Origin of the sequence: Rhizobium sp. BK491, assembly GCF_014194925.1 — a bacterium.
In the GTDB taxonomy this organism is placed as follows: Bacteria; Pseudomonadota; Alphaproteobacteria; order Rhizobiales; family Rhizobiaceae; genus Rhizobium.
Genome location: NZ_JACIAR010000004.1, coordinates 288,358 through 402,476, shown reverse-complemented (window position 1 = coordinate 402,476; position 114,119 = coordinate 288,358). Strand labels below are relative to the sequence as shown.

Annotated in this window: 108 protein-coding genes (2 of these 108 only partly in view); 53 read left to right on the top strand and 55 right to left on the bottom strand. The window is 59.8% G+C overall.

The features are described 5' to 3' along the window. The 4 genes from FHX05_RS20210 to FHX05_RS20195 all read left to right on the top strand — a co-directional run. Positions 1–186: the final stretch of a DnaJ domain-containing protein gene (locus tag FHX05_RS20210; protein WP_183711642.1), read on the top strand. The gene continues 444 nt to the left of window position 1, outside the view; the window shows 186 of its 630 coding nt (coding positions 445–630); its start codon lies off the left edge, out of view; the stop codon is at positions 184–186. 227 nt (positions 187–413) lie between these two features. Then, on the top strand, positions 414–1,910 hold the full coding sequence (locus FHX05_RS20205; protein ID WP_183874071.1) for a lipopolysaccharide biosynthesis protein: 1,497 nt from the start codon (positions 414–416) through the stop codon (positions 1,908–1,910). A gap of 72 nt (positions 1,911–1,982) precedes the next feature. Further along, entirely contained in the window at positions 1,983–2,798 is an 816-nt protein-coding gene (locus FHX05_RS20200; protein ID WP_112335750.1) for a galactosyl transferase, read from the top strand. A gap of 36 nt (positions 2,799–2,834) precedes the next feature. Beyond that, a complete protein-coding gene (locus FHX05_RS20195; protein ID WP_183874069.1) occupies positions 2,835–3,905 on the top strand; it encodes an acyltransferase in 1,071 nt (356 codons plus the stop codon). A 13-nt stretch (positions 3,906–3,918) separates the two neighbouring features. On the opposite strand, the gene FHX05_RS20190 is transcribed toward FHX05_RS20195, so the two are convergent. Next, positions 3,919–5,247 carry a PLP-dependent aminotransferase family protein gene (locus FHX05_RS20190; protein WP_112410456.1) on the bottom strand — a complete coding sequence of 443 codons (1,329 nt, stop codon included), beginning with the start codon at positions 5,245–5,247 and terminating at the stop codon, positions 3,919–3,921. 100 nt (positions 5,248–5,347) lie between these two features. Here FHX05_RS20190 and FHX05_RS20185 point away from each other — a divergent pair, with 100 nt between their 5' ends. The 5 genes from FHX05_RS20185 to FHX05_RS20165 all read left to right on the top strand — a co-directional run bounded on the left by FHX05_RS20185 (position 5,348) and on the right by FHX05_RS20165 (position 10,247). Continuing rightward, on the top strand, positions 5,348–6,325 hold the full coding sequence (locus FHX05_RS20185) for an ABC transporter substrate-binding protein (protein WP_112336106.1): 978 nt from the start codon (positions 5,348–5,350) through the stop codon (positions 6,323–6,325). A gap of 44 nt (positions 6,326–6,369) precedes the next feature. Continuing rightward, a complete protein-coding gene (locus FHX05_RS20180) occupies positions 6,370–7,260 on the top strand; it encodes an ABC transporter substrate-binding protein (protein ID WP_112336107.1) in 891 nt (296 codons plus the stop codon). Then, positions 7,257–8,201 (top strand): amino acid ABC transporter permease, encoded by a 945-nt coding sequence (locus tag FHX05_RS20175; RefSeq protein WP_183874067.1) that lies wholly within the window; start codon positions 7,257–7,259, stop codon positions 8,199–8,201. The genes FHX05_RS20180 and FHX05_RS20175 overlap by 4 nt, the downstream gene beginning before the upstream one ends. Beyond that, a complete protein-coding gene (locus FHX05_RS20170; protein ID WP_246699011.1) occupies positions 8,198–8,989 on the top strand; it encodes an amino acid ABC transporter ATP-binding protein in 792 nt (263 codons plus the stop codon). The genes FHX05_RS20175 and FHX05_RS20170 overlap by 4 nt, the downstream gene beginning before the upstream one ends. A 76-nt stretch (positions 8,990–9,065) precedes the next feature. Further along, on the top strand, positions 9,066–10,247 hold the full coding sequence (locus FHX05_RS20165) for a M20 aminoacylase family protein (RefSeq protein ID WP_183874065.1): 1,182 nt from the start codon (positions 9,066–9,068) through the stop codon (positions 10,245–10,247). A gap of 173 nt (positions 10,248–10,420) precedes the next feature. Here the strand turns inward: FHX05_RS20165 and FHX05_RS20160 are convergent, their stop codons facing one another. After that, the gene (locus FHX05_RS20160) at positions 10,421–10,597 is read right to left on the bottom strand and encodes a hypothetical protein (RefSeq protein ID WP_015343350.1); all 177 of its coding nucleotides are present in this window, start codon (positions 10,595–10,597) and stop codon (positions 10,421–10,423) included. 153 nt (positions 10,598–10,750) lie between these two features. Beyond that, entirely contained in the window at positions 10,751–11,761 is a 1,011-nt protein-coding gene (locus tag FHX05_RS20155; protein WP_183874064.1) for a LysR substrate-binding domain-containing protein, read from the bottom strand. A gap of 341 nt (positions 11,762–12,102) precedes the next feature. On the opposite strand from FHX05_RS20155, the gene katG reads away from it, so the two are divergent. Next, positions 12,103–14,301 carry a catalase/peroxidase HPI gene (gene katG / locus FHX05_RS20150; protein WP_183874062.1) on the top strand — a complete coding sequence of 733 codons (2,199 nt, stop codon included), beginning with the start codon at positions 12,103–12,105 and terminating at the stop codon, positions 14,299–14,301. 43 nt (positions 14,302–14,344) lie between these two features. On the opposite strand, the gene FHX05_RS20145 is transcribed toward katG, so the two are convergent. The 4 genes from FHX05_RS20145 to FHX05_RS20130 all read right to left on the bottom strand — a co-directional run bounded on the left by FHX05_RS20145 (position 14,345) and on the right by FHX05_RS20130 (position 18,242). Then, on the bottom strand, positions 14,345–15,184 hold the full coding sequence (locus FHX05_RS20145) for an acyltransferase (RefSeq protein WP_348648331.1): 840 nt from the start codon (positions 15,182–15,184) through the stop codon (positions 14,345–14,347). 481 nt (positions 15,185–15,665) lie between these two features. Next, positions 15,666–16,673 carry an aldo/keto reductase gene (locus tag FHX05_RS20140; RefSeq protein ID WP_183711617.1) on the bottom strand — a complete coding sequence of 336 codons (1,008 nt, stop codon included), beginning with the start codon at positions 16,671–16,673 and terminating at the stop codon, positions 15,666–15,668. Between the two features lie 181 nt (positions 16,674–16,854). Continuing rightward, on the bottom strand, positions 16,855–17,160 hold the full coding sequence (locus FHX05_RS20135) for a zinc ribbon domain-containing protein YjdM (RefSeq protein WP_183711615.1): 306 nt from the start codon (positions 17,158–17,160) through the stop codon (positions 16,855–16,857). A 164-nt stretch (positions 17,161–17,324) separates the two neighbouring features. Then, positions 17,325–18,242 (bottom strand): alpha/beta fold hydrolase, encoded by a 918-nt coding sequence (locus FHX05_RS20130; protein ID WP_183874060.1) that lies wholly within the window; start codon positions 18,240–18,242, stop codon positions 17,325–17,327. Between the two features lie 61 nt (positions 18,243–18,303). On the opposite strand from FHX05_RS20130, the gene FHX05_RS20125 reads away from it, so the two are divergent. Then, the gene (locus tag FHX05_RS20125; RefSeq protein WP_183874058.1) at positions 18,304–18,942 is read left to right on the top strand and encodes a TetR/AcrR family transcriptional regulator; all 639 of its coding nucleotides are present in this window, start codon (positions 18,304–18,306) and stop codon (positions 18,940–18,942) included. Here the strand turns inward: FHX05_RS20125 and FHX05_RS20120 are convergent. The 6 genes from FHX05_RS20120 to FHX05_RS20095 form a co-directional block, all read right to left on the bottom strand. Continuing rightward, on the bottom strand, positions 18,918–19,496 hold the full coding sequence (locus FHX05_RS20120) for a hypothetical protein (protein WP_183874056.1): 579 nt from the start codon (positions 19,494–19,496) through the stop codon (positions 18,918–18,920). The genes FHX05_RS20125 and FHX05_RS20120 overlap by 25 nt on opposite strands. 247 nt (positions 19,497–19,743) lie before the next feature. Further along, positions 19,744–20,094 carry a ribbon-helix-helix domain-containing protein gene (locus FHX05_RS20115; RefSeq protein WP_183711603.1) on the bottom strand — a complete coding sequence of 117 codons (351 nt, stop codon included), beginning with the start codon at positions 20,092–20,094 and terminating at the stop codon, positions 19,744–19,746. A gap of 20 nt (positions 20,095–20,114) precedes the next feature. Beyond that, a complete protein-coding gene (locus FHX05_RS20110; protein ID WP_183711601.1) occupies positions 20,115–20,711 on the bottom strand; it encodes a DJ-1/PfpI family protein in 597 nt (198 codons plus the stop codon). Between the two features lie 95 nt (positions 20,712–20,806). Continuing rightward, a complete protein-coding gene (locus FHX05_RS20105; protein ID WP_112399541.1) occupies positions 20,807–21,199 on the bottom strand; it encodes a DUF779 domain-containing protein in 393 nt (130 codons plus the stop codon). A gap of 80 nt (positions 21,200–21,279) precedes the next feature. After that, positions 21,280–22,788 (bottom strand): aldehyde dehydrogenase, encoded by a 1,509-nt coding sequence (gene adh, locus FHX05_RS20100; RefSeq protein ID WP_183874054.1) that lies wholly within the window; start codon positions 22,786–22,788, stop codon positions 21,280–21,282. Positions 22,789–22,942: 154 nt separating this feature from the next. Next, positions 22,943–23,896, bottom strand: a complete 954-nt coding sequence (locus FHX05_RS20095; RefSeq protein WP_183711597.1) for a GAF domain-containing protein — start codon at positions 23,894–23,896, stop codon at positions 22,943–22,945. A 398-nt stretch (positions 23,897–24,294) separates the two neighbouring features. On the opposite strand from FHX05_RS20095, the gene FHX05_RS20090 reads away from it, so the two are divergent. The 4 genes from FHX05_RS20090 to FHX05_RS20075 all read left to right on the top strand — a co-directional run bounded on the left by FHX05_RS20090 (position 24,295) and on the right by FHX05_RS20075 (position 27,901). Then, positions 24,295–25,197, top strand: a complete 903-nt coding sequence (locus FHX05_RS20090) for a phosphatase PAP2 family protein (protein WP_246699009.1) — start codon at positions 24,295–24,297, stop codon at positions 25,195–25,197. A 177-nt stretch (positions 25,198–25,374) separates the two neighbouring features. Next, a complete protein-coding gene (locus FHX05_RS20085) occupies positions 25,375–25,629 on the top strand; it encodes a hypothetical protein (RefSeq protein ID WP_112335769.1) in 255 nt (84 codons plus the stop codon). Between the two features lie 230 nt (positions 25,630–25,859). Continuing rightward, a complete protein-coding gene (locus FHX05_RS20080; RefSeq protein ID WP_183874050.1) occupies positions 25,860–26,279 on the top strand; it encodes a thiol-disulfide oxidoreductase DCC family protein in 420 nt (139 codons plus the stop codon). Continuing rightward, complete coding sequence (locus tag FHX05_RS20075) at positions 26,237–27,901, top strand: SDR family oxidoreductase (RefSeq protein ID WP_183874048.1); 1,665 nt, start codon at positions 26,237–26,239, stop codon at positions 27,899–27,901. Before FHX05_RS20080 ends, FHX05_RS20075 begins: the two co-directional genes overlap by 43 nt. Positions 27,902–27,951: 50 nt before the next feature. On the opposite strand, the gene FHX05_RS20070 is transcribed toward FHX05_RS20075, so the two are convergent. From FHX05_RS20070 to FHX05_RS30230, 3 genes are read right to left on the bottom strand one after another with little or no spacing between them, the layout of a single operon-like run. Beyond that, positions 27,952–28,503 (bottom strand): GNAT family protein, encoded by a 552-nt coding sequence (locus FHX05_RS20070; protein ID WP_183874046.1) that lies wholly within the window; start codon positions 28,501–28,503, stop codon positions 27,952–27,954. Positions 28,504–28,505: 2 nt separating this feature from the next. Next, positions 28,506–29,168, bottom strand: a complete 663-nt coding sequence (locus FHX05_RS30235) for a serine hydrolase (RefSeq protein ID WP_210294951.1) — start codon at positions 29,166–29,168, stop codon at positions 28,506–28,508. 2 nt (positions 29,169–29,170) lie between these two features. Further along, a complete protein-coding gene (locus FHX05_RS30230; RefSeq protein ID WP_210294941.1) occupies positions 29,171–29,578 on the bottom strand; it encodes a hypothetical protein in 408 nt (135 codons plus the stop codon). 686 nt (positions 29,579–30,264) lie between these two features. Between FHX05_RS30230 and FHX05_RS20060 the strand changes: the two genes are divergently transcribed. The 3 genes from FHX05_RS20060 to FHX05_RS20050 are packed head-to-tail and all read left to right on the top strand — an operon-like array spanning position 30,265 to position 33,509. Then, positions 30,265–31,746, top strand: a complete 1,482-nt coding sequence (locus FHX05_RS20060; RefSeq protein ID WP_183874044.1) for a DUF4173 domain-containing protein — start codon at positions 30,265–30,267, stop codon at positions 31,744–31,746. Positions 31,747–31,791: 45 nt separating this feature from the next. Further along, on the top strand, positions 31,792–32,496 hold the full coding sequence (locus tag FHX05_RS20055) for a response regulator (protein WP_183874042.1): 705 nt from the start codon (positions 31,792–31,794) through the stop codon (positions 32,494–32,496). Further along, entirely contained in the window at positions 32,496–33,509 is a 1,014-nt protein-coding gene (locus FHX05_RS20050) for a HAMP domain-containing sensor histidine kinase (protein ID WP_183874040.1), read from the top strand. Before FHX05_RS20055 ends, FHX05_RS20050 begins: the two co-directional genes overlap by 1 nt. Positions 33,510–33,599: 90 nt before the next feature. On the opposite strand, the gene FHX05_RS20045 is transcribed toward FHX05_RS20050, so the two are convergent. The 3 genes from FHX05_RS20045 to FHX05_RS20035 all read right to left on the bottom strand — a co-directional run bounded on the left by FHX05_RS20045 (position 33,600) and on the right by FHX05_RS20035 (position 38,099). Continuing rightward, positions 33,600–36,995: an acyl-[ACP]--phospholipid O-acyltransferase gene (locus tag FHX05_RS20045; protein WP_183874038.1), complete on the bottom strand. Its 3,396-nt coding sequence runs from the start codon at positions 36,993–36,995 to the stop codon at positions 33,600–33,602. 90 nt (positions 36,996–37,085) lie between these two features. Then, positions 37,086–37,367: a YiaA/YiaB family inner membrane protein gene (locus FHX05_RS20040; protein ID WP_112335778.1), complete on the bottom strand. Its 282-nt coding sequence runs from the start codon at positions 37,365–37,367 to the stop codon at positions 37,086–37,088. 42 nt (positions 37,368–37,409) lie between these two features. Next, entirely contained in the window at positions 37,410–38,099 is a 690-nt protein-coding gene (locus FHX05_RS20035; protein ID WP_183874036.1) for a PspA/IM30 family protein, read from the bottom strand. Positions 38,100–38,210: 111 nt separating this feature from the next. Here FHX05_RS20035 and FHX05_RS20030 point away from each other — a divergent pair, with 111 nt between their 5' ends. After that, on the top strand, positions 38,211–38,819 hold the full coding sequence (locus FHX05_RS20030; protein WP_112608826.1) for a TetR-like C-terminal domain-containing protein: 609 nt from the start codon (positions 38,211–38,213) through the stop codon (positions 38,817–38,819). 15 nt (positions 38,820–38,834) lie between these two features. On the opposite strand, the gene FHX05_RS20025 is transcribed toward FHX05_RS20030, so the two are convergent. The 8 genes from FHX05_RS20025 to FHX05_RS19985 all read right to left on the bottom strand — a co-directional run bounded on the left by FHX05_RS20025 (position 38,835) and on the right by FHX05_RS19985 (position 45,898). Next, the gene (locus FHX05_RS20025) at positions 38,835–39,581 is read right to left on the bottom strand and encodes a polysaccharide deacetylase family protein (protein WP_246699008.1); all 747 of its coding nucleotides are present in this window, start codon (positions 39,579–39,581) and stop codon (positions 38,835–38,837) included. Positions 39,582–39,922: 341 nt separating this feature from the next. Then, complete coding sequence (gene minE / locus FHX05_RS20015; RefSeq protein WP_015343376.1) at positions 39,923–40,183, bottom strand: cell division topological specificity factor MinE; 261 nt, start codon at positions 40,181–40,183, stop codon at positions 39,923–39,925. Next, positions 40,180–40,995 (bottom strand): septum site-determining protein MinD, encoded by an 816-nt coding sequence (gene minD, locus FHX05_RS20010; RefSeq protein ID WP_095437032.1) that lies wholly within the window; start codon positions 40,993–40,995, stop codon positions 40,180–40,182. The genes minE and minD overlap by 4 nt, the downstream gene beginning before the upstream one ends. Before the next feature lie 29 nt (positions 40,996–41,024). Then, the gene (gene minC, locus FHX05_RS20005; RefSeq protein ID WP_183874033.1) at positions 41,025–41,756 is read right to left on the bottom strand and encodes a septum site-determining protein MinC; all 732 of its coding nucleotides are present in this window, start codon (positions 41,754–41,756) and stop codon (positions 41,025–41,027) included. Positions 41,757–42,069: 313 nt separating this feature from the next. Beyond that, positions 42,070–42,486, bottom strand: coding sequence for an organic hydroperoxide resistance protein (locus tag FHX05_RS20000; protein WP_183874031.1), 417 nt, complete (start codon positions 42,484–42,486; stop codon positions 42,070–42,072). A gap of 186 nt (positions 42,487–42,672) precedes the next feature. Then, on the bottom strand, positions 42,673–43,995 hold the full coding sequence (locus FHX05_RS19995) for a HAMP domain-containing sensor histidine kinase (RefSeq protein ID WP_183874029.1): 1,323 nt from the start codon (positions 43,993–43,995) through the stop codon (positions 42,673–42,675). Beyond that, entirely contained in the window at positions 43,992–44,732 is a 741-nt protein-coding gene (locus FHX05_RS19990; protein WP_112608818.1) for a response regulator, read from the bottom strand. The genes FHX05_RS19995 and FHX05_RS19990 overlap by 4 nt, the downstream gene beginning before the upstream one ends. A gap of 113 nt (positions 44,733–44,845) precedes the next feature. Then, positions 44,846–45,898 carry an alpha/beta hydrolase gene (locus tag FHX05_RS19985; protein ID WP_183874027.1) on the bottom strand — a complete coding sequence of 351 codons (1,053 nt, stop codon included), beginning with the start codon at positions 45,896–45,898 and terminating at the stop codon, positions 44,846–44,848. 359 nt (positions 45,899–46,257) lie between these two features. Here FHX05_RS19985 and FHX05_RS19980 point away from each other — a divergent pair, with 359 nt between their 5' ends. From FHX05_RS19980 to FHX05_RS19970, 3 genes are all read left to right on the top strand, one after another. Continuing rightward, positions 46,258–48,030, top strand: coding sequence for a cytochrome c biogenesis protein DipZ (locus FHX05_RS19980; RefSeq protein ID WP_183874025.1), 1,773 nt, complete (start codon positions 46,258–46,260; stop codon positions 48,028–48,030). Between the two features lie 49 nt (positions 48,031–48,079). Next, complete coding sequence (locus FHX05_RS19975; protein ID WP_183874023.1) at positions 48,080–48,838, top strand: alpha/beta hydrolase; 759 nt, start codon at positions 48,080–48,082, stop codon at positions 48,836–48,838. A 213-nt stretch (positions 48,839–49,051) separates the two neighbouring features. Next, entirely contained in the window at positions 49,052–49,546 is a 495-nt protein-coding gene (locus tag FHX05_RS19970) for a cytochrome b/b6 domain-containing protein (protein ID WP_183874021.1), read from the top strand. 20 nt (positions 49,547–49,566) lie between these two features. On the opposite strand, the gene solA is transcribed toward FHX05_RS19970, so the two are convergent. The 6 genes from solA to FHX05_RS19940 form a co-directional block, all read right to left on the bottom strand. After that, positions 49,567–50,715: an N-methyl-L-tryptophan oxidase gene (gene solA / locus FHX05_RS19965; protein WP_183874019.1), complete on the bottom strand. Its 1,149-nt coding sequence runs from the start codon at positions 50,713–50,715 to the stop codon at positions 49,567–49,569. Position 50,716: 1 nt separating this feature from the next. Then, a complete protein-coding gene (gene hutH, locus FHX05_RS19960) occupies positions 50,717–52,222 on the bottom strand; it encodes a histidine ammonia-lyase (RefSeq protein ID WP_183874017.1) in 1,506 nt (501 codons plus the stop codon). Continuing rightward, complete coding sequence (locus tag FHX05_RS19955; RefSeq protein ID WP_183874015.1) at positions 52,219–52,995, bottom strand: ATP-binding cassette domain-containing protein; 777 nt, start codon at positions 52,993–52,995, stop codon at positions 52,219–52,221. Before FHX05_RS19955 ends, hutH begins: the two co-directional genes overlap by 4 nt. Positions 52,996–53,017: 22 nt before the next feature. Then, the gene (locus tag FHX05_RS19950; RefSeq protein WP_183874013.1) at positions 53,018–53,722 is read right to left on the bottom strand and encodes an ABC transporter permease subunit; all 705 of its coding nucleotides are present in this window, start codon (positions 53,720–53,722) and stop codon (positions 53,018–53,020) included. Between the two features lie 10 nt (positions 53,723–53,732). Beyond that, a complete protein-coding gene (locus FHX05_RS19945; protein WP_183874011.1) occupies positions 53,733–54,458 on the bottom strand; it encodes an ABC transporter permease subunit in 726 nt (241 codons plus the stop codon). Between the two features lie 100 nt (positions 54,459–54,558). Continuing rightward, positions 54,559–55,398, bottom strand: coding sequence for a transporter substrate-binding domain-containing protein (locus FHX05_RS19940; RefSeq protein WP_112399562.1), 840 nt, complete (start codon positions 55,396–55,398; stop codon positions 54,559–54,561). Positions 55,399–55,591: 193 nt separating this feature from the next. Between FHX05_RS19940 and hutC the strand changes: the two genes are divergently transcribed. Then, complete coding sequence (hutC, locus tag FHX05_RS19935; protein ID WP_183874009.1) at positions 55,592–56,347, top strand: histidine utilization repressor; 756 nt, start codon at positions 55,592–55,594, stop codon at positions 56,345–56,347. 167 nt (positions 56,348–56,514) lie between these two features. On the opposite strand, the gene FHX05_RS19930 is transcribed toward hutC, so the two are convergent. Then, positions 56,515–56,952, bottom strand: coding sequence for an Lrp/AsnC family transcriptional regulator (locus FHX05_RS19930; protein ID WP_015343394.1), 438 nt, complete (start codon positions 56,950–56,952; stop codon positions 56,515–56,517). A 141-nt stretch (positions 56,953–57,093) separates the two neighbouring features. Between FHX05_RS19930 and FHX05_RS19925 the strand changes: the two genes are divergently transcribed. Further along, on the top strand, positions 57,094–58,143 hold the full coding sequence (locus tag FHX05_RS19925; RefSeq protein ID WP_015343395.1) for an ornithine cyclodeaminase: 1,050 nt from the start codon (positions 57,094–57,096) through the stop codon (positions 58,141–58,143). Positions 58,144–58,212: 69 nt separating this feature from the next. Here the strand turns inward: FHX05_RS19925 and FHX05_RS19920 are convergent, their stop codons facing one another. After that, positions 58,213–58,521: a hypothetical protein gene (locus tag FHX05_RS19920; protein ID WP_183874007.1), complete on the bottom strand. Its 309-nt coding sequence runs from the start codon at positions 58,519–58,521 to the stop codon at positions 58,213–58,215. A 178-nt stretch (positions 58,522–58,699) separates the two neighbouring features. Between FHX05_RS19920 and FHX05_RS19915 the strand changes: the two genes are divergently transcribed. Next, complete coding sequence (locus FHX05_RS19915) at positions 58,700–60,496, top strand: PAS domain S-box protein (RefSeq protein ID WP_183874005.1); 1,797 nt, start codon at positions 58,700–58,702, stop codon at positions 60,494–60,496. 29 nt (positions 60,497–60,525) lie between these two features. On the opposite strand, the gene FHX05_RS19910 is transcribed toward FHX05_RS19915, so the two are convergent. Then, positions 60,526–60,990, bottom strand: a complete 465-nt coding sequence (locus FHX05_RS19910) for an Lrp/AsnC family transcriptional regulator (protein ID WP_015343397.1) — start codon at positions 60,988–60,990, stop codon at positions 60,526–60,528. Positions 60,991–61,116: 126 nt separating this feature from the next. On the opposite strand from FHX05_RS19910, the gene alr reads away from it, so the two are divergent. Together alr and FHX05_RS19900 are read left to right on the top strand one after the other, a co-directional pair. Beyond that, positions 61,117–62,250 carry an alanine racemase gene (gene alr, locus FHX05_RS19905; protein WP_183874003.1) on the top strand — a complete coding sequence of 378 codons (1,134 nt, stop codon included), beginning with the start codon at positions 61,117–61,119 and terminating at the stop codon, positions 62,248–62,250. A gap of 31 nt (positions 62,251–62,281) precedes the next feature. Then, positions 62,282–63,532 carry a D-amino acid dehydrogenase gene (locus FHX05_RS19900; protein ID WP_183874001.1) on the top strand — a complete coding sequence of 417 codons (1,251 nt, stop codon included), beginning with the start codon at positions 62,282–62,284 and terminating at the stop codon, positions 63,530–63,532. 60 nt (positions 63,533–63,592) lie between these two features. Here the strand turns inward: FHX05_RS19900 and FHX05_RS19895 are convergent, their stop codons facing one another. After that, on the bottom strand, positions 63,593–64,789 hold the full coding sequence (locus FHX05_RS19895) for an MFS transporter (protein WP_112608796.1): 1,197 nt from the start codon (positions 64,787–64,789) through the stop codon (positions 63,593–63,595). A gap of 119 nt (positions 64,790–64,908) precedes the next feature. Between FHX05_RS19895 and FHX05_RS19890 the strand changes: the two genes are divergently transcribed. The 6 genes from FHX05_RS19890 (at position 64,909) to FHX05_RS19865 (ending at position 70,299) form a co-directional block, all read left to right on the top strand. Beyond that, on the top strand, positions 64,909–65,745 hold the full coding sequence (locus FHX05_RS19890; RefSeq protein WP_112608794.1) for a helix-turn-helix transcriptional regulator: 837 nt from the start codon (positions 64,909–64,911) through the stop codon (positions 65,743–65,745). Between the two features lie 162 nt (positions 65,746–65,907). Further along, positions 65,908–66,684 (top strand): precorrin-6A synthase (deacetylating), encoded by a 777-nt coding sequence (cobF, locus tag FHX05_RS19885; RefSeq protein WP_183873999.1) that lies wholly within the window; start codon positions 65,908–65,910, stop codon positions 66,682–66,684. Positions 66,685–66,741: 57 nt separating this feature from the next. Continuing rightward, positions 66,742–68,169, top strand: coding sequence for a precorrin-3B synthase (cobG, locus tag FHX05_RS19880; RefSeq protein WP_183873997.1), 1,428 nt, complete (start codon positions 66,742–66,744; stop codon positions 68,167–68,169). A 2-nt stretch (positions 68,170–68,171) separates the two neighbouring features. Further along, complete coding sequence (locus FHX05_RS19875; protein WP_183873995.1) at positions 68,172–68,804, top strand: precorrin-8X methylmutase; 633 nt, start codon at positions 68,172–68,174, stop codon at positions 68,802–68,804. Next, positions 68,801–69,538: a precorrin-2 C(20)-methyltransferase gene (locus FHX05_RS19870; protein WP_112608786.1), complete on the top strand. Its 738-nt coding sequence runs from the start codon at positions 68,801–68,803 to the stop codon at positions 69,536–69,538. The genes FHX05_RS19875 and FHX05_RS19870 overlap by 4 nt, the downstream gene beginning before the upstream one ends. After that, a complete protein-coding gene (locus tag FHX05_RS19865; RefSeq protein ID WP_183873993.1) occupies positions 69,535–70,299 on the top strand; it encodes a precorrin-3B C(17)-methyltransferase in 765 nt (254 codons plus the stop codon). Before FHX05_RS19870 ends, FHX05_RS19865 begins: the two co-directional genes overlap by 4 nt. Here FHX05_RS19865 and FHX05_RS19860 read toward each other — a convergent pair. Then, positions 70,263–71,033 (bottom strand): cobalt-precorrin-6A reductase, encoded by a 771-nt coding sequence (locus tag FHX05_RS19860; protein ID WP_183873991.1) that lies wholly within the window; start codon positions 71,031–71,033, stop codon positions 70,263–70,265. The genes FHX05_RS19865 and FHX05_RS19860 overlap by 37 nt on opposite strands. Here FHX05_RS19860 and cbiE point away from each other — a divergent pair. The 3 genes from cbiE to nikR all read left to right on the top strand — a co-directional run bounded on the left by cbiE (position 71,017) and on the right by nikR (position 73,553). Continuing rightward, complete coding sequence (gene cbiE / locus FHX05_RS19855) at positions 71,017–72,258, top strand: precorrin-6y C5,15-methyltransferase (decarboxylating) subunit CbiE (protein ID WP_183874466.1); 1,242 nt, start codon at positions 71,017–71,019, stop codon at positions 72,256–72,258. The genes FHX05_RS19860 and cbiE overlap by 17 nt on opposite strands. Positions 72,259–72,277: 19 nt before the next feature. Next, positions 72,278–73,036 (top strand): precorrin-4 C(11)-methyltransferase, encoded by a 759-nt coding sequence (cobM, locus tag FHX05_RS19850; protein ID WP_183873989.1) that lies wholly within the window; start codon positions 72,278–72,280, stop codon positions 73,034–73,036. Positions 73,037–73,115: 79 nt separating this feature from the next. Continuing rightward, positions 73,116–73,553: a nickel-responsive transcriptional regulator NikR gene (gene nikR, locus FHX05_RS19845; RefSeq protein ID WP_112335808.1), complete on the top strand. Its 438-nt coding sequence runs from the start codon at positions 73,116–73,118 to the stop codon at positions 73,551–73,553. Positions 73,554–73,586: 33 nt separating this feature from the next. Here the strand turns inward: nikR and FHX05_RS19840 are convergent, their stop codons facing one another. Together FHX05_RS19840 and FHX05_RS19835 are read right to left on the bottom strand one after the other, a co-directional pair. Next, complete coding sequence (locus tag FHX05_RS19840) at positions 73,587–74,399, bottom strand: TIM barrel protein (protein WP_183711530.1); 813 nt, start codon at positions 74,397–74,399, stop codon at positions 73,587–73,589. Between the two features lie 160 nt (positions 74,400–74,559). Then, on the bottom strand, positions 74,560–75,588 hold the full coding sequence (locus FHX05_RS19835) for a LacI family DNA-binding transcriptional regulator (protein WP_183873987.1): 1,029 nt from the start codon (positions 75,586–75,588) through the stop codon (positions 74,560–74,562). Between the two features lie 150 nt (positions 75,589–75,738). On the opposite strand from FHX05_RS19835, the gene FHX05_RS19830 reads away from it, so the two are divergent. The 5 genes from FHX05_RS19830 (at position 75,739) to FHX05_RS19810 (ending at position 80,059) form a co-directional block, all read left to right on the top strand. Further along, entirely contained in the window at positions 75,739–76,827 is a 1,089-nt protein-coding gene (locus tag FHX05_RS19830) for a fatty acid desaturase family protein (RefSeq protein ID WP_112608770.1), read from the top strand. Between the two features lie 25 nt (positions 76,828–76,852). After that, entirely contained in the window at positions 76,853–77,164 is a 312-nt protein-coding gene (locus FHX05_RS19825; protein WP_183873985.1) for a MocE family 2Fe-2S type ferredoxin, read from the top strand. Positions 77,165–77,174: 10 nt separating this feature from the next. Continuing rightward, positions 77,175–78,401, top strand: coding sequence for an FAD-dependent oxidoreductase (locus FHX05_RS19820; RefSeq protein ID WP_183873983.1), 1,227 nt, complete (start codon positions 77,175–77,177; stop codon positions 78,399–78,401). A gap of 71 nt (positions 78,402–78,472) precedes the next feature. Further along, positions 78,473–79,033: an NADPH-dependent FMN reductase gene (locus FHX05_RS19815; RefSeq protein WP_183873981.1), complete on the top strand. Its 561-nt coding sequence runs from the start codon at positions 78,473–78,475 to the stop codon at positions 79,031–79,033. A gap of 129 nt (positions 79,034–79,162) precedes the next feature. Further along, the gene (locus FHX05_RS19810) at positions 79,163–80,059 is read left to right on the top strand and encodes a DMT family transporter (RefSeq protein WP_112608762.1); all 897 of its coding nucleotides are present in this window, start codon (positions 79,163–79,165) and stop codon (positions 80,057–80,059) included. 98 nt (positions 80,060–80,157) lie between these two features. Here the strand turns inward: FHX05_RS19810 and FHX05_RS19805 are convergent, their stop codons facing one another. From FHX05_RS19805 to FHX05_RS19775, 7 genes are all read right to left on the bottom strand, one after another. Further along, positions 80,158–82,500, bottom strand: coding sequence for a polysaccharide biosynthesis tyrosine autokinase (locus FHX05_RS19805; RefSeq protein WP_183874464.1), 2,343 nt, complete (start codon positions 82,498–82,500; stop codon positions 80,158–80,160). Positions 82,501–82,583: 83 nt separating this feature from the next. Next, positions 82,584–83,489, bottom strand: a complete 906-nt coding sequence (gene galU, locus FHX05_RS19800) for a UTP--glucose-1-phosphate uridylyltransferase GalU (RefSeq protein WP_015343418.1) — start codon at positions 83,487–83,489, stop codon at positions 82,584–82,586. A 4-nt stretch (positions 83,490–83,493) separates the two neighbouring features. Continuing rightward, positions 83,494–84,516, bottom strand: coding sequence for a glycosyltransferase family 2 protein (locus tag FHX05_RS19795; RefSeq protein ID WP_183873979.1), 1,023 nt, complete (start codon positions 84,514–84,516; stop codon positions 83,494–83,496). Next, positions 84,513–85,451, bottom strand: a complete 939-nt coding sequence (locus FHX05_RS19790; RefSeq protein WP_183873977.1) for a glycosyltransferase family 2 protein — start codon at positions 85,449–85,451, stop codon at positions 84,513–84,515. Before FHX05_RS19790 ends, FHX05_RS19795 begins: the two co-directional genes overlap by 4 nt. Continuing rightward, positions 85,448–86,422 (bottom strand): glycosyltransferase family 2 protein, encoded by a 975-nt coding sequence (locus FHX05_RS19785; protein ID WP_281409864.1) that lies wholly within the window; start codon positions 86,420–86,422, stop codon positions 85,448–85,450. The genes FHX05_RS19790 and FHX05_RS19785 overlap by 4 nt, the downstream gene beginning before the upstream one ends. 20 nt (positions 86,423–86,442) lie before the next feature. Further along, positions 86,443–87,651 (bottom strand): glycosyl transferase family 1, encoded by a 1,209-nt coding sequence (locus FHX05_RS19780; RefSeq protein ID WP_183873975.1) that lies wholly within the window; start codon positions 87,649–87,651, stop codon positions 86,443–86,445. Positions 87,652–87,755: 104 nt separating this feature from the next. Next, positions 87,756–88,505: a glycoside hydrolase family 16 protein gene (locus tag FHX05_RS19775; protein ID WP_246699041.1), complete on the bottom strand. Its 750-nt coding sequence runs from the start codon at positions 88,503–88,505 to the stop codon at positions 87,756–87,758. 928 nt (positions 88,506–89,433) lie between these two features. Between FHX05_RS19775 and FHX05_RS19770 the strand changes: the two genes are divergently transcribed. Both FHX05_RS19770 and FHX05_RS19765 read left to right on the top strand, forming a co-directional pair. Beyond that, positions 89,434–90,393: a glycosyltransferase family 2 protein gene (locus tag FHX05_RS19770; protein ID WP_112399590.1), complete on the top strand. Its 960-nt coding sequence runs from the start codon at positions 89,434–89,436 to the stop codon at positions 90,391–90,393. An 86-nt stretch (positions 90,394–90,479) separates the two neighbouring features. Continuing rightward, positions 90,480–91,424 carry a polysaccharide pyruvyl transferase family protein gene (locus FHX05_RS19765; protein WP_183873971.1) on the top strand — a complete coding sequence of 315 codons (945 nt, stop codon included), beginning with the start codon at positions 90,480–90,482 and terminating at the stop codon, positions 91,422–91,424. Positions 91,425–91,435: 11 nt separating this feature from the next. On the opposite strand, the gene FHX05_RS19760 is transcribed toward FHX05_RS19765, so the two are convergent. Together FHX05_RS19760 and FHX05_RS19755 are read right to left on the bottom strand one after the other, a co-directional pair. Continuing rightward, complete coding sequence (locus FHX05_RS19760; protein WP_112609143.1) at positions 91,436–92,446, bottom strand: glycosyltransferase family 2 protein; 1,011 nt, start codon at positions 92,444–92,446, stop codon at positions 91,436–91,438. Between the two features lie 91 nt (positions 92,447–92,537). Continuing rightward, positions 92,538–92,828 (bottom strand): exopolysaccharide production repressor protein, encoded by a 291-nt coding sequence (locus FHX05_RS19755; protein WP_112608746.1) that lies wholly within the window; start codon positions 92,826–92,828, stop codon positions 92,538–92,540. Between the two features lie 730 nt (positions 92,829–93,558). Here FHX05_RS19755 and FHX05_RS19750 point away from each other — a divergent pair. The 4 genes from FHX05_RS19750 (at position 93,559) to FHX05_RS19735 (ending at position 97,898) form a co-directional block, all read left to right on the top strand. Further along, on the top strand, positions 93,559–94,239 hold the full coding sequence (locus tag FHX05_RS19750) for a sugar transferase (protein WP_112608744.1): 681 nt from the start codon (positions 93,559–93,561) through the stop codon (positions 94,237–94,239). An 85-nt stretch (positions 94,240–94,324) separates the two neighbouring features. Beyond that, complete coding sequence (locus FHX05_RS19745) at positions 94,325–95,599, top strand: polysaccharide biosynthesis/export family protein (protein ID WP_112608742.1); 1,275 nt, start codon at positions 94,325–94,327, stop codon at positions 95,597–95,599. 8 nt (positions 95,600–95,607) lie between these two features. After that, positions 95,608–96,900 carry an O-antigen ligase gene (locus FHX05_RS19740; protein ID WP_183873969.1) on the top strand — a complete coding sequence of 431 codons (1,293 nt, stop codon included), beginning with the start codon at positions 95,608–95,610 and terminating at the stop codon, positions 96,898–96,900. Further along, positions 96,897–97,898 carry an acyltransferase gene (locus FHX05_RS19735; RefSeq protein ID WP_183873967.1) on the top strand — a complete coding sequence of 334 codons (1,002 nt, stop codon included), beginning with the start codon at positions 96,897–96,899 and terminating at the stop codon, positions 97,896–97,898. The genes FHX05_RS19740 and FHX05_RS19735 overlap by 4 nt, the downstream gene beginning before the upstream one ends. 208 nt (positions 97,899–98,106) lie before the next feature. Here FHX05_RS19735 and FHX05_RS19730 read toward each other — a convergent pair whose 3' ends face one another. From FHX05_RS19730 to FHX05_RS19715, 4 genes are all read right to left on the bottom strand, one after another. Continuing rightward, positions 98,107–99,078 (bottom strand): ABC transporter permease, encoded by a 972-nt coding sequence (locus FHX05_RS19730; RefSeq protein WP_112335828.1) that lies wholly within the window; start codon positions 99,076–99,078, stop codon positions 98,107–98,109. A gap of 31 nt (positions 99,079–99,109) precedes the next feature. Then, complete coding sequence (locus FHX05_RS19725) at positions 99,110–100,660, bottom strand: sugar ABC transporter ATP-binding protein (RefSeq protein WP_112608736.1); 1,551 nt, start codon at positions 100,658–100,660, stop codon at positions 99,110–99,112. A 94-nt stretch (positions 100,661–100,754) separates the two neighbouring features. Further along, positions 100,755–101,744, bottom strand: coding sequence for an ABC transporter substrate-binding protein (locus FHX05_RS19720; protein WP_112335830.1), 990 nt, complete (start codon positions 101,742–101,744; stop codon positions 100,755–100,757). Between the two features lie 178 nt (positions 101,745–101,922). Continuing rightward, positions 101,923–102,942 (bottom strand): aldo/keto reductase, encoded by a 1,020-nt coding sequence (locus FHX05_RS19715; RefSeq protein WP_112608732.1) that lies wholly within the window; start codon positions 102,940–102,942, stop codon positions 101,923–101,925. Positions 102,943–103,188: 246 nt separating this feature from the next. Between FHX05_RS19715 and FHX05_RS19710 the strand changes: the two genes are divergently transcribed. Next, positions 103,189–104,100: a GntR family transcriptional regulator gene (locus tag FHX05_RS19710; protein WP_112399597.1), complete on the top strand. Its 912-nt coding sequence runs from the start codon at positions 103,189–103,191 to the stop codon at positions 104,098–104,100. Positions 104,101–104,118: 18 nt separating this feature from the next. On the opposite strand, the gene FHX05_RS19705 is transcribed toward FHX05_RS19710, so the two are convergent. Together FHX05_RS19705 and FHX05_RS19700 are read right to left on the bottom strand one after the other, a co-directional pair. After that, the gene (locus tag FHX05_RS19705) at positions 104,119–106,362 is read right to left on the bottom strand and encodes a glycoside hydrolase family 2 protein (protein ID WP_183873965.1); all 2,244 of its coding nucleotides are present in this window, start codon (positions 106,360–106,362) and stop codon (positions 104,119–104,121) included. A gap of 197 nt (positions 106,363–106,559) precedes the next feature. Next, a complete protein-coding gene (locus FHX05_RS19700) occupies positions 106,560–107,429 on the bottom strand; it encodes an AraC family transcriptional regulator (RefSeq protein WP_210290314.1) in 870 nt (289 codons plus the stop codon). 243 nt (positions 107,430–107,672) lie between these two features. On the opposite strand from FHX05_RS19700, the gene FHX05_RS19695 reads away from it, so the two are divergent. The 5 genes from FHX05_RS19695 to FHX05_RS19675 all read left to right on the top strand — a co-directional run. Continuing rightward, positions 107,673–109,139, top strand: a complete 1,467-nt coding sequence (locus tag FHX05_RS19695) for an alpha-glucosidase/alpha-galactosidase (protein WP_183873963.1) — start codon at positions 107,673–107,675, stop codon at positions 109,137–109,139. Between the two features lie 133 nt (positions 109,140–109,272). Beyond that, positions 109,273–111,360, top strand: a complete 2,088-nt coding sequence (locus FHX05_RS19690; protein ID WP_183873961.1) for an ABC transporter substrate-binding protein — start codon at positions 109,273–109,275, stop codon at positions 111,358–111,360. Positions 111,361–111,518: 158 nt separating this feature from the next. Continuing rightward, the gene (locus FHX05_RS19685; protein WP_112410360.1) at positions 111,519–112,529 is read left to right on the top strand and encodes an ABC transporter permease; all 1,011 of its coding nucleotides are present in this window, start codon (positions 111,519–111,521) and stop codon (positions 112,527–112,529) included. Next, on the top strand, positions 112,529–113,656 hold the full coding sequence (locus FHX05_RS19680; RefSeq protein ID WP_183873958.1) for an ABC transporter permease: 1,128 nt from the start codon (positions 112,529–112,531) through the stop codon (positions 113,654–113,656). Before FHX05_RS19685 ends, FHX05_RS19680 begins: the two co-directional genes overlap by 1 nt. A gap of 11 nt (positions 113,657–113,667) precedes the next feature. Beyond that, positions 113,668–114,119, top strand: partial view of an ABC transporter ATP-binding protein gene (locus FHX05_RS19675; protein WP_183873956.1) — the beginning only. 1,219 nt of this gene lie beyond the right edge of the window; only the first 452 of its 1,671 coding nucleotides appear in the window; it begins with the start codon at positions 113,668–113,670; the stop codon falls past the right edge of the window.

Here is a 114,119-nt window from a genome sequence, read left to right as displayed (position 1 = left end):
CTGCGCGCCCGCATCAAAGCGATCGCCACCGCCATCAGCGAAACGGAAGCAAAGATCGGCGCCACCGAACGCGCCTGCGACATGCTCGAAGGCTATCTTTACGAGATGAACGAGCCTCAGGAAGAAGCGGAAACGGCTGCCGAGATCGAATGGGACGAGCCAAGGGTCCGCTCGGCCGCGCAGTAGAAGCTCACTTTTTCACTGCTCGGAAGAGGCAAATTTCGCGTTTGCCTTGATCGCCACATCACTTTCAGCAACGCAATGTTGCAATGCAACAATTTTCCCTGGACAAATCGAGGGGCTGGCCTAGATCATGCATCCAGCACGCCGTCCTGCTTCATCGGGCGACGGCGAAGCGGCAATGGCGGGCGCCGTGTTTCCGGCATTCGCCGAAGGTCTAAAAACGGCGAGGTATGCGTTTGCTGGCTTCCGAAGCGGATGAAGTCGTCTTTGAACATCTGAGCGAGAATCGATCGCGGGCCGCATTGAGAGGCGCCTTCTGGTCGGCGTTGGACACGTTGATCCCAACGGCGCTCAACAGCCTGGTCTTCGTCGTCACCTCGCGTTTTCTTCTGCCCCAGGATTTCGGCCTGGTCGCGCTCGCCTTCGCCATCGTCAGTTTCGCTTCCGGTTTCGGCCCGACGGCCTTCGGCGAGGCGTTGATCCAGCAGAAATCCATTCGGCGCAGCCACCTCGATACTGTCTTCTGGCTATCCTTCGCCTCCGCGGCGATCCTCTATGCCGCGCTGTTTCTGCTTTCCCCGTTTCTCGCCCATTGGGTCGGACATGACAACATCGTCAAGCTGCTGCTGATCATCGGCCTGAAAATCTTCTTCGACATGATGATCATCGTGCCAAACGCCCTGATCGGCCGCACGATGTCCTTCCATCTCGCAGCTGCCCGCACGGCGATCGCCACCACCGTTTCGGCGACGATCTGTCTTGCGCTGATCTTCGCCGGTTTCGGGCTATGGGCGCTTGCAATTGCCCAGATCGCAGCTCCCGCTGCTGCCTGTATTGCCGCATTCTGGGGCGCAAGATGGCTGCCGGGTTTCCGTATCAAGCTCTCGAGCCTGCGCGAATTGCTGCATTACGGCATCTTCGCCTCGGGCAACCGATTCCTCCAGACCATGAATCTCGACCAGCTGATCATCGGCACGCTGGTAAGCCCGGCCGCTCTCGGTATCTATAATTTCGCTCGGCGGCTCTACGAGATGCTCAACAATGTCGTTGCGGGCGGGCTGAATTCGGTCAGCCACGTGCTGCTCTCCTCGCTGCAGCATGATAAGGACAAGGTGCGCGAAGCCTTCCTCATGGCGACCTTCGGCTGCTCGCTGGTGTCTTTCCCGGCCTTCATGGGGCTTGCGGCGGTCGCCGACGATGCCATTCCGCTGATCTTCGGACCGCACTGGGCCGCCGCCATCTGGCCGGTTCGTTTCTTCTGCGTCATTGGCCTGATGGCCGGTATCGGCATCATCCAAGCCTCCCTTATCACCAGCCAGGGCAGATCCGACTGGTGGTTCTACTATCAGCTGGTGCGCAACGTCGTCTCGATCCTCACCGTGCTCATTCTTCACCAATACGGGGTGACAGCCGTCGTCTTCGGTCTCATGCTCGGAGTGGTGATGCTCTGGCCGGTGACGCTATGGATGGTGTCGCGATTGATCGGTCTCAGCATCGCGGAATATTTCGGTCAGTTCCTGAGGCCCATCGCCGCCTATCTCGGCATGCTTGTCGCCGTGCTGGCAATCTCGTCGGCCCTGATCAACCAGCCCCTGGCAGAACGCCTTATCTGCGAAGTCCTGGTCGGTGGCCTCGCCTATTCGGCCCTCATCCTTCTCCTATGCAGGGAAAGGGTCCTCTTCCTCGTGCGAACGACGCTGCAAGGCCGTCGCGCGAAGGCACAGTAGCAGTCGTCGCGAACAAGGACGGAAAAGGCTCATTCCATCTCGCGATAGAATACCAAGTCGGAAAGGCGCCTCATGACACTGGTTACGTTCATCATTCCCGTTCGCCATCAGGCCAATTCCAATGATTGGCCGGCGCTGAAACGGCGGCTGTCGCAAACGATTGCATCGATCGCCGGGCAGTCCAACAAAAACTGGCGCGGCGTTGTCGTCGCCAATGAAGGCGCCGATCTGCCGGATCTGCCGCCGAATTTTACGGCAGAACGCGTGACCTTCCCGCCGAACCAGCTCCACGATATCAACGGCGCCGATCGCGAGAAGGTCTATGATGCATTCCGGCTGGACAAGGGCCGCCGCGTCCTGAGCGGCATGCTATCCGCGCGGGATACCCGTTTCTTCATGATCGTCGACGACGATGATTTCGTCAGCGCCAACATCGTGGATTTCGCGGCTGGAAATAGCGATGCCAACGGCTGGAAAATCAACCGAGGCTATCTTTGGAACGAAGGCGGCAGACTGCTTATGCATCACAACGACTTCGCCAATTATTGCGGCACGTCGCTGATCATTCGCTCCGATCTCTATCGCTTGCCGGCGACCTTCGAGGATGCGGAGATCGATTATATCAAATCCATGCTCGGCAGCCACGTGCGCATCGGCAAGCTGCTGGCCGACGCCGGCTCTCCGCTCGGCTCGCTGCCCTTCCGCGGCGCGATCTATCGGGTCGGCCATGCCGGCGCCCACAGCAAATCCTCCAATCTCATCAGAACCCATTTCCTCAACCGATCGGTGCTGACAAGTCCCCGCCAGTTCCTGGGCAACCTTTCGCGGGTACGCCCGCTCGATCGCAACCTTAGAAACGAGTTCTTCGGCGCGCGGGCCGCCGGATAGCTTAGGCGTAACCTTTCCCCCCATGAGGTTCGATCAATGCCGGCTGATACAACGAGACATAGATATGCCGCCCTGGATGCGATGCGCGGGTTGGCGGCATTCGCCGTCGTCGTCTATCACCTCGACAGGCCCTATGCGCCTTCGGCCTATATCGCGGTCGATTTTTTCTTCGTGCTCAGCGGCTTCGTGATTGCCAGGGCCTATGGTGAAAAACTCGCGAGCGGCATGACCGTGCTGGCCTTCATGAAGGCTCGCTACGCGCGTCTCTATCCGCTCTTCCTGATCGGCAGCGTCTACGGCCTTGTGCAATTGCTGCTGCGCTGGCAGGCATCCGGTGTCGGACGGGCCGATCTTGCCGCGAGCATCCTTACGACCATATTCATGCTGCCTTCGCCAAGTTTTCTGACGCGGTCGGCGGGCGACATCTTGGCGCTTTATCCGCTGAATGGCCCCGCCTGGTCGCTGTTTTGGGAGCTGCTGGCCAATCTCATATTCGCGCTCGTGCTGTTCAGATTGAAAACGCGGAGCCTGATCCTCCTAGCCGCCGCATCTCTGGCGCTGCTGATCGGCTCCGTCTTCCTGCACAAATCGCTCGATCTGGGCTGGGAATGGCACTCGGTGGACGGCGGCTTTGCCCGCGTCTTCTTTTCCTTCACGCTCGGAATGATCATCTACCGGCTTCGAAACAGCACCGCGATTGGCTGGACCATGAACAGCTATGCCGCCCTGCTGCCCATTGCGGTGATCTTAATCTTGCTGTTTCTCCCCACATATTCGCTGAAATATGCGCTTGTTTTCTGCATCCTGATCTCGCCGCTCATCGTCCTTGCCGGCACGATGCTGGAACTGCCAGAGAGGCTGCAACGGCTCGGTATCTTTCTCGGCTATCTCTCCTATCCCATCTATATGTGCCATCGCGGCTTCACTGAGATTTACGGGCATCTGATGCGCGATACCCACTTGCCGCAGCCCGTCTACGTCGCGATCTATCTCGTCGCGATTTCCATCATCGCCCTCATCTCGGCCAAGCTGGCGGAAATCCTGGTTCGCTATATCGGCGCCTCGAAAGGCGCTCACAAAGGCATTGAAGCCAGCCAACGCGGCTGACTGTCTCCAGAAATCATGTGTGGACGGCGGCAAGTGCGATGGCATCGGCAACCTCGTCGCACCGCTCCGAAAGATTGGCCGTCGCGACGCGCAAATTGCTGCTGGGCAGGATCGAGAACTTGGCACCGGGATGCACCGCGATGCCTCGGGCAGCAAGCGTCACCATGGCGAAAGGCTCCGACGAGACCGGCACCCAGGCACATAATCCCTCTCCGTGCCACGCATCGACGCCGCGCTCGCGAAGCGCATCGATGAGCCCTGCGCGGCGTTCCCGATAGGTCCTGCGGGCATGATCCAGGCACGATGCCGTCGCCGGATCGCGCAGCAGCCAGGCAGCCGCCGCCTGCAGGATACGGCTGGTCCAGCCGGAACTAAAGCTGCGATAGGACTGGATCTGGTCGATGATCGCCCGTGAGCTCGACAATACGGCGAGGCGCAGGTCCGGCCCGTGCGTCTTCGAGTAAGACAGAATATGGATGACCCGATCCGGAAAGAGATGTCCCATCGAATGACGTGGTGCCGTCGAGATATCGGCAATGCCATCGTCCTCGACGATCAGCGTATCCTTATCGCGAAGGATCTCCGTGAGGCTTGCCATGCGTGCCGGGCTCACGCTCTGGCCGGTGACGGAATGGATGCGCGGCTGGAAGATGAAAGCGACCGGGCGATATTTTAGCGCTTCCTCCAGCGAGGCCGGCAGCGGCCCCTCCTCGTCGCATTTCACCGGAATGATGCGGGCGCCCCGATCCTCGAGAATATCGAGAAGCCGCATGCCCGTCGGATCTTCGATCGCAACGGCAGCACCCGGCATGACGAGGGCGTTGATCAGGGTGTAGACGGCATTATAGCCGCCATTGGTCGCCAGGAACGCCTCCGGCTCATAGGGCCATGTCTTCCTGACCTCGCGCTCAAGCTCCGGCAGGATGCGGCTGCGCTCGTAGCTGTTGAGATTTTCGGCCGAGGCGCCATAGGCCATCGCCGCCTCCAGCTTTGGCAGCAGGCGAACATCGGGAACGGCTGCTGTCAGATTGAGGGCGTCGGAACCGTAATCGCCGACACTTGCTAACCGCGCCGGCTTCGCGACGAAGCGGTCGCCGCTGACCCATGTGCCATTCCTGCCGCGTCCGCTGATGATCTTCTGACGTCTGAGTTCGCTCCAGGCTTCCGACAGGGTCGCCGGGCTCACGCCAAGGACAAAGGCGAGGTCGCGGATCGGCGGCAGCTTGGTGCCAACAGGCAGGGCGCCAGCGCGAATGAGCGCGCTCGTTTCAAGCGCGATGCCACGGATGGTCCGATCGCTCAATTGTGAGGCAAACCATTTCGCATCCCGCTCTTCGCTCATTTTGACACCATTTTTAATGTTCAATAACATAATAACATTTGATCGACTTATATTGAACATTTACTCGTTGAGAAAACAAGTTTTCCCGCGAGTGAATTTCATGCCCCTTACTCTCCGCCTTGCCCTCCGCGACTGGGACTATATGACGCCTTTAGTCCTGGGCGATGTCTCCTCCCCGAAACTCGACATCAAGGTGGATCGGGTCGGCACGCTGGTCTCGCATGTTGGGAAGAGCGACGCCTATGACGCGGCGGAAACATCCTTCAGCCGCTACACGCAGATGCGCATCGACGGCGACGAGAGCGTGGTCGGCATACCGAACTTCATCATGCGCGGCTTCCGCCATCGCTGCGTCATCACGACCAAGGAAAGCCCGATCACGAGCTTCGCCCAATTAGCCGGCAAGCGTATCGGCGTCACCGGCTGGCGCGACTCCGGCAATACCTGGACGCGGGCAGCGCTACGCCGCGAAGGCGTCGGCGTCGAAGATGCCATATGGTATGCCGGCCGCCTCACTGAAGCCCATCCGATCACCGACCGCCTTGATGGCTTTGGCCGTCCCGGCCGCATAGAGGCGGCACCCGGCGAAAGGCCGATGGTGGACCTGCTGAAGGAAGGGCTGCTTGACGCGATCTTCACGCCCTTCATGCCGGACGGCTATTTCGCCGGCAACTCCGGCTTCCGCCAGCTCCTGCCCGATTTCCGCGCGGCCGAGCATCGCTATTTTGCCGATGTGGGCTATGTACCGGGGATGCACCTGATCGGCCTGAAGGCTGAGATCGTCGCCGAGCATCCCTGGGTCATTGCCGAATTGAGCAGGTTGATCGACGAATCGCAGCGCATGTGGCTCAGCAAGCGGCGCAAATATGCCGAAACCACGCCCTTCATGCTCGACGAACTGTTGAAATCGGCAACCGAGCTGCCCGAAGGGTGGGATGCGAGCGGCTTTGCCGCCAACCGCAAGATGATCGCCGATTTCGCCGAGGAGCTGCATGTGCAGGGCATCCTGCCGCGGCTGATGACGCCGGAGGAACTCTTCCCGTTCGACGTCGACGGCAGCCGGACAAGCGCTGCCTGACGACCACATCATATCAGAGACACAAAGCAAAAAGGGGAATGAACATGTCGCTGAAGAAAATGACCTACCTCGCCCTGGCAAGCCTGATGATGTCGGGCGCCGCCTTCGCCGAGGATGCGAGCCTGCCGAAACTTTCGGTCAACAAGGACCTGCAAGCCAAGCTGCCGGAAGCGATCCGCACATCGGGCAAAATGATCTCCGTCAACAACGGCTCTTTCCCTCCCTATGAAATCGTCACCGGCACCAAGCTGACCGGCGCCAGCGCCGATCTGACCGACGCGATCGGCGAGGTGCTTGGCGTGAAGATCGAGCATGAAAGCGTCAGCGGTCTGCCCGCCATCCTCGCCGGCATCAATTCCGGCCGCTATCAATTTGCCTTCGGCCCGATCGGCGATTTCAAGAGCCGCGAGGAAGCCAATGATTTCGTCGACTGGGTGCAGGAATTCGTCGTCTTCGCCGTCCAGAAGGGCAATCCGAAGGGCATTACCTCGCTCGATAGCGCCTGCGGCCAGCGCATCGCCGTCATGGCCGGCGGATCGGCCGAAAAGGTGATCCAGGTGCAGGCCGAGAAGTGCAAGACTGATGGCAAGGGTGCAATCGAGGTCCAGTCCTTCACCGACCAGCCGAGCTCGATCCTCGCCGTCCGCTCCAAGCGCTCCGATGCCTTCTTCTCTTCGCAGGCGCCGCTCACCTATTTCGTCTCGCAGGCGAACGGCCAGCTCGAATTAACGGGCGTCGGCCAGAAAAACGGTTTCGAGGATCTCTATCAAGGTGCCGTCGTGCCGAAAGGCTCGCCGCTCGGTCCGATCCTCAAGGAGGCCGTCAAGGTTCTTATGGACAACGGCACCTATGCCGCCATTATGAAAAAATGGGGCCTTGAGAACAACATGATCAAGGAACCCGGTATCAATCTTGGCGGGACGTTGCCGAAATGAGCTCGAACTCCAGAAACAACGCATCGCCTTCCGGCGATGCGGGGGAGCGGGATGTGGCGAATGCCCACACACCGTTCCCGAAGGGTCGTGTGGCAGCCTGGATCGTTACCCTTGCGATCGCGGCCTATTGGGCCTGGTCGGTCGCGCGCAATGAAAACTTCGGCTGGCATGTCGTCGCCCAGTACTTCTTCGACCCCGTCGTCATCAGCGGCCTCTATGTCTCGCTCGGGCTGACCGTCGTCGCCATGGTGCTCGGCATCGTCTTCGGCCTGTTGCTGGCGATTGCCCGCATGTCGAAAGACACCCTGGCAAGCACGCTCGCCTCGCTGTTCATCTGGTTCTTCCGCGGCACGCCGCTGCTGGTGCAGCTGATCTTCTGGTACAATCTTTCTACACTCTTCCCAACGCTATCGATCGGCATCCCCTTCGGCCCGACCTTCGTCAGCTGGGATACCAATTCCGTCATCAGCCCGATGACGGCGGCGATCGCCGGCCTTGCTCTGAACGAAGCCGCCTACATGGCCGAAATCATCCGTGGCGGCCTGCTTTCGGTCGATAGAGGCCAGTTCGAGACCGCCGAAGCCTTCGGCATGACGAGAAGCCGGGCTCTGCGCCGCATCATCATCCCGCAGGCCATGCGCTCCATCGTGCCGCCAACGGGTAATCAGTTGATCAGCATGATCAAGGCGACCTCGCTCGTCAGCGTCATCGCTATGGCCGATCTGCTTTATTCCGTGCAGTCGATTTATAACCGCACCTTTGAGGTCGTCCCGATGCTGCTCGTCGCCGTCATCTGGTATCTGCTGATTACGTCGGTGCTGAATATCGGCCAGAGCTATATCGAGCGCTACTATAGCCGCGCCGACCGCCGCACCAGCGGGACGAAGGTGGCAGCAGACGGCACGCCCGCGCTTGTGCCGGCACAGGAGGCAGGCCAATGAACGCTTCCGTGAACTCAATCGTCAACGCCAGCCCCCTGGTACAGGCGCGAAACGTCCACAAGTCCTTCGAACATCTTGAAGTCCTGAAAGGCATCGACCTCGATGTGACGCCCGGTGAAGTCGTCGTCATTCTCGGGCCGTCCGGTTCCGGCAAATCCACTTTCCTGCGCTGCATCAACCATCTGGAATCGATCAATCGCGGCTCGATCGAAGTCGATGGCGAGCAGATCGGTTATCGGCTGAACAAGGGCCGGCTGGTCAAGCTCTCCAGCCATGCGATCGCGCTGCAGCGGCGCAAGATCGGCATGGTGTTCCAGCAGTTCAATCTCTATCCGCATATGACAGCGCTGCAGAATGTCATTGAGGCGCCGATCGGCATTCATGGCGAAAGCCGCAAGCAGGCAACCGAGAATGCGCTGGCATTGCTCGACCGCGTTGGCTTGTCGGCCAAGGCTCACAACTACCCCCGGCAACTCTCCGGCGGCCAGCAGCAGCGCGTCGCGATTGCAAGAGCGCTGGCGATCAAGCCGAAGCTGATGCTCTTCGACGAACCGACCTCGGCGCTCGATCCGGAACTCGTCGGCGAAGTGCTCGCCACCATGCGTGACCTTGCCAGCCAAGGCCTGACGATGATCATCGTCACCCACGAGATCGGCTTCGCCCGCGAAGCGGCCGACCGAGTCGTCTTCATGGATGGCGGCAAGATCGTTGAGCAGGGCAAGCCGGAGGATGTGATCGGCAATCCGCAGCATCCGCGCACCAGAAGCTTCCTGTCGCGCTTCATCTAGCGCGATATACATATCATCCGTGATGCCCGCACGCTCTATGGCGAAAGGCGACTCAAAGCGAACCATTGGAATAGCCATGACCCTCGACAACGATTTCGCCCGCCTCTCGGATTTCGAGCCGATGAAGGCCGAACTGACCGGCATCCGCAGGCACCTGCATGCCAATCCCGAACTCTCCTTCGAAGAGGCGGAAACGGCGCGTTTCGTCGCCGAGAAGCTGGAAGCTTGGGGCTATGAGGTGACGCGCAATGTCGGCGGTCATGGCGTCGTCGCGCGCATGACGGTTGGAGCCGGCAAGAAGAGCATTGCGATCCGCGCCGACATGGACGCCCTGCCGATCACCGAGCAGACCGGCGCCGCCTATGCCAGCAAGACGCCGGGCAAGATGCATGCCTGCGGCCACGACGGCCACACCACCATATTGCTCGGAGCGGCCGAATATCTCGCCCGCACCCGCCGCTTCAACGGCACCGTGAACCTGATCTTCCAACCGGCTGAGGAGGCGGGCGCTGTCAGCGGCGCTCCCGCGATGATCAAGGATGGCCTGTTCGAACGCTTTCCCTTCGACGTCATTTACGGGCTGCACAATCATCCGGGTGCTGCGGAGGGCACCTGGCTGCTGCGCTCCGGCCCGCTGATGGCGGCCGCCGACACAGTTGAGATTACCATCATAGGCAAAGGCGGCCATGCCTCGCGCCCGCATCTGACTATCGACCCGGTGGTTGTCGCCTGCAACCTCGTCGTCAGTCTGCAGACAATTGTCGCCCGCAGCGTCGACCCGACCCAGACAGCGGTTGTCACCGTCGGCGCCATCCATGCCGGCGAAGTATCGAACGTCATTCCCGAAAGTGCGAAGATGCTGCTCACGGTTCGCTCCTTCGATCCGAAGGTGCGCGAGCTGCTTGAGGCGCGCATCCGCAAGCTGACAGCGTCCATTGCAGAGGGTTATGGCGCAAGTGTCGAGATCGACTACGTCTATGGCCATCCGGTCGTCGTCAACTCGGAGAAGGAAACGGAATTCGCGCGGATGGTCGCCGAGGAACTTGTCGGCGCTGAGAAGGTCGCCACCTGCGGCCTTATCCCCGGCAGCGAGGATTTCTCGCATTACCTGGAGCACAAGCCCGGCAGCTTCCTGCGCCTCGGCAACGGCGTGAACTCGGCCATCCTCCACAGCGCCAAGTATGATTTCGCCGATGAAAGCCTCACCGTCGGTGCCGCTATGTGGGCACGTCTGACCGAGCGTTATCTCGACGCCTGAACCCGTTCCTATCTGGATCGCAAGGCGGAGCCGGCGACGCCACGATAAACAGCAGCCCTGGCAACAAGCCGGGGCTGATCCGTTTTCTGGATGTCATGGAAAAAAGCGGAATGCGATGCTTTCAATAGCGCCGCTAGACCCGCGGCGCAGTGCGATTCCTGCCTTTATAAATACTACTTATCGAAGGATCCAAGACTATCGCCCGTTGCAGGCGCTGTATTTGCAGGCGTTTCAGTTCCCAGCCCGGCTTCCAGCTGCCCATTCTGAGTCTGCATTACCCGCCATTCATTTTCGAGGCGATCAATCACATACGTAGGAATTTCATTTCTTACGTTTTCAAACTCTTGCATCACGACCTCCATTGCCATGCGACTGGCATGACATGGAGGAGTTTCTTTGTAAATCAAGGCATTAAATTATTTAAACGATTAAAATATTTTCAATCGTTTGAAATATCGCCTTCTGTGGAAAAGATTCCAACAGCGTTAATGCGCGATGGGAGCCTACCGCGGCGAAGCGGGGTCATTGACGGCAGCAAAGCCGGGGTGGCGAGCAGCCGACGGTTGCAATCGCCCATCAAACTCCAGATCCTGCGCGCGTCCGATCGAATCATGTTGTTCGCGCATGGCGTCAGCCGCCTCGCGCACCACTTCGGAAATCTGCAGGAGCTGTTTGGCGAGAGGGCTCGTCCTGCGCCAGATCATGCCGATGGTGCGCGAGGGCTGCGGGCTTTGGAAGCGCACGGTCGACACCGAGGCCGAGCGGGTTTCCACCGCCACGGCCATCTCCGGTATCAAAGTGACGCCGATGCCGGCGCTGACCATCTGCACCAGCGTCGACAGCGAGCTGCCGTCCATCAGTTCCCGCGGCAAAGCTGAATGGATGTTACAGAAGGAAAGAGCTTGATCGCGAAAGCAGTGCCCCTCTTCCAACAGCAGCAGCCGCATTTCGCGAAGCGCCTCGCGGTTGGGAACCGGCTTGCCTTCGTCCTCGCTCGGTCGCACCAACACGAAGTTTTCCGCAAACAGCGGCACTTCCGTCAGAGATGTCTCAGAGACGGGCAGAGCGACGATCGCCGTATCCAGCCTCCCCTCCTCCAGCTCTTCGACCAGCTTCGACGTCAAAGTCTCGCGCACATGGATATCCAACCCGTCATAGATGCGGGAGAGATTGCCGATGATGCTCGGCAGCAGATAGGGCGCGACCGTGGGGATGATGCCGATGCGCAACCGGCCCACCGGCTGATCGCGCGACGCACGGGCAAGATCTCCCAGCTCGTCGACGGAGCGCAGGATGTCGCGGACACGGATCGCGAAGGCCTCCCCGAAATTGGTCAACCGGACCTGTCTCGCGCCTCTTTCGAAGAGGTTCGTGCCGAGCTGCTCCTCCAGCTCCTTGATCTGCATCGACAAGGCGGGCTGAGAGATCGAGCATAGATCGGCGGCACGTCCGAAGTGGCCGAGCCGAGCCAGCGCTTCGAAATAGCGAAGCTGTTTGAGCGTGAAGTTTGCCATAAGTCTATCTTATCGCGCCAATCAGGAAATCCAACTTAAATTAATGGAAAGCCTTGGCTATAGTGCCGCAGCAAAGATGAGATGCGGCCGCCTGTCATACGAAGCTCATAATGAGAGCATTGACTGCGTTCAGTTCATCGATGCACGGACCGGTCGGAAGGCAGGGGATCCAAGCTTTGCCTGCTTCCACGTCTCCGTTTCACGCGAGGCCAGAATGACGAGAGATTCATGCGTCTGACATGTCGCTGCCATACCAGTTTTGGAACCGGGCCATTTCCCGGCGGGCTGGCAAAGCTCCTTCTCCGGTCGTCACAAATCAAATCATCGTAAGGGAGAGTATCATGGATACAAAAGTCGAGACTGCCGGCAAATGTCCGTTTCCGCATGGGAACACGAGCGTTTCCGCACGTTCGAACCGGGACTGGTGGCCGAATCAGCTGAACCTCAAGATCCTTCATCAGAACTCCGCGCTGTCCAGCCCGATGGGCAAGGCATTCAACTATGCCGAAGAGTTCAAGAAGCTCGATCTGGAGGCCCTGAAGAAGGACCTCACCGCCCTGATGACGGATTCGCAGGAGTGGTGGCCGGCCGACTTCGGTCACTACGGTCCGCTCTTCATCCGCATGGCCTGGCATAGCGCCGGCACCTACCGCACGGGCGACGGCCGCGGCGGCGCCTCCTCCGGCACGCAGCGTTTCGCACCGCTCAACAGCTGGCCGGACAACGTCAACCTCGACAAGGCTCGCCGTCTCCTTTGGCCGATCAAGCAGAAATACGGCAACAGCATCTCCTGGGCCGACCTGCTGGTACTGACCGGTAACGTCGCGCTGGAATCCATGGGCTTCAAGACCTTCGGCTTCGGCGGTGGTCGCGAAGATGTCTGGGAGCCGGAAGAGGACATTTACTGGGGCGCGGAAGATACCTGGCTCGGCGACAAGCGCTACAGCGGCGATCGCGATCTGGAAAACCCGCTCGCAGCCGTGCAGATGGGTCTCATCTACGTCAATCCTGAGGGACCGAACGGCAATCCGGACCCGCTTGCAGCCGCTCGCGACATCCGCGAAACCTTCGCCCGCATGGCAATGAACGACGAAGAAACTGTCGCCCTCATTGCCGGCGGTCACACCTTCGGCAAGACCCATGGTGCCGGTGACGCAGCCCATGTCGGCCCCGAGCCGGAAGCAGCCGGCATCGAAGAACAGGGCCTCGGCTGGAAGAGCAGCTTCGGCACTGGCAAGGGCGGCGACACGATCGGTAGCGGTCTCGAAGTCACCTGGACCTCGACGCCGACCAAGTGGAGCAACAACTTCTTCTGGAACCTGTTCGGCTATGAATGGGAACTGACGAAGAGCCCGGCGGGCGCGCATCAGTGGGTGCCGAAGCATGGCGCCGGCGCCGGCTCGATCCCGGACGCGCATGACAAGTCCAAGCGTCACGCTCCTGCCATGCTGACCACCGACCTCGCCCTGCGCTTCGACCCGGCTTATGAGAAGATTTCCCGCCGCTTTTTCGAAAATCCGGATGAGTTCGCCGATGCCTTTGCTCGCGCATGGTTCAAGCTGACCCATCGCGATATGGGCCCGCGCGTGCGCTATCTCGGCCCGGAAGTGCCGAGCGAAGAGCTCATCTGGCAGGATCCGATCCCGGCGGCCGGTCCCGTATCGATCGAGCCCAGCGATGTCGCCGCCCTCAAGGCGGAGATTGCTGCATCGGGTCTCACCATCCCGCAGCTGGTTTCGACCGCCTGGGCTTCGGCTTCGACCTTCCGCGGCTCAGACAAGCGCGGCGGTGCAAACGGCGCTCGCATCCGTCTTGCTCCACAGAAGGACTGGGAGGCTAACCAGCCGGCACAGCTCGCTTCCGTGCTGGCAACGCTCGAAGGCATCCAGAAGAAGTTCAACGATGCCCAGACCGGCGGCAAGACTGTATCGATTGCCGATCTGATCGTTCTCGGCGGCTCGGTCGCTATCGAACAGGCTGCAAAGAAGGCCGGCCATGACGTGGTCGTACCCTTCGCTCCGGGCCGCACCGATGCGACGCAGGAACAAACCGATGTCGAGGCCTTCGCCGTTCTCGAGCCGATCGTCGACGGCTTCCGCAACTATCAGCGGCAGGCCTACACCGTCTCTTCCGAAGAGCTGCTGATCGACAAGGCACAGCTTCTGACGCTGACGGCGCCGGAAATGACCGCCCTCATCGGCGGCCTGCGTGTGCTGAATGCCAATGTCGGCCAGAGCCAGCACGGCGTCTTCACCAAGCGTCCGGAAACCCTGACCAACGACTTCTTCGTGAATCTGCTCGACATGGGCACGGAGTGGAAGGCCGTTTCGGATGCCAAGGACGTCTTCGAAGGCCGCGACCGCGCAACCGGCGACGTGAAGTGGACCGCGACACGCGCCGATCTCGTTTTCGGCTCCAACTCGCAACTGCGCGCGATCGCCGAAGTCTACGGCCAGTCCGATGCCGAGAAGAAGTTCGTCCAGGACTTCGTTGCGGCATGGACCAAGGTCATGAACGCCGACCGCTTCGACATCGCTTGATGCTGAAAATATCGGGCGCGATCAAAGGTGATCGCGCCCTTTTTCAACCGCCTTCAGAAACGGCATTTGGCCGTTTGCTTCTTTCGAACCACGCATTCAATCCCGTGCGTGCGGGCTGCTCGATCAGATAGTAGCTAAGCAACCCAAGGCATATGGCTATGACCAGCGCAGGCAGTTCGGCTAAGAGACCTTGCCGAGCCAGCACGTAAAACGGCTGCTGCCATAGATATATTGAGAACGACATCCGCCCAAGTCGCCGAATAATGGAGCCTTCAAATAAAATCCTGGAAAAGCGAGTGGCGCTCTCGATCGAACACACGCTGATCGCCAGCAACAGGGTTTTAACGCCGAAAAATAGCCAGGCGACATCGGCGAACAAGCGCGCAGCCAAGCCGCAGAAAAATATCAAAGGTACCAACCATTCCAGGGGTAATCCGCGGCTTCGCTGCCCGATCAGCAGGAACAACCCAGCTGAAATCAAAATTGGCGCTGCCGCCACCTGGCTCGACCAAAAAACGATAAATGGATTTTGCCCGTAAACGTCATATTGCAAAATGCCGGTGGCAAGTGCGGTAAGACCAAGCAACAAGAGGGAAAACCCCACGAACCTGTTACCGGCACCACGCAATGAAAAGGCTAGCAGCCCAAGCAGGAGGTAGCTGTGCTCTTCGACGCATAATGACCAAATGTGATCGAATATCGAGACGAAGGTGTGACTGGTAATTATGAAGTAGTTTAACGTGAAAGAAAGGGCGGCGAGGACAGCCGCAAGGTCGGGCGCAAGCGACGTTGACGAGAAGATCGCCGTATTCACCAAAACAAATATAAACAAAGTTGGATAGACGCGGCTGAAACGCCGAAGGAAGAAAGTGCCCAAAGGCATCTCCCTGACGAAAAGGATCTCGGCCATAAGGCGTCAGGAGAGCACGAAAAATAGATCCACACCGGCGGATCCAAGACCGGGCATGTACTTGTCGCCGCCGAAATGGCCCATCAATACCAGCAAGACGGCGAGTCCACGCCATCCATCAAGGGCCGGAATATAGGTCGGTCTTCCTGCTTCTGACATCGGTAACCATCGGCTGCGCTATCGAACCGCTACCGTAAGGCGTCAATATTAATGAAATTACTTTAAGTACTATCGAAAGTAAGCACAGCGCCAACATTTGAAGTAATGCGATTTCACTACGAATACGTCTCAAACATGCACTCGTGAGATTGAATAATGATCGTGTGACAATCGGCAACGCTTCTAGCGGCCATTCCTCCGCACATCGAATCGTCCTCTTGCTCCGGCGCCATGCTTCCGGACACAATTGGAAGCATCGAACACCGGCTGCAATGCATCGCTTGCAGGCTGCAGCTCAATCGACGCAGCACAGGGGCGCGGCGTTGTGCAACGGTAGCGGCAGGGTCATGACGGGATTGGGAATCGTAAGCGCATCCAGTGTCGCCGTCTGCTCGGGCGAGAGCTGGACATCGAGTGCGCCGATATCCTCATTGAGTTGTTCCAGCGTATGAACGCCGATAATCGTCGAAGATACGCCAAGGCGTCCCATTGCCCAGGCAAGAGCGACGCGTGCGGTCGTCGTACCGAGCTCGTCGGCGACGCGGAATAAGGCGTCCACGATTTCAAGATCCTGCTCATCGGGCCTTTGCGCCAATTGCGCCGCATGCCCCCGTCTCATGCCCGCATTATTGGCAGGCTTATATTTGCCGCTGATGAGACCGCCACTCAAGGGCGAATGCGAGACGACGCCAAGCCCCAATCCTGTTGCCAGCGGAATGAGCTCGTTTTCAAACAGCCTTGCTGCAAGCGAATATTCGATCTGCAGACCGATGAACCGAGCCCAGCCGTTGGATTGCGCCAGGAGGTGCGCATGCGCCACCTTCCAGGCAGGGGCATCGGAAATGCCGAAGTAACGCAATTTTCCGGACTGAACGAGATCGTGGAGCGCTGCCAGTATGTCTTCCAGGGGCGCCTGGATATCCCAATTATCAAGCCAATAAAGGTCGAGATAATCGGTGCGCAGCCGTCGAAGGGCCTGCTCGAAACCGGCTATCACGGCCTTGCGGCCAGGTGTTTCACCATCCCATTCGACATTGAATTTGCCAGCAATGACAAGATCGCCACGTCTGATCGAATTCTGGGCGATATAGGTGCCGACAACCGTCTGGCCGCCCGCTTTGACCGCTCCATTGCCAGTATCGAGGTAGTTGCCACCGAGTTCGAGATAGCGCGCCAGAACTGCAGCAGGCTGGTTTTCACGGGATGGCCAGGCGCCCCCCGTATCAAAAGTCATGGTTCCGAGCGCAAGCGGACTGACGCGCAACTCCGAGCGGCCGAGTGCGGCATAGTCTTCGAGATGCATGCATAATCCCCCAGCCGGTCTGCAGCCGCTACATAACTTTCCACATCATGTAAGTGCATCAAGCAAGGGAGATAAGCACCAATTTACAATTTTACAATTCGGAAATCCGGATAATCGGCGCGACACCGTTCAATTTTGCAACCGCATATCACGAAAGGAACAATTCCTCCGCCGCCACGCTCTAGCGCTTGCGTATGAACTCGGTGCGGAGAACCAAACCCTTGATCCCGTCGTAACGGCAATCGACCTCTTCAGGATTGTCGGTCAGTCGAATGGACTTGATAACCGTGCCTTGCTTCAAGGTCTGGTTGGCGCCTTTCACTTTCAGATCCTTGATGAGGGTAACCGAGTCGCCATCGGCAAGCACGTTACCGCTTGCATCAAGTACGATGAGGCCTGTTGCGGCAGTTGCGGCAGCCATCTCTGCGGCGGGCCGCCACTCGCCGGTCACTTCGTCATAGACATATTCGTCATTTTGGCCGGTCATTCCAAACTCCACTTCACGTTTTTTTCAAATATTCCGGAGCCAACAAATGCCTGGCTTCCATCTCAATCATGATCCGAAAATGGCGTCTATCCGAGACCATCAGCCCATGCAATACAGGCAGCCGCGCAAAGCGACAGCCCTGAGGCGGGCCTAACCTTCCGGTTTCACGCCGAGACCGACCAGGGATTGCGGCCCTCGCGAAGCCACGACAGCGTGTCGACCCAGAAACTCTCCTTGTAGCTATCGTGAAACAGGCCGAAATGACCGGTCCTGTCGCGGCCAAGGTCAATAGGATGCACATGCACCAGGATGGATTGCGCACCCGTATAATAGTTCAGCGCGCGGCGAACCGCCGGCACCGTGCCGAGTTCATCGTCCGAAACCGCAATCGCGAGGATCGGCGCCCGGACCGCGGCCATTCGCCGAAGAGCATCCTGCCTCTCTGCCGCTGGATGGCTGCGCTCGAACCGAGGACCACGAAAGCTCCACTCATTTGCTACCCCCTTCGGCAGATCCTCCAGCCAGCCAAGCCGGCGACCGGGAAAATAGCCGCAGAGCGCAGTGATTGCGGGCATGGCGACATGCCATTTGAAAAAGAGGGCAGCGCGGCGGTGCGGCAGGTAATCGCCCCACCAGGCATATTGGGCGCCGACTGTCAGCATCCTGTCCATCATAGGAGCATGTTCGGCCAGTCCCGGCAGGAAACCGCCGACGCTATGGCCGACCACCATCAATGGGCCGCTGCGACGATAGCCAGCCAGCCATTGAAGTGCGGCATCGAAATCCCGCTCACCCCAATCCCGCCAGCGATAGCGGGATCCACGCAGCCGTTGCGGCCGCGATAGCCCGATACCGCGATAATCATAGGTCAGGACATCGAACCCATGCCGAGCCAGAAATTGCGCGTAGCGGTGATAGTAGCGCGCAAGCACGCCCGTGGCCGGGTTGATGATAACGCTGCCTTCCGGCTTGGCCGTCTCCGCCAGCCAGAGATGACCGCCGAGAACGACGCTGTCGGCACATGAAATGGAAATCGGCGTGCTACGCGGCCCCGAGGATGATGGAATGTGTTGCTCGTTCATGGGACGGAGGATGATGCCACCGCCGCATTGTGTATATTCACTACCCGGTATACATTGAGTCATGAAAAACAGCTCGCAGCCGACACGCGAACGCATACTTGAGGCGGCCGGAAAACTCTTCCATCGCGATGGCATCCGCGCGATCAGTGTCGATGCCATCGCCGAAAAGGCAGGCATCACCAAGCGTACCCTCTACTATCATTTCCGCAGCAAGGACGACCTGATCGCCGCCCATCTGCAGGTGCGGGACGAGCCGAACCTCGTCCTCTTCAAACGCTGGTTCGAGGAAACGAAAGGCGATACAGCCGAGAAGGTTGCCGGCATTTTTCGCCATCTGGCACAATCGGCGCGTAGCGCTAAATGGAAGGGCTGCGGGTTCCTGCGCACCTCGGTCGAGCTCATCAACCTTCCCGGCCATCCGGCTCTGGTGGCTGCTCGCGCCCATAAGAAGCGCGTCGAGGATTGGCTTGCTTCAACCTTTATGGAAGCCGGAGCCGGCAATGATGCCCTGCCGCTCGCGCGCCAGATCATGCTGCTCCTCGACGGTTCATTTGCCGTGGTCCTGCTCCATCGCGATCCGAGCTATATGGAAACTGCGGCGGATGCGGCAGCCGAGCTCGTCAAAAGTCGTCTGACGGCACCGCCAGAACTCGATTCCGCGACTGACAAACCATGTCAGTTGAACGAAAGCAGGCCGTAGAGATTGGCAGCAGCCGCATCGATCTGGATAGCCTGATCCGATCCGGTTCCACTCGCCTCGTCCTTTTCTTTCTTCGCCCGCCTTTCGAGGGCTTTCGTGACCTTGTCGTTGCTGTCGCCATCTTGAGCGCTCTCGATAACGTCTTCAATCGACAGGCCAAGCTTATCGAGGCCGAGCTGCCTTTCAAGCGCATGAAACACCGCCATGCCCCCAGCCTGCACCTTTATCTCGCCATAGACCTTTTTCATCGCTGCAACAAACTCGTCCATGGAGGAATAGTCGCTTCGTTCGACCCCCAGAGCCCTGCCTGTCCGCTCGATAAGATCAAGCTTCTGCTTCGCGATGCTGTCCTTGCTCATGCTGAACATGGCTTCCGAAACTTTCGATTGAGCTTGAGTGGGCTGCTTGGAAACGGCCACCTTATTCGTCAGGCCGGTCGCCACCGCGATGAGGCCATCGGCGGCGGATGGAGGCTGCTCCGATATTGTCGAGCCCTTATTCAATTGCCGGAGAATGGCCAAAGCCGCCGAAGGCACATTTGAAATCGATGTCATCGCTTATCCTCAAGCGCCACAGCCTCTCCCTCATGGAAGCCTGACGCAAAGCTCTATGCCTCATGCGATAGTCGATGATTCAATTACTACCGGAAGTTAGTTAAGGTTTGAATAACCCAGGATACGCCTCGCCACGAAATATTCCCTATAAGTTGTATTCCGCCATAAGAGTTATTGTCGACGCGACGGCCACCACGAAACCGGCCGTGCGACGATTTCCGGATGCCGCGCTGCCGCATCGATAGGATCAATGATACTTCAGACGCTCGCGGCCAAGAATGGCGGGCGCGTCGACGCTAGCGATCGGCTGGGAGAGATCGCTCGAAATGTCGCCGGCCAATTGCAAGTCGAGATAGCGTGCGCAGCAGACCCGCAGGAACGAGGTGAAATTGCCGAGATCATGGCCGGCATCGATCGATTCATGGTGCAGCTTGGTAATCAGCTGCACCACGTTCATGCCGTCACGCCGGGCGATTTCCTCCAGCTTCGACCAGAAGAAGTTTTCCAGTCTGACGCTGGTCACCATACCGTCGATGCGTAGGGAGCGCGTGGTGCTTTCCCATAGCCTGGCATCGGCCTTGATGAACAATTCGCACATGCACGCCTCCCCTTTCAGCTTCAAGCAGCATTGGCTTCCGACAATGCGCTTGCATCGAGCATAGCCATGAATTGCCGCAACCATGCCGGATGCGCCGGCCAGGCCGGTGCGGTGACGAGATTACCGTCGGCAACCGCGTCATTGATGGCAATATCGGCATAGGTCCCGCCGGCAAGCTCCACGTCGGGACGGCAGGCGGGATAGGCCGAGCAGGTGCGTCCCTTGAGGACACCGGCCGCTGCCAACAGTTGCGCACCGTGGCAGATGGCGGCAACCGGCTTGTCTGCCCCGAAGAAATGCTGAACGGCCTTAATGACCTCTGGATTCAGGCGCAGATATTCCGGCGCGCGACCGCCCGGAATGACAAGTGCGTCGTAATCCTCAGCCCGGATACTGGCGAAGGTCGCGTTCAATGCGAAATTGTGGCCGCGCTTCTCGGAATAGGTCTGATCACCTTCGAAATCATGAATGGCCGTTGCCACGGTCTCGCCGGCATTCTTGCCGGGGCAGACGGCATGAACCGTATAGCCGCAGACAAGCAGCGTCTGGAACGGCACCATGGTCTCGTAGTCCTCGGTGAAATCACCGGTGATCATCAAAATCTTTGCTGCTGGCATCGTCGTCCTCCCTCAAAAACCAACGGACGGCAGTCTAGCAAAGCGCCTGCGGTTGTGGGTATTAGGCCAATACTACACACCGTTTATGACCCTGCCTATTGCGCCGGCGCACGGCTGATGTCCGGGACTGAGCAGGCTTCGCTACCGCCGAACAGGCGCGAGCGGGTCAGAAATCGCTTCTCCCGCCCATTGTCGAGCGAGAACATGCCGCCGCGCCCCGGCACGACGTCGATGATGAGCTGCGTATGCTTCCACGCCTCGAACTGGCTGCCGCTGATGTAGACCGGCACGCCGCCGATCTCGCCGAGTTTGACATCGTTGTCGCCGATCATGAATTCGCCTGCCGGATAGCACATCGGCGAAGAGCCGTCGCAGCAGCCACCCGACTGATGGAACAGGATATCGGGATGGTCCTGCTGTATCTCGCGGATAAGCTCGAGCGCCTTATCGGTCGCCAGCACCCGCGGCTCCGATCCACTGTCGTCCATTATGATCCTCCATCACCCCCTGAAAATGCCGGAAGGCTCCGGGCCGCAGCCGGGAGCCTTGCTCGCTTGGTTGGGAGAACTCAGAAGAAGCCGAGTGCCTTCGGGCTGTAGCTCACCAGCATGTTCTTGGTCTGCTGGTAGTGATCGAGCATCATCTTGTGCGTCTCGCGCCCGATGCCCGATTGTTTATAGCCGCCGAAGGCAGCGTGCGCCGGATAGGCATGGTAGCAATTCGTCCAGACGCGGCCAGCCTGGATCTCCCGGCCGAAGCGATAAGCGCGATTGCCGTCGCGGGTCCATACGCCGGCGCCGAGGCCGTAGAGCGTGTCGTTGGCGATTTCGAGCGATTCTTTCTCATCCTTGAAGGTCGTGACCGATACGACCGGGCCGAAGATCTCCTCCTGGAAGACCCGCATCTTGTTATGCCCCTTGAAGATGGTCGGCTTGACGTAATAGCCGCTCGACAGCTCGCCGCCGAGATCGGCGCGACCGCCGCCCGTCAGCACTTCGGCGCCTTCCTGTTTGCCGATATCGAGATAGGAGAGGATCTTCTCCATCTGCTCGCTCGATGCCTGGGCGCCGATCATGGTTGCGGCATCAAGCGGATTGCCCTGCTTGATGGCTTCCACGCGCTTGACAGCACGCTCCATGAAGCGGTCGTAGACCGATTCCTGGATCAGCGCTCGGCTCGGGCATGTGCAGACCTCGCCTTGGTTAAGCGCGAACATCGCAAAGCCTTCGAGCGCCTTGTCGAAGAAATCGTCGTCCTCGGCGGCGACATCGGCAAAGAAGATGTTCGGCGACTTGCCGCCGAGTTCGAGCGTGACGGGGATCAGGTTCTGGCTGGCATATTGCATGATGAGCCGGCCTGTCGTCGTCTCGCCGGTAAAGGCGATCTTGGCGATGCGCGGGCTCGTTGCAAGCGGTTTACCGGCCTCCAGGCCGAAGCCATTGACGATGTTGAGCACGCCCGGCGGCAGGAGATCGCCAACCAGCTCAGCCCAGACCAGAAGTGAGGCCGGTGTCTGCTCGGCAGGCTTGATGACGACGCAATTGCCGGCGGCAAGCGCCGGCGCAAGCTTCCAGGCGGCCATCAGGATCGGGAAGTTCCAGGGAATGATCTGGCCGACGACGCCGAGCGGCTCATGGAAATGATAGGCGACGGTATCGTGGTCGATCTCGCCGATCGAGCCTTCCTGGGCGCGAATGCAGGAAGCGAAGTAGCGGAAGTGATCGATGGCGAGCGGAATGTCGGCCGCCATAGTCTCGCGGATCGGCTTGCCATTGTCCCAGCTTTCCGCCTGCGCCAGCACTTCCAGCTTGTCTTCCATGCGCTGGGCGATCTTCATCAGGATATTGGAGCGCTCGGTCGTGGAGGTCCGGCCCCATTTGTCTTTCGCCGCATGAGCGGCGTCGAGGGCCGCGTTGATGTCCTTTTCGTCGGAGCGCGGTATCTCGCAGATCTTGCCGCCGGTGATCGGCGTCAAGTTGTCGAAGTACCTTCTGGCAATCGGCTCGCGCCACTCGCCGCCAATATAGTTGCCATATTTCAGCTTGAACGGAGATTCCACGATCTTTTGATGCAGCATGCCATCCTCCCTTGGTCGGCAGGTTCGATGAGCGAACCGATGGGAGAAGTCTGCGGCCACATCGCGGCCGGCGATAGAGGTGGCTTGCCGTGCTGCAGCGCACAGTGTCGCAACTCTGCGACATCCGCCGGATCGAATGCGCGTTGACGGCACTTCAGTGCAGATTGAGCCGGTTCATCTTCCGATGCAGCGTCGAACGGCTCATGCCGAGCGCCGTGGCCGCCTGGGAGACATTGCCGTTAGCGCGTGAAAGAGCCCTGAGCAAGGCGGCGCGCTCTGCCTCAATCAGATCCTCGCCCGCGCCCCCTTGCTGCTCGCGAAGAACATCGGAGGCCGGAATGCCCGCGGCAATGCGATGATCGTCGAGCTTCAATGCAAGGCGGGCCGCGCGGGTCGCACCGAGCACGAGGTCGTTGCGGTCAACCGCCAGCAGTGCCGAAGTGGATGCGATATCCGTCGGCACCATGACGAAGCGAGCACCGGCAAAGGCGCTGCGGAAAAGATTGAGCTCGATGCGCACTGCCGCGTCGCGCACCGTCTGCGACAGGATCGCCAGTGTCCCGTCGCTCACATCGTCGCGGCAGCTCGAAATGTCGAGTGCCCCGGCAAGCTGGCCGCGATGATCGCGGATCGGCGCCGTGGTGCAGCTGAGATTGATGTTGGAGCAGAAAAAGTGCTGGTCTCGGAAGATCGCAACGGCCCGCTCGTCGGCAAGCGCAGTCCCGATGCCGTTGGTACCGATACTCGCTTCCGTCCAGACAGAACCGGTCCATAGGCCGAGATCATGGAACTCCTTATCGTCGCCGACGGCGCCGCGGCGTTCCAGCGCGATACCATTGCGATCGGTCAGAAGCAGGCAGCAGCCGGCCTTGCCGACCGCGAGAAACAGGCGATCCAACTCATTGGCAGCTTCGGCAACCAACCGGTCCGATCGCTCCAGCGCCGTTTGAAATTCCTGGCTAGTCAAGCGCATCGGCAGACGCTTCTCCTCCGGCGCAAGACGATGCATGACCATGCACCGTCGCCAGGAGGCAACAACCGAAGAACTCGCCGCCGCCGATTGCGCCGACGCGTAAACCTGATCCGCATGTGCGGAATAGTCGTGCATTTGGCTCCTCCCACCGAACGCTAACCCAATTGTCGCTAAAAATGGCCAATGAAGCAATCCTCCTGGCGACTTTCGTTCAAGGTAGCCGGAAGTAGCGACCATCTCATTGATAAAAGTTCTTTTTGGGCACTGCTCATCCCTTCAGCCACGACTTTGCAATTCGGGTCGTCGAAATCGGCTGGTCGATGCCCGGCTTTCGCTTTGTCGTCCCGACAACCGGGATCCGGCCTGCCCATCGAGATCTTTCAGGCGGCTGTCAGTGTGTTGCGGTAGCAGCTTTCCAAGGGAAAAGGAGCGAAAGGCGATTGGTGGCCCGGCTCCACAAGAGGCTGTTTCGACAGCAACGGAAAGTCGGCTTTATGCAGGCATGGCAGCGAGGCCGAGAGGCCATAAAAGAAATGCTGGGGCGTTCCGCCGACACCGGTCGCAGACGAATGGCCGGCGGCCTTCGCTGCTTCTTCAACACACCGACCATCAAGCCCCCTGCAAATCGTGCTTTTCTCGAGCGCCCGATCGTCATCATCGCCATTTTCCTCGCGCTGTCATTGCTCGTCATGTGGACGGCCGATTATCCCTTGGGCATCTGGATGAAGTCTTTTCCCGCGCAGTTGCGAGGGACGGCGAGGTGGATCAGCAGCCTCGGCACCGGGCTTCTTGTGCTCTCATTCAGCGGAGCGCTGCTGATTTTTGCGATCCTCGCGCCTGCGCACAAACTGCGGAAATCCATGCGAACAGGGGCAGATCTCATCGCGACTGCGGCTGCCTTCGTCTTCCTGGCGGTCGCCGGCGGCGGCATTGTCGATTCGCTCGCCAAGAACATCATCGGTCGCGCCAGGCCGGAACTCCTGGATATGAACGGCGCCTTTTTCTTTCGCCCCTTCGCCTTCCATGCCGACTTCGCCTCCTTTCCTTCCGGACATTCGGCAACGGCCGGCGCCATGGCGATGTCGCTGGCGCTCGTCTTCCCCCGCCTTCGCCCCGTCTTCATGCCGATCGGTATCCTGATCTGCCTGTCGCGCCAATGGGTTGGCGCGCATTGGGCAAGCGACACGCTGATGGGCTGGGGTGTCGGCGTCGCTTTTGCCCTATGGCTGGCGCACGCATTCGCGCGACGGCGCCTCCTCTTCGCCTATGATTCCAATGGCCGCTTGTGTCCTGGGGAACAATACAAGGCAGTTCTCGCCGTTCTGCGCGCTTTGATCCGGCGCATGCCCTTCATCGGCAAGAAAACCCTGCCTGCGGCAAAATCGTGCCCGGCTCAGGCTGGCCTTGCATCCCGAGCCTTTGAAATTCGATCCTGATCCCGCAGCGGGTGCAGCTCTCCTGCATCGCCTGTCCACTTCGGCGCCGCCGAAGCCACCAGCCTTTCGCATCCGAATGCAAAATCATCGCTATGCAGCGACGGATTTGCCACTCGCCGCCGTTTAAGCGCTGAAGGGATAACAGCTTGAAGCTCTTCAAGGACGAATGAGGACATCATGAAAAAGATCATTTTGCTGACTTTCGCCGCAATCGCCTGCCTTGCCGCCATTTCACCGGCTGAGGCTCGCGACGGGTGCGGTATCGGCTGGCATCGCGGGCCGTACGGTTATTGCCGCCCGAATGGACGGCCTGTGGTCGTCGTGCCGGCGGTTCCGGCCTATGGCATCTTCTATCCTGGCCGTGGCTATTGGGATGGACATCGCTATTGGGTGCATCGCGAGTGGTGGCATGGTGGCTGGCGTTATCGCTAAGCTACTCTTCCGCGATGCGCGTGGCCCGGTCTAGCAGATCGGGCCCCATGCCAACCGACAGATCGATCGGCCTGCTTTTTTCGATCCTTCCGCAGCCTAGCCCTGCGATATAAACTTCACGGTCGTTTGCCGGTTTGACATGGCAGCCCACGGAAACGTGCAATTGACGGCCGCGATGCAACTGGTCAAAGCTGTGGCGAGACCGGTTTACGGAAAAAGACGCCGCCAGCATGAACAAAAGCACCATCAGCGACCATCAAGGGCCGATCATCGTCTTCGACGCCATGTGCGTCCTGTGTACCGCCAACGCCCGGTTCGTGCTTCGTCACGACCATCTTGGTCGTTTCCGTCTTGCCTCCATGCAGAATGAAACCGGCATCGCGCTCTATCGCCGCTGCGGCATGGATCCCGCCGATCCCGACAGCCTCATCATCGTCGACGGCGCAAAGGTATTGCGCGACAGCGACGCAGTGCTGGCCATTTATGCCGGCCTCGGCTGGCCCTGGAAAGCGATTTCCGTGCTGCGCATCATACCCCGCATGCTGCGCGATCCGATCTACCTCTGGCTTGCGCGCAATCGCTACCGCATCTTCGGCAAACGGGAGACATGCTGGCTTCCGACACCCGAGCAGGCGAGCCGCATCCTTTGAAAAGAATCCTCGTTCTCGGCGGCTATGGCGGATTCGGCGCGCGGCTGTCGCGGCGCCTTGCCAGCGACGGCTTCGAGGTTCTGGTCGCCGGACGCAATCTCGAAGCCGCGAAAGCGCTCGCCGCTCGATTGCCCCATGCGATTGGTCTGCAAGCCGATCGAAAGGGCGATATCTCTGCGATACTCGGCGAGCACGGGCCCTTTCTGTTGATCGATGCGGCAGGTCCCTTCCAGCAAAGTGATGACAGAGTTCCGCGAGCCTGCATGGAGGCCGGCATCCACTACTTCGATCTTGCCGACGCGCGCGATTTCGTCGGCGCGATTAGATGCCTCGATGAACGGGCGAAGGCTGCCGGCGTCGCCGTCATCTCGGGGGCGTCGAGCGTGCCGGCGCTTTCCAGCGCCGTGGTGGCGGACCTTGCCAAGGACATGGACGAGGTTCGTTCGATAGAAATGTCGATCAGCGCCTCCAACCTCGCGACCGCAGGCGCCTCGGTCACATCGGCGATCCTGAGTTATGTCGGCAGGCCGGTGCGGCTTTGGCGCGGCCGGCGCTGGCAAGACGCGATGGGCTGGCACATGCTGAAGCGCGAAACCTATGCCATTGCCGGCCGCCGCCCCCTGCACCGGTTGGTGGCGCTGGCCGACGTGCCGGATCACGACCTGCTGGTCGAAAGCTTTGCCGAGCGTCCCAGTGTCATCTTCCGGGCGGGGCCGGAATTCGCCTTTCAGACTTTGGCACTCTGGCTGCTGTCCTGGCCAGTTGCCTGGGGTTGGTTGACATCGCTCAAGAAGATCAGTCGCTTTCTGCTGCCGCTGCAACGCCTGACAGCGAGACTTGGCACGGCGCGCTCGGCTATGACGATCGAGATCAAGGGCATTGAGCAAGGCGCCATGAAGGCTCGCCGCTGGACCCTGATTGCCGAAAATGGCCACGGCGTGGAAATTCCCACGCTTCCGGCGCAGTTGCTGGCGCGGGCCTTGCGCGACGGCCGTCTTCTACCCGGCGCCCGTCACGCCGGCGGGCTCCTGTCGCTTGAGGATTTCCGGACCTTGTTTCGCGATCTGGCAATCACCGAGGAAATGACGGAAGCACCCTATACGCCGCTCTATCAGCGTGTCATGGGTCCTGCTTTCGCGCATCTTTCCGAGCCGGTACGTGCGATGCACCATGTCTTCGGCGATGGCGGCGCCAAAGGAGAGGCAGTCGTCACCCGCGGGCGTTCTCCTCTTGCCCGGCTGGTCGCGAAAATATTCGGCTTTCCCGCAGCCGGAAAGCACGCGCTGCATGTCTCCTTCGAGGAAAACAACGGCATCGAAGAATGGACGCGGGATTTTTCCGGCCGGCGTTTCCGCAGCCATTTGAGCGAAGAGAATGGCCACCTCGTCGAACGCTTCGGCCCCTTCCGCTTTGCATTCGATCTTCCCATCCGTGGCAACGGACTCAGCATGGCGATGCGACACTGGTCGTTCCTGCGCATTCCGCTGCCGCTCTTTCTGGCACCCCAAAGCGTCGCTCATGAATGGGCAGAAGACGGCCGCTTCCACTTCGATGTACCGATTGCCCTGCCGCTCATCGGCCCCGTCGTTCATTATCGAGGCTGGCTGAAGCGGATTGATTGATAATGCAAGACCGACTGGCGAAATCGGCCGGGGACCGACTAGAGGCTAGTTTACCGGTCGCCGGCCAGACAGCCGAACATGCGGAAATCGTGGAAGGCCTCTTTGAATCGCGCCTTCTGCCGCAGCGTGCCCTCATATTGAAAGCCCGCTTTTTCCAGAACCCGGTCGGACGCGGTGTTTCCCGGCAATGTCCAGGCTTCGATGCGATTGAGCGAGAAGACATCAAAGCCGCATCGGACGATGGCACGCGCGGCTTCGCTCATCAGCCCCTTGCCCCAGGCGGAGGGATGCAGTTCATAGCCCAGTTCTGCGCATCTGGCATGCTTATCGAAGCTGTTGAAGCGAATGGCTCCGAGCAATTGGCCGGAAACCCGATCCTCGATGATCCATGAGCAACCCGTTCCCTTGGGAAAGATTTTGATCATCCATCGCAAAGAGCGCTCGATCTGCGCCATTTTCGGCGCATCAACCCAGTTCGAGAACCGTGTGACCTCCGGAATTGAAATCAGCGCATGGAAATCGTCGCGGTCGTCCATGCTTGCTTCTCGAAGCCGCAGCCGCTCGGTGACGAGTGTGGGAAACTCGGCTTTTGAAGGCGCCATCTTCATGCTTTCAGCAGATTGGCAAGGATAATCTCGCGCCAGACGCGGGTGGGCGTAATCCAGGCATCCCAGGAATTATACTTACCGGAATAGATGACAGCGGCGATACCCGCATCGGGCATCAGCCAGAGCCTTTGCCCGCCATTGCCGAAGCCCGCATACCACGACCGCTGACCGTCAAACGCCGGCACCGGTGCATCGCCTGAGAACCACAATCTGCCATAGCTCAAACCGTCCCCGGTCGAAATCGCCGGCGCGAGGGATTGCGCGATCCACTCTTCCGAGACGATCCTTTTCCCGTTCCACGCGCCATTCTGCACGAAAAGCATCCCGATCTTCAGCAAGTCCGGAGCAGTCAGGCGTAACCCGGATGCAGGCGACGCCACGCCATCACGCCCGGCGTTCCAATGGAATTTGGCAATCCCCAGCGGTTCGAAGAGAACCTCGCGCGCGAAATCGGGCAGACGCTTGCCCGTGCCGCGCTCGATGATAGCACCCACAAGCGCGACGCTGCCGCCGGAATAAATCCAGCGCGTTCCCGGCTCTGCGATCACCGGACGTTCCAGGACGAAACGATATCGGTCCGGAGCATTCTCCATCGCAATTTCGCTGTTCAGCGGATCGGTATAGGGACGATCCTCGTCCCACTCCATCCCCAGCGTCATCGTCAGCGCGTGGGCAATGGCGATCTTGGCGCGCGCAGGATCTTGGCGAGATCGCCGTATTCCGGGAACTGTTCATAAAGCGATGCATTCGGCGGCGGCACCAATCCTCTATCGAGTGCAATGCCATAAAGAAGGCCGGCAATGCTCTTGGTGACCGAACGAAGATCGTGCAGCGTATCCGCGTCGAAGGCGACATCCCCGAGCGGATCTCCCCAATTTTCGTCGGAGCCGATGGCGTAATATTCCAGGCATACACGCCCGGAACGAGCGGCAAGCACGACATGCAGATCGCGCAGCAAGCCGGATTCGATGCCGGCTTCAAACTTACGGCGGAGCTCTGGATCAAAACCCATGGCCTGCAAGGTTCCGCGATCAGGTGACGAGGATGAATTGCCCTGCGTGATGACCATGCAATCTCCACCCTTCGCTCAACGACCGTCAGGGAAAGCTACAATCAAAGCGCGCATGCAGCAAGGCGACGATGCAGCAATTTGGCATCCATATTGGCCGGTCTTTCGATCAGCCCTGCCCCATCTCAGGTCCGTTTGCGTCTCATCGCAAATGTGGTGCCTTCCTTTTTCTGACGAGAATCCCGGTCGCGGCTGAAGGCCGCTTCCGAGATTCCCGGCTGTCGTCAGGGGTGAGTACGACAGCCGGGTCAAGAAATCGATTTTCACACCGGCAATCCATAGGCGGACTGGAAGCTGGGAAACACAGGATTAAACTCCACAAGGGACTGCCCCATTTTGAGACATATTTCACGCAACGCTAAATTTGCCTCGTCCAGTATGGCCTCGTCGGCGGCAACTCTTTTCAGATCTCATACAAGCGCGATGATCTGAACGTTCCGACTTGCCCAATTTTCCTGAAGAGCTCCTCAGCTTCTGCACAAATTCTGCAAAGGCGGACGCCATCGTCGCGCCATGAACAACACGCCCGAGACAATCGCAATTCCACCCGCCCGCCTGCCACGCAGTCTTCTCAAGGAAGGCTGGTGGCTGGAGGACGATCGTCAGCCGCCAGCCGATCCGCCGGTTCAGGAAGCCAGGATCATACCCTTCGCCTTGGCCGAACATCCCTCACGGAGCCGATACCGATGAGCCTATCCGATACACTTGCCCTCCCCACAAACCCCATAAGCAGTCCCTATCGCAAACTCCTCACATTCATTTCCCTTATCGCCCTGGCCGACATTCTTCTCTTCGACGAGGTGCCGGGTGTTAATCTCTTTCTCTTCGCCAATGCCGTCGCCGCCGGTCTGATGATTTCCTCCAGAAGAAGGCAATCGATTCCAAAGATCGCAGCCTTTGTAATCCTTTGCCTTGTTGCGTCAGCGCCGCTTGTCGAGACCGCATCCTGGATAGGCATCACCACCAGCCTGCTTGGGCTTTGCCTGATATCGCTGGGTGTTGGCGGATTGCTCCCAGGGCAATCGACGCGCTTACCATTGGCGCTGCTCCGTTTCCTGCTGGATCTGCCGGTTCGGCCCTTCCGCCAGGCGAGCTATCGCTGGCTGCGGCGGCTGCAGAAGCCAGCGCCGGACGGTGTTCGACATCATCTGCGCGGCTGGATCATGCCGCTCGCGTTTGCCGCCGGCTTTCTTGCTCTTTTCGCGATGGCCAATCCGCTGATCGAAAAGACGCTGCGCAGCATCGACCTCACTTTCCTGCTGCAACTGCTGAGCATGTGGCGCATCGGTTTCTGGCTCGTCATCGCAATCTTCCTCTCTACGCTGCTTCATCCACGCCTGAGGCGCCGCCGTCACCATCGCGAAGGGGTCGCAGCGGTCACCACCAGGATTGAAGATGGACTGTTCGGCCATGCCGCATTGCTGCGCTCGCTTCTGGTCTTCAACGCGCTGTTTGCCGTGCAGACACTACTCGATCTCACCTATCTCTGGGGTGGCGCCAGCCTGCCCGATGGCATGAGCCATGCCGAATACGCCCATCGCGGCGCCTATCCGTTGATACTCACCGCAATCCTTGCCGCCGTCTTCGTGCTTGCCGCCATGCGGCGCGGCGGACCGGGCGACGGAAGTCCCCTGCTTCGCGGCCTGGTACTTCTCTGGATCGCGCAGAACATCCTGCTTTGCCTTTCCTCCATTCTGCGGCTCGATCTCTATGTCGAAGTCTATTCGCTGACGGAGCTGCGCGTTGCGGCCGGCATCTGGATGGGCTTGGTCGCAGTCGGCCTCTTCCTCATCCTCCTGCGCATCCTGCTTCGTCGCTCCAACGAGTGGCTGATCGCGTTAAGCTCCGCAGCGCTGGTTCTTACACTCTATGCCGCCGCATTCGCCGACATTCCCGCCTTCATCGCCCGCTTCAACGTTGCCCATAGCCGCGAAATATCGGGCGAAGGCGTCGTTCTCGATCTCGATTATCTCTCGACGCTTGGCCCTGCCGCCATTCCGGCACTCGACACCTATCTGGCATCGCTGCCTGCCGACGTGAATGCTCGCAAGGTGCGCGAAGCACTATTATGGCAGCATGTCAGACGCTCGCACGATTGGTGGAGCTGGACCTATCGCGATGCTCGTCTCGATGCTTACCTCAAAAATGATGCGACCCTTGTCAGATGAGGCCGAAACGAAGACAAAGAGCAGAATAACCAGAACAGGCACTACATGGCACCGCGCATCCTCGTCGCCGACGACGAACCGAATATCCGCGACGTGATCTGCTTCGCGCTCGACCGCGCCGGCATGAAGACGACGACCGCGCGCAACGGCACAGAGGCCATGATGGCCTTTCACAAAGGCGGTCTCGATCTGATCGTCCTCGATGTTGGCATGCCCGACATGGATGGGCTGGAAGTCTGCCGCCGCATTCGCAAGGCATCGAACCTTCCGATCCTCTTCCTCTCGGCGCGCGACGAAGAAATCGACAGGATTCTGGGTCTGGAGATCGGCGGCGACGATTATGTCACCAAACCCTTCAGTCCGCGCGAGCTGGTTGCCCGGGTCCGCGCCATCTTGAAGCGAAGCCGCCATGGCTCGGAGCCGGATGCGGCCAATGGCTCCGTGTCCGCGGGATCTCTGCGGCTCAATCGCGGTAGCCGCACCGCCAGTTTCGCCGATGTGCCGCTCACCTTGACGGCGCTCGAATTCTCGATCCTCGAGACGCTGCTCTCGCGCCCCGAGATCGTCTTCAGCCGCGATCAACTGATGGAAGCGGCCTATGGCGCTGACATGCAGGTCGCCGACCGCACCATAGACAGCCATATCCGCAATCTCCGTGCCAAGCTTTCGGCGGTTGGCGGCAAGGGCATCATCGCCACGGTGCACGGCGTCGGCTTTAAACTGACATCGGCTACAGAAGGAAACGCTTGATGCGTACGCCGCGGGTGAAGTCGAAATGGCGGCCGCCGCTCGCCCTCATCGTCTACGCGGTGCTTCTGACCGTGATGATGCTGCCGATGCTCACGATCATCTGGTTTCGCGCCGTGCGCGCCGCCTCCGGCGCCATGGCGCCGGCGGAGATCGCCACCCTCGCCGCCGTTCTGATCCTTACCCTCATCGTCGCCTACGTACTGACGCGCACGCTGACTACGCCGATCAATGCCCTGATTGCCCGAACCGAGGAGATCGCTCGCGGCGGACGCTCGGCGATCCGGCCACTCGAAATCTACGGCACGCGCGAAGTCGCGACCCTTTCACAGAGCTTTCTCGATCTCGCCGGCAAGCTGGTCGATCATTCCGATTATGTGCGCTCCTTTGCCACCCATGTTTCGCACGAACTGAAATCGCCCTTGACCTCGATCAAGGGAGCGGCGGAACTGCTGCGTGATGATGACGACCAAAATCCGATGAGCCACGAGCAGCGCAGCCGCTTCCTCGGAAACATCATCGCCGACACCGAACGGCTGGATCGGCTGTTGTCGCGCCTGCGGGAACTGGCAAAGGCCGAGCTTCCATCCCAACAGGGCTCCAGCAGCCTTCGCGATATCATTGCCCAGTTGGAGATGCAATTTCGCCAATTGACGATCATCTATGAAGGCAGCGCCGACGAGACGCTGGCTTTGCCCGGCGAGGCAGCCGGCATTATTTTCGCCAATCTGGCGGAAAATGCCGTTCAGAACGGCGCGACAGACCTTGCAATCAAGGCAAGCGGCGAAGGGCGGGGGATATCGATCCAAATTCGCGACAATGGTCGCGGCATTGCCGATGGCAATCGGGAGCGCATTTTCGAACCCTTCTTCTCGACGCGACGGGACGATGGCGGCACGGGCATGGGGCTCGGCATCGTCAGAGCCATGCTCGCTTCCCACGGAGGCAGCATCGAATTGCTTGAGAGCAGCAAGGATGGCACAGCATTTCAGATCATCCTTCCCATTGCCGCCTAAAACGGCGCACTCCGCCATGAGCCGCCGGCGACAAAAAAAGGCGGCCGAAGGCTGAAACCATCGGCCGCACCACTATTTCGAGATGGGAGCCTACGCTGCCTCTGACTGCGCTTGAGCTTCCAAAGCCATCGCACGCGCGGTGACAAAATCGACCTTGCCGGAACCGAGGACAGGCACCTTGCCGACGGTCACTTCGGCGGGAACCATCATTTCCGTGGCACCCTTCGATTTGGCGAAGGCCAGGAAATCGCTTCTAGTCGCACCCGGCGCATCGGTCAGGAGCACGAGGCGCTCGCCCTTCTTGGCATCGGGTACGGACGAGACAACGCTGAGGGCACCCGGCCAGAGCTGTGCCGCAAGTGTTTCTACAGCAGCAAGCGAGATCATCTCGCCGCCGATCTTGGCGAAGCGCTTGGCTCGGCCGCGGATCTTGACGAAACCTTCCTCATCGATGGTGACGATGTCGCCCGTATCGTGCCAACCTTCAGACAGCGGTTCGAGAACGCCGGGATTGTCGGCGCGCAGGTAGCCGGCCATGACGTTGGCGCCACGGATGAGAAGGCGGCCGCCCTCATCGATGCCGGCAACCGGCTCGAGCTTCCATTCCATGCCCGGCATGATCTTGCCGACCGTTCCGGTGCGGTTGTACATCGGCGTGTTCAGCGAGATCACCGGGGCGGCCTCGGTCACGCCATAGCCTTCCAGGATGCGCAGGCCGAATTTCTCCATATAGACCTCGCGGGTCGATGCCTTCACCGGCTCGGCGCCCGAGAAGATGTAGCGGATCGATCTCATGTCATAGGGATGAGCGGTGCGGGCGTAGCCGTTCAGGAATGTATCCGTGCCGAAGACGATGGTGGCGTTGGAGACGTAGATCAGCTCCGGCACGATGCGATAGTGCAGCGGCGAGGGATAGAAAAACACCGGCACGCCCGAGACCAGCGGCAGGATCGTGCCTGCCGTCAGGCCGAAGGAGTGGAACATCGGCAGGACGTTGAACACCTTGTCGCCGGGGTGGAAGTCGATGCGCGAGGCGGCCTGGGCGGCATTCGAGAGGACATTACGGTGCGTCAGCACCACGCCTTTGGGCGCGCCTTCCGAACCGGAGGTGAAGAGGATGACGGCCGGATCATCGGCGCCACGTTTCACCAGTGGCCGATATTTGCGCATGAGGCCGACGATCTTGTCGAAGAAGGTGATCTGCGTGCGCAGTTCATCCAGCCAGACAAAGGCAACATGCTTTTCGAGCTCCTCGACCACCGGGCCGAGTTTGGCCTGCGTGATGAAAGCGCGCGAGCAGAGCACATGCTTGACCTCCGCTGTCCGGCAGGCGGAGAGGATATTCGCAGCGCCAGCCGTGAAGTTCAGCATGGCCGGAACCTTGCCCGCCGACATGACACCGAGCACGGTTGCAGCCGTACCGTTGGCGTTCGGCAGCATCACGCCGAGCGTCTTCTCGTTCGGGAACATCTTTCTAAACTTCGCACCCAGCACCGCAGCGCCTGTCAGGAGCTTGGCATAGGAGAGCTTGCCGGCGATCGGGTCCTCGACGGCGAGCTTCTTGCCGCCATATTCATGGGCGCTGTCAATGACACGGCCGAGGACTGTATTGTTGGTGTCAGCGGTGCGGAACATCAGCGTCGACATGATCTGGTAGAGGGCAGCGCCGGCGGCGATACGGCGCTTCCTGCCCTTGAGCTCGGCGGGAACATCGAGCTTGACCGGCTCGAGGATCGTCACCTTGACCTTGGGGAAGAGACGGCGGCGAACATGGCTCGAGGTCAGATAGGAGGCGTAGCTCTTTTCCAGTCCGTCGATGCGGACGGGAACGATCATCGTGCCGGTCTTGTCGGCGACCATGGCAGCGCCGTCATAGACCTTCATCAGCGTGCCGGTGACGGTCAGGCGCCCCTCGGGGAAGATGCCGACCGGGCTGCCATCCTGGATGACCTTGATCAGCGAGCGCGTCGCCATCGGCTTGGTCGGGTCGAGCGGCAGGAACTTGCACATCTTCAAAAGCGGCCGCATCCACCACTTCTTGGCGAAGGCATAGTCGATGGCGAAGACAGGCTCTTCCTCGGTGATGGCAAGCGCGAGTGCGCCGTCCAGCAGGCTCACATGGTTGAGCGCGATGATCGGCGCGGGGCCTGCCTTGCGGATGTTTTCCAGACCTTCGACTTCAAGCCGCATGAAGGCGCGGAAGATGATGGAGATCAGATCGCGGAAGGCGTTGGTCGGCAGCATTTTCAGCATCAACCAGGCAATCGCGATATTGAGCACTGAGATGCTGAGAATGATGACCGGGATCGACAGACCCACGGCTTGAAGCACGGCCACAAGCGCCAAGCCCACAGCGATAAAGAGCGCGGAGAGCACATTCGATGCGCCAATGACGCGGGCGCGGCGATCCTCATTCGCCCAGCTCTGCATGGCCGAGAAGGTCGGAACGGCCAGGAAAGCACCGCCGATCGCCATGCCGGCCAGATCGATGGCGACACGGATCGTCTTCGGTCCGGCGAAGAAGGCAAGAATGGTTTCAGCATGGCTGGTTGATTGCAAACCCCAGAGGTTCCAGCCGAGATCGAGGCCGAAGAGAGCGACGATCAGCATGCCGATGGGCGCCGGCAAAAGCACGATGCGGCCGGCCGCCATCCATCCGGCAATGGCTGAGCCGATGGCAACCGATATAGCGAAGATCGCAAGATAAGCTGGAACGACGATTTCCGAGCCGCCGAGAATGTCCGTGACCATGACCGGCAGCATCGACATGATGAAGGCGCCGACGAACCAGAACCAGCAGTTCATCAGCGACGCCCGCCAGATGCGGCTATCGGCGCGAAGCTCGTTGACCAACCTGTAGCTGGAGCGCATGACATTGGTGTCGACGACGAGATCGGGTGCCTTGGAGCCGGTCGCAGGAATCATGCGGGCGGCAAACCAGCAGAGGATCGAAAGCCCCATCATCATCGGCCCGAAGATCCAGACATTCTCGCCCTCGCGGAAGGCGACGGCCGCAACCATCGTGCCGGTGAGAATGGCGATGAAGGTGCCGCCCTCGATCCAGGCGTTGGCCTTGGGGAGATCCCGGTTTGCCAGATGATCGGGCAGGATACCGTATTTGATAGGCCCGAAGAGCGAGGAAATGACGCCGAAGCCGAAGAGGGCGAGCATCAGGATCCAGATCGAGGAGAAGGCGATGCCGACGACCGAGATCGCCGCCACCAGGAGTTCGCAGCGCTTCAAAAGCTCCGCCATTCTGGCCTTGTCGTATTTGTCGGCAAGCTCACCGGCAATCGCCGACAGGAGCAGGAACGGCACGATGAAGATGCCGCCGGCAAGTGTGACCAGCGCCGCGCCCTCCGTCGCCATCTGCGCGAGAATAACGAAAACCAGAGTCTGCTTTAAGAAATTATCGTTGAAGGCAGTCAGGAATTGCGTCCAGAACAGCGGCGCGAACTTCCTCGATCTCATCAGGTGCGTTTGCATAGCGTATCCCTCATTCGGCCAACAGGACGCCACAGAGTTGTTACGCAAAGGTTGAGCGCGGATACAACTCTATGGCGTCGTTAATAAAGATTAGTCCTGACCGTCACGATTGAACTTAACCAGAAGCTTTTCCGTACGGGCATCTTCTACCTTGCGGATCAGCTTGTCAGCTTCGCTGTTGTCACGAACGGTCTTAGTGACGTTGACCGCCGTCTGCACCAGCATCAGAATGCCCATGGCGAGATAGCCTTTGCCCCAGAGATCGATCGGCATCATGTAAAGGCCGACGAGGAGCATGAAAGCCGCTGCGGCAAAAGAGATGTAGGAGAAGCTGACCCAAGCCTGGGAATGTTTCTGGAAGCTGTCGTTCATGATCGTATCCTCTCAATTATCTGATGTGTTTGATGTCTTCGTTCAGGCTGCTGAATTCAAGCGTTGGCGCAGGCGGGCAAGTACGTCGTCGGCAGAAGGGCCGAGCGGTGCGCCGCAGCCGGCATTGGCGAGTTTTTCGATGATATGGGCCTGCCGGCTCGTGGCATCCATTTCCTTCATAGTCGAGGCTGCGATCTCGCAGCGGCTCTGGTAGGCTTGAAGACGGGCGAGCGTCTCCTCGGCGTCATCGAGCGTCGCCAGGCCGCAATTGTCGTCGCAGGCGGCATTGAGCTTCTGTGTCTGCTCGGTAGCCCGCGCCAGGCGCTCGCCGCGCTGCAATTCCTGCAGCCGTGCTTCCGATGTGCGAACGGTTGCCTTGAGTTTGCCGATCGTCTGAGTGAATTGCGTCTGGGCCTTCTCGGAAGCATCCCGCTCGGCTTCGAGCTGGGCGATCGCCTCGGCCGCCTCCCGCGCAAGTTCGTCGCTTCCCCTCTGGAGGGCGGCAACGGCGCGCGTTTCCAGGTCCGCAATGCGGCCGATGATCGCTGCGTGCCGGTTCTTTTCCTGCTCATTCTGCGCGACGGCAATTGCCACGGCCCGCCGTGCCGACTGGATGGCACTGGCCGCCTCGCGGATCTGCTGCGTCAGCAAGGGTACCGCATTGCGATCGATGAACGCCTGTTCCGCATCATAGGCCCGACCGCGAATGAGCGTCAGAATTGAATTGAACATTTGTCGTCTCCCGTTTATGAACGATGTTCACAAAACGATGTATGCCAGAATCATGAACATTGTTCAAGAATAATTTTGAACAATGTTCAAAAAATAGAATTGGAATAGTTAATGGCGAGAAAAACCCTGGAAAAGCGCGAGGATCTGAAGCAGCGGCTGATCGAGGCGGCACGCAATCGCATCGCTGCAGACGGGCTCTCGAACCTGAGGGCGCGCGATGTCACGCAGGATGTAGGTTGCGCTCTCGGAGGTCTTTACACTGTCTTTGCCGATCTCGACGACCTCGTCATTCACGTCAATTCGGCAACGCTGAAGGCGCTTGAGGCATCGCTGGCGCTGACGGAGGTTCGGGATCACACACCGACAGACCGGCTGCGCAATCTCGCACGCGGTTATCTGCGCTTTGCAGTTACCCATCGCAATCTATGGAAGGCGCTCTTCGACCATCGGCCTCCGGATGACCGCCCCAGCCCCGAATGGCATCTCGAAGAGCACATGTTCCTGATGGGCGTCATTGCCGAGCCGCTCGCGGAGTTGCAGCCGAACATGTCGGAGACGGCGCGCGCGATCAGGGCGAGAACGCTTTTCGGCGCTGTGCATGGCGTCGTCAGCATCAGCCTGGAGGGGCGTTTCGTCGGCTTGCCGATCGAAAGCCTGGAACAGGAGCTCGACGATTTCATCCTGACGGTCGCAGCCGGGGCCGCCGCACGACAAGGCTAGCCGGATTTATGGTTTTTACTGTTTCGAGGGCGCGTAATTCCGGATATCGCCGAAAGCGTAGCCGCGATTCCTCAGCTTGCGGATCAGCGACTGCAGGTTTTCGCGCCCGTTGAACTGATCCTGAAACATCTCGTCGTGCATGAGCAGGATCATCTTGCCCCGCTGCGTGAAGCGACCATACTGAAAGAGGTGATCGATCTCATTGACGAGATGATCCACCGATTGCACGGGCTTGCCGTCGTCGCTGTGTACCCACTCGAAATCCCAGCCGTAGAGATAGAATCCCGCTTCGGCGACAAGCTCGTAATCCAGCCATTCGCGCTCCCATTGGGCAACGTTGATGGATAGATCCTCCCTCGATACGGTCGGAAGCCGAAAGACGTCCCTGCCCGGCAATCGCGCATTGACGATCGGCGTCAGACCGAGCACTTCATTGGCATGAAGCATGTCGGCGACGACGGCCTGGGTGTTGGAATAGTATCGTCTGTAGCGATTATTGGCGTGGCTGTAGCTGTGATTGCCGACGGTTACCAGCGGCATGGCCTTGGCCTCTGCCAAGAGATCGCGCCCGGCGGGAATGGTTTCGACATGCTGGCCGACCATGAACATGGCGGCGGGGACATTTTCCTGGCTCAGCACGGAAAGAATGTTCTTCGTTCCAGGCAAGGGCCCATCATCGAATGTCAGAAAGATCGTCCCGTCCGCCGCGCGAGCGGAGACGGCGCAGGCCGCAGCCAGGATGCCGGCGAGCAGCCATCTCAAGACCGCGTTCCTTCGATGATTCAATCCGCCCAAGCCAGCCGCCTCCCCGTATCGTCGCCGCAAACTGGCACATCGCATGGAACAAGAAAAGCGCCGCGAGCACGACAAAAGCAAAGGGCGCTCTACCCATTTCTGGGGAGCGCCCTTGCTTTTTAACCCGGACAGCGAACGCCGGCTCGACACAGAAATGTCAGCGCGACAGGCCATCGATACAGGTGATGACCCGCAAATAATCGCGAATCGCACCCTTTGCAAGAGCCGGCTGCGAAAATTTTAGCTATTCTGCCACACGAGAGTTCCATGTGACAGAATTCGCACATTTGACGGGCGTTGATCCCTCGTCAGGCGGCCTTCAAGGTCGCATCACGCGGGATCTCCACGTCGATCTCCAGCATGGAGACATCCTTGTCGCGATCCATCTTCACCTGCACCTTGTCACGATCGACCTGTACATGCTTGGCGATGACGGCGAGGATTTCCTCTCTCAGCACGGATACGAGATCCGAGCCCACGGAGGCGCGTTCGTGGGCAAGAAGGATCTGCAGACGCTCGCGCGCCATCGGTGCAGATCTCTGCTTGCGGAACAGTCCGAAAATGCTCATGCGGCCCTCCTTGCGAAGATTTTGCCGAAGATACCCCGCTTTTCGCCGGGGATGGTGATCGGCACCTGCTCGCCGGCAAGGCGGCGTGCGGCGTCGAAATAGGCAAGCGACGGTGCACAGCGCGCATCGGCAAGCGTGACCGGCGAGCCGAGGTTGGAGGCGCGCAGGACATCAGTGCTTTCCGGAATGATGCCGAGGAGCGGAATGGAGAGGATCTCCAGCACGTCGTCGACCTTCAGCATGTCGCCGCGTTCGGCGCGGCCGGCGTCGAAGCGGGTCAGCAGCAGATGCTTTTCCATGCGCTCGCCGCGCTCGGCCTTGAGCGTCTTGGAGTCCAGCAGGCCGATGATGCGGTCGGAATCGCGTACCGAGGAGACTTCCGGATTGGTGACGACAACGGCGACGTCGGCATGGCGCATGGCAAGGGTGGCGCCGCGCTCGATACCGGCCGGGCTGTCGCAAATGACCCAATCGAAATAGTTCTTGAGCTCGTTGATGACGCGCTCGACACCCTCGGGCGTCAGATTGTCCTTGTCGCGCGTCTGCGAGGCCGGCAGGAGGAAGAGCGTCTCCAGCCGCTTATCGCGAATCAGCGCCTGCGGCAGCTTGGCGTCGCCATGAATGACGTTGACGAGGTCATAGACCACGCGGCGTTCCGCCCCCATGACCAGATCGAGATTGCGCAGACCGACATCGAAATCGACGACGACGACCTTTTCGTTTCTCTGTGCCAGAGCCGCCCCCAATGCGGCCGTCGAAGTCGTCTTTCCAACTCCGCCCTTGCCTGATGTGACGACGATTACCTTGCCCATCTTGCTCTCCTGTTTTGGCCGGCTTCGGCTCAGATTAGTTTTTCGGCCATGATCGTTTCACCATCCAGCCAGAGCTGGACGGCCTGTCCCCTGAGGCCGGGTGATATGTCTTCGGCCATCTTGTAAATGCCATCGATCGCCAAAAGCTCGGCCTCGAGCTTGCGGCAGAAGATTCGCGCCGAGGCGTTGCCGATCGAGCCTGCCATGGCGCGGCCGCGCAGGGCGCCGTAGATGTGGACCGATCCACCCGCGATGACTTCCGCGCCGGACGCCACGGAACCGATGACCGTGACATCGCCTTCTGGAAAGATCACCGACTGCCCCGAACGCACCGGCTCGCGGATGATCAGCGACTGCGTGACCGGCCGGATTTCCGGCGGCGGCGCCTTGGGCTCGCTGTTGCGGCGCTCCACGACCGGCTCGGCCTCGGAAACCTCGAAATCAGCAGCCGGGCGCCCACCCTTCAGGATCGGCGGCATGCCGGGGCCGGCGATCGACGGGCGGCCGCCCTCGATGCCCATGATGCTGACATTGCGGGCCGAAAGCTCTGATATCAGCTCCTTGAGCTGCGCCTTGTCGATCGGCAGGTCGGTGATATCGAGCACGACCGGCCTCCCCAGAAAGAAGCCGGCCGAACGGGCTGCGAGGTCGTCAAGCCTGATCAACCACTGGTCCAGCGGAAGATCCGGCGAAAGCATGACCGCAAGAAAGGAGCGGCCCTTGATACGGATCGAACGAGCGTCTGTTAGCACTTTGGTCATCTATGTGAATAAATCGTTGATCCTGTGTACCGCTCATATGGTTAACAAGTGGTTAACGCGAGGCTCCATTCGAGCCCGAACCGCCCCATAAAACAGCGATGCTCGCGAGTGCCGAAGGCTCGTTGGAGCTGGGGTCGTAGACGCATGGAGCGGCGAAAATCGCAGCTCCTGCAAGGAGAAGAATGATTGGTCTCATGAGACTCTCCAGGCGCAAAGCAGAAACTGACTTGCTGATTATTCGACGCGGAAAAATTAACGATTCGGCGCGCTGCACCTTCCGGGGCAGCGCGCAATATCGATGCATGGGCGATTCTCAGGCGAGCTTCAGCTCGACATTGATGTTGCCGCGAGTGGCCTTCGAATAGGGGCAGGTCTGGTGGGCTTCTTCGACCAGCGTGCGGGCGAGCTCCGGCTCGATGCCGGGCATGCTGACGGTCAGCCGTGCCTGCAGGAAGTAAGCGCCTTCGGTCATGCCCAGATCCACTTCGGCATCGACGGCGAGATCGGCCGGCAGCTTGATCTTTCGCTTGCCGGCGGCAAGGCCCATGGCACCGATGAAGCAGGCCGACCAGCCGGCCGCAAAGAGCTGCTCGGGATTGGTACCGGCATGGGCGCTGCCGGGAGGCGAAAGCTTGATATCAAGCTGGTTGTCATCGCTGCGGGCCGAGCCGTCACGGCCGCCGATGGTGTGGGTCTTGGCGGTGTAGAGAACCTTGTCGATCTTGGTCATGGAACACTCCTTTGTTGCGTTGCCCGCTATGTTGTGGCGTTGGGCAACGTCTGTTGACGGAGTTGTTTTTGATGGATCGACGTATCCGGCATGTTTCCGGAAAAGCCGGAAGTGTCACAAAACGTAGGCCTTAACGGGCCGGATACAAATGCTTACAAATTGCCGGAAAGTCTTTCGAAGGAACAATCAGGAAATAACGACTTCCGCCGCCAGACCACCGCCTTCGCGGTTATAGAGCCTGACGGAGCCGCCGAGCGTCTGGGCAAGCTGCTGGGCAATCGCCAGGCCAAGGCCGGTGCCGCCGGTGTTGCGGTTGCGCGATTGCTCCAGCCGGAAGAAGGGCTGCATGGCCGCCTCTATCTGGTCTTGCGGAATGCCGGGACCTCGATCCAGAACGGTGATCGCAATCTGGCCCGTGTCCCGCCGCTCCACGGCGATTTCCGCCGTTCCGGCAAATTTCAGGGCGTTGTCGATGAAATTGGTGAGGATACGTCGTAGCGCATGCGGCTTCGTCGTCGCCGTGCCCTGGATGAGGCCGAGAATCTCGACGGATTTGCCGGTGTCCTGATAATCGTAGCTGATGCTTTCGATGAAGGAGGCAAGGTCGATGCGCGCGCTTTTCTCGCCGTTGCCATGGGCGCTGCGCGCATAGGCGATCCCGTCCTGCACCAGACGCTCGATCTCGCCGAGGTCCTGCAGCAGCTTGGTCTTCTCGGGCGAATCATCGGCAATATCGGCGCGCAGGCGCATGCGGGTGATCGGCGTCTGCAGATCGTGCGAGATGGCGGCGAGGATCTGCACGCGCTCTTCGAGATAATGCGCAATTCGATCCCGCATGGCGTTGAAGGCTCTTGCGGCATGTGCCACTTCGCTCGGCCCTCGGTCGCTCAAGGCCGGGCTCTTCTTGTTGGGATCGAGCGCATCGGCCGCAGCAGCAAGCTCGGCGAGCGGACGCGTGGCCTGTCGGACGGCAAACCAGGTACAAAGGACGATCAACAGCATCTGGACAACGAAGACATAAGGCAGCCAGGCCGCGATCGGCATGACACCCTTTGGCGTAACATCGATCGTCAGCGGGCTGCCATCGCTCAGATTGAGATGTGCCTGCAGCCGCGAGATGGGTCCCGGTATTGCTTCCATGTGGATCGGAAACCGATGGCCGACTGCATCCTCTATCTTGGCGGCGATCTCCGCGCCATGGGCGGAGGTATCGGGCACGCCGGGCTGGCCCGTCCCCAACTCGAAACTGTAATTGCCGCGGCTCAGCCAATCGACGAAATTCGCCCTCTCATCGGCCGGCAGGCGATCAAGCACGGCGATCGAAGTCGCGACGTCGTTTTCCAGCGTGCCGAGCATGACCGCCTTTGCCGACATGTAGCGCTCGATATAGAGCACGCTGAAAGACAGGCCGTAAGCGATCGCGAGCCCCGCCAGGAGGATCAGCGAAATGCGTGCACGCAGGGTGCTAGGCCACCATGACCGGCGGCCTGAAAGGTCGATCACAGTCATGGGCGAAGCTCCGCAATTTCCACCGGCACGGAGAAGACATAACCTTCGCTGCGCACCGTCTTGATGTAGATCGGCTCACGCGCATCGTCGCCCAGACGCTGGCGGAGACGGCTGACGAGCAGGTCGATGGAGCGGTCGAAGAGGTCGGCATCGCGGCCTTGTGTCAGATTCAGAAGCTGATCACGATTGAGCACCCGCTGCGGGTGATCGATGAAAACGCGCAGCAGGCGGTATTCCGCGCCGCTGAGTGTGATCTCCGTGCCGTCCTTGTCCAGCAGATGACGCCCGACCGTGTCGAGCCGCCAGTCCCCAAAGACCAGCAATTGGCCGGCCTCGCTGATCTGCAGATTGGGCGGCAGCATACGGGTGCGGCGCAGAACCGCCTTGATGCGGGCAAGCAGCTCGCGGGCGGCGAAAGGCTTCGCCAGATAATCGTCTGCGCCCATTTCGAGGCCGAGAATGCGGTCCATCTCGTCGCTACGCGCCGTCAGCATGAGGATAGGCGTCGCCTTGTGCTTTCCGGCGCGAAGCTCGCGACACAGCACCAGGCCGTCGTCGCCCGGCATCATCACGTCGAGCACGATCAGATCGACCGAATTGGCCTCGAGAAAACTGCGCATCTGGCGGCCATCGGCAGCCGTCGTCGCTCTTAGCCCATTCTTCTTCAGGTAGCTCGACACCAGCTCCCGGATTTCCCGATCGTCATCAACGATCAGGATATGGTCGACATGATCCATCTTGATTTCCCACTCATCATCGTAAACATCAAGCTACGAATATTCATCCCTTATGGCGCCAACGGCTAAGGGCGACAGCTTACGCCGGCGCCCTCCCGCACGCTACCGCCGAACTAGAAACGATCAACATCTATCACAGCCTGGGCGAAGGCTTGCGGTGCTTCCTGGGGAAGATTGTGGCCGATGCCGCCGGTGATCGTGCGATGTTCATATTTGCCCGAGAACTTGCCGCGATAGGCCGAAGGCTCCGGGTGAGGCGCGCCGTTGGCGTCGCCTTCCATGGTGATGGTCGGGATCGAAATCACCGGGCCGACGGCGAGCTTCTTTTCATAAGCATCGAACTTCGCCTCGCCTTCGACGAGACCGAGCCGCCAGCGGTAATTGTGAATGACGATATCGACATGGTCGGGATTGTCGAAAGCGGCAGCCGACCGATCGAAAGTAGTGTCATCAAAGGCCCATTGCGGCGAGGCGGTTTGCCAGATCAGCTTTGCGAAATCGTGCCGATTTTCCTGGTAGCCGAGACGGCCGCGCTCGGTGGCGAAATAGAACTGGTACCACCAGGCAAACTCTGCCTTTGGCGGCAGCGGCTTGCGGTTGACTTCCTGGCTGCCGATGAGATAGCCGCTGACCGAAACCAGCGCCTTGCAGCGTTCCGGCCAGAGAGCCGCCATGATATCGGCGGTGCGGCCACCCCAGTCGTAACCGGCAACGACGACCTTTTCGATCTTCAGCGCATCAAGAAGCGCAATCATATCGACGGCAAGTGCTGCCTGCTGGCCGTTACGCGGCGTGTCCTTCGAAAGGAAACGAGTGGTTCCGTAGCCGCGAAGATAGGGAATGATGACGCGATAGCCGGCATCTGCCAAAAGCGGCGCGACATCGACGAAGCTGTAAATGTCATAGGGCCAGCCATGCAGCAGCAGCACGACGGGGCCGTTGGCCGGACCGGCTTCGGCGTAACCGACATTGAGCACACCGGCTTTGATCTGCTTCAGCGCGTCGAAAGACGTGTGGGTGCCGGCCTTAACGACGGGCAGGGTCAATGTGGAAGCCTTTGTTTCCTGCGCACCGGCGATTGCAGGCAGACCGAATTCAGCGGCGGCAACAGCGATGGCCGCCATGCCAAAAAAGCGGCGGCGGGTGTGGTTGATTTCCTCGGACATCTGTCTCTCCTGTAGATTGGATCGTGAGCCCAAGAAAGCCAGCCACATGTATCTCCGATGTGTCGCAGGCAGCAGCCTTTTGAATATCTGTGTAGCTTCAGGCCGCACAGATACAGTCTGATACAATCCAGGACCCTTTCTCCGACCGCATAGGCAAGCAGCTGCGCCACATGCGAAATCGCACCCAAATCGGCCAGTTTGTATCGCAATGTATCGAAACGGGGAACGTTGACGTTTCGGTACATTCTCCCATCCACTCAGACACATTCGAGATACGTCGCTACCGACAGATAGCGTCACTGCTGAGCACGGCACGTCGCCGTTCGCAGCCGGTCAATTGCTTCTAAAGGAACAAGACGATGACGCTTCTCATCATTGCCTATCTCGGCGGTGCGCTGACGATCCTCAGTCCGTGCATCCTGCCCATCCTCCCCTTCGTCTTTGCCCGCGCCGGACAGCCCTTCGTCCGAAGCACGCTGCCCATGCTGGCTGGCATGGCGCTCACCTTTGCAGTTGTCGCGACCCTTGCCGCGGTCGGCGGCGCCTGGGCGATCCGTGCCAATGAATATGGTCGCCTCGCGGCAATCGTGCTGCTCGGCCTCTTCGGCCTGAGCCTGATTTCACCCCGCATAGCGACAGCGCTTTCGCGGCCAGCCGTCAATCTCGGCAACAACCTGCTGAACGCCGCCGACGCTCAACGCGCTACGTCGAGCGTCCGAAGCTCCTTCGTACTCGGCATTGCGACTGGACTGCTCTGGGCGCCCTGCGCCGGCCCGATCCTCGGGCTGGTCCTGACAGGCGCGGCCTTGAAGGGCGCCAATCTGCAGACGACCTTCCTGCTGCTTGCCTATGGCGCCGGTGCCGCGACCTCGCTTGCTCTTGCTCTCTTTGCCGGCGGCAAGATCTTTGCCCGCATGAAGCAGTCCCTCGGCGTCAGCGAACGCATTCGCCAGGTCGCAGGCGCGGCTGTTCTGGCCGGCGTTGCCGCCATCGCGCTCGGCCTCGATACCGGCCTGCTCGCCCGCCTCTCCTATGCAAGCACCGGCTCCTTCGAACAGGCTTTGCTCGAGAAGCTGCACCCCAAGACCTCAGCCCCGGAGACCGAGGTTGCCAGCAACAGTGCCATGAAGGTTGCCACAGACGCGGCACGTCCATTCCACAGCGATCTTCCGATCGAAGGCCCCGCCCCCTCGCTCGACGGCGCCGTCACCTGGCTGAACTCTGAGCCGCTGACGACGGCCGGACTTCGCGGCAAGGTCGTCCTCGTCGACTTCTGGACCTATTCCTGCATCAACTGCATCCGCACCATCCCCTATGTTCGTGCCTGGGCGGAAAAGTACAAGGATCAGGGTCTCGTCGTGATCGGCGTCCACGCTCCGGAATTCGCTTTCGAAAAGAACGTCGACAACGTCAAGAAGGCGATCGCCGACTTCAAGATCGGCTACCCGGTCGCGATCGACAACGACTATCGCATCTGGCGCGCCTTCGAGAACAATTACTGGCCGGCCCATTACCTGATCGATGCCAAGGGGCAGGTCCGCTACCAGCACTTCGGCGAAGGCAACTACCGCCAGACCGAACAGGCAATCCAGGACCTGCTGCGCGAAGCCGGCAGCGAGATCGCCCAAAGCGGCCCGGTCGTTCCGGATGCGAAGGGTGCGGAAGCGAGCCCCGACCTTGGCCATATCCGCTCCGGCGAAACCTATGTCGGCTACAGCCAGGCAACAGGTTTCGTCTCCCCTGAAGGCCTGAAGGCCGACACCGCCGCCGACTATTCCGTTGCCAGTCCCGGCCTCAACCAATGGGGACTGGCCGGCATCTGGACAGTCGGGTCCGAGCAGGCGACGCTCAACAAGGCAGGCGGCGGCATCAGCTATCGCTTCAGCGCCCGCGACCTGCATCTCGTCCTTGGTCCCTCGGCGGACGGAAAACCGATCCGTTTCCAGGTGACTGTGGATGGGACGGCGCCCGACGCCGACCACGGCTCCGATATCGATGCCGACGGCAACGGCACCGTGACTGTCACCAAGCTCTACCAACTCGTCCGCCAGTCCGGTGACGTCACCGCACACAACTTCGAGATCCGTTTCCTCGATCCCGGGGTGCAGGCCTACGCCTTCACCTTCGGCTGAAACTTCCCCCTTACCCCAAGCATGAACCTCAACACACAGGAGTTACATCATGAAGATCCGTTTTCTTTCCATCGCCGCCCTCGGGCTTGCCGCAAGTACTTTTGTCTTCGCGGTGCAGGCAGCCGAGATCAAGAATATCGTCATCGTCCACGGCGCTCTGGCTGACGGTTCAGGATGGCGCAAGACCGCCGACATCCTTGAAAAGGACGGCTTCAACGTCACCGTCGTGCAGGAACCGATCACCTCGCTTGCCGACGATGTCGCCGCCACCAGTCGCGTGCTCGACCTTCAGAACGGCCCGAGCCTGCTCGTCGGTCACAGCTATGGCGGCATGGTCATCACCGAAGCGGGCAATCGCCCGGATGTCGCGGGCCTCGTCTATGTCGCTGCATTTCAGCCGGACAAGGGCGAAAGCCTGATCAGCCTTGCGAGCTCGAAGCCTGCAGGCAGTATGAACATCCGCGAAACCAAAGACGGCCAATATCTTTATCTCGATCCCGCGACATTCGCCGCCGACTTCGCAGCCGACCTGCCGAAGGATGAAGCCAGTTTCCTGGCGAAATCGCAGGTCTTTGCATCAAAGGCCGCCTTCACCGCCAAAGTTGGGGATCCTGCCTGGAAGGCGAAGAAGAGCTGGGCCATCGTCGCAACCCATGACCGCTCCATCAATCCCGAGCTCGAGCGCGACATGGCAAAGCGTGCCGGCAGCGACGTGACCGAAATCGAGGCAAGTCATGCCGTCTTCGCCTCGCAGCCGGAAAAGGTGGCCGCCGTGATCGAGAAGGCGGCCAAGGACGCCGGCAAGTAAGGCAATCCGAGCGGCGGCTTCATGAACGAGGCCGCCGCCTATCCTTATGCGGATCGCAGCGGCTGGCTTCGATGCCCGAACCTAGAGGCAATAAAAGAGATCGAACCTCAGCTTTATGTGAACAGGTAATGAAACTTCATTGCGGGAGGCACGTTCAGGTTCCCGTTAGAATCATGTCCTACCTTTAGAATAATTCCAATCTAAGGAGGCACGATGTCTGCAAGATCCGCCTATTCCGTTCCGCAACGCGTCCTTCATTGGCTCATGGCGCTGCTGATCTTCTTCAATCTCTTGTTTCCGGATGGGATGAATGCATGGCGGCGTCTTATTCGTCATGGCCAGGTGCCGACGCCAGCCGACATCTCCAGCGCCAATATTCACGCCTATGCCGGCATTGCCATACTGCTGCTCGCCATCGTGCGTCTCGTATTCAAATTTTCATCGGAAGCTCCCGCAATGCCAGACGGCCAGCCCGTGATTGTGCATTACGTCGCCAGCGTGACGCATGTCCTGCTTTACGCATTGATTTTCGCGATGCCGCTCTCGGGAATGGCGGCCTATTATCTCGGCGTCGACACGGCCGCTTTCCTGCATGGCGGCCCGATCAAGGCGGTCCTGTGGACAGTCGTCGTCCTTCACATATTCGGCGCGCTCGTTCAGCACTTCTATTTCAGATCGAACGTTCTGCGCCGCATGACGGTCGGCTAGAATGCCGAACCCGCGGCGATCTATGCCGCTTTGCCGCCAAAGTGTCTTTTGAAAGAGAAGAGGTCAGTCGGCAACGCACTGCCCCCTTCAAGCGCGAGATCCGCCAGGATCTCGCCGATCACGCTCGTAAACTTGAAGCCATGGCCGGAACAGGCCGACGAGACAACCACATTCGGCTGTCCGGGAACCCTATCGATGAGAAAATCCTCGCTCGGCAGCATGGTATAGCGGCAGGTGGTCGCGCGCCCGCGAAATGAGGCTGCATTCGGTAGCCGCTTGCGAGCAAAATTGTCGAGCAGATCGGTGTCGGTATCATTCACCGGCGGATTGGGAAGGGTCGGGTCAATCGGCTCACGGAAATGCGCATGGCGGCCGATCTTCACACCATCGACCCCGATGGCCGGGAAGCCGAAATAGGAACCTTCCGCTCCTTCATCACGCAGGAAGCATGGCATGCGCCGCGGTTCGGCAACGAAGCCATCCCTCGGCTGATACCAGGCAACCACCTGCCGGATCGGCTGCGCATGCGCCTTCAGCTGCGGCACAAGCTCGGCAATCCACGCGCCGGTTGCAACGATCACCTTGCGGGCGCGATATCGCCCAGTTGAGGAAACGACGGTCACGCCCGTATCGTCTGGCTCGATCGCGATGACGCGCTCGCCGAAATGCAGGACGGCACCGTCTTCGGCCGCAAGCTTCAAATAGCCCATGATCGCCGCTTCAGGCCTGACATAGCCGCCCTGAGGATCGAGCAGGCCGACCTCCCCGTCGTCCAGCGCGAAAGCCGGAAAGCGGCGTTTCATGGCGTCGCGATCGAGTATCTCATGCGGCAGGTCGTGCATGTCGCAGGAAGCGCGCGTGCCGCTGACGATCTTGCTGTCGGGTGTGCCGATCTGCAGGACACCTGTTACTGTCAGGATCTCGGCCCGCAGCCTTGCCTCCAGCGAGCGCCAGTTTTGATAGGCACGCTTCAGCAAGGGAACATAGGACAGATCTTCGAAGTAGCCGAGACGGATCAGGCGGCTGTCGCCATGCGAGGAGCTGAGGGAATGGGCAGGAAAATGCGCCTCGATCCCGATCGCCTTTGCGCCGCGCGCCGCTGCGAAAGACAAGGCTGCACTTCCCATCGCGCCGAGGCCGACCACGGCAAGGTCGAATTCCGCAGTCATTTCATGCTCCAGTTTGGTTTTCCGCAGGCGGCGCGGTCTTGGCGATCATGGCCCGTAAGGCTTCCATATCCGCATTCAAGGGACGATCGTCGCCATAAACGGGCACGCATGAACGGACAGCTGCGTGGATACGCTCCGTTCCTGGCGCTCTGGCACCCTTCGAAACGAGGAAATCATGTGCCTGCGCCGCAGCCATCAGCTCGATGGCCAGGATATATTCGGCATTGTCGAGGATGGCGAGCAGCTTGTTGGCCGCCGCGGTCGGATGGGCCAGGAAGTCTTCCTGAAGGCCGGAGGTCAGGCCGCCGTCGAGCGATGCCGGTGCGGCGAGCCGCCGGTTGTCGTTGCTCAGCGCCGCGGCCGTGTATTGCGCGATCATGAAACCGGAATGGCTGCCGGCGTCGCTCGCAAGAAACGGTGGCAGACCGCTGACCAGCGGATTGACGAGGCGATCCGTCCGGCGTTCGCTCATCGCGGCGATCTGTGCAACCGCGATTGCCAGACTATCGGCTGCCTGCCCAAGAGCGGGCGCCACAGCATGCGCCTCGGAAGAGACAACCGGCTGCTCCGGCGTGCCTGAAACAGCCGGATTATCCGTGACCGAGGCGAGTTCCTGATCGACGATATCAGCCGTCTGCTCGAAGACATCCCAGGCCGCGCCGTGGGCGTGGGGGACCGACCTCAAGCTCAGCGCATCCTGCGTCCGCCGGCCGACGGCAGCCGCAACGAGACCGCTGCCATGCAGGCGATTGCGCAAGCTGCGCCCGACCTTGGCGATGCCAGCCGATGGGCGCAGCGCCAGTACCTTCTCATCAAAAGCCGCCATCTGGCAGCCAACGGCTTCCAAGGTCAGCGCGGCGATGGCATCGGCCCAATCGAGCAGGTGCTCGGCACGGGAGACGGCAAGCGCCGACAATCCCGTGGCGCAGGCCGTGCCATTGACGAGGCTTAAGCCCTCTTTGGCGCCAAGCACCAAGGGACTCAAGCCGATTGCCGCGAGCGCCTCGGCACCGCTCATCGACTTGCCTTTCACGACAGCCCTGCCCTCGCCGATCAGGACGAGCGCGGTATGGGCATTGTGCGTGAGATAGCCGGCTGAGCCTTTAGACGGGACTTCCGGAATGCAGTCATGTTCGAGAAACGCGGCCAGATGCCTGACGATCTCTGGCCGCACGCCGGAATGGCCATGGGCGAGATTGGCGATCTGCACCGCAATGATCGAGCGCACCTCGCGCGCCGGCAAGAGCGGACCGACACCGCAGGCGTGGCTGAGGATGATATTGCGCGACAGCCGGCTCTGTGAATCGCGATCGACCACCGTATCGGAAAGCGCGCCGACGCCGGTATTGACGCCATAGGCGCGAACGCCGGTTTCCACGATACGCTCGACGATGCGGCTTGCCTGAACAACGCGCTCCCAGGCAGCATCGGAGAGAGACAAGGGTTCACCGCCACCGACGCGGGCGACGTCGCGCCAGGATAGCGGCCTATCGATCGTAACGGTCATTGTCCGTTTCCGAAATGACCGATGAACTGGCGAAAGGCCGGCGAGGCGCCGCCGCCGAACATCTCATCCGGCGCGCCGGTGCTTTCGACAAGCCCTTCCTTCATGAAGACGACGCGGTTGGAGACATTGCGGGCGAAGCTCATCTCGTGGGTGACGACCAGCATGGTCATGCCTTCCTCGGCAAGGGCGCGCATGACGCGCAGCACTTCGCCGACGAGTTCCGGATCGAGCGCCGAGGTCGGCTCGTCGAACAGCATAACCTTCGGCTTCATGGCCAACGCACGGGCAATTGCCGCGCGCTGCTGCTGGCCGCCGGAGAGATGCGCGGGATAGGCATGACGCTTGTCGGCAATGCCGACCTTCTCCAGAAGCGCTTCGGCCTCGGCAACGCATTCCGAGCGTGAGCGCTTCAGAACATGCACTGGCCCTTCGATGACATTCTGCAGGATCGTCATGTGGGACCAGAGATTGAAGCTCTGGAAGACCATGCCGAGTTCGGAGCGGATATGATCCACCTGCTTGTGGCTCGCTGGGTAGCTCTTGCCATTCTTATGGATCATGCGAATCTGCTCGCCATCCACCCAGATCTCGCCATCCGTGGCGATTTCGAGGAGGTTGATACAGCGAAGGAAAGTCGATTTGCCCGAGCCGGAAGCGCCGAGCAGCGAAATCACATCGCCATCCTGAGCATCGAGGGAAATGCCGCGCAAGACTTCATGAGTACCGAAGCTCTTGCGGACGTTGCGGACGGAAAGTCGGGTGACACCTGGCATGGTTTGCCTGCTCCAGTAAGCTTTAGGCCTTCAGCGCCGGCGGTATCGCGCGGCGATGGCGGGACAGAGAATATTCCAGCAGGGCCATGGCCTGCAGAATGATGAAATTCAGCACGAGATAGATGATCGCGGCACAGATGAAGACTTCCATCGTGCGGTAGGTCTGCGAAATCAGCCGCTGGGCAACGCCCGTGACCTCCCAGACCGTGACGAGGCTTGCGAGCGCCGTCGACTTCATCATCAGCACGATCTCGGTCGAATAGGCCGGCAGCGCATGCCTAAAGGCGATCGGCGCTATGATGCGGCGCACGAGCAGGAAGCCGGACATGCCGATCGAACGCGCGGCTTCGATCTCCTTCGGCGAAACGGCGCGGATGCCGCCGCGAAAGATCTCGGCCGAATAGCCGGCAGTGCAAAGCGCCAGCGACAGGATCGCGCAAACGACGGGCTCGCGCAGGAACGGCCAGAGGAACGAATAGCGGATGATGGAGAATTGCGCCAAGCCATAGAAGACCAGGAACATCTGGATCAGCAGCGGCGAGCCGCGAAACACGAAAATATAGCCCTTGGCGAAACCGGACAGGATCGGATTGCCGCTGACGCGCATGGCAACGATGACGAGAGCGAGAAGGCCGCCACAGAGGATCGACAGGGAGAAGAGCAGCAGCGTCATCGGCACCGCCTTCAGCAGCGTGACCATCGTGCTCGAAAGAAAACCGAAATCCATGCCGTCCTCCTCAAGCCTGGCCAATCGTCGCAGCCGGCATGCTGCGATTGGCGTGACGTTCGGCCTTGTTGAAGATGCGGTCCGACAGACTGGTCAGGACCAGATAGAGAATGCCGCCGGCGATGAAGAAGAGGAAATATTGACGGGTAGAGCCGGCTGCGACCTGGCTGGTGCGCATCAGCTCCGCAAGGCCGGTCACGGAAATCAAAGCGGAATCCTTGAGGCTGAGCTGCCAGACATTGCCGAGCCCGGGAATGGCAAAGCGGAAGACCTGCGGAATGATGATGCGGCGCAGGCGCAGGCCGCGATGCATGCCTATGGCAGACGCGGCCTCAAGCTCGCCCTTGGAAATGGCAAGATAGGCGCCGCGGAACACCTCGGCCTGATAGGCGCCGGAAATGATGCCGACGGCAAGAGCACCTGCGGCAAAAGACGGCAGACCGAGAAAGCCTTCATAGCCCAGCCATTTGCCGATGGACGTTACCGCCGAGGAGCCGCCGAAATAGATCAGATAGATGATCAAAAGCTCAGGAACGCCGCGAAAGACTGTCGTATAGATATTGCCGAGCGTCTTCAGCACCAGGCTTCCGGAGAGTTTCGCGGAGGCTATGACCACGCCCAGAACGGCGCCGATGGCCAAGGCGGTTGCCGTGACGGCAAGCGTCATCAAGGCGGCAACAAGCAGCAGCGCGCCCCATCCGTTCGAGCCGAAGCCCAGCAATTGCAAGCTTGCCATAGATCCAATCCCCGTCCGTGGCAGTTTCAGGCGTCAGGATATCATATGGTCTCCGGCCGCAAAGCCGGAGACCGATGAAAACGACCCGAGGCCGCGCTCATCAATTCGGGCTGACGTCAACCTTGAACCACTTCATCGACAGGGTCTTGATGGTACCGTCGGCAAGCGCGGACTTGATCGCCTCATTGAACTTGTCGCGCAGATCGGTATCGGCTTGGCGGATGCCGAGGCCTTCGCCTTCGCCCCAAATGGAGCCGGCGATTTCCGGGCCGGTGAAGGCGAGCGAATCATTGGCGCTGGCAAAGGCGTTCGCGAAGTAGACGGCGTCATCGAAGCCGAGATCGATACGGCCGTTCTGCAGATCGAGATCGCGGTCGGCGCCGGTCTTGTATTCGCGGATCGTGGCGATCGAACCGAAATTGTCATAGACGAACTTGGCATAGACGGTTGCAGCCTGGATGCCGATCGTCTTGCCCTTGAAGGCTTCCTTCAATACGTCGATTTCTTTGACGCCGGTCTGGCCGGGGGTCATCTTGATCGTGGTGCCGGTGCCGGCGGCATTGGCAAGCGGGCTGTCCTTGGCGGTCGCAAAAGCAGCGGGTGTCGCGGCGTAAGGAATGGTGAAGCCGATGACCTGCTTGCGCTCGTCGGTGATCGACAGAGCATCCATGATGACGTCGAACTTGCCGGCGTTCAGCGCCGGGATCATGCCGTCCCAGTCGGAAGCAACGAGCTTGCAATCGATCTTGGCTCGTTCGCACAGAACCTTGGCAAGCTCCGGCTCGAACCCGCCGAGCGTGCCGTCGGCGTTCGTCATGTTCCACGGCGCGTAGGCACCCTCCAGGGTGATCGTTGCCGTCTTCCAGTCCTTGGCGAATGCAGGCGCGGCGAAAACGGCGGCAGCTACGACGCCTGACAAGAGAAATGCACTGAATTTCATTGTGTTGAGCTCCTCTGAGGTTGAAACAGGCTTTGCAGCACTTCCTACCGATCTTCGCCGGCTTGCCCGCTTTCCCAATTAATTTTTAGGATTGATTGCGAGGTTGTATAGGGTACCATATGAGATAATTTATGATATGCAAGTAGGAAAGTTGTTTTCGAGGCAGATTCACGCGGTGCAAAGGGAATAGGCAATGAAGCGTTCCGGCGAGATGAAACGCGAACTGGCGGAAAATGATACCGCACCTCTCTATGCCGGCGTCAAGCAGATGATACTCGGCCGCATTCATAGCGGTGAGTGGCCGCCGAAATATCGCGTTCCCTCCGAAAACGAATTGGTGGTCGAGCTTGGCGTCAGTAAGATGACGGCCAATCGTGCGCTGCGAGAACTGGCCAATGAAGGCGAGCTTGTTCGCATCCAGGGCGTGGGCTCCTTCGTCGCCGAGCGCAAGGGAGCCTCCGCCCTCTTCGAGGTCCGCAACATCGCCGAGGAGATCGCCGAACGCGGCCACTCCCATCAAGCAAGCGTAATCGTACTGGCCCAGGAGGCCGCCTCGCCCGACGTAGCCGATGCGCTGGAACTCGACATCGGATCGCCGGCTTTTCATTCGCTGATCGTGCATAGCGAGAACGGCGTGCCGGTACAGATCGAGGACCGGCATGTCCATCCGGACGCCGCGCCCGATTACCTGCAGCAGGATTTTACCGAGATGACACCGAATGCCTACCTTTCGGCCGTCGCCCCGCTCAGCGGCTCGGAACATGTCGTCGAAGCCGTCATGCCGCAAGCCTGGGAATGCAAGCTGCTGACGATCCTGAAGACCGAACCCTGCCTGACGATCTGGAGGCGCACATGGTCGGCGCGCGGCATCGTGTCCACGGCGCGGCTGGTTTATCCGGGACATCGCTATCGGCTGGAGAGCCAAAGCGGCAAACCATCCGAGCGTTAGTTGTATATGGAACATAGACATTCGCGGGCTCTGAAATAGCGCTGAAGGGTGTACGAGGTTCGCTAAGTCCCGATGGAGCCGGGCAAATTACGATGCCTGGAATGAGCACTTCATAAATGAGCCCACCTAGACCATCCCCCGCGATCAGTGGCTTTGAACGCGAGCTATCATAGACTGCTCAGCAACAGGCTGGTCTCGCTGTTTGCGACGCCGTCGATCATCCGCACTTCGCGCAAGACCCGGTCGAAGTCCGACAGGCTTGTCGCGCGGATATTGGCGACGAGATCCCAATTGCCGTTCGTCGTATGCAGCGAATAGATTTCCGGCAGGCCGCGCAGCTTGCGGATGACCTGCGTCGTCGATTTCCCCACGACTTCGATCATCATGACGGCATGCACGGTCTGCTCCTCATAGTCTTCCCGGACCCTTACGGTGAAGCCGAGCAGCGTGCCGGTTTCTATCAGTCGATCCAGCCTGTTCTGCACCGTGCCGCGCGCGACGCCCAGAACATCAGACAGTTTGGAGAGCGAAGCCCGCCCATCGGCACGCAGATGAGCGATGATACGCCGGTCGAGATCATCGGGAATATACTTGGCAAGCGTCATCGCAGATCCTGATCTTGTATAATCTGTCAAAAATCCTGGGCAATTTGTATAAACTCATACCAGAACTGACACAGTTTTGCGATTTCAGTCAATCGATCCGCTTGATACCCTAGGGAAATGATTTTTATCGAGGATACGAGAATGTCCGCACCGCTCCCATCGGAAAGAGCTTTCATTCCCTTCGTCAGCGTCGAGAACATGATGCGGCTCGTCCATCACATCGGCATCGAAACCGTGCTCATCGAACTCACGGATGCTATCGAAGCGGATTTCCGCCGCTGGGACCTCTTCGACAAGACGCCCCGCGTCGCTTCCCATTCGCATGACGGCGTCATCGAGTTGATGCCCACCTCGGATGGCGCCGTCTACAGCTTCAAATATGTCAACGGCCATCCGAAGAACATGGCGCAGGGACTGCAGACGGTGACCGCCTTCGGCCTGCTTGCAGAAGTCTCGACCGGATATCCGGTGCTTCTGACGGAAATGACGCTGCTGACGGCGCTGCGCACGGCGGCCACCTCGGCGATGGCGGCCAAACATCTGGCACCGGCCAATTCGCGGCGCCTCACCCTGATCGGCAATGGCGCACAGGCGGAATTCCAGGCGCTGGCGATGAAGGCGGTCCTCGGCATCGAGGAAGTCCGCCTCTACGACATTGATCCGAGAGCAACCGAAAAGACCGTCCGCAATCTCGCCAGAACAGGCCTGCGTCTGGTGCCCTGCACCTCGGCTCAGGCTGCCATCGAAGGCGCCGATATCATCACGACGTGCACGGCCGACAAGCAATTCGCGACCATTCTGACAGACAACATGGTCGGCGCCGGCGTCCACATCAACGCCATCGGTGGCGATTGCCCCGGCAAGACGGAGCTTCATCGCGACATCCTGCTGCGCTCCGACACCTTTGTCGAATATCCGCCGCAGACCCGCATCGAAGGCGAAATCCAGCAGATGGGCGCGGACTATCCGGTCACCGAACTCTGGCAGGTCGTCAGCGGCCGGGCACCGGGCCGCAGCAGCGACGGGCAAATCACGCTCTTCGACAGCGTCGGCTTCGCGATCGAGGATTTTTCCGCTCTGCGCTATGTCCGCGAAAAGCTGGCCGGCACGGACTATTTCCAGAAGCTCGATATCATCGCCGATCCAGACGATCCGCGCGACCTCTTCGGCATGCTGCTACGGGCAGCCTGAGGCAACTCAAAGAAAGAGCGCGAAAATGATCTGATCTCCCGCACTGAAAGGGAAGCTCATCCCGGGACATCAGATCAATACAATCCGCTCCCGCCATTGACTGCGCTTAGAGGTGGCGGAACAGCTGGCAAGCGACTTCGCCCACGACAGGCGAGCGACCGCGCCCTGGAGCGGCTGGCTGGCCGTAACCGCACGTGCTTTGATAAACGCCACATATCCCCAGCAAGCCGTGCGTCCTGGCTCGTGAAAAAATGTGCCGAAACGCGTGCGCTCCCGAATTTCTGATAGCCAACTCGAAGCAAGCGTCAAATTGACGCCCAGCCAAGACGAGAGTTTATGGCGCTCCCTTTGAATGCCCCAGATATTCGTAGCGGACATTCACTTATCTCACTTAAAATACATCGAAATTAGCAATTTTCTCCCTGCACTTTGTGAGGGAGAATATGCTATGAATTCGCAAGCATCGGGGAGACCCGGCAATTCTTGCGAACTGCAGTCGCTAACGAGAGGATGCATTCTGAACATCGTGCCCGAACTGGCTAGACAACCGAACGAAATGGCTGACCTTATCTCCGGCTTCGATTGGGCAGCCACTAGTCTTGGGCCTAGGTCGGAATGGCCCGCATGCCTTAAAGCTGCCGTCGATATCATGCTCCCCGCCCAAGCTCAGATCGTTATGTTCTGGGGCGAGGACTTTATTGCACTTTACAACGACGCCTATGCGCCGACGATAGGCGACAAGCATCCTCGCGCACTCGGCCGGCCTGCGCGGGAAAACTGGGCCGAACTCTGGAGCGACCTCGAACCGCTTCTTCGCTCGGTTCTTCATGACGGCATGGCAGTCGTCGCCAAGGACCGGCCCTTCTATATCGAGCGCTACGGATATCCCGAAACGGTTTATTTCGACATTTCCTATTCGCCCGTCCGTGATGCGGACGGCCGGGCGCTCGGTGTCTTCTGCATCGTCAACGAAACGACGGAACGGGTTCGCACGGAGCAGGCGCTGCGTGAAAGTGAAGAGCTGTTTCGCGCCGTCATCTCGCAATCGACGACAGGGTTTGCCCAGTGCGAATTCGACGGCCGTTTCGTCAGGGTGAATGAGCGTTTCTGCGAAATTGTGGGCTACTCCGAGAACGAGCTTCTCGGCATGCGGACCTATGACATCACCTATGCGGACGATTTGCACGAGACTACCCGCCTGTTCGAAACGATGATGGCGACGGGAGAAAGCTTCGAGATTGAAAAACGCTATGTTCGCAAGGATGGTAGCCTCGTCTGGGTTGCAAACTCCGTTTCCGGCTTGAAAGACAGTTCGGGACGCATCCAGCGGGCCGCCGCGATCGTCACCGATATCAGTGAACGCAAGCGTGCACAGGAGGTAGAGCGGCAGCTGGCGGCTATTGTCGCCTCATCGGACGACGCCATCCTCAGCATCGATCTCAATATGATCATCACGAGCTGGAATAGCGGTGCGGAAAGGCTTTATGGACAATCGGCCGAAGAGGCCATCGGTCAGTCCGTGATGATGCTCGTTCCGGAGGACCGCAGTGACGAAGAGCCGGCGATTCTGGCGCGGATCCGTTCGGGCCAAAAGGTAGAGCCTTACGAAACCAAGCGACGCAACAAGAACGGCGAGCTTGTCGATGTTCTCCTCAGCGTTTCGCCGATCTATGACGTCTATGGCAGGATCGTGGGGGCTTCGAAGACTGCTCATGACATCAGCGCCAAGAAGGAGGCCGAGCGCCTGCAGACGGTGCTGGTGGGCGAGCTCAATCATCGTGTCAAGAATGTGCTCGCAACCGTCATGGCCATTGCACGCCAGACATTGGGAAGAGATGACGTCGACAAGGCATCCGTCGAGACCTTCGAGGCAAGGCTCTCCTCAATGGCACGTGCTCACGATTTGCTGATCCATGGCAAATGGGAGCAGGCCGAATTGACTGAAATCACAGCCCAGGCATTGTCGCCCTATCCGAAGGACCGGTTCGAAATCTCCGGCCCTGCCATCAAGCTTGCGCCGCGGGCTGTTGTTTCCATCTCGCTCGCCCTGCATGAGCTCGCAACGAATGCGGCCAAGTATGGCGCGCTTTCGGTGCCTGATGGACGCATTGCCATTACTTGGTCGCTGGAAAGCGGCGGGGCCGAACGCCTCAAGTTGCGGTGGCAGGAAGCGGGAGGACCAACCGTAACACCTCCAACCCGGAGGGGTTTCGGCTCCCGCTTGATAGAAAGTCTGCTGGCGGCAGAATTGAACGGCAAGGTCCGAATGAGTTACGAACCGAGCGGCTTGATCTGCGAAGTGGATGCTGCAGCCGGCATCGGCTGGGATCAGGATCGCGGAACGGCGGAATAAGGTCTTTCCTACGTTGAGCTGACATCGGCTCAACGCAGCCCCTTCGGCCGCGTCGCAAGCACGTTGCGGATCGAGAAGCTCGAATGGATTCGCAGCACTCCCGGCATGGTCGACAGGATATCCTTATGGATACGTTCGAAGTCGCCGGGATTGGCGACTTCGACACGCAGCAGATAGTCGGAGCCGCCTGTCATCAAAAAGCATTCCTTGATCTCGGGATGTTTGCGCACCGCCGCCTCGAAACGATCGAGATGCTCCTCCGTTTGCCGCTCGAGTGTGATGTTGATGATGACGGCGATCGATGCCTCCGCCTGCGACGTGTCCACCAGCGCCGTGTAACCGCGGATTACCCCGGCCTGCTCCATCAATTTGATGCGCCGCAGGCAGGCCGATGGCGATAGTCCCACTTCGCTTGCCAGCTTCGCATTGCTGACACGGGCATCAAGTCGAAGCAGGCGGAGAATATTGCGGTCGATGGCGTCGAGCGCGGCCATGTGGATTCTTTCAAAAAATCGCAGATCATTTCAATATCTTTGCAATTACACAATAATCAATCACTGTTTGGCGAACAATTTCACGATCCTTTCAATAATCTGCCTTTGAAGAAGTGAGGGGCGGACATGGACGGCGGCATTGTGAATTCTCGAGTGCTAAAATCGGCGATCGACAGTGGAGCATGTGGCTATCTGACGGTCGATCTGGCCGCACTATCCCGGAATTATGACAAGTTATCCGCCATCGTTGCGCCGGCAAAAACAGCTGCCGTCGTCAAGGCCGATTCCTATGGACTCGGTGCCAATCAAGTCTCGAAAGTGCTCTACGGGCGCGGGTGCCGGCATTTCTTCGTCGCCCATTTCATCGAGGCACTGCGGCTGCGCCCGCAACTCCCTGGCGATGCGACGATTTTTGTACTGAACGGCCTGTTGCCCGGCAACGAGGCTACCTGCGCCGATGGCGGCATCGTGCCTGTCATCAATTCGCTCGATCAGTTGCAGCAATGGTCGCAGACGGCACGCTCTCTTCAGCGCAGGCTCCCGGCGGTTCTGCAATTCGATACCGGCATGTCGCGGCTTGGCATACCGCCGGAAGACAGAAGCGCCGTCGCAACTCACCTGCAGGCGTCCGACGACATCGACATTCTCTTCATCATGAGTCACCTCGCCTCTGCGGACGAGACGAGCAGCGGACAGAACGCCGATCAGCTTGCCGAAATGCGTCGCGTCGCAGCGGAGTTTCCGCAGTACGATGTTTCGTTCGCAAACTCGGGCGGCATCTTTCTTGGCGGAGATTTCCATGGCTTACTGGCGCGCCCGGGGATTGCCCTTTATGGCGGCGCTCCGACCGGTGGCGTTGCCAACCCCATGGAGGCCGTCGTTCGACTCGATGTCGCAGTCGTACAGATGCGAACCGTTCCGGAGGGCGCGCGGGTCGGCTATGGCGGCGTGCATGTGACGAAGGGCCGGACCCGGCTCGCGACGATCGCCGCCGGCTATGCCGATGGCCTGCCTCGCAGCCTCAGCGATCGCGGCGCGGTCTATTACAACGGCGTTCGCCTGCCGATCGTCGGCCGCATCTCAATGGACAGCACGACAATCGATATCAGCGCCCTGCCCGAGGGTGCACTCTCTTTCGGCAGCACGGTGGAAGTTCTTGGAGATCATCAGACCGTGGATGATCTTGCGCGCGACGCCAGCTTGATTTCCTATGAAATCCTGACCAGTCTCGGCCATCGCTTCCACCGTCAATATCGCTGACCTCCCCATCTCTCAAGTCTCTGAGGACATCATGAAAGTCGTCGTTCTGGGTGCCGGCATCATCGGCGTGACGTCAGCCTATCAGCTCGCCAAGGCGGGTCACGAAGTCACGGTCATCGACCGGCAGCAGGGGCCAGCGTTGGAAACTAGCTTCGCCAATGCCGGCGAAGTCTCTTTCGGCTACTGCTCGCCCTGGGCAGCACCCGGCATCCCCATGAAGGCGATCAAGTGGCTGTTCATGCACCACGCGCCGCTGATCTTGCGCCCGAAGGTCGATGGCGCCATGCTTTCATGGCTCGTCAAGATGCTGTCGAACTGCACCTCGGAACGCTATGCGATCAACAAGAGCCGCATGCTGCGCCTGGCCGATTACAGCCGCATTTCGCTCGCTCAGCTTCGCGAAGAAACGGGCATTGCCTATGACGAACGCATGCAGGGCACGCTGCAGCTCTTCCGCACGCAAGCGCAGCTCGATGCATCCGCCAAGGACGTCAAGGCCCTGGCAGCCGATGGCATCCCCTATAAAGTGCTCGATCCCGACGGCTGCGTCAGCGTTGAACCGGCGCTCCGGCATGTCCGCGGCAAGATCGTCGGAGGTCTACTGACGCCGAAGGACGAAACCGGCGACTGCTTCAAATTCACCAATGCGCTTGCGGCGAAGGCAATCGAGCTCGGCGTAAAGTTCCAGTACGGCACGACGATCAAGGGCCTCGACGTTCAGGGGGAGCAGGCGCGCGCCGTCATGACCGACCGTGGGCGCTTGAACGCCGATGCGATCGTTGTCGCGCTCGGCAGCTATTCGCCGCTTTTGCTGAAGCCGCTCGGCATCAGCCTCTCCGTCTATCCCGTCAAGGGCTATTCGCTGACGATCCCGATCACCGATGCGTCGCGCGCGCCGGAATCGACCGTCATGGACGAAACCTACAAGATCGCCATTACCCGCCTCGGCGATCGCATCCGCGTCGGCGGCATGGCAGAGATATCCGGCTATACCAACGATCTCGGCCTTGCCCGGCGCCAGACTCTCGAGCATTCCGTCACCGACCTCTTCCCCGGGGGCGATGTTGCCAAGGCTTCCTTCTGGTCGGGCCTGCGGCCGATGACGCCGGATGGCACGCCGGTCATCGGACCGACGAAAATCAAGGGACTATTCCTCAATACCGGCCACGGCACGCTCGGATGGACCATGAGCTCCGGCTCGGCGCGCGTCATCAGCGATCTCGTCAGCGGCCGCAAGCCTGATATCGACGCGACGGACCTCGCCGTCAGCCGCTACGCCTGACAAGCGGCTTGCGCATAAGTGCTTCAGAAAAGAGGCGGGCTGCTTGCCCGCCCACTTCGATCAATGCCGTGGAATTCGTGGCAGGAAGATCGTGAACAGGCCGAGCAAGGGCAGATACGAGCAGAGCGTGTAGACGAAGGGAATGCCATGCGTGTCGGCAAAATCTCCGAGCGCCGCAGCCCCCAATCCACCCGCGCCGAAGGCGAAGCCGAAGAAGATGCCGCCGATCAGCCCGACGCGGCCGGGGATCAGCTCCTGAGCAAAGACCACGATCGCGGGGAAGGCCGAGGCCAGCACGAGGCCGATGACGACTGTCAGGACGCAGGTCCAGAACAGGTTCGCATAGGGCATGAGCAGCGCAAACGGAATGACACCGAGGATCGAGAACCAGATCACGAAACGCGCGCCAAAGCGATCGCCCACCGGGCCGCCCATGATCGTTCCGGCGGCGACGGAACCGAGGAAGAGGAACAGCATCAGCTGCGCGTCGCGGACATCGAGATGAAACTTGTCGATGACGTAGAAGGTGAAATAGCTGGATATGCTCGCCATGTAGACATTCTTCGTCGCCGTCAACAGGATGAGAATGGCAAGCGCCCACATCGCCTTGCTACGTGCGATCGGCAAGGCGCGGCTCGGCGCTGGACGGGCAGACTGCTGGCGGCGGTGATTGATGAACCAATTGCCAACCCAGCTCAGAACGATGAACCCGATCACCGCGAGCACCGAAAGCCAGGCGACGCTCTTCTGGCCGTGTTGCAGGACGAAGAAAGCGGCAATCAGCGGCCCGATTGCCGAACCGGCATTGCCGCCGAGCTGGAATAGCGACTGCGCCAGGCCATGACGTCCGCCCGACGCCAGCCGGGCGACGCGCGATGCCTCCGGATGGAAGACGGCCGAACCGAAGCCGATCAGGCTTGCAGCGATCAGGAGCACGCCGAAACTGCCGGCATAGCCAAGCAGCAGCAGTCCTGCAAAGGTGCTGACCATGCCGACCGGCAGCGAATAGGGCATCGGCCATTTGTCAGTGACGATACCGACCACCGGCTGCAGCAGCGATGCGGTGATCTGGAACATCATCGTCAGCAGGCCGATCTGCACGAAATCAAGCGCGTAATTCTCTCTGAACATCGGGTAGAGCGATGTCAAAAGCGACTGCATCGTATCGTTCAGCATATGACACGTGCTGACGGCCATGACGACCGACATCGTCGTCTTCTGATATCGGGCCTGCGTGCCCAAGACTTCCGCAACCATCGGGGTAATCCTTCCTGTGCCGGCAGATTTGCCAAGCATATGACTTGATCCGCCTTTAGCACGGCTTGCGCGTGTCCTTCTTTCGTGTTCTGGTCCAATAGTTTCTCGATTGGGCCAAAATGGAAAAGCTTTCGAAACAGTTGCTGGCAACCCTCGCCGACGATCATGTGCAGAACATGCGCTGGATGGAGGATTCGCCCGCGGATATTCTCGTCCATAGCGCCGAGCCGCCGCAGGGCTATACCGTTCCGTGGCACCGCCACCGCCGCACGCAACTGCTGTGCATCTTCGCCGGCGTCGCCCTGATCATGACAGCGCGCGGCCGCTGGATGGTGCCGCCCGGCCATGCCCTTTTCATCCCCGTTGGGCTGGAACATTCGATCGAAATCCTGAGCGATGTCAGCATGAAATCCGTCTACGTGACGCCGCGCAGCCAGCCGCCGAAGGATGAGGCCCCGCGCGTCGTGGAAGTGACGGACCTCGCCCGCAGCCTGCTATTGGAGGCCATTCGGCTGCGGGAGGCGCCCCTCAGTCATCGAAAGGCAAGGCTGGTCCTGTCGCTTCTCGTCGAGGAGATCGCGACGCTGCCGGAACGGCCCCTCGGCCTCCCCTTCCCGTCCGACCGTCGGATGGCCGCGCTCTGCCGCGACTATCTGTCCACTCCATCGCCCAACGCCAGATTGGACGATTGGGCAGAGAAGCTTTCTGTGAGCCGCCGGACGTTCACACGGCAGTTCCGCAAGGAAACCGGCATCAGCTTCACCACATGGAGACAACAAGCGAGCGTTTTCGCCTGCCTGCCACAGCTTGCCGAGGGCCAACCCGTTACCAATGTGGCGCTCGAAGCGGGCTACGAGAGCGTGGCGGCATTCACCACCATGTTCCGCCGCATGCTCGGCACCTCGCCGCGCAGCTATATGGCCGGCCGCTGGACCTTTGAGCGGCAATCGGCCTGAAGCTCCTCTTGAAATGACCGGACGCTTCCGGCAAACAGCGCCAGAGCGGCTCAGCCTTTCACGGAATCTCTGAGCCGCTCTATCTCTTTGTTTCCTTGCAATTCCGGACGGAAAACCGCTGCGCACTTTTCCTGGAATTGCACCAAGAGCGAGGGCAGGCATATGCGGCATATTTACATCGTCGGTATCGGCACGGGAAATCCGGAGCATCTCACCGTGCAGGCGATCAATGCGCTGAACGCAGCCGATGTCATTCTCATTCCCAGCAAGGGCGCGGCCAAGACGGAACTTGCCGATGTCAGGCGCGACATCTGCCAGCGCTATGTCACCAATCCGGCCACGCGTTTCGTTGGTTATGACGTGCCCTCGCGCCAGATGGCGGACCGCAGCTATGTGCAGAGCGTCGACGAATGGCATGACGCAATTTCCGCGACTTATGAGCGGTTGTTTCTGGAACATCTGACGGAGAGAGAGAGTGCTGCCTTTCTCGTCTGGGGCGATCCGGGCCTTTATGACAGCACGCTGCGCATTCTCGAGCGTGTCGTCGCTCGCGGCAAGATCGCTCTCGACTACAGCGTTGTTCCCGGCATCACCAGCATCCAGGCGCTGACGGCAAGCCATCGCATCCCACTTAACCTCGTCGGCAAGCCGGTGCAGATCACCACCGGTCGGCGGCTGGCCGAGAGCTTTCCGGGCACTGCCGAAACGGCGGTTGTCATGCTCGACGGCGAGCAAGCCTTCAGCAAGATCGATGATCCCAATGCCTATATCTATTGGGGCGCCTATCTCGGCACTCGGGATGAGATCACGATTGCCGGCAGGTTGGCTGACGTTTCCGAGCGCATTCTCGCAACCCGCGCCGAAGCCCGCGCCAGGCACGGATGGATCATGGATATCTACCTCATGCGCAAGGGGCAGGATTTCGACGATCTCGAATAAGAGCCGAATACCAAATCGTTTGCCCGCCGATCCGGTTTGTGCAAGGAAATGTCCCTTATGAAGGGCAGTTTTATGGTTGCGGCCGACACGCAGACAATGGAGGACCAGGCGTGCATCCCTCAGGGGGGAGCCGCCGAGGATGACATTGCGTCGCCCCTGCCCTCCATGGTTCGCGGTGCCTGCCCCTCGCTGAGCGCGCCGATGCAGACCGGCGACGGTCTTCTTGTTCGCTTGCGGCCATCAACGCCAGGTTTGACGGTTGCGCAACTTCGCGCCTTGGCTGAGGCTACAGAAAAGCATGGCAATGGCCTGATCGAGATCACCGCGCGGGGCAATTTTCAGCTGCGTGGCATGACGCCGCAAAGCATGCCGGGACTGGCCGCCGATATCGACCGCGCCGGCATCGTGCCGGAGAGCGGCGTCGCGATCGAAGTCCCGCCGCTCGGCGATGTCGATCCGTCGGAGATCGCCGATGCGCGTGGGGTCGCTCAACGGCTACGAAACGCCATCGATTCCCTACATCCCAAGCCAGTGCTCGCTGCCAAGCTCGCCATCATCGTCGACGGCGGCGGCCGGGTGATCCTCGATGAAATTTCGGCGGATATCCGTTTGAAGGCGATCAACGCCGTAGATGGCAGGCAACTGTGGGAGCTTGCGATTGCCGGAACACAGGCGACGGCCACGCCGCTTGCCAACTTGACCGACGAACAAGCGATTCCTGGCGTCATCACCCTGGTCAAAGCATTGACCGAAATAGGTCCTCGCGCTCGCGGCCGCGATCTGGACATTTCCTCTTTGCAAGCGCAACTTCCGGCCGCTCCCCATTCCTCACCCGTCGAAAGCGCTACCCCGGCCTCGCCTGTCGGCCTCATCCCGCTCGGCAAGCAGCATGCGGCCCTCGGCCTGCGACCGGCCTTCGGTCGGATCCACGCCCGAGATCTCATCCGCTTTCTCGACGCGGCTGAGGTGGCGGGAGTGCATGATATTCGGACGGGGCCGACGCACAGCCTGCTATTGCTCGGGCTTCCTCGCGATCGCATTGAAGACATCCTAGCCACGGCAACTGAATGCGGCTTTCAAACACGCACTGACGATCCGGCCAATTATGCAATCCCATGCTCCGGCGCCGGCGCATGTGCCTCTGCGCATTATTCAACGAGGCAGGCAGCCGCAGATCTCATCAACTTAGCCTCCGACCTGCTTGACGGCTCGCTCCAAGTGCACCTATCCGGCTGCGCCAAAGGCTGCGCCCATCCGTCTCCGGCAATGCTGACCATTGTCGGTGCTGCAACGGGCTATGCTATTGTCGTAAATGGGTCATCATCATCAGAGCCGGTGGCTTACATCCACAAGGAAGACCTGAAATCAGCTCTGACTGCGCTCGGGAAACTGGTACGGAACAACAAAGCTGCTGGCGAATCGGCACAGCAGTGTCTTAAACGGCTCGGCCGGGACGCAATCGCGACGGCTTTACGACAGGGATAGAAATGCCTGACTATGACTATATCCGTGAGGGGGATGCGATCTATGAACGCTCCTTCGCGATCATCCGCAGCGAAGCCGATCTCCAGCGTTTTCCCGAAGCCGAGGCCGATGTCGCAGTCCGCATGATCCATGCCTGCGGATTGGTGGAAGCAGCAGAGCATTTTCTCTTCTCCCCCGATTTCGTCGCATCCGCCCGCAAGGCGCTCTCTGCCGGCGCACCGATCTTCTGCGACGCGGAGATGGTCGCCCGCGGTGTCACCCGCGCACGCCTGCCGGCCGCCAACGATGTCATCTGCACCTTGCAGGATCCGCGCACGGCGGAGATCGCCAAGTCAATCGGCAACACGCGTTCGGCTGCGGCCATGCATCTTTGGACCGATCGCCTTGCCGGCTCCGTCGTTGCCATCGGCAATGCACCGACCGCCCTCTTCCACCTTCTGGAAATGCTGCGTGACGGCGCTCCGAAGCCTGCCGCCATCATCGGCATGCCCGTCGGCTTCGTCGGCGCGGCGGAATCGAAGGATGCGCTTGCCGAGAACTCCTACGGCGTTCCTTTTGCCATTGTGCGCGGCCGGCTTGGCGGCAGTGCCATGACGGCAGCCGCGATCAACGCTCTCGCGAGGCCTGGCCTATGAGCGCGCCGTCCAATGGAAGCCTGATCGGTGTCGGCACCGGCCCCGGCGATCCCGAACTGTTGACGGTCAAGGCCGTCAAGGCCTTGGAGCGCGCCGACGTGGTTGCCTACTTCGCCAAGCAGGGCAGAGGCGGCAACGGCAAGGCCATCGTCAGCGAGTTTCTGAGAACAGACGTAAAGCTGCTGCCGCTTTACTATCCGGTCACGACCGAGATCGACAAGGACGCGCCGGAATATCTCCATCAGATCACCGCTTTCTACGACGCTTCGGCCGAGATGGTGGCGGCGCATCTTCGCGAGGGGAAGACGGTTGCCGTGCTTAGCGAAGGCGATCCGCTGTTTTACGGTTCCTACATGCACCTGCATGTGCGCCTTGCCGATCGCTTTCCTACAGAGGTCATCCCTGGCGTGACGGCCATGTCCGGCTGCTGGTCGCTCGCCGGCTTGCCGATGGTGCAGGGAGACGACGTTCTCTCCGTGCTGCCGGGAACGATGGCGGAGGCTGAGCTTACCCGCCGCCTGGGCGATACACAGGCGGCCGTCATCATGAAAGTCGGCCGCAACCTGCCAAAAATCCGCCGCGCGCTCGATGCCGCGGGCCGGCTGGGGGAAGCGATTTACGTCGAGCGTGGCACGATGGCGAACGGTGCCATGACGCCGCTTGCCAGCCGCGACGATGCCGAGGCGCCCTATTTCTCTCTTGTGCTGGTTCCTGGCTGGGAAAGCAGACCATGAGCGGGCGTCTCTATGTCATCGGCACCGGCCCCGGCAAGCCTGAGCAGACGACGCCGGAGGCGCTGGCTGCGGTCGCGGACGCTCATGAATTTTACGGTTACGGTCCTTATCTCGACCGCCTGACGCTGCGCGACGACCAGATCCGTCAGGCATCGGACAATCGCGAGGAATTGGACCGCGCCAAGGTGGCGCTGCAGCGGGCCTCAGCCGGCATTAATGTCTGCGTCGTCTCTGGCGGCGATCCCGGTGTTTTTGCCATGGCGGCCGCCGTTTGCGAGGCGATCGATGACGGTCCAGCAGAATGGCGGACGGTAGACCTTATCGTCGTGCCGGGTATCACGGCCATGCTTGCCGTTGCGGCCCGGATCGGCGCGCCGCTCGGACATGATTTCTGTGCGATCTCGCTTTCGGACAATCTGAAGCCCTGGCCGCTGATCGAGAGTCGTCTCCGCGCCGTCGCCGAAGCGGGCTTCGTGATCGCGCTCTACAATCCGATCAGCAAGGCTCGCCCCTGGCAGCTCGGCAAGGCCTTCGAAATCCTGCGCGCCCTACTGCCCGGTGAAACACCTGTCGTCTTCGGCCGGGCCGCCGGTCGTCCAGACGAGAGGATGACGATCGCTGGGCTCGCGAATGCCGAGGCCTCGCAGGCAGATATGGCGACCTGCGTTATCATCGGCTCGGCCGAAACGCGCGTCATCGCCCGCGAAGGCCATCCAGATTTGGTCTATACGCCGCGTTTCATCAGGGAAGAGGCGAAATGATCGATCCTACCGAGCGCAGCGTCTACCGTTTCGACCACCGGCAGACCGGCGGCCTCAGCGCGCTCGACCATGATCACCTTGATGCCAAGCTGCCTTGCGGCCTCGATCTTCCCATAGGTCGCGTCACCGCCGCTGTTTTTGGCGACGACGACCTCGATCTGATGCTGTCGCAGCATGTCGAGTTCGTCGGCCAACCGGAACGGACCGCGACCATGGATGTAATTGACATACGGAACCGCCAGCGGCGGTTCGACGGGATCGACGCTGCGGACCCAATAATGGTGCTGCGGCGCGGCGTTCGCCTGATGCGCCTCCTGCCGGCCGGTCGCGAGGAAAACGCGCAGGGACGCATCGCCGAGGGCGGCGATAGCCTGCGAGACGCTGTGCACGGAAAGCCAATCATCGCCTTCGACCGGCACCCACGCCGGACGGCGCAGCGCGAAGGCGGACACATGGCATTCAGCAGCCGCGGCTGCGGCATTGGCCGAGATGCGGGCTGCGAAGGGATGCGTGGCATCGATCAACAGGTCGATCTCTTCGTCACTGACATAGCGGGCAAGCCCCTCTGCGCCGCCGAAACCACCGCTGCGCACCGGAACGGGCTGCGGGGCGGGATCGGTGGTTCTGCCGGCAAGCGACAGGACGACCTCGAGATCGGCTCGCGAGGCAAGAGCTGCCGCCAGCGCTCGGGCCTCCGTCGTGCCGCCGAGGATCAGAATACGGGCCTTGCCCATGGCTGAGACACCTTCAATTCAACGCTGGCTCACTCTTATCGGCATCGGCGAAGACGGTCCAGCCGGTCTCGGCGACGAGGCCAAACGGCAGATCGCCTCGGCACCGGTCGTCTTCGGCGGGAGGCGCCATATCGAGTTGATGAGCTCGCTGATATCAGGCGAAACGCAAGCATGGCTTTCGCCATTCGAAAAATCCGTCGAGGCGGTGCTTGCCCGGCGCGGCAAGCCGACGGTGGTTCTCGCATCAGGCGATCCCTTTTTCTACGGCGTCGGCGCGACACTTTCGCGGAGCATTCCGGCCGCTGAAATGACTGTTATCCCGGCGCCCTCCTCCTTCAGCCTCGCCGCTTCGCACCTCGGCTGGCCTTTGCAGGAGACGACGGTTCTCTCGCTGCACGGACGGCCGATCGATCTGATCCGGCCGCATCTGCATGCCGGCCGCAAAATCCTGGTGCTGACGTCCGACGGCAAAGGTCCTGCCGAATTGGCGGCCCTGCTGCAAAGCTCCGGCTTCGGCCCATCTGAGCTTACGGTTCTGGAAGCGCTGGGCGGCCCGCATGAAAAGACCTCTCGCCAGAGTGCGGCCGATTTTTCCCTATCCGGCATCAACGATCTGAATATCTGCGGCGTCGAGGTCAAGGCGGACGCTGGCGCACGAATCCTGCCGCTGAGCGCGGGTCTTCCCGACGAGCTTTTCGAACATGACGGCCAGATCACCAAGCGGGAGATTCGCGCGATGACGCTATCGGCGCTCGCCCCGCGCCATGGCGAACTGCTCTGGGATATCGGCGCCGGCTCCGGTTCGATCGGCATCGAATGGATGCTGGCCGATCCCTCGCTGCGCGCCATTGCCATCGAAGCATCGCCCGAGCGTACGGCGCGTATCCGCCGTAATGCCGGCAATTTCGGCGTACCTGGCCTGGTGATTGTCGAAGGCGAGGCGCCGGCTGCTCTTTCTGACCTCGCTGCGCCCGATGCGATCTTCATTGGCGGCGGCGGCAGCGATCCCGGCGTACTCGAGGCGGCTATCAACGGATTGAAAAGCGGCGGCAGGCTGGTTGCCAATGCCGTTACGACGGAAATGGAAGCGCTACTGCTGGCCGAGCACACGCGCCGGGGCGGCTCGCTGATCCGCATCGACATTGCGCGCGCCGCACCTGTCGGACGCATGACCGGCTGGCGGCCGGCCATGCCGGTAACGCAATGGTCGTGGACCAAGCCATAATTGAGATCGAGGTAGAGTGATGACAGTGCATTTCATTGGCGCGGGCCCAGGAGCCGCCGACCTGATCACGGTGCGCGGCCGGGACCTGATCGGCAAATGCCCGGTCTGCCTCTATGCCGGCTCGATCGTTTCGCCGGAACTGCTGCAATATTGCCCGCCCGGCGCCCGCATTATCGACACGGCGCCGATGTCGCTCGACGAGATCGAGGCGGAATATCTGAAAGCAGCCGAAGCAGGCGAGGATGTTGCGCGTCTGCATTCCGGCGACCTCTCGGTCTGGAGCGCGGTCGCCGAACAGATCCGCCGGTTGGAAAAGCATGGCATCGACTATACGCTGACCCCCGGCGTCCCGGCCTTTGCGGCTGCAGCTTCCGCGCTCGGCCGCGAGCTGACCATCCCGGCTATCGCTCAAAGTCTCGTCCTGACTCGTGTTTCAGGCCGTGCCTCGCCCATGCCGAACAACGAGACGCTGGAAAAATTTGGCGCGACCGGCGCCACGCTCGCGATCCATCTGGCAATCCACGCGCTCAAAGAGGTCGTCGAGGATCTGGCGCCGCTATACGGCGCAGACTGCCCGGTTGCGATCGTCGTCAAGGCATCCTGGCCCGACGAGCGGATCATTCGGGGCACGCTTGCGACGATCGAAGCGAAAGTGGCCGCCGATCCGATAGAACGCACGGCCCTGATCTTTGTCGGTGCATCGCTTGGCGCCAGCGATTTCCGCGAAAGCTCGCTCTACGACCCGACCTATCAGCGTCGCTTCCGTGGCCGTCAATAACGCCGGGCACCGTTGCAAATCCGCTCGAAATTTCCTCTAGTCGATCGCGGCAAGCCACGGGGCAAAAGAGGATCGGGATATGCAGCGGATTACCATTACCATCGACGACGATCTTCTGGAGACGATTGACCAGATCAGCGCACAGCGCGGTTATGCCAGCCGTTCGGAAACCTTGCGCGATCTCGTTCGCGACGCCGTTACGCGCGCGCAGCCGACCGTGGATGGCGAAGCCAGATGCTACGCCGCCCTCGCCTATGTCTATGAACATGAAACCCGCGATCTGTCGCGCCGCCTGACGACAGCGCAGCACGATCACCATGATCTTTCGATCTCGACACTTCATGTTCACATCGATGGGCATGATTGCCTCGAAGTCTCCGTGCTGAAGGGCAAGACGGATGACATCAGGGCATTTGCCGACAGCGTGGTGACGCAGCGCGGCGTGCGCTTCGGAAACCTGCACATCATCCCATCGGACGACGGCGCGAAGCACTCCGACACGCATTCGCACGATTGAGCGGGCAGGCAGGCTCCCCCGCGGACTACTCGGTCAGAGCCGATCGGCGATATAAGCCATGCTCTCCTTGATAGCCACAACCGGCTCCTTCAACGCATGCACCGTCGGGGCAAAGGGCTCGAAGGATGCCGGACCGGCATAGCCAGCAGAGAGCAGCGCTCGGAGCTGACCGACATTATCGAGACGATCCCTCGCATCGACAAGAACACGATGCGGATCGCGCATGTCCCCAACGGAAACATCGGGATCGCTGACGCCGGAAATATGCACGAGACCCGTCAGTTCGGGGAAGGTTGCCGCCTCACCAGCGAGATGGTGATGGAATGTATCGTGCACGAGAAGGAAGGTGGATCTCGCACCGAGTTCCTCGATCGCAGCCGCCGCCTCGCTCTTTAGGCGCAGCGAGCAGATCTCGAAGCCGAGCGGCTCTACCAGGCCGATGATGCCGGCCGCTTCCAGCATCGGCTTCAGGGCTGACAGCGCCTTGCGGAGATTGGCATGCCGCGCCTCCGGCTCGCGGCCGCTGCCGTCGTTGACCGGAACGAGGACGAGCGCCCTGGCGCCGCAATCGCGCGCATAGTCGATCAGCTCCGCTGCCTCCCGGGCACGCTCGTCATTCCACTCATTGAAACGCTGCAGAGCGTTGATCGAGATGATCGTCAGCCCATGTCGCGCCGCGAGCTCCTTGACGGCCGCTGCCGGCGTACCATCCAGGATCGCGTTCCCGGCAAGGTCATTGCGGATCTCGACGCTATCGATGCCGAGCTCTTTTGCGGCGGCAAAGAACGATTCGAGCCTCAATGACGGCGCACACATATGATTGAGCGCGAAACGAATGGAACTCATGATGGGCACTCCTCCTCAAGGCGTCCGGCAGCAAGAGACATTCCAGATCCGCTGCGCCTGCTTTGCGAAGAACTAGCGACATTCCTGTCCTTCTTCCATCGGCATCGGCCATCATTCCTGATAGAATTCTTGAGATAATGATAGAATTACATCACCCTTGTTAGATGTTTTCCGAGACGAAAATTTCAAAGGGCAGGAAGCTTTGGCCGGGAACAGCGCCCTCATCGCTCTCGACGGACTTGATCATCAGGCTCATCAGTTCCTTGCAAAGCGCCGGCAGCGGCGTGCCGATCGCCATGGCTACGACATCGTCGGCAAGCGCTGCCCTCGATTCCGTCGTCAACTCGTTGACGACGGCGATCAGCTTGCCGGATAAACGCTCCTCGCGTATGGCGGAAATCGCGCCCTCCATGCCGCCGCCGCAGACGTAGAAACCAATGAGATCGGGATGCTTCTGCAGGAGATCGAGCGTCGCCTCATGGGTAATCTCGGGCGTGTCGAGATTGATGAGCGTATCCAGCACCTCGAATTCCGGGGCATTTTCGCGGAAATAGGAGCGAAAGCCGATTTCGCGCAGCTCATGGCCGAGGAAGCGGTGGCTGCCGACAAAACAGGCGACCTTTCCCGGACGCCGTGCGGAGCGTGCGATGATCCAGGCGGCCGTGCGTCCGACCTTGCGGTTATCGATACCGATATAGCCCTGGCGCGCGGTGGTGGAAAAATCTGACAGGAGGGAAAAGACCGGAATGCCTTTTTCCTTCAACTCCTCGATTGCTGCGGTGACCGCCGGATAATCCGGTGCGACGAGCGCGACGGCCTGACTGCGTGATGCCACCGTCTTCAGCTTCTCGACGATCGCTGTCGGGGTCGAGGCTGCGACGAAATCGATCTGCGCGTTGATGCGCGCTGTCGTGACTGCCTGCGCTGCCGCCGCAATCTCCCTGGCAAATGCCTGGTAGAAAGCCTGAACCGGTTTCTGCAGGACGAAGCCCAACCGATATTGCGGCAAGTCCTCGAAGACGCGCTGACGCAGGAGGCCCACGGCATGATAGCCGATTTCCTGCGCCGCCTCATAGACGCGGCGTGCCGTTTCTTCCCGTACGCGATGGCGCCCATTCAGCACGCGATCGATCGTTGCGACGCTGACGCCGGACGCCTTGGCAAGATCCGCTATGGTGGGGCGACGCATGGCTACTCCTGAAATATGTCATCATTTATGACGTCAGAGTTTGATATGTTTTGATAGATTCCATCATTCATGCATTGAGGCAAGCGAAAAGTAGATCTATCGTTTTGGGCATCGAGGGCGGTGCGCTGTTGCACATCGCGGGAGGCGGGAATGACGACGATAATCAAGCGTGACTATGATCTGCTCGGCGAAAGCGGCAGGCTGGCGGTGGAAACCGGACTTGCGGCCGCCGAATGGTATCATACAGATGTGCCGCGCAAGGACATGAAGGCGCTGATGCAGCGCTCGGATGCGCCGGCGATCCGCGACACCATCATCTGGCTTGGCAGCATGGTGGTCTTCGCAGCACTTGGTGTCTACTTCTGGGGCTCCTGGATCTGTGTCCCCTTCTTCCTGGCCTATGGTGTGCTCTACGGTTCGGCCTCCGACAGCCGCTGGCATGAATGCGGCCATGGCACGGCGTTCAAGACACGCTGGATGAACGACGCGGTCTATCAGCTCGCCTGCTTCATGATCATGCGCAATCCGGTCACCTGGCGCTGGAGCCATGCACGCCACCACACCGATACCGTCATTGTCGGCCGCGATCCGGAGATCGCCGTCATGCGGCCGCCGGATCTTCTTCGCCTCGTCCTGAATTTCTTCGGCATCCTCGATGCCTGGCATGCGATCGCCGACATGCTGCGCAATGCTTGCGGCGTCGTCAGTGCGGCAGAAAAAACCTTCATTCCCGAGATGGAGCAGCCGAAGGCCATTCGCATCGCCCGCATCTGGCTGGCCATCTATATCGCCACCATTGCGAGCGCGATCGCCATGGGCTCGATCCTACCGCTGATGTTGGTCGGCCTTCCCCGGCTCTATGGCGCCTGGCATCATGTTCTGACCGGCCTGCTGCAGCATGGCGGCCTTGCCGACAATGTCGTCGACCACCGGCTGAACAGCCGCACCGTCATGATGAACCCGATCAGCCGCTTCATCTATTGGAACATGAACTACCATGTCGAACATCATATGTTCCCGATGGTGCCCTACCACGCCCTGCCGAAGCTGCATGCGATGATCAAGCATGATCTGCCGGCGCCGAATTCGTCCATCTGGTCCGGCTATCGCGAGATGATCCCGGCATTCCTGCGGCAATTGCGCAACGAGGATTATTTCTTGAAGCGCGAGCTGCCGCCGACGGCGCGGCCTTACCGCGAGGAATTTCACGGCGAGTTACCGGCCGCCGCAGCTCAATAAATCGGACATAAAAAGGGAGGAAACGATGAGCAATTGGATCGAAGTTTGCGCCGCTGATGCGATCGACGAAGAGGACGTCATTCGCTTCGACCATAATGGGCGGACCTTCGCGGTGTATCGCAGCCCTGAGGATGATTATTTCGCGACTGACGGCCTGTGCACCCATGAGAAGATCCATCTCGCCGACGGACTGGTCATGGACAACATCATCGAATGTCCGAAGCATAATGGCCGCTTCGACTACCGCACTGGCGAAGCCAAGGGCGCGCCGGTCTGCGTCAACTTGCAGACCTATCCGGTTAAGATCGAAAACGGCATCGTCTTCATCGGGTTGTGAGGAGGCAAGCGTGGCTCATTTCGTCATTATCGGAGCCGGAGAATGTGGCGCCCGCGCAGCCTTCGCACTTCGCGAAAAGGGATTTGAGGGTGAGATCACCCTCATCGGCGCCGAGCCGCTGGCACCTTACGAACGGCCGCCACTGTCAAAAGGCAGCGCGGATCAAGCGCGAGAACCGAAATTCATTGCCGCATTGGAGCGCTATGGGGAGCAATCGATCGATCTGAAGCTCAAGACGACCGTGATCGCACTCGATCCCGCGACGAAGACCCTTAGGCTCTCGGATGGGCAGGCTCTCACGTATGACAAACTTCTGCTTGCAACCGGAGCCGCGGCGCGAGGGTTTCCAGGCGTTGACAGCACATCGCAGCGCATCCGCGTGCTGCGCACCCACGCCGATGCGGTGGCTTTGCATGCAGCCCTTCATCCCGGACGGCACATTGCCATCATCGGTGGCGGTTTCATCGGCCTTGAGGTGGCGGCAACGGCGCGTATCCGCGGTGCCGACGTCACCGTCATCGAAGGCCTGCCGCGCGTCCTGAAGCGCGGCGTGCCCGAAGAGATCGCTGAAGCGATTACCGAACGCCATTGCCAGGAAGGCGTGGATATTCGTTGCGGCCGGACCATCGAAGCCTTGCAGGAAGAAACCGATAAGGTGGTCGTTCGTCTAGTGAGCGGCGAAGTCATCTCCGCGGACCTGTTGCTCGTCGGCATCGGGGCGCTGCCGAATGTCGCGCTGGCCGCAGAAGCGGGGCTCGCGATCGACAATGGTATTGCCGTCAACGAGCGGCTGGAGAGTTCCCATGCGGATATCTTTGCGGCAGGCGATTGCTGCTCGTTTCCGCTGTCACTTTATGGCGGAAGACGCGTTCGCCTCGAATCCTGGCGCAATGCGCAGGAGCAGGCCAATCTGGCCGCCGCCAACATGCTGGGCGAAAGTGCTGAAATATCCGCCGTCCCATGGTTCTGGTCCGATCAATATGATTTTACGCTGCAGATCGCAGGGCTGGCGGATGAAGCAGTCACTCATGTGCGGCGCGACCTCGATGACGGGGCATTCATTCTCTTCCATCTCGGCGCGGACGGAAGAGTGCTTGCCGCCAGCGGCATCGGGCGCGGCAATGCCATCGCGCGCGACATCCGTCTTGCCGAAATGCTGATCGCCGCCCGTGCACATCCGGATCACGCCGCTCTGGCGGCAAGCTCCGTCAAGCTGAAGTCGCTGCTTGCCGCATAATATCGCCGTCGGGCCTTGACGCAGCAGGCCGAAGCATAAATGTCTTCCCCTCACGGCAAATGGAGGAAGCAATGAAAATACTCGGCATATCGGGCAGCCTGCGCAAAGGCTCCTTCAACACGGCTCTGCTCCACGCCGCCGTCGAACTCGCACCAAACGGTGTCGAACTGATCGCGCACACCATCCATGGCGTGCCGCTCTATGACGCCGATCTCGAGGTAGCGGACGGCATTCCGGAAAAGGTGCGGGAGCTCAAGGATCTGGCCATCTCGGCCGACGCGCTGATTCTGTTCACACCGGAATACAACAATTCGCTTCCTGGCGTCTTCAAGAACGCCATCGACTGGATGAGCCGCCCCTCCACTGACATCGCGCAGGTCTTCGGCGGCAAACCGATCGCAGTTCTCGGCGCGTCGCCGGGCAATTTCGGCACCATTCTCAGCCAGAATGCCTGGCTGGCGGTCTTGCGTACGCTCGGTGCCGAAGCATGGTTTGGCGGCCGGTTGATGGTGTCGCGCGCCGGCAGCGTCTTCGATGCAGACGGGGCGATCGTCGATGAGAAGGTGAAGCACAATCTCTCGGCTTTCCTCGAAGGCTTCACCGCTTTCGTCGCAGAGCGCAGGAAAGGCTGATTAACGGCTTTCCGGTTGAACCGAAGGTAAGCCGGAAGTCTATGATTGGGTCAAGGAATAGCCTAATGTGAATCGAGGCGCCGGACCCGGCGTCGCCGGGGCCCTGCACATTCTCTTCCTTCGAAAATCATGAAATCCAATAGTACCGGTTACGTCTTCACGCTGTTGGCAATCAGCATATTCGCCATACAGGACGGCATATCCAAACATCTTGTCAGCGCCTATCCGCCGCTTCTGGTGGCGATGATCCGCTATTGGGCCTTCATGCTCTTCGCCGTCGCGATGGCCTCGCGCGCGCCAGGCGGATTGCAGCGCAACGCCCGGACCAAGCAGCCTATCCTGCAGATTGCCCGCGGCCTGCTGCTTGCCGCACAGATCGTCGTCGCGATCTCGTCCTTCGTCATCGTCGGCCTCGCCCATACGCAGGCGATCTTTTCATCCGGACCGCTGATGGTGGCCCTACTGTCCATACCGATCCTCGGCGAGAAGGTCGGCTGGCGGCGATGGCTGGCAATTTGCTTTGGCTTCGTCGGCGTGCTGCTGATCCTGAAGCCGGAGAGCGGTGTCTTCGATGCGCGCTTCCTGGTGCCGCTTTTCGGTGCGCTGCTATTTTCGCTCTATGTTGTGCTGACGCGTTATGTCAGCCGCGAGGATGGCGCCATGACCAGCTTTTTCTATACGGGTGTGGTGGGTGCCGTCGCCATGACCTGCATAGGACCGTTCTTCTGGACGCCGCTTGCGCCGCATGACTGGGTCTTCATGGGCATTCTCTGCCTGACAGGCGTTTCGAGCCATTATTTCCTCATCCGCGCCTACGATATGCTCGACGCGGTGGTGATTCAGCCCCTGACCTATCTACAGCTCGTCTTCTCCGCCCTTATCGGCGTCACCATCTTCGGGGAAAAATTGAGCGCGCCCATGATTGTGGGCGCGCTCATCGTCGTTGCGGCAGGCATATTCACGATCTGGCGAGAACATACCCTGGCGAGAACCCGGCTCAGGGCCGGCAAGACACAGACGAGATAGAGCGGTTCGGTTTTTCACGGAATCTCCGAACCGCTCTATCTCTTTGCTGTCTCGCAATTCCGGACGGAAAACCGCTGCGCACTTTTCCCGGAGTTGCTCTAAGCGTCCACCTCGGCACGCGGCTGCGCCTCGGTGTAGTAGCTTACATATTTCTGCCGGTAACGCTCCGTTCCGCCGAAATCGCTGTAGCGCGGCAGTTCTGACATATCGGTCTTGTTGAGGATGACGCCCAGAATGCGCGAGTTGATCTGCGGCTCCTGTTCCAGGACATGACGCACCAGATTGGTCGGGGTCGCACCCCATTCGGTCACCAGCAGGAAGGCATCCACCTGCGGTGCAAAAGCCTTCGCGTCGATGACGGGACCGAGCGGAGCAAGGTCGACGATGATATAGTCGAACATCTTGCGCGCATTCTCCATCAGATGCTGCATGCCCTGAGAGGATAGAAGCTCGCTGGTGTGCAGCAATTGATCGCGCACCACCACCGGCAGGATGGCAAGTTTAGTGCGCGGGTCAACCTTCACGGCATTCGTCCAGGGCACTTCGCCCAGCACGGCTTCGATCAGGCCGGCATGCGGCTGCGACTTCAGCGTCCGGCTGAGGCCGGGATTGCGCAAGTCGGCGTCGATCAACAGCGTACGTTTGCCGCTGCTGGCAAGCAGCGCCGCGAAATTGGCTGCCGTCGTCGACTTGCCCTCACCGGGGAGTGCTGAGATGACGCCGATGACGCGGTCGGCGCGGCCCTGCAGCATCACGTCGCTTGCGAGTTTCGCGTTTCTCAGGGTCTCGGCAAAGATCGAGCGCGGCGCTTCGACGGATATGCGCATCATGCGCTCGAAAGCAACGCCGTTTTCTCCATCTTCCGCCGTCGCCGGCTCCGGTCCTGCACCGGCCCTGCGTGACTTCTTCTTGTTCTTGCCCTGCTGGCCGAGCAGCGGCAGATAGCCGAGGAACTTCAATCCGAGAGCAGCCCGCACATCGGCTTCGACGCGGAAGAAGCGATCGCGGAACTCCTGGAACGCGGCGACACCGCAGCCGACCATCAGGCCGAGGATGATCGAAAGTGCCATGACGAGCGTCTTCTTCGGACTGGAGGGCGCAGTCGGCACGCCGGCGAGTGATATGACGCGGGCCTTGGCGATGGGGAACGAGCGCTGTTGCGTCGCCTGCTCAAACCGGCCGAGATAGGATTCGTAAAGTGTCTTCAGCGCTGATGCCTTCTGGTTCAGCTCATTCAGGTGAACCAACGACTTGTTAGCCTCGGAATTCTTGCCGACAACCTTGTCGATGCTTTCGCGCAGCGATTCCGCCCGCGACTGTGCGACATCAAGCTCGTTCTTGTAGCTGGCAGTCAGCTGCTGAAGAACCTGATAGATCTGCCGGGTAATGTCCTTGCGCTCAGCCTTGAGCGCGACGGCTTGCGGGTGATCGGCGCCAAAATTCTGCGTGACATCCTGTTCGCGCTTTTCGACAGCGAGATAGCGTGTTTTCAAATCCTGCAGCACCGAGTTGTCGGTGGAGCTCGACGAGATGGTCGCGTTCTTGACGGCGTTGTCAGGGCCTTGGTCGACGATCGACTTATACTGATTGTAGCGGGCGGATGCGCTGGCCGTATCGGCTTGCGCGATGATCAACTGCTTGTTCAGGTCGGAAATCTGCTGTTCCGACATCAGCTCGCCGCCGGTCGAGGTCAGACCATTGTCGGCCTTGTATTTCTCCACTTCAAGCGAAGCCTCCTGCGCGCGCTGGCGCAGATCGTTCAAGCGCTCCTGCAACCAGACGGAGGCACGTTCCGTCGCATCGAAATTGGCGTTCAACTGGTCGGTCAGATAAGCGTCGGCATAGGCGCGCGTGATCTTGGCGGCGAGAAGCTTGTCCGTCGAGCTGAAGGAGACGGCAACGACCGAGCTTCGTGTGACGCGCTCGACCTTCAGATTGTCCTGAAGAACGGCAGCAACCTTCTGACGCTGGGCCTCGCGCTGCTGCTCAGGTGTCATCGGCGGCCGACCGGGCGTGAAGACGCTGACGATCAGGCCGACGCCGGATTTGAGCAACGCCGCCGGAGACGCGGGCGGGTTGAGCAATGTGTTATTGTCCGCAAGGCCGGCAGTATCGACCACGCGCAGCGCCATCTCATTTGATTTGAGGATTTCGACCGCACTGGCAATCTCCATGTCCGCCTGCTGGCTGCTTGCCGCCGGCGGCTGATCCTCGGCATATTTCGTCATGCTTTCGTCGAGCAATATCTGCGTCATTGAGGTATAGCTCGCAGTGGCCGTCAACAAATAGACGACGGCCAGGATGACAAAGGCGGCCATGGCGAAAATGATGGTGCGGATGCGCCGGACCACGACGGCCATCAGCCGATCGAGATCGATAAAGCTATCCTGCGACTCCGCTTGCGGGAGAGCGCTGTGGAAAGTGAAGTTCTTCTGATGCATGGCGACCACCTTGTCGGAGAAGCCCGAATGAACAATTGCCATGGCCTGCGGCGTTCCCGGCCGCAGGCCACAATGTGACAGGCTTAAGCGGCGGTCATCTGCGCTTCGTGCGAGACGACCAGGTTGCGGATCGAGTCATAGACCAAACCGCCGATATCGGCGCGAGCGAGCGCGAAGGCAACGTTCGCTTCGATGAAGCCGTGCTTCGACCCGCAATCGAACGTACGCCCATTATAGACCTGGGCATGGAAGTATTGCGTCTCGGACAGGCGTAGCATGCCGTCGGTCAGCTGGATCTCGTTACCGGCACCGCGCTCCTGGCGGGCCAGAATATCGAATATTTCGGGCTGCAGAATATAACGGCCATTGAGGTAAAAGTTTGAAGGCGCCTCGGACGGATGAGGCTTCTCGACCATTTTGGTCACGGCAAAGCCATGGCGCACGGACTCGCCCTTGCCGATAATGCCGTATTTCGACGTCTCTTCCGGGGCGCATTCCTCGACGGCGACGATGTTGCCGCCGGTCTCGTTATAGAGATCCATCAGGCCGGCCATGCAGCCACGCATACCGTAGCAGAGCATATCGGGCAAAAGCAGCGCAAAGGGCTCGTCTCCGATCAGGTCGCGAGCACACCAGACGGCGTGGCCGAGGCCAAGCGGCGCCTGCTGCCGGGTGAAGCTTACCGAGCCCGGACGCGGCAGAAGACGCTCCAACTCGCTGACCTGCTGGCTCTTGCCGGCCCGCTGCAGCGAGGAGATCAGCTCCGGCGTATCATCGAAATGATCTTCGATCGCCGACTTGTTGCGGCTGGTGACGAAGACGATGTGCTCGATACCGGCCTCGATGGCTTCATCAACGGCGTATTGAACGACGGGGCGATCGACGATCGTCAGCATTTCCTTCGGCATCGCCTTGGTGGCGGGCAGGAAGCGCGTTCCGTTGCCGGCAACCGGGATCACTGCTTTTCTCACACGACGTTTGGGGTCCATGGCTCTATCCTTTGTTAGAGTGAGGGCCTGCGCCCATATTGGGCAGAGGGGAGGAAAGTTGAGAGGGCGTCGGCTGGCGTCGGCTCCGCAGCGACGCGGCCAACCGGCGAAAACGGGCAAAGACCGGCATGCTGAGATGACGCACCGCCCGCGGGTTGAGGCATGCGATCTTGAGCATCTCCTGCAGTTCGCGCTGCTTGATGCTGTCGACCAATTTAAGAAAAGCGATGACTTCCTTCAGATTGCGCGTGCGCCGCCGTTGTGCGGCAAGGGCAGCGGCGCCGAAGTGATGTTCGGCGAAGAACTTGGCGTCGGCGGCAAGCATGGCCTCGACATGGTCTTGCCGGAGAACACGCGAGATCGACCCATCGCGGATGTAATAGAGATAACCCACGCTCGGCTCGACGACGCAGACGCCGCCGCGAGCGAGAGCCGAAGCGAGGAAAATATAATCCTCGCCGATCCGCAGGGTCTCCTCGAAGCGCAGGCGATGTTTCTCGATGAAGGCACGCTCGAAGACCGGCTTCATATAGCCGAAATTGTGTTCCGACTGGAAAATCATGTTCGAGGCGATGAACTTAGCCAACGTCAGTATCGGCATGCGCGCGAGCATCGGCTCGGGAAACATCGGCAGTATCGTGCCGACGTCCTCACGGATTACGTCGAGATTGTCGACCACGATATGTGCCTCGGCTTTTTCCGCTCTGGCGATCAGGCGGGCCATCCGATCCGGACGTAGGGCATCATCGGAATCGAGCACGGCCACCCAGCGGCCCCGGGCCGCATCGAGCCCGGCATTGCGGGCAGCGCCCGGACCGCCATTGCGGGCCATGGCAACGAGTCGTACACGCGGATCGGGGTGGTTGCCGGCAATCTCACGCGTATTGTCCGTCGAGCAATCGTCGACCACGATCACTTCCATACTGACGGCGCCTTGCGCCAGCGCGCTGTCGATGGCGCGCTCGAGCGTTTCCTCGGCGTTATAGGCAGCAATGACGAAGCTGACATCGGGGATGAAATCCGTCATTGCGGTGCCTTCTCCAGATTTCCGTATTGTTCGATTTCGCGGACTCCGAAGAGGCCACTGACCACGCCGGCATGCATGATGCCGCGCAGGCCATAGCGATTCCGCTTGATGGGCGATGCAAAGAGCAGCGCTGCGGTAACGAAGCAATAAGCGGATTTCGAGGCCGCCAGTGCAATCGCGCGCCAGCGCCCGAGGCCGCCTGCGGTCTCCAGCAGCATGCGGCCATGGGTCTGGCCCATGCGATACCGGCGCTTCGAGAGCCAGGAGACGGTCGCCCTCCCTTCCGGGACGGGTTCGTAGACCAGCGCATCCGCCGCATAGGCGATCCTGCCGCCGGCCTTATGCATATGAGCGAAGAATTCGGTATCCTCGCCGCCGCTGCGTCCGATCGCGATATTGAAGCGCCGGCCAGCAAGCGAGGGTGCGCCGCGACGCAGCAATACATTGCAGGTGTAGCCGGTCAGGATTTCCCCGGCGACCCAGACAGGCAAAGTCGAATGAAAATCACCGCGCCGCATCCACCCCGGAGCTATATTCCCGTAGACGGCGTGAACGGGCCCAAGAACGGCGTCGGCGCCCGTCGTGTCGGCCATGATGAGCAATTCGCTCAGCCAGTCTTCCGAAGCAGTCTCGTCGTCATCGATGAACGCGAGAAAATCGCCGCTTGCATGATCCAGGCAGGCGTTGCGTGCAATCGAGATGTTCGATGCGGGGCAATGGACATAGACAATCTCGAACGGAACGGCCGAGCGTAGGGCGTCGACGCGGTCCCGGGCACTCGGGGTCACATCGTTGTCGGCAACGATGATCCGGACGACGGCACCTGTGGGGATACTCAGGACGGCAAGCGACAGCAGCGTCTGATCGAGTTCGGCCCGCCTATAGGTGCAGACCGCAATGTCGATCTTTATCGGGCGCCGATGAGCCTGTGTCATGACGCCACCCTGCGATTGCGGAAGCTCAGGACTTCCATCCAAAACCCCATCGACCAGGCGAAATGCATGACCATCGCGGAAATGGCTGCCAGCGGCCCATAGGGGTTCTTATGTCCGAGAGCGATCCAGAAGCCATAGGCGATGCAGGCGACGGCCCAGAGGCCGACCGGGATAACCGCGATCCAGTTGAGGACGGCAAGGAAAGCGCCGATGAAGATCGGCACGACCGCAAGCGGCAGCATCTGCCGCAGGCTCGGCATGCTGCGATGCTTGAGTATATTGCGCGCGCGGCCACGGCCATACCCCAGATATTGCCTGAAGAGCGTCGGAATGCTGGCGCGCGGAAAATAAGTCATCGCCGTCTTGTCGGTCAGCCAGATACGATACCCAGCCTTGTTCAGCCGATAATCCAGCTCCGCATCCTCGTTATGGCTGAAGCTTTCGTCATAGCCGCCAACGGCACGGAAGGCGGCAACGCGCATGAGCGCATGATGCCCGTGCTCGGCCCAATGGCCCTTGGCGCCTTCGCGATGTTTGGAGCCGCCATTGCCGAGCTTGGAATTCTGGGCGACGGCCGTCGCCTTCTGAAAGGCACTGAAGCCCATGGTGCGCATGGCGACGACAACGGAATCGGCACCGGTCGCGCCAGCCTCCTGAACCAGTGTCTGGCAGTAATCATCCGGATAGTCGCCATGGGCGTCGATGCGGATGAAATACTCGTGATCGTCACCGAAAGTCTCGATGGCGAGATTGATCGCCGCGCTTTGCAGCCGCTTCGGATTGTCGAGCAGAAGAACGCGCGGATCTCTCTCGGCTATATGGCTCACGATCTCACGCGTGCGATCGGTGCTGCCGCCATCAGCCACCACGATCTTCGCATCGAGTTCGTCAAGAGCCCGCCCGAGCTTGTCGATCAGCGGCTCGATATGCTTTTCCTCGTTGAGGCAAGGAATAACGATTACGCAACGCATATCCCCTGAACTTCCGGTCATCATTGCAATCCACCTCTATTGCGATGCAGTTGTGGGAGGGCCTGTATCTCGGCCATCTGCTCATTGGCGCGCGTCAGCGATGCCAGCCGCTGCACCAGCAGCTGACAGTCGGCGCGATCCATCATCCATTGCTTATGATCCTGGGATGCCACGGCCTCGAAAGCGGCGAGATAGCGCTTTACGTCCATCTCACCCAAAAGCGCCGTCAGATGTTCGGCGTCGGCCCGGTCAAGCGTGAGCCCGATCTTTCGGCTGGCAAGAAATCTTGCCGTTTCCGTATCCTTGATCGAGATCGGCACGGCACCGTAAAGACCGCCTTCATAGAGGCGGTTCGGCAACAGCCAGCTGGAGTTCAGTCCCTCTTCGAAAAAGTCGATCGCCCAGGAAAACTGGACCTCGCCATAAATCGCCGCGAGATCCTCAGGGTTCTTGTAGGCGCCGGCAAAATGCATGAAGGGTGCATCGCGGACGGTGCGGTCGAAGTCGTCGAATTCGGAATAGGCCGGACGACCGCGCAGAACGATCTGGAAACGGCCTTCCATCCGGCGCGAGAATTGGTCGAGCAGCGCCAAGGATTTGCGGCAGCGAAGGGCGCCGAACCAGCCAATCTTCCAAGGCTTGCCCGCAGCCGGCGGCCTTGCGGCCGATGCGATGACGCGCGCCGCGGGCTCAAGCGCCAGTACCTTGTTTTCAAGCAGCATGACCGGCAGTTGCAGCCCGGAACGCGGACGGAAATAGCGCTCGATGAAGGCGGGCGAACTGGTCACCAGCAATGATGCCTGCGAGCCGAAATGACGCTCGGCACTGCGAAGCGCACTGCCCACCACATCATCGCGCAACAGCAGCCTATGAATATCGAGACATTCGTAGACAATAGGCACATCGCCGCCGAAGACGGATTTGGCGCGGTTGGCGAGCGCCAGCATTTCGAGATTGCGGCCGATGATGATGTCCGGTCTTGCGATGGAGCGCAGCGCGCTGCGCAGTTTCGCCGCCGATCTGGCCACTGCCGCGATCCGCTGTGCAAACTGGGCATCCCGCGTCTTGCCGAGCTCGATCGGCTCGACGCCGCTAATGGCAGCCAGCGCATTGTCATCGCGCCGGAAACCCGCAAGCGTTACGAGCGCCCCGCCAGCCTGCAGCATCAGCACCCGCCTGCGCACAGCCGGATCGGCAAGATCATGTACGAAGTACAGTATATGCAGCATCAAAATTTCCGCTTTTGCGCCCGGCCGAAGCCAGGCACTTGGTGTGGTTGGTGTTGCATGATGGCGTTGCCACTGGCCGCGCGCGATGGCGCGGCCAGCCGTGTTCAATCGAGCTTGCAGGTGATCGATTCCGGAAAGAGGCACTTCTCTCCCGGAGCGGTGAAGGCGACGCGCTTGATCTCCATGGTCGCCGGCTCGCCGCTATAGGCGAACTTGCCCATCCAGCCACTGAGCGTATCGGTGCCCCAGAGGCTGAAGAAGATCTTTTGCGGGTTCGTCGGTATTTTCGAAGGATCGGTAACCTCCTGGACGAGCTTGCCGTTCACATAGTAGCGCAGGCGATCCTTTTCCCAGACAAAGGCATAATCGTTGAAACCCTTGTCGGCACCGCCTGGAACCGGCGCCAGCTTTTCGTTGCCGCCTTTGGCGGAAATATACTGATTGACCTGAACCTGACCGGAATTCTTGCCGAGCACCTCGAAATCGATCTCGTCATGCGGCTTCTTGTCGGTCGGGCCGATATAGGTGAAGAAGGCAGAGTTCAGACCAGGCCCGGTAGCGGTGCGGTAGCGCGCTTCATAGGTGCCGTAGCCATAGCGTTTCGTCGTCTGGATTTCGCCGCAGGCATAGTTACGTTCACCGATCTTGGACTGGACGAACTGCAGTTGCAGCGTTCCATCCTTGATACCCACCTGCTTGCGCGACCAAGTGCAATTCTGATGTGGCCCGTTGTTCCAGCCGTCGGAAATATACCAACGACTGGTGTCCAGATGCTCGAAATTGTCGACGAAGGAACCGCCCGTCGGCTGATCATCCTGCGCGGATGCGACCTGCGGCATCAGGAAGGCGCTCATGAGAGCGATTGAAACAAGACCAAGTCTGTACATGCAGTTTTTCGATGTCGTCATGGTATCACTCTTGCTTACGCAGGACACACCTACAGGGAACAAAGTGTCGCGCAGCAATCCCCGCAAACAATCGAAAAAACCATAGGCGCGGTTGAACGGCCAGGTATGGGGCTCGAATGATGTGGGGACAGAAACTGTGCCCGGGAGCATTATGCTACGCATGAGGTTTATCCGCGAAGACACGTTGGCAGTCACATTCACGATGTCTGTCACCCCTTCTTCGGGCTGCATCCCCCCTCGCAGCCATTTCCAACACAGCAGAACTCGCAAGGATAACCTAGGGCACTCTTCGGAAAGGGAATATGGCAGCGCAGCAAAAATGAGCAAAAAACGATATGTCGCCTCGCACAGAAAACATGGTTTTGTCCTGCGTAAAGGGGTGAAAAATCGATTTAGATGCAAGAAAACGCAGTTACGAAAGGCACTTAGCCCCTCACCCGAGGCCTCGTTTTGCGCTCCGATCGAACGTTCCCGAGCCTTCCATAATTTCCGCTGAAGGTGAAGATTTTTTGCAGCGCAGCATGAGTTGGCATGCAAAGCGTGACCAAAATGCGACAAAGCTTCAATCAGAATGAGAAAACCGATTCGTATCGCTCTGCCAATGGCTGCATTAGCGTACGATCCTGGCGCGCCATGTGTTATAATAGCTCATCGGCGGATGGCCTTGACCGCTGGCGCGCTGGGATGAAAGTTTCAGAAAATCTCGCCTCTCATCATTGCTCGACATCGATTGGACGCTACCTGTTGGCGTCACAACGACCTCCGCTATGGCTCATCTGCCGGAAAATTGCGGCGAATGTCGTTAGAAAAGCCAATAATCATGCCCTAAGACATGAACCGCAAGCCCTTGAACTAAAACCGTAAAGGCGGGAAAATGGCGTCTATCACGATTGTTATTCCGTTCTATCAGAAGCAAGCCGGCGTTCTGCAGCGCGCTTTGAAATCGATTTCCCGACAGACATTTCAGGATTTCGATATCATCGTCGTCGACGATCAATCGCCGCTTTCGGCGGAAAGCGAGCTACAATCGCTGAGCAGCGAGGAAAGAAAACGTATCCGTGTCATCCGTCAGGCCAATGCCGGTCCTGGCGGGGCGCGCAATACCGGCCTTAACAGCGTACCGGCCGAGAGCCGGTTTGTAGCCTTTTTGGATTCCGATGACGAATGGGCGCCCGAACATCTTAGCAATGCCTTCGGAACGCTGACCCATTACAACGCCGACTGCTACTGGGACTCCATCGATGGGGGCAAGGAGTTCTATTACCATTTCAGCATCGCCGAGCTTGGGAAATCGACCGATACAGTGCGTTTGTCGGATAGGCCGGCCGTCGTCGAAATCCCCAATATTGCCAGTGTCATGCTGCAGGATTGGAGTTTCCTGCACATGTCCTGCATGGTGATCGGGCGGCCGCTTTTCGAAAAGATCCGCTTCGAGCCGTCCCTGCGACTGGCGGCAGAGGACGTTCTGTTTTTCTGCGACTGCGTTCTCGCCGCCAAGCGGGTCCTGCTTTGCGAGAATGCCGGCGCGCTGCGCGGCGAAGGCGTGAACATATTTCACAGCATCGACAATGATTCCCCGCAATTCCTGCGCCAGCAATTCAACACATGGACGGCGCTCAACACGCTGGAGCAGAGATTTTCGCGCCGGCCGCAGGATGTGGAATCCATCCGTCTCTATAAGAACCGCGCCCGCCAGCAGGCGCTTTGGAGCCAGGCGCGGCAGGTGCGGCGGCGGCGCCTGCCGCAATTTGGATTGCTGGCAAAATGGGCCTTGCGCGATCCTGGAATTTTACAAAGCGCCATGCAGCTTGCCGTGGGCAAACTAGCGCCCTAGATTTTGCGGTGCAGCATGGGCTGCACATGCCGCATCGAAGAGCCACGGCATGACCCGCTATAGTCTGGATCAGCAAGGAGTCCTGCATGAAGCCGTTCCACTGGGAATCCACCCATGGCAATTTCGGTGACGATCTCAATCTCTGGCTCTGGGATTTCCTCCTTCCCGGCCTTCGCGATGTTCGAGAGGAAACATTGCTGGTCGGCGTCGGAACCGTCCTCAACACGGAGATCCTGCCTGACAAGGGGCACAAGCTCGTTATCGGCAGTGGTTTCGGCTACGGTTCTCTTCCGGACATGCGCGATACCTCGCAATGGGATGTCCGTAGCGTGCGTGGGCCGCTGACAGCGCAAAAGGCTGGTCTGCCCAACGAAATGGGCATCGTCGATCCTGCCGTGCTGGTGACGGAAATGCCGGAATTCCAGGCCATTTCGAAAAACGGCAAGCGCACCTTCATTCCGCATTGGGAATCGGCTGCCGCAGGCCTCTGGCCTGAAATCTGCAAGACCGTCGGTCTTTCCTATCTCGATCCGCGCGGCGAGGCGAAGGCCGTCATCCGCGAGATTGCCGCCTCCGAGTTGATCGTGGCGGAATCGATGCATGGCGCCATCCTTGCCGATGCCTTCCGTGTTCCGTGGATTGCGGTCAGCTCCTCGCGTTCCATCAACAGTTTCAAATGGAACGACTGGGCTCTCTCACTCGGCGTCACCTACCAGCCGAAACACATCCCCGTTTCCACCCGGGCCGAGGCGATCGCCAAAGGGGCCAAATTCTGGGGTGTCGGCTTCGAGCGCAACAAGCAGGCGGCAGCCGAGCTCGAAAAGCAACGCTATGGCGAAAACGTCATGCTTGCCGATCCCGAGCAGACCACGCTGCGCGTCATGGCAAAGCAGGCGCTGGCCGTACCTTCGGCTCTGGCTCTGTGGCAGGCGAGCAAGGCAAAGCCGCAGCTGAGCAAGGATAGCGCGCTGGCAGCCTGCAAGGAGCGCCTCCTGAACGTAATCGAAGGCGTGCGCCGCGATTATCTCTAAGCCGCAATACCCTATTCCGGAGCGGCCTGCAGCAGATAGCGCAGGCCGTTTGCGCCGGGATGGGCAATGGTGGTGGTGCTCCGCTTGCGGAAACGCTCCGTCTTATCCGCCAGAATGCCGCCGGCAATAGCCGGGACGGCGAAGGGGTGCGATAGCGCATAGGCGGCCGCCGACAATAGCCCGGACTGTGCTTTGATATCGAGGAAATGCCGCAACTCGTAACGATCGCGAATATGCTGTTCGTGACGACGGATCACGGCTGCGTCCGCTGAAGAAAGCCCGCCCTTGGCAAGAATGGTCCGATCAGCCTCGTAAAGGCGGCGCAAATCCTCGGTCCTGTGCCGGCCGCTCAGGGAATCGCTGCGCACGACCGCGCCATAACCGCAGCTATGAATGATCTTGTAGCGGGCCTGGTGAGCCAGCGCACGGACATACAGATCGTAGTCTTCGCCGAGACGCAGCGCCTCGTTGTAGCGCAGGTCATGCGCATCCAGAAAGGAGCGCCGCATCAAGGGCTTCAGAAAGCCGATCTCGCCGCGACGCACGCCGCGCTTGGAAATATTGCCTTCGACGAAAGCAGCAAGATCGAGAAAACGCGGTTTCGCGTCGAAATGATCGAGCCTTGCATGCGCATCAGGCACGGTATCGGCGCTGACGAAAGCGATGTTGTCGGCAACGAAATCCCAGTCGTCAGCGGCAAGCAGCGCTGCGAAACGACCTGGAAAGAAAAAATCATCGGCATCGAGGATACCGATCAACGGCGCCTTGGATATCTCGATTGCGTGATTGCGTGCTGCGGCAGGGCCGCGGTTCTTTTCGAATTCCCGGACAATCAGTCGGCCGCTGCCGTCATCGGCTTTGGCGGCGGCGATGGCCGTTCCATCCGTCGAGCCGTCATCGATGACGACGACTTCGGCGACCTCGGCCTCCCGAAGAGCCGAGGCAATGGCAAGCCCAATGGTTTCGCTGGCATTCTTCGCGGCAATGATTACGCAGACGCTTTTTTCTGCAGGGTCGGTCACATCGGCCTCCAAGGGTTCAGACGGAGACTTAGGACATGGCTACGATCCGGCAACCGCCGAGCTCCAAAAGATCTGACCGTTTCCCCGAAGTTCAGGGGTTGAAGGGCTCGGACCGCTTTAAACTGGATGCGGACAGACCGGCGACCTTGCTGTCTTCCTGTATCGATGCCGGGCCCTTATTTTCGTTCAACAGGGCCTCATGCGCTTTGCGCTCTTTCCAAACGAGGTAAAGCACGCCCAGGAAATAACCTATCTGCAGAAGGACGGCACAGATAGCCGTTTCGATCAGGGTGGTCGAAAGCGAGTTCGTCAGGAAATATGTTGCGATGGCAAATACGATCAGCGTGCCTAGCATGCTGAAGAAAACGCGGGGCGCGTACATAATCTCACCCCGCCCGTTCGGACGTTAAATAAAAAGCGTTCAAGGTCTTTCCTCCCTTATCAGACCTAAGTCTTAAATATATTTTATGATTCATTGAGATTCAACCAAGTTACCAAGATCCGTTGCGATTTGAGACGATCCTAGCGCCAAGCCTGTTAAAACTACGCATCGATTATAATTACAATTGAATTTGTTCATCTTTCTCATTGCAATTAGATGGTGGCATATCGAAATAATACAATCTGAAAGAAGCATCCGGGCCATCCAGCCGATAGGGTGTTCTCGTCCATTCAATCAACTTTTATTACAAAGTCCTGAGGAATCTGCTTTCAGTATGTGCGCTGCAAAATATTGCTGCACTGCAATATATCTTCAGAAGAAAGCAGGATGGCATGAAGCTGAAAGGAAACCGAGCAGAGGCTAGCGAAGCTAATGATAATGAACAGCTTAGCGTTCCATGCCTATAATATCCTTAGAAAGGGTCGACTGCGACACGACAGAGCTGTCGAGATCGACATTATACACAACATGATACAGTACAATTCATCAACTACTGATCACTGCACTAAACCAAGTCACCGTTGATGCGGTAAATTTATACCACCATGCCATATCGCTACAAAAATTTGGCTTAAAAAGTCTCAATCCCAACCTACACTCCGGCCATCGCGGCTCTAGTTACGCGTCCGAGAATTTCCGACCAATCGTCAACATGAATGGAGTTTTCTCTATGAAATCTGCGACGAGATCGGCCACATCGGCTTTTTTCAGCGCTGCGGAAAGCGACGTATTTCCGCCCACTGGTGGAGTATTGAAACGCATTTTTGACGTTTCTACCGCTCTGACCGCCTTGGTTCTCATCAGCCCGCTCTTTCTGCTGCTGATGCTGCTGGTAAAACTTTCAGACCCCGGTCCCGTCTTCTACGGCCACCGCCGTATCGGCCATAATGGCAAGACCTTCCGTTGCCTGAAGTTTCGCACCATGGTCGTCAATGGTGACAAGGTGCTGCATTCTTACCTGCAGGCCAATCCGAAAGCGATGGAAGAGTGGCGCGCCACGCGCAAGCTGCAGAACGATCCTCGCGTCACCACCGTTGGCTCTGTCCTGCGCAAGCTCAGCCTTGACGAGCTGCCGCAGTTGATCAACATCATCCGCGGCGAGATGAGCGTCGTCGGGCCACGCCCGGTGGTGGAAGACGAGCTCGAGCGCTACGAGACCGCAGCGATCTATTATCTGCAGTCCCGTCCGGGCTTGACCGGTCTTTGGCAGGTGAGCGGCCGAAACGACGTTTCCTACGAAAGCCGCGTCGCCTTCGACACGCATTATGTGAAGAACTGGTCGCTCAGCAGCGACATGGTGATCATCGCCAAAACCATTCCTGCAGTCTGCCTTTCACGCGGCAGCTATTGATGATGACTGGCAGATACCGCGGGATGCGTCCTGCGGTTTTCCCGCGTCCTGCGGGATTGCCTACCGGTAACAGGGAAGATCCTGCATGATTGAATTCCGGCCTTCGACGAGGCTTCTACGTGTCAATTCATCGCTGCGCTGCGCAGCTATTATTGCTCTCAGCCTTGGCGCAGCTGCTACTCCGGCGCTAGCCGAAAACCTTGCCGGATATCATCTAGGCGTCATGGACAAGCTGCATGTGCGCGTTGCCGAGTGGCAAACGGCCGAAGGCACCATTCGCGACTGGTCGATGGTATCGGGCGACTACACCGTCGGCCCTTCGGGCTCGATCTCGGTTCCCTTCATCGGGGATATGCCGGCCGTCGGCAAGACGACGGATCAGATCGCCGAAGCTATCGGTCTCGGCCTGCAGAAGCAATTCGGCCTGCGTGATCGTCCTTCGGCTTCGGTCGAAATGTCACAGTTCCGGCCGATCTACCTTTCCGGAGAGGTCCAGAATCCCGGTGAATATCCGTTCGCGCCCAACCTGACCGTGCTCAAGGCTATAAGCCTCGGCGGCGGCATGCGCCGAGCCGATGCCGGACAGCGTTTTGCGCGCGATTTCATCAATGCCAAGGGTGACGCTGTCGTCTATATGGCGGAGCGTAGCCGCCTGTTGATGCGCAAAGCGCGCCTGATGGCCGAATTGGCCGGCAAGGACGATATCGACGTCCCCACCGAGCTCAAGCAGCTGCCGCACATGGCGGATCTGCTCGCGAGCGAGAAGGCGCTGATGGATACGCGTGCCAAGCGCATGACGACGCAGCTGCAGTCCCTAGAAGATCTGAAGACGCTTCTGCAAAACGAAGTCGAGGCGCTTTCGAAGAAGAACGACACGCAGAGCCGTCAGCTTGATCTGGCCAAGGCCGACCGCGACAAGGTCGAAAGTCTGGCCGAGCGCGGGCTGGAGCTTGCCTCCCGCCGAATCTCCGCCGAACAGCGCGCCTCCGATCTGGAAGCTACACTCCTCGATACGGAAACCGCCGCGCTGAAAGCCAAGCAGGATATCAACAAGGCCAATCAGGACGAGATTACTTTGCGCAACGACTGGCAGAGTTCGCTGGCCCGGGACATGCAGGATACCGACACGCAGCTGGAGACGCTGCAGCTCAAACTGTCGACCAGCCAGTCCCTCATGCAGGAAGCTGTCGCTCAATCGGCCGATGCCGGCAATCTCGACCCAAGCGGCCCCGGGGTGAGCATCTCCTACACCATCATTCGTGACGACAACGGGCAATCGAAGGAAATACAGGCCCAGGAAAACACGCAGGTATTGCCCGGCGATCTGATCAAGATCAGCACCGGGCTTGCCATTCGATAGGAAAATCGATGCGGATAGCCAAATCGATCTTTATCCGTCCTGGCAGCAACGCCGCCTACGGCACGGTGGCGATTACCCTGTCCTTCTTCGTTTTTGCCTACTCCTCCCGCTTCGGTCAGCCCTCGATCCTGCTCTACTACGCGCTGTGGTTTCCGCTTGTCATGATGGACTACCGGAACGTACTTGGCAGCTATCACAGGCAGCTCTGGCTTTTTGCCTTCGGTTTCTTCACCTTTCTGTCGATCTTCTGGTCGGTCGTCCCCCCGACGACGGCACGGGCATCCATCCAGTATATGACGCATATCTTCTGCGCCCTGGTCGCCATGCGCACGCTCGATATCCGCACGCTGACACGCGGCGCGATCGTCGGCACCGGCATCGTGCTGCTCTATTCCATGTTGTTCGGCTACTATGCCTATGATCCCATAGACGGAACCTACAGTTTCGTCGGCGCCTTCGATTCCAAGAACCAGCTCGGCTTCTATGCTTCGCTCGGCATCTATTTCGCCTTTGCCGCCGTCTTTGTTCTGGGCGAGCGGCGGATCTGGATGATCGGTGCTGGAATTGCCGGTCTGTTATCGGCCTATTGCCTGCATGCCTCGGCATCGGCAACATCAGTTCTGACGACGATGTTGGTCGTGCTCTTGTGCGTGAGCCTGCGTATTATCCTATATCTGTCGCCCAAACAGCGGAAAAGGCTGTTTGTGACGGTAGCCGTGGTCGGGGTCATCCTTGCGGTCGCGGGCGTCTACCTCGGTGCGGTCGATCTCGTCCTCGGCGCCTTCGGCAAGGATTCCACGCTCACCGGGCGCACTTATCTCTGGCAACAGGGCATCGCGACTGCGCAGCAGAATCTCCTCTTCGGCGTCGGCTACCAGGCGTACTGGGTACAGGGCTTTTCTGAGCCCGAACGGCTGTGGGAGGAATTTTACATTGCCTCGCGCGCGGGCTTCCATTTCCACAACACCTATATCGAGACGATGGTCGAGACCGGGCTCATTGGTGTGTGCCTGCTCGCCTCCATCCTGCTGACGGCTGTGATCGGCCATATCAGCCGCTTTCTGAGCGATGTCAGAAACGACGAATCCTATCTGCTTCTGGGAATTGCGACGCTTTTGCTGATCCGGTCTTTCGTGGAGATCGATATTCTGAATCCGTACCATGTCGGTTCCTTCCTGTTTTATTTCACGGCAGGAAAGCTTTCCATGCGAACACGTATTCCTGCGAAGGCGCCCCCGCACATGGGCGAGCAGATGCCATTCGCGCCGCCGGTCAATTGGGAGCCGCGAACGGGCCAATGAAGACGCTTTACGGCATCCAATATCTGCGTGCTCTTGCTGCTCTTGCGGTCGTGCTGTTTCATGCCGCCGAGCGCAGCGGCGGCCATTTCCGCATCGGCGCCGCCGGCGTTGATGTCTTCTTCGTCATCAGCGGCTTCATCATGTGGACCATGAGCGAGCGCCGCCCCGTGACGCCGCTGCGTTTCGTGCTCGACCGGCTGCAGCGCATCGCGCCATCCTACTGGATCGTGACCATCATCATGATTGCTGGCGCCGTGCTGGGACTGTTTCCGAACATGAAGCTGACGGCGAGCCATATATTCAGTTCGCTGTTGTTCATTCCCGTCAGGTCGCCCAGCAGCGGCGAGATATGGCCTGTGCTGGTGCAGGGATGGACGCTGAATTTCGAGATGTTCTTCTATGTGATCTTCGCGGCCTGCCTGCTCCTGCCGCAGCGCCTGCGGCTCGGCAGCTTGATCGGCATCTTTGCCGCTTTCGTCGCGATCGGCGCTCTCATCCATCCGCAATCGCCGATGCTTGCCACCTATGTCAGACCGATTATTCTGGAATTCGTGGCAGGCGCAGTGCTTGCCCGGTTCTGGTTGAAAGGACATGTTCCTAGCATTGGCGTTGGCCTCGCGTTGGTGATCGTATCGATCGCCGGTTTTGCCGCCATCGAGCTGCTTGCCCTCGACTTCAACGAGATGACGTGCGGTCCGCTTGCCGTCGCCCTGGTCCTCGGCACGGTCTCCATTGAGCGCAGCGGCAAGCTGCCATCCGTCCCTCCCCTCACCTATCTCGGCAACGCGTCCTATTCGATCTATCTCTGGCATACGCTCGCGATCTCGGTGATCGTCAAGCTGCTGTCGTCGCTACAGATACCGTCAGACGCCGTTACCTTCGTCAGCGTCATCTCCGGCACGCTCCTCGGCGTTGTCGCCTATGAAGCCGTCGAAAAGCCGTTGCGCAATCTGCTAAAGGGCCTGAGTTGGCGGAGATCCCGGCCCTCACCGGCCTGAGACCTGACGGGCTGCGCTTCTCGCTCTCATACCTGCTGGAGATCATCATCCATCGCCCCTGCGTGCCACTTGCATTCGGGACTATATGGGCTCCGGTCGGCGCCACGTTTTGGGCGATCGTCCAACCCGATCGTGAGGCCCTTGTTTCGAACAGCAATCGGGCGGGGTAGCCCGCCCGATTTGGCTGCATCGCGTATCAATTACACTGCTAAGCGCGGCGGCGGCGCAGCTGATCGAAATAGACGATCACGATGATCAGGACGCCCGTGATAATGCGCTGCCAGAAGGAGTTGAGGTTCAGCAGGTTGGCGCCATTGTTGATGGTCGCCAGGATGAAGGCGCCGATCAAAGGGCCGTAGACCGTCCCGACGGCGCCGAACAGGCTGGTGCCACCGATCACCGAGGAGGCGATCGCCTGCAGCTCCCAGCCGTCGGCCTGGGTGGCATTGCCGATGGCGATGCGCGAGGCAAGCAGAATGCCGACGAAGGCGGCACAGGTTCCCGACAGGATATAGGCGAGATAGATCATCCAGTTGACGTTGACGCCGGACAGGCGTGCCGCCTCGCGGTTTGAGCCGACGGCGAAGAGATAACGGCCCCAGCGGCTCAGATGCAGGAAGATGACAGCCGGAATCGCTACCAGGATCACCATCCAGAACAGGCTCGGGATGCCCAGGAAATCGGACACTGCGAAATTGCTGAAATCGTCATTGACGATGTTGATCGTCGAGCCGTTGGTAATCAGCAGCCCTATGCCGCGAAGCGAGGTCAGCGTTGCCAGCGTGATGATGAAGGGCGGCAGACCCATGCGCACGATGCCGAACCCATGAAATGCGCCGATCAGTACCCCGAACAACAAGGTAATGAGGATGGCGGACCACACCGGGAAACCCGCCTGCAACAGCCAGGCGATGATGACGGTACAGAAGCCGACGATCGCGCCGACGGAAAGATCGATGCCCGCCGTGATGATGACAAAGGTCTGGCCAAGCGCAAGAATGGCCGTCATCGAGCCCTGACGCATCAGATTGGTTATGTTGAGCGGCGTCCAGAACTTGTCGGTCCAGAATCCGAGAACAATCCAGAGCGCCAGAAGCAGCAGGATCAGCGTCAGGCTGAAGAGGATGTTCATCTTGCGCCGCGGCGCTACGGTCGGGCCTTCTGTCGTATTCGCGGCCATTTTTTTCTCCCTCTTTAGACTTGTTTATCGTTTAGACGCCAATCGCTTCGCCAAGGACTTCCTCATGCGTTGCCGCGTGGAAATCATGGCTGGCAACCAGCTGGCCGCTACGGAAGACGTGCAGGCGATCGGCCAGCTCATAGACTTCCGGCAGATAAGACGAGATCACGATGATGCCGGCGCCATCACGAAGCAGCTTGGCAAACAGGCGATAGATCTCGGCCTTGGTTCCGACATCGACGCCGACCGTCGGCTCATCGAAGATGAAGAGCTTGGCGCCGTGGCTCAGCCATTTGCCGATGACGACCTTCTGCTGGTTACCACCGGACATGGCGGAGACCAGAACCCGTCGGCTCGGCGTCTTGATGCTGAGATCGCGGATCTGCTTGTCCGCATTGGCCGCTTCGCTCTTGTTATTGATGATCGGGCCATGGCTCAGCCGCTCGAACACGGGCAGATTGATGTTGAGGCCGATCGGCAGGTTGAGACAAAGCCCCTGATCGCGCCGGCTTTCGGGCGCCAGTGCGATGCCGAGCTCCATCGCGTCGCGCTCGTTGCGGATATTGACCTTGCGCCCCTGCCAGTAGATTTCGCCTGCAGAAAGCGGTTGGCGTCCATAAAGACCGAGCGCGAATTCGCTGCGGCCGGCTCCGATCAGCCCGTAGAGGCCGACGATCTCGCCGGCACGGACGCTCAGCGAAACATTCTCGAAACCGGGGCCGGAAAGGCCGCGCGTTTCAAGGATGGTGTCGCCAATCGGGATTTCTTCTTTGTGATAGATCTGATCGATGGAACGATTGATCATCAGCTTGATCAGCTCGTCATCGTTGGTTTCTGCGATCGTGCGGGTGCCGACATGCGTGCCGTCGCGCAGGACGGAGACCCGGTCAGCGAGCTCGAACACCTCTTCCATGCGGTGGCTGATATAGACGATCGTTACGCCCTCGCCCTGAAGCCGACGGATCAGCTTGAACAGCTGCGCCGATTCCTGACGGGTGAGATAGGCGGTAGGTTCGTCGAAAATCAGAAACTGCGTACCGCGCATCGCGGCTCTTGCCGTTGCCACCAGCTGCTGCTGGCCGATCGTGAGCGAGCTCAAGAGTTCGCCGGCTGGCAATCCGAAACCGAGATCGTCGAGCACGGTCTGCGCCATCGCCACCATCTGCTTCTTGCGCATAAGGCCGAAACGATTGACCTCATCCCCAAGGAAGAGATTGGCCGCGACCGTCAGGTGCGGGCAGAGCACCACCTCCTGATGAACCGCGTTGATGCCGCGGGCGATCGCCTCGTTCGGCGTTGCGAGCGCAACCGGATGACCACACCAGAAAATCTCACCCGCCGTTCTCGTAATGACGCCGGTCAGGAGCTTGATGAGCGTCGATTTGCCGGCACCGTTTTCACCGACAATCGCGTGAATTTCTCCTGCGAGAAACGTTATCGTTGCGGGCTTCAGCGCCTCGACGAAACCATAGCGTTTCTGCAGGCCCTTAAGCTCAAGGATGGGCGAACCGGCCCGAATTCGGTTTGCTTCTGTTTTGACGGTGTCGTCGTGCCGATGGCTGATTTCTTCCAGGCTCGTCATGGGATCTCCTCGCTCTCGCATCGCCGCGCGGCCACCTTGGGAAAGCGACCAGACGAAAGGGCCGCGCCCGATTTCGCGGGCGCGGCCCTTAGACTTACTTGACCTTCGGGTTCAACAGAGCGTCGATCTTCGGATCGCTCATATTCGCCTTGGTGACGAGATTGGCGCCAGTGTCGACGTTGGCGGCAACCTTTTCCTTCTTGGAAGCGGCAAGCGCCGTCTTGATGCCATCGTAACCCATGCGGTAGGGATCCTGCACCACCAGGCCGGCAAGAACGCCCGACTTCAGGAAGCCGACGGTCTTGTCGTCACTGTCGAAGCCGATGACCTTGATCTTGTCACCGAGCTTGTTTTCTGCGATCGCCTGGCCGACACCCTGTGCCATGATCAGGTTGGAGGCGAAGACGCCGACCAGTTTCGGATTGGCGGTGATCAGGTCGGTCATGATGTTCAGGCCGGTGGTTGCCTGGCCGTCCGCATACTTATCGGCAACGACCTTGAGGCCCGGATACTTGCTCTTGACCTCTTCCAGGAAGCCCTGGCGACGCTGGTCGAGAGAGCCGACACCCGGAAGGCTTGTGATGATGGCGATTTCACCCTCTTCCTTGCCGGTAACTCCCTTGACAGCGGCGGCAAGACCGTCAGCGGCAATACGTCCGCCCTGAACGTTGTCGGTGGTCAGGAACGAGATGAAGGATTTGGAATCGGCGGCAGAGTCGATACCGACGACCGGCACGGACTTGGCGGCTTCATCCACAGGCTTGCCGAGCGCCTTGAACTCGGTCGGCGAAATGACGACCGCAGCCGGCTTGCCGGCGACGGCGTTTTCGAGAATGCTGATCTGGCCGTTGATGTCGGATTCCGATTGAGCACCGAGTTCCGGCACCTTCACGCCGAGATCCTTGCCTGCCTGGCGGGCGCCGGCAAGAACGATCTGCCAGTAGAAGGATGTCGTATCCTTGACGATGATCGGGATGGTCACGTCGGCCGCGAAGGACTGCATGGGCATCGCCATGGCGATGACGGCAGCGCCGGCAAGGCCGGCAAAGCTGCGGCGGGACAGAAGTGACTTGGCAATTTTCATCTGCTTCTCCTCTCAAAGCGCTCTATTCTCCTGCACACCCGCCGTTGAACGCTTACGGCTCGGTATCGTAACGCCCTGAGGCATCACGCTTGGCTCGGTGGAACTGCCACTGACGCCAAAACAGGCTTTCCTCCTCTACGAAGCCGCCTCTCCGGCCGGCTCGATAGCTCTCAATTTACTAGACTCTCACAGCCTCGTCTCCCAAAGGAGGCGCGACCACAGTCAACCCTTCGAATTCCTCATACAGGCGGTCGGGAAGCCTTGGCTCCATCAGCTGCATATTGCGAACAAGACTTTCGGGCTTCGCCGTACCGATCAGAACCGAGGCCACGCTGGGACTGCGCAGCGGGAACTGAAGCGCCGGCTGGGCAAGCGGCAGACCGTGCTTGCGGGCAATCTCCTCCATCGCTCCGACCTTGGCCAAAATATCCGGCGTCGCCGGCAGGTAGTCGAAATGCGCGCCGGGCACGGGTCCTGTCGCCAGAATGCCGGAATTGAAGACGCCGCCCACGACCAGCGATGTTCCCTTCTTCTCGCAAAGCGGCAGCAGCTCGGCAACAGCTGAACGATCCAGCAGCGTGTAACGGCCGGCAATCAGGATGCAATCGATATCGGCCGCATGCATTACATCCAGGCAGACCGGTATCTCATTGACTCCGAGACCATAAGCCTTGATCGCGCCCGACGACTTCAACTCCTCAAGAGCTTTCAGCCCGGAGCCTAGAAGCTGGCCGAGATAGTGCTCATTGAGCGCTTTGCCGTGGGTATAGCCGCCGATATCGTGGACATAGAGAATATCGATGCGGTTAAGGCCGAGACGGGCATAACTGAACTCTACCGAGCGCATGATGCCGTCATAGGAATAATCATAATCGGCATCGAAAGGCAGGGGATCGACATAACCGTAGTTCGGCACCTTGTCGGTCGGCACCGGGCGCATGAGGCGGCCGACTTTCGTTGACAAAACATAGCTGTCTTCAGGCTGATCACGCAGGAAATCGCCGACGCGACGCTCGCCGAGGCCGAAGCCATACCAGGGAGCAACGTCGAAATAGCGGATGCCGCTGTTCCATGCGGCCTGCAGGGTCGCCATTGCCTGGTCGCGGGGGCAGGCGCGATAGAGGCCGCCCAGCGCCGCAGCGCCAAAGCTAATCTCTGTGACCTCAAGGCCCGTCCTGCCGATTGTTCTCGTCTGCATCACCTCTCCCTTGTGATGGCCGCCATTTCAATTTCGGTGGCGTTAACGGAGGCTCTCGACATCCATCGCCATTGATTTTGTTTTTTATCTACAATAAACATTTTGGTGTCAACGAGGAAATCATGGGGACCGTCGCGGGAGACGACGGAAACTGCGGTTTCGACAGAACTCCTGCAATTGACTGCCATCGGGACATGGTTCAGACAGCGCCACCGGCAAAGAGCGGCGACGAGACGTGAGGGGGAAATGGCAAGGCAAAACACGCTCTTCAAGGAAGCCTATAATCGCTATGCGGCTCGCCTGAAGCTCGATACCGAGCTGCCGAGCGAGCCTGAAATCGCAGCCGAACTTGGCGTCAGCCGCAGCACGGCGCGAGCGATCCTCATGCGTCTAAGCGACGCTGGCATCATTCTGTGGAACAAGCGGCAGAAGACAGTGCTTCGCCTGCCGACCCAGGCGGATTTCTTCCCTAAGGAAGAAACCGATTCCCTGCACAATATCATCGAGCGCAGCTTCATGACGCGCATCATGTCCGACGAAGCCCAGCCGGGCATGCAGATCAACGAGCTGGAACTGGCGCGCGAAATCGGCACGGGCACCTCCGTCGTTCGTGAATTCCTTATCCGTTTCAGCCGCTTCGGCCTGATCGAGAAGCGGCCGAACAGCCACTGGATTCTCAAGGGCTTCACCAGCGAATTCGCACTCGAGCTTGCCGACGTGCGCGAAATGTTCGAGCTGCACTCGGCGGCCGAGTTCGGCCGCCTGCCGGCCAATCATCACGCCTGGGAGGATCTCAAGGCGATCGAGCAGGAACACCATGAACTGCTTAAAGATTTCGACGCGCACTACCGCGATTTCTCGCGCCTTGACGAAAAATTCCATCTCCTCATCCATCGCGCCTCGAAGAACCGCTTCATCACCGAGTTCTACGACGTCATTGCCATCATTTTTCACTATCACTATCAGTGGAACAAGGCGTTTGCCCGCGAGCGGAATGCCCGCGCCGTGGCGGAGCATCTCGACTATATCGAAGCGCTGCAATCGCGCGACCAGCAAAGGATCGATGCCGCCTGCCGCCTGCACCTTGCCTCGGCGCGACAGACGCTGTTGCAGTCGATCCCGCAAGCCGCAGGCGAAATTGCCGGCTCCGCCGCCTGACCGCAGGCCGGCAGCGCGTTATTTTGCGGTAAAGCTCACGCTTTGACGGGCAAAGCGCGGAGATGAGACTTCGAGCTTGATCGCACCGGCTTCTCCTGTTGCCTGCAGCCAGAAACCCGTGGTCCCGCTCTGGAATGCCACCGTTTCCGGCCCGATGACCTTCGCCGGGCCATCAACCTTGATCGTGATGGCTTCATTGAGGAAAGGAAGACGCGAGCCGGCCTGATCGAGCGCGCGAACGATAACGCGCACCGTATCGCGCTCGCCTGCGCGCAGCGTATCGGCATCGGCTTCCACCTGCAGCGAGGTCGGCAGCGGATTGGCGACCATGTGTTGCTCCACCGCCGGCTTGCCGCCGATATAGCCGGTGAAATGCACGTCCTCCCACTCCATGCCCCATACGCCGAGTTCGTCCGGCGTGAAGGAGCGGTGATCGAAAACGACGGGCGGGTGCGGTAGATGCGGGAACGTTTCCCGGTCCGGACCGAGACGCTTGGTCAGAGAACCGTAGCGCAGCTCGACCTCGTCGCAATTGGTGAGCACGATCAGCGGCAGGGCGCCGCCGATATTGCGCTCGCCGCGTGCCCAGATCGTGACCGGCTTCATGACGACCTCTTCGGAGGGCTCGCACTGGCTGGTATAGACATAGGCGGCGAATTTCGGCTCGCGGAACATGTCCATGACGCCATGGTAGCAGATGCGGTCGCCCGAGCCGAAATCGCTATGGGTATTATAGTCGAACATGCACCAGCCGATCGCGCCTGAGATCGATGGGTCACCATAGGCGGCATTCAGAACTTCCAGATGCCGGCGCACATGCTCGGCTTGGCGCTGCTCCTGATCATAGATTTTCGTCGGATACATATGGCCGCCGAATTCGGTGATCAGATAGGGCACATCCTTGGAAAGGCCGGTATTTTCCTGCTGCGGCCTCAGCGGCGTGCGCGGCCGGTTGGCGCCGGGCAGTTCCTCATTGCCAAGGATGAAATCATTCATCGTATAGACGTCCTCGAGCATTTCGCTTTCGGTGATGTAACGCACGCCGCCGGTCTGGCGCGTGGGATCGAGCTCGCGCGCCAGACGATTCGTCTCCGTGTAGAAATCATGCGAATCCTGGGATTCGTTGATACGCACGCCCCAGATGACGATGGACGGATGGTTCCAGTCGCGCTCGATCATGCGCCGTACATTGCGGATCGATTCCTGCTGCCATTCCTTATCGCCGATATGCTGCCAGCCGGGGATTTCCTCGAAAACCAGCAGGCCGATACGGTCGCAATGATCGAGGAACCATTTCGACTGCGGGTAATGCGAGGTGCGCACGATATTGCATTTCAGCGTGCGCTTCATGATTTCGGCATCGCGCTCCTGGGCGGAACGGCCCATGGCATAGCCCACATAGGGGAAGGCCTGATGGCGGTTGAGGCCGCGCAGCTTCAGCTTCTTGCCATTCAGCAGGAAATCTTCCGCGGTGAAGTTCGCCGTGCGGAAGCCGAAAGTCGCGGCAAGACGGTCCATCCCGTGCTCGCTCGCAAGCTCCACGTCGGCGGAATAGAGGACGGGATTGTCGAGCTCCCACAGCGAAAGGCCGGAAAGGTCGGCGAAGCGGAGCGTCACGCTTCCACCCGAGGTGTCAGCCTGGCCGGAAGCGATGGCTACGCCGTCGGCAGATCGCAAAGTAACCGTCACCGTACCTTTAAAAGCAAGATTTTGCGGATTGGAGATGTCGCAGCGCACCGTCGCGGATTTGCGGTTGGAAAGGACATCCGTCGTCTCGACCTTGATATTGGCGACGGAGACGGGCGCGGCAACCTTCAGCCAGACATCGCGATAGATTCCGGCATAGGTGAGATAATCGATCCGGCCGCCGAAAGGCGGGATCTGCGGATTCTCGCTGCCGTCGATCTTGACCGTGATCAAATTCTCACCCTTGCGCAGGCGGCCGGTCAGGCGGGCCTCGAACGGCGTGTAGCCATCCTTGTGGGCAACGATTTCCTCACCGTTCAGATAGACGACGGCATCGGCCATGGCCGCATCGAAGATCAGCGATACCTCGCGGCCTGCGAAGGCCTCGTCCCAGTTGATGATCTTCTGATAGGTGAAGGCGCGCTGATAGGATTTCTCGTCGAAATAGTTGAAAGGCAGTTCGACGGCCGTATGCGGCAGCGTAACACTCTGCCCTTCCTGCTGGCGACCGGCATCCTCGGGCGAAAACCCTTCATGAAACGTCCAGGATTCATTGAAGGCGACAACAGAACGCATATTCAATCCTATCGATTAAGCCCGTCGCATCGGATGACGAACAGATGTTGCTGGGAAGTCAGGCATGCGGCGAGGCAGGCGGGACGCCGCGGGGCGATATCTATACAGGCCCGCCGCCGTTGCGCAATGCGACCAGTTGGCGGATTTCGATTTTCAAGGCATACAAGCGATAGCAAGGATGCCGACCCATCATGGATCTATCGGCTCCGCGCGTTCTTCGTCTCCTCGACCGGACTGCGCACGGCGGCATACATGCCTGTCGTGCGAAACTCCGTCGGATTGATGCCGTAGATGCGGCGAAATACCTTGGAGAAATAATTGGCATCGTCGAAGCCCGACATGATCGCGACTTCCTTGACGGGAATGAAGGCAGCCTTCGTCAGCAGCTTCGCCGCGCGCTGCATCCGTTGTTGCAGCACGAATTCAGCCGGCGGCACGCCTTCGCTCTCGGCGAAGACGCGCGAAAAATGCGCGCGGCTGAGACCGCCCACCTTTGCAAGCTCTTCGACCGGCAGCGGCTTGTCGAGATTGGCATTGATGTGGTCGATGACAATCTGCATGACGGAGCGGTCGGCAGCAAAGGCATGCGAGCCGAAGACGTCGTCATAGAGCGCCATGGCCGCTTCATAGGCGATCGCCGAAGCCGAAGCCGGCGTCGTGGCGCCCTTGACGAGCCGAAGGCTGCAATCGGCAAGATGATCGATGGTCGCCTGCTGCAGCTTCAACACCGGACCGGCTGCGGCGAGGATCAGCCGATGGATGCGCAGCGCTTCCTCGCCGTTCATGGAGATCCAGAAATATTCCCAACGCTCCCCCTTCTCCAGCCAATAGCGATGATTATGCGGCACGAGAACGAGCAGCGTATCACCGGCATTGACGCGATAATTACGGCTTTCATAGCGCAGTCGACCCGTGCCGCTGATCGTGTGCTGTAGGACGGTGAACGGTGTGAGGCCGCGCCGTCGTCCATCCCAATCATAGGGTTCGTCGTCGCGGATTTCATATCCCGCACTGGTCGGCATGGCGTGCAAGCGGTGGCGTCCACGCGGCAGGGAAACCGTCCGCATGACCTGTCCGTTATCGATCAATTCTTGCAGCACAAAATTACCCTCAAAAGCATAATAGTTCTCTGTTCGCCTCCGTGATTATAGGCATAATCCCGCCAGAAAACAGCGCATGCTCGCCGGCGAGGAACGGCGATCGGAGGAAAAATCACGATTTCGGCCAGTTTCGCAATCGCTGCGATCATGGACCAAAATGCTGTCGATTTCCCTGCCGCTGCTTATTCGATCGACTTGAAGGTGAGGATCATGAGTTTCAAAATCGCTATTATCGGCGCCGGCAGCGTCGGCTTCACGAAAAAGCTGTTCACCGACATTCTCTGCGTGCCGGAATTCCGCGACGTCGAATTCGCGCTGACCGACGTAAGTGAGCACAATCTGACGATGATCAAGGCGATCCTCGATCGCATCGTCGAAGCCAACAAGCTGCCAACACGTGTCACGGCCACGACGGATCGCCGCGCGGCACTGTCAGGCGCACGCTATATCATCAGCTGCGTGCGCGTCGGCGGCCTCGAAGCCTATGCCGAAGATATCCGCATCCCGCTGAAATACGGCATCGATCAATGTGTCGGCGATACGATCTGCGCCGGCGGCATTCTCTACGGCCAGCGCAACATTCCGGTCATTCTCGATTTCTGCAAGGATATCCGCGAAGTCGCAGAGACGGGCGCCAAGTTCCTGAACTATGCCAATCCGATGGCGATGAACACCTGGGCGGCGATCGAATACGGCAAGGTCGACACGATCGGCCTTTGCCACGGCGTCCAGCATGGAGCCGAACAGATCGCCGAAGTGCTCGGCGCGAAGGACAAGAACGAACTCGATTATATCTGCTCGGGCATCAACCACCAGACCTGGTTCGTCGATCTGCGCCTTAACGGCCGTAAGATCGGCAAGGATGAGCTGATCGCAGCCTTCGAGGCGCATCCGGTCTATTCAAAGCAGGAAAAGCTGCGTATCGACGTTCTCAAGCGTTTCGGCGTCTATTCGACGGAGAGTAACGGACACCTGTCGGAATACCTGCCCTGGTATCGCAAGCGCCCCGACGAGATCAACAAGTGGATTGACATGTCGGACTGGATCCATGGCGAGACCGGCGGCTATCTGCGTCACTCCACCGAAACACGCAACTGGTTCGAGACGGAATTCCAGCAGATTCTCGATAGCGCCTCGCAACCGATCGACCCGGCACGCCGCTCCAATGAGCATGCCAGCCATATTCTCGAGGCGTTGGAAACCAATCGCGTCTATCGTGGCCATTTCAACGTCAAGAACAATGGCGTCATCACCAATCTGCCCGCCGATGCCATCATCGAGTCACCCGGCTTCGTCGATCGCTTCGGCATCAACATGGTGGCGGGAATTACTCTGCCGGAGGCATGTGCAGCGACCTGCATATCCTCGATCAACGTTCAGCGCATGTCGGTCCATGCCGCTATCAGCGGCGATATCGACCTCTTGAAGCTTGCCGTCCTGCATGATCCGCTGGTCGGTGCCGTCGCCACACCGGAGGAGGTTTGGCAGATGGTCGACGAAATGGTCGTCGCGGAAGCGCGCTGGCTGCCGCAATATGCCCATGCGGTTGATGGCGCGAAGGAGCGCCTGTCCCAGGGCAAGGTCAAGACGCGTGACTGGAAGGGTGCGGCAAGCCGCAACGTACGGTCGATCGAAGAGTTGCGGGCGGAGAAGGCCGCGCTGAAGCAGGCCGGCTAACGAACAGCAGATCGGAAGACAATGGCTGCGGCGGCAGAGGGGTGATATCCCGCCGCGGCCGGCCGTCTTCCATTTTACGGGAGGAACGCGACGCCTCGAACGGAAAGCTCGCGATATTGGGAGAGAGAACAAGATGAGACATTTTCGACCGATCGGCCTTCTCGCCGCGTTGACGATTGCCACATCCGCGATCGCTATCAGCGCCTATGCAGCCGAGCCGACAGTGCCGCCCGTTCCGCCGGTTTTCCCGGCTGAGGGCAAGATCAAATATGTCGAGCGCAACTCCATCCTGGAGTTCAAGGCGCTGCCGGAATATCACGAGCCCGCCTGGGTCACGGACAAGTTCGTCAAGACCGGCAAGCTGCCGCCCGTCAAGGATCGCCTGCCGAAAGAGCCGCTGGTCTTCAAGACCGGCAACATGCCCGACGGCATCGGCGTCTATGGCGACACGATGCGCCATGTTATCGGCGGCAGGCCGGAAGGCTGGAACTACGGCGCCGGGCAAACCCAAGGCTGGGGCGGCATCGACATCGCCCTTTCGGAGTGCCTGACGCGCACGGCTCCCCTCTTCCAGGTGGAGGCAAAGGATACCGAACCGCTGCCGAACCTTGCCAAGGGCTGGGAATGGTCGCCCGACGGTCATAAGCTCACCATGCATCTGATCGAAGGCGCGAAATGGTCCGACGGCGTGCCCTTCAATGCCGATGACATCATGTTCTACTGGGAAGACGAGGTCATCGACCCGAACGTCTCGCCGCTTGGCGGCGGCGCATCGCCGGAAGCCTTCGGCGAAGGAACGACGCTGAAGAAGATCGACGATTACACCGTCGAATGGACGTTCAAGGATGCCTTCCCGAAGCAATATCTCTATACGATGGCCTATCCGAATTTCTGCCCAGGCCCGTCGCATATCCTGAAGCCGCAGCACCCGAAATATTCCAAGAACACCTACGATCAGTTCAAGAATGCTTTCCCGCCGGAATATATGAACATTCCGGTCATGGGTGCCTGGGTTCCAGTCGAATACCGGCCGGATGATATCATCGTTCTGCGTCGCAATCCCTACTACTGGAAGGTCGACGAGAAGGGTAATCAGTTGCCCTACCTCAATGAGCTGCACTACAAGCTCTCGACCTGGGCGGATCGCGACGTGCAGGCTGTTGCCGGTTCTGGCGACATTTCAAACCTGGAGCAACCGGAAAATTTCGTCGCTTCGCTGAAGCGCGCCGCACAGCCCGATGCACCGGCTCGTCTTGCCTTCGGCCCTCGCCTCATCGGCTATAACCTGCAGATGAATTTCTCCGCCAATGGCTGGGGCAGCCCCGATCCCCGTGCTCAGGCCGTTCGCGACCTGAACCGCAATGAAGATTTCCGCAAGGCCGTTACGATGGCACTGGACCGCAAGGCCCTCGGCGAGTCACTGGTCAAGGGCCCGTTCACGGCGATCTATCCGGGCGGTCTTTCCTCCGGCAGCAGCTTCTACGATCGTAATTCCACCGTCTATTATCCGTTCGATCTTACTGCGGCTAAGGCCGAGCTTGCAAAGGCTGGTCTGAAGGATACCGACGGCGACGGCATCGTAAACTTCCCGGCGGGCGTCAACGGCGGCAAAGATGTCGAGATCACCCTGCTGGTCAGCAACGACTACACCACCGACAAGAGCCTGGCCGAAGGCGTCGTTGGCCAGATGGAGAAGCTCGGGCTGCGCGTCATCATCAATGCGCTCGACGGACCCAAGCGTGACGATGCCAATTATGGCGGCCGTTTCGATTGGATGGTTCGGCGTAACACTACGGAGCTCGCCTCGGTCGTCCAGAATACGGAGCAGCTCGCACCTGTCGGTCCCCGCACGAGCTGGAACCATCGCGCGGGTGCGGATGGTACGGTCGATCTCATGCCCTTCGAAAAGGACATGGTGGATGTCGTCAGCAAATTCACGACATCGAAGGACAACGACGAACGCGTGGCTTTGATGAAGCAGTTCCAGAAGATCTCGACGGGACACCTCTACAATATCGGTCTGACCGAATATCCAGGTGCACTGATCATCAACAAGCGCTTCTCCAACGTTCCTCCGGGCACGCCGATCTTCCTGTTCAACTGGGCAGAGGACTCGATCATCCGCGAGCGCCTTTGGGTCGCGGCCGACAAGCAGGGCAAGTACGAACTCTTCCCAGAAGAGCTTCCGGGTGCTCCTGGCAGCGCCGGTCCGATCAAGTAAGGTCGCATGAAATACCCATGGCAGTCGGTATGATGCCGGTTGCCATGGGGCTTGAAACATCCAGCGATCAGCTGTCGCCGGGATAGAATTGAACCGCTGGCGTATATCATCCCGATGGGACGAGACCGCCGACAGCATCAAGAGAAGCGAACCGTTCTATGTTACGATTCCTGCTCGTGCGAATAGCCTCCGCCATTCCCGTGCTCTTCATCCTGAGCGTGGTGACCTTTGCGATCATTCAGGCACCACCCGGCGACTACGCTGATTACATACGCTCGCAATTGATGAACCAGGGCGGTGCATCCTTCGCGCAAGCCGACGAACAAGCGCAGATATACCGCCGCGAACATGGGCTCGACAAACCGCTGGTCGTTCAATACGTCAACTGGATCGGCGGTATCGTCACCCGAGGCGATTTCGGCTACAGCATGTTCTACAACAAGCCCGTCGCCGATGTCGTTGGAGAGCGCCTGCCGCGGACACTGGCTCTCGCGCTGGTCTGCCACATCTTCGCATCCGTTCTCGGCATCGGTTTCGGCATATGGGCCGCGACACGGCAATATAGCTGGATCGACAGCCTCCTGTCGGGCATTTCCTTTTTGGGCATGACAGTACCGCGCTTCCTGATGGCGCTGATCATCGTCTATCTTCTCGTCTTCCAGCTCAACGTCTCGGAGATCGGCAGCTTCTTCTCGCCGCAATATGGCGGCGCGCCCTGGTCCTGGGCCAAGTTCGTCGATCTGGTCAGGCATGTATGGCCTGTCGTTGCGATCGCGACCTTCGGCGGCCTTGCCTACAATATGCGCGTCATGCGCGGCAATCTTCTCGACACGCTGAATGCTCAATATGTGGAGACCGCGCGGGCGAAAGGCCTTTCCGGAGCCGCCGTCGTCATGCGTCATGCGGTGCCGAACGCGCTGCATCCGCTCGTAATGTATCAGGGGGTTGTCCTGCCTTACATGCTGACCGGCGAGATCGAGACTGCCATCATCTTCACGCTGCCGACCGTCGGCCCGGCCATCGTCGGCTCGATGGCGATCGGCGACGTCTATGTGACGGCAACCTTCATGATGGTGCTTTCGGCCACCCTCATCATCGGCAATATCATCGCCGATATGCTGCTTGCGCTGCTCGATCCGCGTGTCCGTCAACAGGGAGGAATACACTGATGCTCGCCTTCAGCAACTCCCCGCCATCGCCGGAAGAAAAGATCCAGCACAAAAGCGGCAATGAAAGCTATATCGCACTGGTCTGGCGGCGCCTGAAGCGCTCCTGGACGGGCATGAGCGGTCTCGTTCTCGTCATCCTGCTGCTGATGATGGCAATCTTTGCCGAATTCGTCGCGCCTCTCGATCCGAAGGCGACCGATACCGGATTTGCGCCGCCGCAGGTCATCAGTTTCCATGACAAGAACGGCAACTTCGTCTTTCTGCCCCGCGTCTATGCGCTCGCCGAGACGACGGATCTCGACCCGGTCACCTTCCAGCCGATCGTCGGGCCGGACTATGACCACCCGCGCCTGCTTGGCTTCTTCGTCAAGGGTGATCCCTACTATCTGTTTGGTCTGATCCCCGGCAACCGCCATCTCTTCGGCGCGATCGACGGCGGTCCGGTGCATTTCCTCGGCACAGACAAGTTCGGACGCGATGTGTTGTCGCGCGCCATCTATGGCTCGCGCATCTCGCTGATGATCGCCTTGACCGTGGTTTCCATCGTCACCATCGTCGGCACGACGATCGGCATGATCTCCGGTTATTTCGGTGGTACGGTGGACGCCTGGATCCAGCGCTTCGTCGAAGTTGTACTGGCTTTCCCGCAAGTGCCGCTCTATCTGGCGCTGACCTCCCTGATCCCGGTGACTGCGCCTACGAACGTCTTCCTCGCCTTCGTCATTATCGTGATGTCGGCGCTCGGCTGGGCGCAGATGTCCCGCGAGGTTCGCGGCAAGACGCTAGCGCTGGCGCGGATCGAGTATGTCCGCGCCGCGATGGCGGTCGGAGCAACCGACTGGCGCATTATCCTGCAGCACATCCTGCCGAACGTCATGAGCCACGTCATCGTCGCGGTGACGCTTGCTATCCCGAGCGTCGTACTGCTGGAATCCTTCCTCGGCTTCCTGGGTTTTGCCGTCAAGCCGCCGCTGATCTCATGGGGTCTGATGCTGCAGGATACCTCGACCTATTCGGTCATCGGCTCCTATCCCTGGATCCTCTCGCCCGTCGCCTTCGTTCTCGTCACCGTCTTCGCCTTCAATGCGCTCGGCGACGGCCTGCGCGACGCAATCGACCCCTATTGAGGAGAACGGATATGGCTCTCGCACTCGTCAATCCCTATGCTCCCGACACCAGGCACGATGCCGGCGAAAAGACCACCTCGCCCGTCATCGACGCCCGCAATATTGCCGTCAAGTTCAAGGTCGAGGACGGCATGGTCGATGCCGTCAAGGACATCACCTTCCAGCTTTATCGCGGAGAAACCATCGCGATCGTCGGCGAATCCGGCTCCGGAAAATCGGTAACGGCCCGCACTGTCATGGGCCTCCTGACCAAGCGTGCCGTGGTTTCAGACAAAGCCGCCGTTCATTACGACGGCAAGAACGTGCTGAAATTTTCGGAGAAGGCGCGGCGGCAGCTGCGCGGCGACCGCATCTCGATGATTTTCCAGGAGCCGATGAGCTCGCTCAACCCGATCTACACGATCGGCAGCCAGATCGTCGAAGCGATACGGGTGCACCGCAAGGTCAGCCGCCGCGATGCCGA

Bases quoted from the DNA above. Each gene is read 5' to 3' on its own strand.
- alr (WP_183874003.1), top strand. From the start codon at position 61,117: ATGGACGGCGGCATTGTGAATTCTCGAGTGCTAAAATCGGCGATCGAC.
- FHX05_RS19775 (WP_246699041.1), bottom strand. From the start codon at position 88,505: ATGAGCGCCTTCCTGATGCCGCAGGTCGCATCCGCGCAGGATGATCAG.
- cobG (WP_183873997.1), top strand. From the start codon at position 66,742: ATGAAGGGCAGTTTTATGGTTGCGGCCGACACGCAGACAATGGAGGAC.
- FHX05_RS19900 (WP_183874001.1), top strand. From the start codon at position 62,282: ATGAAAGTCGTCGTTCTGGGTGCCGGCATCATCGGCGTGACGTCAGCC.
- FHX05_RS20045 (WP_183874038.1), bottom strand. From the start codon at position 36,995: ATGCAAACGCACCTGATGAGATCGAGGAAGTTCGCGCCGCTGTTCTGG.
- FHX05_RS19945 (WP_183874011.1), bottom strand. From the start codon at position 54,458: ATGGCAAGCTTGCAATTGCTGGGCTTCGGCTCGAACGGATGGGGCGCG.
- FHX05_RS19770 (WP_112399590.1), top strand. From the start codon at position 89,434: ATGGCGTCTATCACGATTGTTATTCCGTTCTATCAGAAGCAAGCCGGC.
- FHX05_RS19740 (WP_183873969.1), top strand. From the start codon at position 95,608: ATGCGGATAGCCAAATCGATCTTTATCCGTCCTGGCAGCAACGCCGCC.
- FHX05_RS20085 (WP_112335769.1), top strand. From the start codon at position 25,375: ATGAAAAAGATCATTTTGCTGACTTTCGCCGCAATCGCCTGCCTTGCC.
- FHX05_RS19890 (WP_112608794.1), top strand. From the start codon at position 64,909: ATGGAAAAGCTTTCGAAACAGTTGCTGGCAACCCTCGCCGACGATCAT.
- FHX05_RS20080 (WP_183874050.1), top strand. From the start codon at position 25,860: ATGAACAAAAGCACCATCAGCGACCATCAAGGGCCGATCATCGTCTTC.
- katG (WP_183874062.1), top strand. From the start codon at position 12,103: ATGGATACAAAAGTCGAGACTGCCGGCAAATGTCCGTTTCCGCATGGG.
- FHX05_RS19825 (WP_183873985.1), top strand. From the start codon at position 76,853: ATGAGCAATTGGATCGAAGTTTGCGCCGCTGATGCGATCGACGAAGAG.
- FHX05_RS19985 (WP_183874027.1), bottom strand. From the start codon at position 45,898: ATGTCCGAGGAAATCAACCACACCCGCCGCCGCTTTTTTGGCATGGCG.
- FHX05_RS19915 (WP_183874005.1), top strand. From the start codon at position 58,700: ATGGCTGACCTTATCTCCGGCTTCGATTGGGCAGCCACTAGTCTTGGG.
- FHX05_RS19980 (WP_183874025.1), top strand. From the start codon at position 46,258: ATGACGCTTCTCATCATTGCCTATCTCGGCGGTGCGCTGACGATCCTC.
- FHX05_RS20190 (WP_112410456.1), bottom strand. From the start codon at position 5,247: ATGAGCGAAGAGCGGGATGCGAAATGGTTTGCCTCACAATTGAGCGAT.
- FHX05_RS19780 (WP_183873975.1), bottom strand. From the start codon at position 87,651: ATGCTGCATATACTGTACTTCGTACATGATCTTGCCGATCCGGCTGTG.
- FHX05_RS19795 (WP_183873979.1), bottom strand. From the start codon at position 84,516: ATGACGGATTTCATCCCCGATGTCAGCTTCGTCATTGCTGCCTATAAC.
- FHX05_RS19680 (WP_183873958.1), top strand. From the start codon at position 112,529: ATGCTCGCCTTCAGCAACTCCCCGCCATCGCCGGAAGAAAAGATCCAG.
- FHX05_RS19765 (WP_183873971.1), top strand. From the start codon at position 90,480: ATGAAGCCGTTCCACTGGGAATCCACCCATGGCAATTTCGGTGACGAT.
- FHX05_RS20075 (WP_183874048.1), top strand. From the start codon at position 26,237: ATGCTGGCTTCCGACACCCGAGCAGGCGAGCCGCATCCTTTGAAAAGA.
- FHX05_RS30230 (WP_210294941.1), bottom strand. From the start codon at position 29,578: ATGGTCATCACGCAGGGCAATTCATCCTCGTCACCTGATCGCGGAACC.
- FHX05_RS19815 (WP_183873981.1), top strand. From the start codon at position 78,473: ATGAAAATACTCGGCATATCGGGCAGCCTGCGCAAAGGCTCCTTCAAC.
- FHX05_RS19700 (WP_210290314.1), bottom strand. From the start codon at position 107,429: ATGCGGACGGTTTCCCTGCCGCGTGGACGCCACCGCTTGCACGCCATG.
- FHX05_RS19870 (WP_112608786.1), top strand. From the start codon at position 68,801: ATGAGCGCGCCGTCCAATGGAAGCCTGATCGGTGTCGGCACCGGCCCC.
- FHX05_RS19720 (WP_112335830.1), bottom strand. From the start codon at position 101,744: ATGAAAATTGCCAAGTCACTTCTGTCCCGCCGCAGCTTTGCCGGCCTT.
- FHX05_RS20205 (WP_183874071.1), top strand. From the start codon at position 414: ATGCGTTTGCTGGCTTCCGAAGCGGATGAAGTCGTCTTTGAACATCTG.
- FHX05_RS19835 (WP_183873987.1), bottom strand. From the start codon at position 75,588: ATGCGTCGCCCCACCATAGCGGATCTTGCCAAGGCGTCCGGCGTCAGC.
- FHX05_RS20110 (WP_183711601.1), bottom strand. From the start codon at position 20,711: ATGCCAGCAGCAAAGATTTTGATGATCACCGGTGATTTCACCGAGGAC.
- FHX05_RS20040 (WP_112335778.1), bottom strand. From the start codon at position 37,367: ATGAACGACAGCTTCCAGAAACATTCCCAGGCTTGGGTCAGCTTCTCC.
- FHX05_RS19745 (WP_112608742.1), top strand. From the start codon at position 94,325: ATGATTGAATTCCGGCCTTCGACGAGGCTTCTACGTGTCAATTCATCG.
- minC (WP_183874033.1), bottom strand. From the start codon at position 41,756: ATGACCAAAGTGCTAACAGACGCTCGTTCGATCCGTATCAAGGGCCGC.
- galU (WP_015343418.1), bottom strand. From the start codon at position 83,489: ATGGACCCCAAACGTCGTGTGAGAAAAGCAGTGATCCCGGTTGCCGGC.
- FHX05_RS19990 (WP_112608818.1), bottom strand. From the start codon at position 44,732: ATGGATCATGTCGACCATATCCTGATCGTTGATGACGATCGGGAAATC.
- minE (WP_015343376.1), bottom strand. From the start codon at position 40,183: ATGAGCATTTTCGGACTGTTCCGCAAGCAGAGATCTGCACCGATGGCG.
- FHX05_RS20135 (WP_183711615.1), bottom strand. From the start codon at position 17,160: ATGACCGGCCAAAATGACGAATATGTCTATGACGAAGTGACCGGCGAG.
- FHX05_RS20035 (WP_183874036.1), bottom strand. From the start codon at position 38,099: ATGTTCAATTCAATTCTGACGCTCATTCGCGGTCGGGCCTATGATGCG.
- FHX05_RS20050 (WP_183874040.1), top strand. From the start codon at position 32,496: ATGCGTACGCCGCGGGTGAAGTCGAAATGGCGGCCGCCGCTCGCCCTC.
- FHX05_RS19975 (WP_183874023.1), top strand. From the start codon at position 48,080: ATGAAGATCCGTTTTCTTTCCATCGCCGCCCTCGGGCTTGCCGCAAGT.
- FHX05_RS20120 (WP_183874056.1), bottom strand. From the start codon at position 19,496: ATGACATCGATTTCAAATGTGCCTTCGGCGGCTTTGGCCATTCTCCGG.
- FHX05_RS19755 (WP_112608746.1), bottom strand. From the start codon at position 92,828: ATGTACGCGCCCCGCGTTTTCTTCAGCATGCTAGGCACGCTGATCGTA.
- FHX05_RS19860 (WP_183873991.1), bottom strand. From the start codon at position 71,033: ATGGGCAAGGCCCGTATTCTGATCCTCGGCGGCACGACGGAGGCCCGA.
- cobF (WP_183873999.1), top strand. From the start codon at position 65,908: ATGCGGCATATTTACATCGTCGGTATCGGCACGGGAAATCCGGAGCAT.
- FHX05_RS20185 (WP_112336106.1), top strand. From the start codon at position 5,348: ATGCCCCTTACTCTCCGCCTTGCCCTCCGCGACTGGGACTATATGACG.
- FHX05_RS19940 (WP_112399562.1), bottom strand. From the start codon at position 55,398: ATGAAATTCAGTGCATTTCTCTTGTCAGGCGTCGTAGCTGCCGCCGTT.
- FHX05_RS19715 (WP_112608732.1), bottom strand. From the start codon at position 102,942: ATGCAGACGAGAACAATCGGCAGGACGGGCCTTGAGGTCACAGAGATT.
- FHX05_RS20055 (WP_183874042.1), top strand. From the start codon at position 31,792: ATGGCACCGCGCATCCTCGTCGCCGACGACGAACCGAATATCCGCGAC.
- FHX05_RS19785 (WP_281409864.1), bottom strand. From the start codon at position 86,422: ATGCGTTGCGTAATCGTTATTCCTTGCCTCAACGAGGAAAAGCATATC.
- FHX05_RS20000 (WP_183874031.1), bottom strand. From the start codon at position 42,486: ATGACCAAGATCGACAAGGTTCTCTACACCGCCAAGACCCACACCATC.
- FHX05_RS20070 (WP_183874046.1), bottom strand. From the start codon at position 28,503: ATGGCGCCTTCAAAAGCCGAGTTTCCCACACTCGTCACCGAGCGGCTG.
- FHX05_RS19955 (WP_183874015.1), bottom strand. From the start codon at position 52,995: ATGCCAGGTGTCACCCGACTTTCCGTCCGCAACGTCCGCAAGAGCTTC.
- minD (WP_095437032.1), bottom strand. From the start codon at position 40,995: ATGGGCAAGGTAATCGTCGTCACATCAGGCAAGGGCGGAGTTGGAAAG.
- FHX05_RS19950 (WP_183874013.1), bottom strand. From the start codon at position 53,722: ATGGATTTCGGTTTTCTTTCGAGCACGATGGTCACGCTGCTGAAGGCG.
- FHX05_RS19710 (WP_112399597.1), top strand. From the start codon at position 103,189: ATGGCAAGGCAAAACACGCTCTTCAAGGAAGCCTATAATCGCTATGCG.
- FHX05_RS19685 (WP_112410360.1), top strand. From the start codon at position 111,519: ATGTTACGATTCCTGCTCGTGCGAATAGCCTCCGCCATTCCCGTGCTC.
- FHX05_RS20160 (WP_015343350.1), bottom strand. From the start codon at position 10,597: ATGCAAGAGTTTGAAAACGTAAGAAATGAAATTCCTACGTATGTGATT.
- FHX05_RS20180 (WP_112336107.1), top strand. From the start codon at position 6,370: ATGTCGCTGAAGAAAATGACCTACCTCGCCCTGGCAAGCCTGATGATG.
- FHX05_RS20175 (WP_183874067.1), top strand. From the start codon at position 7,257: ATGAGCTCGAACTCCAGAAACAACGCATCGCCTTCCGGCGATGCGGGG.
- FHX05_RS19750 (WP_112608744.1), top strand. From the start codon at position 93,559: ATGAAATCTGCGACGAGATCGGCCACATCGGCTTTTTTCAGCGCTGCG.
- FHX05_RS19730 (WP_112335828.1), bottom strand. From the start codon at position 99,078: ATGGCCGCGAATACGACAGAAGGCCCGACCGTAGCGCCGCGGCGCAAG.
- FHX05_RS20170 (WP_246699011.1), top strand. From the start codon at position 8,198: ATGAACGCTTCCGTGAACTCAATCGTCAACGCCAGCCCCCTGGTACAG.
- nikR (WP_112335808.1), top strand. From the start codon at position 73,116: ATGCAGCGGATTACCATTACCATCGACGACGATCTTCTGGAGACGATT.
- FHX05_RS20125 (WP_183874058.1), top strand. From the start codon at position 18,304: ATGAAAAACAGCTCGCAGCCGACACGCGAACGCATACTTGAGGCGGCC.
- cobM (WP_183873989.1), top strand. From the start codon at position 72,278: ATGACAGTGCATTTCATTGGCGCGGGCCCAGGAGCCGCCGACCTGATC.
- FHX05_RS19930 (WP_015343394.1), bottom strand. From the start codon at position 56,952: ATGACGCTTGCCAAGTATATTCCCGATGATCTCGACCGGCGTATCATC.
- FHX05_RS19910 (WP_015343397.1), bottom strand. From the start codon at position 60,990: ATGGCCGCGCTCGACGCCATCGACCGCAATATTCTCCGCCTGCTTCGA.
- FHX05_RS19805 (WP_183874464.1), bottom strand. From the start codon at position 82,500: ATGCATCAGAAGAACTTCACTTTCCACAGCGCTCTCCCGCAAGCGGAG.
- FHX05_RS19920 (WP_183874007.1), bottom strand. From the start codon at position 58,521: ATGTCCGCTACGAATATCTGGGGCATTCAAAGGGAGCGCCATAAACTC.
- FHX05_RS20130 (WP_183874060.1), bottom strand. From the start codon at position 18,242: ATGAACGAGCAACACATTCCATCATCCTCGGGGCCGCGTAGCACGCCG.
- FHX05_RS19895 (WP_112608796.1), bottom strand. From the start codon at position 64,789: ATGGTTGCGGAAGTCTTGGGCACGCAGGCCCGATATCAGAAGACGACG.
- adh (WP_183874054.1), bottom strand. From the start codon at position 22,788: ATGCTGCATCAAAAGATCGTGGAATCTCCGTTCAAGCTGAAATATGGC.
- hutC (WP_183874009.1), top strand. From the start codon at position 55,592: ATGAAGCGTTCCGGCGAGATGAAACGCGAACTGGCGGAAAATGATACC.
- FHX05_RS19840 (WP_183711530.1), bottom strand. From the start codon at position 74,399: ATGAGTTCCATTCGTTTCGCGCTCAATCATATGTGTGCGCCGTCATTG.
- FHX05_RS19925 (WP_015343395.1), top strand. From the start codon at position 57,094: ATGTCCGCACCGCTCCCATCGGAAAGAGCTTTCATTCCCTTCGTCAGC.
- FHX05_RS19705 (WP_183873965.1), bottom strand. From the start codon at position 106,362: ATGCGTTCTGTTGTCGCCTTCAATGAATCCTGGACGTTTCATGAAGGG.
- FHX05_RS20140 (WP_183711617.1), bottom strand. From the start codon at position 16,673: ATGCATCTCGAAGACTATGCCGCACTCGGCCGCTCGGAGTTGCGCGTC.
- solA (WP_183874019.1), bottom strand. From the start codon at position 50,715: ATGACTGCGGAATTCGACCTTGCCGTGGTCGGCCTCGGCGCGATGGGA.
- FHX05_RS20090 (WP_246699009.1), top strand. From the start codon at position 24,295: ATGCTGGGGCGTTCCGCCGACACCGGTCGCAGACGAATGGCCGGCGGC.
- FHX05_RS30235 (WP_210294951.1), bottom strand. From the start codon at position 29,168: ATGACGCTGGGGATGGAGTGGGACGAGGATCGTCCCTATACCGATCCG.
- FHX05_RS20030 (WP_112608826.1), top strand. From the start codon at position 38,211: ATGGCGAGAAAAACCCTGGAAAAGCGCGAGGATCTGAAGCAGCGGCTG.
- FHX05_RS19995 (WP_183874029.1), bottom strand. From the start codon at position 43,995: ATGACTGTGATCGACCTTTCAGGCCGCCGGTCATGGTGGCCTAGCACC.
- FHX05_RS20145 (WP_348648331.1), bottom strand. From the start codon at position 15,184: ATGCCTTTGGGCACTTTCTTCCTTCGGCGTTTCAGCCGCGTCTATCCA.
- FHX05_RS19810 (WP_112608762.1), top strand. From the start codon at position 79,163: ATGAAATCCAATAGTACCGGTTACGTCTTCACGCTGTTGGCAATCAGC.
- FHX05_RS20115 (WP_183711603.1), bottom strand. From the start codon at position 20,094: ATGTGCGAATTGTTCATCAAGGCCGATGCCAGGCTATGGGAAAGCACC.
- hutH (WP_183874017.1), bottom strand. From the start codon at position 52,222: ATGACCGTTACGATCGATAGGCCGCTATCCTGGCGCGACGTCGCCCGC.
- FHX05_RS20105 (WP_112399541.1), bottom strand. From the start codon at position 21,199: ATGGACGACAGTGGATCGGAGCCGCGGGTGCTGGCGACCGATAAGGCG.
- FHX05_RS20195 (WP_183874069.1), top strand. From the start codon at position 2,835: ATGCCGGCTGATACAACGAGACATAGATATGCCGCCCTGGATGCGATG.
- FHX05_RS19865 (WP_183873993.1), top strand. From the start codon at position 69,535: ATGAGCGGGCGTCTCTATGTCATCGGCACCGGCCCCGGCAAGCCTGAG.
- FHX05_RS19970 (WP_183874021.1), top strand. From the start codon at position 49,052: ATGTCTGCAAGATCCGCCTATTCCGTTCCGCAACGCGTCCTTCATTGG.
- FHX05_RS20165 (WP_183874065.1), top strand. From the start codon at position 9,066: ATGACCCTCGACAACGATTTCGCCCGCCTCTCGGATTTCGAGCCGATG.
- FHX05_RS19830 (WP_112608770.1), top strand. From the start codon at position 75,739: ATGACGACGATAATCAAGCGTGACTATGATCTGCTCGGCGAAAGCGGC.
- FHX05_RS19735 (WP_183873967.1), top strand. From the start codon at position 96,897: ATGAAGACGCTTTACGGCATCCAATATCTGCGTGCTCTTGCTGCTCTT.
- FHX05_RS19690 (WP_183873961.1), top strand. From the start codon at position 109,273: ATGAGACATTTTCGACCGATCGGCCTTCTCGCCGCGTTGACGATTGCC.
- FHX05_RS19725 (WP_112608736.1), bottom strand. From the start codon at position 100,660: ATGACGAGCCTGGAAGAAATCAGCCATCGGCACGACGACACCGTCAAA.
- FHX05_RS20060 (WP_183874044.1), top strand. From the start codon at position 30,265: ATGAGCCTATCCGATACACTTGCCCTCCCCACAAACCCCATAAGCAGT.
- FHX05_RS19875 (WP_183873995.1), top strand. From the start codon at position 68,172: ATGCCTGACTATGACTATATCCGTGAGGGGGATGCGATCTATGAACGC.
- FHX05_RS19790 (WP_183873977.1), bottom strand. From the start codon at position 85,451: ATGACACAGGCTCATCGGCGCCCGATAAAGATCGACATTGCGGTCTGC.
- FHX05_RS19695 (WP_183873963.1), top strand. From the start codon at position 107,673: ATGAGTTTCAAAATCGCTATTATCGGCGCCGGCAGCGTCGGCTTCACG.
- FHX05_RS20200 (WP_112335750.1), top strand. From the start codon at position 1,983: ATGACACTGGTTACGTTCATCATTCCCGTTCGCCATCAGGCCAATTCC.
- FHX05_RS20095 (WP_183711597.1), bottom strand. From the start codon at position 23,896: ATGCACGACTATTCCGCACATGCGGATCAGGTTTACGCGTCGGCGCAA.
- FHX05_RS20155 (WP_183874064.1), bottom strand. From the start codon at position 11,761: ATGGCAAACTTCACGCTCAAACAGCTTCGCTATTTCGAAGCGCTGGCT.